Origin of the sequence: Pseudomonas hygromyciniae (genome assembly GCF_016925675.1) — a bacterium.
Lineage (GTDB): Bacteria > Pseudomonadota > Gammaproteobacteria > Pseudomonadales > Pseudomonadaceae > Aquipseudomonas > Aquipseudomonas hygromyciniae.
Genome location: NZ_CP070506.1, coordinates 3,227,328 through 3,342,256, shown reverse-complemented (window position 1 = coordinate 3,342,256; position 114,929 = coordinate 3,227,328). Strand labels below are relative to the sequence as shown.

The window sequence follows — 114,929 nt, the reverse complement described above, 5'->3', positions numbered from 1 at the left end:
CCTAGTGTCGCCCAGGCCCAAAGCCCCTTGTAGGAGCGAGCTTGCTCGCGAAGGTCGTTAACGATAACGCGGGGAACCTGACCCCCCGCGTTGCTCTCAGGTTTTTCGCGAGCAAGCTCGCTCCTACAGTGGGCGGGGTTGGAACGTCTGTCGGTATTCACCTAGTGTCGCCCAGGCCCAAAGCCCCTTGTAGGAGCGAGCTTGCTCGCGAAGGTCGTTAACGATAACGCGGGGAACCTGACTCCCCGCGTTGCCCTCAGGCTTTTCGCGAGCAAGCTCGCTCCTACAGTGGGTGGGGTTGGAACGTCTGTCGGTATTCACCCTGCATCGCCCTGGCCCAAATTATTTCACCGCAGGCTGGCCCACCGGCACGCGTCTTTCTTCGCTCGTCAGCAGGCGGATCAGGGGCGAGGCGATAAAGGTGCTGATAATGGCCATGATCACCAGCATGGTGAAGTACTCCTTGGGCAACACGCCCAGGTCATAGCCCACGTTAAGCACCACCAATTCCATCAGCGCCCGGGTGTTCATGCACACGCCGATCAGCGCGCTGTTGCGCGGTGTCTCGCCCAGCCAGCGGCTGGCGCCATAGGCCCCGAAGAATTTGCTGGCGAACGCCACCAGGCACACCAAAAAGCAATTGAGCAGCGCTGTGTCGCCGTTGAGCGAACCGATGTCGGTGCGCAGGCCGGTGTAGGCAAAGAACACCGGCAGGAAAAACGCATTCACCAGCCCACTGACCTTGGCATTCCACTGTGTGACAAAGGGCCGGTGGGTGTGCAGGGCGACGCCGATGATAAAGCCGCCGATGATCGAAAATACGCCGATCAGGTTGGTAATCACCGCACTGCCAAACAGCACGATCAGCATCAGCGATATGCCCTGGGCCGACAGCGGTTTGCGCTCCAGGTCGCCGATGATCCAGCGCAGCACCAGGGGCCGCACCACCCACAGTACCAACACGATAAACACGGCCAGCGCGAGGATTCTGCCCAGGGAGGCCCACACGCTGAAGTTGGACGCGATGATCGAAGTCACCCCGCCAAGGATCAGCCAACCGCACACATCATCGATGGCCGCCGCGCCAATCGTCAGGGTGGCCACGCGGGAGCGGGACAGCCCCAGTTCCATGAAAATCCGCCCGAGGATCGGCAGGGCGGTGATCGACAGCGCCGTGGCAAAAAACAGTTGGAAGGCCAGCAGCGGTGGCTTGTCGCCGACGATCTGTTGCCAAAAGTACTCGGCTACCAGGAAACCACTGGCAAACGGCACCAGCAGTCCACCCAGGCTGATGGCCATGATCGAGCGCTTACGCCCCTTGAGGTGGGCACCGAATTCAAATTCCAGGCCCACCTGGAACATCAGCAGAATCAGGCCGACCTGGGCCGTGGCGACAAAGGCGGTGGAGGTTTGCGGCACAAAGATACTGCTCAGCAGTTCCGGGAAAAAATAACCCAGCAGGCTCGGGCCCAGGACCAGCCCGGCGAGAATCTCCCCGGCCACCGGGGTTTGCCCCAGGCAGCGGGTGCTGAGCCAGGAGATCAAGCGGCTGGCGCTGAAAATCACGATCAGTTGGATCAGGAACAACAAGGTCAAGTGCTCGGCCTGGGAACCTACGGCCGATTGCCCGCCCGCAGGCGCAGGGGGTTGTAGCGTGATAGCGCTGGTGTTGGTTTGCATGGGGTGTCCTAGTGCTTGAAGGGTTAGAGCGGGGGCTTGCGCCAGCCGCCGAATTCCATTTCCAGAAAGCGCGCCGCTTCCAGTAACAACCCGTCCTGGCCCAGCCCGGCCACCAGTTGCACGGCCACCGGGCAGCCCTGGTCGAGGCGCCCGGTGGGCACGCAAAGGGCCGGAAAACCGAGAACATTGAACAGCGCGCAATAGCCGATATCGAACGGGCGCTTCAGGGCACTGCCATGGGCCGGCGCCACGGTTGGGGTGGCCGGCAATACCAGAATGCTCTGGCCGTCGAACAGCCCGGCCAGGGTCTGCTGCAGGTGATCGCGCTGCTTGAGGAACCGCGAGAGCCCCGGGTTACCCAGTCGATCGCCGCAGCTGTCCATAAGGCTGGCGAGCAGTGGCCCCCTTGAAAATTGCGGCTTGCCGGCCAGGGCGGCATACAACGCCCGTGGATAGTTCAGTGGCTGCCCATCCCCGAGGTAGTCGGCCAGGTGAATGCGGGTCTCGCACTTGAGGACGGCCAGCCAGATAAAAAAGGCGTTGGTCAAACAGCCCTCATTCCAGGCGTGCACCGCCACGCCCTGGTCGGCATAACGCTGGCCGGTCTCGATCACCCCGGCAGTCACGGCGGGCGAGACTGGCGTACCCCATTTGAGAGGGGCTGGCAGGCAGACGAATACGCGCTTGAGCGTCGTGGCCTGGGGCGGTTGCTGATAGCCCGAGTGGATATTGCGGTCGATGCCGTCGCTGCCGGCGATGACCTCCAGTACTGCGCCCAGGTCCTCTGCATACCGGCACAAGGGGCCGGCGGCGAAGTGGCTGGCAACGGCTTGGGACACCGGCAGTGACACCCGCTGCTCATCCAGCGGCAGATGTCCGCTCAGCGGCACCAGCCCCCCGCGACGGCTTCAAACCAAAGATCCCATTGAACGCCGCCGGGATGCGGATCGAGCCGCCGCCGTCGGTGCCCAGGGCAAAGGGCACGCATCCGCTGGCGACCATCACTGAGTCACCGCCGCTGCTGCCGCCGGCGGTGCGTGAGGGGTCGTAGGGGTTGAGTGTGCGGCCATACACCAGGTTGTCCGTTTCGGGCCACAGCGCCATCTCTGCCTGATTGCCCAGGGCCAGCGGGATGGCGCCGGCTGCCATCAGCCGCGTGGCGACCGTGGCGGTGCTGCGGGCGCGGGTGTTGCTGCGCAGGCGTGAACCGCAGGTCTTGGGCTGCCCCGCAAGACCCAGGCCTTCCTTCATGGAGAAGGGCACACCGTGCAAGCGCCCCAATGGCCGACCCTTGAGCACATCCTCTTCGGCTCGGCGGGCGGCGTCGCGGGCAGACTCGAACAGGTCGACCGCCATGGCATTGCATAGCGGCTGGACCTGCTCCAGGCGCGCAATGCATTGCTCGATCAGCTCCACCGGCGATATCTGCTTGCCGCGGATCAACCACGCCAGTTGCACGGCACTCAGTTCCAGCAAGTCTGCCCGGACCTGCGCCATGCCATTCATCCGCGACGTACCAGATCGAGGAAGCCACCTTCCTTGCCGAACGGCGACTTGAGCAGCTCTGGCGACTCGCCATATTTGTAGAACAGAGAAGGGCGCAGACGCAGGACCGCAGCCCGAGCCAGGTCCTGCACGGCGCCACAGCCATGGCGCAGCAACAACGTGAGGTGACGCGCGGACAGCGACCACTTGACCATTTTCATCAGCCGCACCCTTAGCAAGGCCGAACGCAAGTAGTAGTTGGACGCGTAGATCGGTCGTGCGCGGTTTTCCGCCTTGTACAGGTCGAAGTTGATGGTGCGCGAGTAGAGGTTGGGCATCATCGTCGGGCTCAAGCCCGGGTTGGAGCGGCGGATCTCTTGCAGCAGGCAGGCAAACGGCAGGGGCGAGGGTTGCATCTCGCGGGTGTAGCGCGGCAGTAGGTCAGCAAACTGCTGGGCCTGATGACCATCGAGAAAATCCCCGGTCATGTACATCGGTAGCACCACATGGAAGTACGCCATGTTGGCGAACAGCAGGGTCCAGCCCATCATGAACGGGTCGTCCATCACCTCGTACCACTTGCTCCAGGTGTCCTGCAGGGCCAGTTGCGCCTGGATGTGCGACTCCAGGCAATTGACGTAGGCGGGCGTCAGGCTGCCGTGGATATCCTTCTCGATCATTGCCGCGACTTGTGGGATCTGCTGCGCCACATAGGCCAGCCCGGCGCTGTTGGCCGGGTCGAAGGTAAACGCCGCGTCGCCCAGCAGGAACCAGCCTTCGGTCGAGTAGTATTGCCGCGCCTCGTACATGTAGTTGTGCATGGCCTGGGTATCGACCAGTTGGCCCGACTCGATCAACTCGGTAATCACCGGATGGTCGGCCATGACCTTTTCCTTGAAGGCCTCCAGGGTGCTGATTTTCTGCTCGATCATGTCCGGCCGGTAGGTGATGCCGATGCTGATCATCTCGTTGCCGTCATCGCTGCGCATCGGGATCATCCAGATCCAGTAGCCCTTGCCATAAAAATGGTGAGTCACGTAGTACGGGTCGTAGCAGTGATGCTTGTCCTTGTGCGCGGTGATGCTGGACAAGATGCTGCGGTCAAAGTCCTTGAGCCTGAGCCAGAAGGTACTGCGCTGGTAAGTCGCCTCTTTGTGCAGCTTGAGTTTTTTTGCCATGAAGCGATTACGGCCAGTGGCGTCCACCACCCAATCGGCGGTCAGTTGCTGTTGCTCATCGGCGGCGCTGCGCAGGGTCAGCAGGTGGGTGGCGTGCTCACCGGCATTGAGGTCGACGGCGGTGACATCGGCCTCAATCATGTGTACCTGGTGATCACCGACAATCTGGCGCAGGTCCTTGTCGAAGCTGAAGCGGTTGAGGTTGTAGGCCGGCATGCGGATCACGCCCGGCGCCTCGTGCACCACGTAGTTGCGGCACTCGGGGTTGTTGCGCAGCTTCAGGTAATAGGTCAGGCCGTACTTGTGGTAGTGCTTTTCTTCCAGCAGGCGCCCCAGCCCCAGGCCCTTGAAGAAGTGGGTGGTCAACTCGACCGTGGACTCGCCGACGATCGGGCGCTTGCGGTCCGGGCGCCCGATCAGGATGACTTCGACACCCGGTAGCCTTTTTTTGAAGTACAGCGCGGCCAGGTGACCGGCTACACCGGCCCCCATGATTGCGATTCGTTTCATGTCGTCAGTCCCTGAACAAGTGGGTTCGCCAAAGGCGTGGCTGCCTTCGGCGAGGGTTGCCGTTTATGCGCGGCTGGCGGCCGTGATCAATTGCTCTGGCTCTACCCGTTGCGAGTAGTCCACGTTGACGAAGGCGGCGCGGATCAGCCCGTCCTGGCCGATCACAAAGGCGCTGGCCATGGGCAAGGTCAGGGCGTCGGAGCCGTTGAACAGCTCGAGGTCGGCGCCCAGGGAGCGGTAGACCTCAGCCAGTTCGTCTTCGAGCTTGAATACGATGCCGTACTGGCGCGCCAGTTGGTTGTCGGCATCGCTGAGCAACAGGTATTTGATGCCGAGGGCCTCGCGGGTCTTGCGCGAGAACTCAGGCGTTTGTGGCGACACCGCCACCAAGGTGGCGCCCGAGGCGGCCAGGTCCGCGACCATCTGCTGGTAGGCGGTCAACGCCTGGCCGCAGAAGGGGCACCACAGGCCTCGGTAGAACACCAGCACCAATGGGCCTTTATCCAGCAACTGGCGCAGGTCTACCGCCTGTTCGTCAGCGTCCTTGAGCACCGCCAGGGGCGCCTTGTCGCTGGCCTTCAGGGCCTTGTCGCCCAAATGGCTGTCGAGCAGCGTCTGTAGCGATGCCTGGAACTTGTGCAGGACTTCGGTAGGCAGCTGGGCCATCTGGTCCTTGACGGTTTGTAGCTTGTCCTTGAGCGACATGGGTGACTCCTGTTCACGTCTATTGAGAAAGGCTGCGGGTAGCCCGGGTAAAAATCCTGGTGGCGGCCTTGCCGCTGGGTGGGTGACGCTCGAACAACTGCTGCACCCATTCCGGGCGGGTCTTGCTGGCGTCGTTGATCCAGTTGGCCACCGAGTCCTGGGCGTATTTGTCGGTTTCATCGAGCATGGCAATCAGCAACGGTTCGGCCATCTGCGGTTCGGTTTTGAGCGAAGCGATGTGTTCACACCAGACCCCACGCGGGCGCAGGATTTCAACGCAGAAACGGCGGATCAGCGGGTCATCGCTGCGGGCATGGCGGCGGAGCAGTTCCAGCGCGCCCGTCAGGTCCTGGACCAGCAGCGGTCGCAAGGCAATCCAGGCCCATTCGCGCACGCCAAAATGTGGGTCGGTGGCGAACCGGAACTGGCTCAGCAAAGCCTGTTCCAGTTCGCTGTTGCGTTGGCAATAGGCATTGGCAAAGGCCGCCCAACTGCGCACGGTGTCCGACGGATGCTCCAGCAGCAGGCCCCAGGTCTGCTCGCGTAGGGGCAGGGCGGCGCTTTCCAGCCATTGCCCCAGTGCAAGGCCCAGGGCGGCGACTTTCTTGGAAATGCCCAGGGCCTGGCCGGCCTGGGCTGCGCTGTAAAGTGTTTGCGCCAGGGACGGCTCCAACTGTGCGCCAAGGGCCGTTGCCAGTGCTACCTGGTCAACGGCCAGGCATTCGCCCAGATTGCGAGTGGCCAGGCGGCCCTGGTCAATCAGGTCTTTGCGTTCTTCACTCATATCGATACCACCGACGCGGTCATGGCCTGGTCAGGCGTTGGGTTTGCGGCGCAGTAGCGCCCCGGTGAAAGCAGGTTGTCCGGATCCAGTGCGGTCTTGATCCGCGCCCCAAGCTGCCAGGCAGGCCCCTGGGAGTCGGTCAACAAGTGCATGAAGCGGGTGGGCACGCGATACGGCAATACGCCCTGAACCTTGCCGTGGGCGAACAGCTGGCGATAGCACTCATGGGCGCGGTTCGATGCCTGGGTATCGGCACGGTCGAACAGCAGTGGCACAGTGCAGTCGATGGCACGGCTCGACAGGCTGGTCAGCGTCACCGGGCAAGGCATTTGCTGCTGGCGGCACCGACGTTCCATGGCGCGCACAAAGTCGGCGACTTCTTGGATCTTCAGCGGCAGGATCGGGGCGTACCAGATCAGCCCGCAGTTATCTCGCGCAGGGTTCAAGGGCGCATCGGGCAGCGGCTTGGCGCCGGCGGTGTAGGCCAACGGCAGGGCCACTTCGCTGGGTTGGCCTTCCATCAGGTCGATGCCTTGCAGCATTTTGTCCAGGGTCCGCTGCCAGCGCCGCGACCAGCCGCCGGGCAGATGGCCCAGCAGGCGTCGTGCCGCAGTCAATTGACCCCGGGTCTTGAACAGCGATTTGCTGGCGAAAGCCTCAAGTTCATGGCTGATCATGCGTTTGAGCGGGGCGTGCTGGGCCTTCTGGCAATAGATCGAACCCACGCCCATCCACGCGGGCAGGCCCAGGGCATCGGCGGCGGCCCGTTGCTGCGCTTCACTCAGGCCCACCACCTGGGCGTCCTCACTGGCCATGGTCAACAGCCGCGTACGGTTCATCAGGTTGATGCCGCCGATCTGCCCGGGGGCCAGGTCCAGCATGCGCTTGATACCTGCCAAGGCTGCTTCCAGCCCTTGTTCTTCATCCACCCAGAAGTAGAACGGCTGGATAACTTCTGGCTTGCGCACCAGGGCAATCGACATTTGCGTCACCACGCCCAGCCCGCTTTGGCTGAACAGGCCGTCCAGGTACGGCCCCACACCCCATTTGAAGCAGGGCGCGGTGACCCCCAGGGCCATTGGCGAGCGGTACAGCGTCCCGTCGGCCAGCACCGCTTCGATGCCGAGTACCGCCTGAAAGTGATCGGTATGGGGGGTGATGCCAAAACCGCGCTCCAGTGCATTGCCCAGCACGCTGCAGGTCGGGCCCGCGCCGGTGACGGGTGTCAGCCACGGCAGGTTGTGTTCCTGTAGATAGCGGGCGAGGTCGCCCTGGGTCACCCCTGGCTCGAGGGTCACTACCGACAGTTCTTCATCGAACCCCAGAATCCGGTCCATCCCGGACAAGTCCATCAACACACAGTGGGCGTCGGTGGTCGAGGCGCTGCCGTAGCCCCAGTTGTGTCCGGTGCTGATCGGATGCACGGCAACCCCATAGCGCCGCGCGATCTCCATGCACGCCGACACTTGCTCGGTGGAGCGTGGCGCAATCACTACCCTGGCATACGCGGGGGAGCACATGGTGTCTTGCCCGAAGCGCTCAAGGCTGGCGGGGTCGATGCGCACCCCCGCGTCACCGAGTACCTCGCGCCACTGCTGCTGGGCAAGTGCCAGGTGGGCGGGTTCAAAAGGCACTGGCCAGGCCTCCCAGGCGCAGGAACAGGCGCAACTGGTTCACATCCGCCTGGCGACTGGCGGGCAGCGCGCTGTAGCGGCGGCGGAACTCAGGCTTCATTACTTTCACGCAGCGCCGCTTGGGCGTGCGAATCACCATCATCAACGGGCTGAACGCGGTGCTGTAGACCTTGGCACACGGGCCCAGGTAACTGGCGGCCAGGGTCTGGAACTCTTCCAGCGAGAATGCCGCGAGCAGTGAGTTGCGATAGTCCAGCAGGGTATCCGCGTCCGCGCCGTCGCTGGCACGCTGGACAAAGTAGTCGACGGACTCGATGCTTTTCAGGCGCCCGAAGTCATTCAGGTAAATCGCCCGGTCATTGCGCAGTACCCGGGAGATATTGCGAAAAGTGCCTTCCAGCTGGCCGAGGTTTTCCAGGTGATGCAGGGCCATCGACGAGATCACCACATCCACGCTGCGGTCAGCGATCATGCTGAGCCGGGTCATGTCATCTTCAATCAGCTGTACGTTGTCGATGCCTTGTTGGTGACACGCTTCACGCGCCACCTCGAGCATATTCTGCGACAGGTCCATTCCGATGAATTCGGCCCGTGGGTTGAGCCGTGCGACTTGCAGCAACAGGGCTGCCGGGCCGCAGCCGATGTCCAGCACCACGTCGCCGGGCTTGATCAGCGCGCACATCTGCGCACAGTGATAAAGGTGGGTGCCGGACAACGCCTGGCCCTGGGCGGCACTGTCGGCATAAGACGCCACACTCTGCTGTTCTTCCATGACCAAGGCCGGTTCGGGAATGCGCTCGAACGGTTGCTTGATCGTTATTTCCCTGAATATCGCGCGCAGCAATCCGCTGTCCATACTGCTTCCTCCATGAAATGACGTTTGAACGTGCTTACGCCAGGGCCAGTGCTCGCTGGACCCGTGGCGACAGGTTTCGGCCATGCACGCCACAGCGGGCCATATGGGTCAGCACTTCTTGTGCGTCCCAGCGGCGTACGCTGCCGGTGGCGGGCAGGCGGATATGGGCGTAGTCACTGCGGCAGAAAAAATCGAAGAAATGCGTGCGCTGGCCTTCGACGGCAAACCCTAGGGCAGGTCGCTGATAGGCCTGCTGGAAAATTGCCGGCGCGTTGCCCAGATCCAAACACAAGGGCAGCGACAGGGCGTTGTTTAGCTTGGTGTAGGGCTGCACCCGGCCCATGGGGGAGAAGAACAATACATTGCGATAAAACGCACCCGCCCGTGGATGCACGGCGATCAGCAGCCGCTGTACCCCGCGAAAATGCATGGCCCAGCGAAACATCGCGTTGTAGAGCATCAAGGGCACCCCTTTGCCCCGGTAACCTGCGGCCACCGCCAGGGTGCCGACCTCTGCCAGCCGGCCGCCGGCCAGGCGTTGCATGACGACCTCGTTGCCATGGACTTCTTCCAGGGGCAAACCGAGCATGGAATCTTCGATCAACGAGACGGTGCCGACGATCTGTTGATCCTTGATCGCCACAAAGGTGGTGGTGCCCGGCAACAAGTGGAACGCCGAAAAGCGCATGCCGGCCCGGCACACCGTGGAGATACCGCGCCGTGCATAGCTGTCGTTGACCAGGCGCAAGGCCTCTTCCAGTTCGAACAGGCTTTGCACCGGGCGAAACTCAAAGCCTTCGATGGCCAGGGGATGACGGGCGATACGCTTGATAAACAAGCGCCGGTAAAGCGTGGGTGGGATGTAGCGTTCCAGGGAAACCACGCTGTGGCGGATGACATCGACGCCGCTGTGAATACGTGGCTTCCTGCCGAAATTGGTCATCACTCGTTGACTGTGCAGCATCAAACACCTCCTTGTGTGACTACCGCGATTGAAGCAATTGAACCCCGGGCCTAATGCTCATCCGGCAGTTGCTGGGACAGCGCGTGGCTGGCCGAGATGCAATAGATCGACTCGGACAACGCCTGGCGCTGCTCAAGGCTCAAGCCCTGGATGATGGCGCTGATCCAATCGGTGTGTTCGGCAAACACCTCATCGACCACGCGCTTGCCGTCGGCAGTTAGCGTGATGATCAGCTTGCGTCGGTCGGTCGGGTCGGTCTTGCGCTTGATAAACCCGTCGCCCTGCAAGCCATCGAGCAAGCCGGTGACGGTGCCGGTGGTAATCGACAGACGTGTCGCCAACTCCAGGGGCGACAGCTTCCCGCCGGCGCTCTTGAGGGTGAGCATGATGACGAAGCGGCCCTCCGACAGGTTGTAGCGGGCCAGGCGGATGGCACACACACGATTGATCGCGGCCGCGGCCGACAGCAGCTCGAAGCACAGCTTGACACTGTCCCTGACCTCGGCTGGCACCCCATCAAGCTCGCGCAGCATGATGTGGTGTTTGTTCTCTAAAATATTCATAAGGCGCAGTTTATCTTGGCGCCTTACTAAGTCAACATTTTGTTTATTTGGCGAGGCGCGCCGCTGTCAGTGCGCCCTGGGGGACAGCGTAATCAGCCCGCCGTATCAGGCTCCGGCGCCTCTGTGCGCGGCTTGCTCACGGACCGGCTGGCCAACAACCCAAGCTCAAACAGAATCCACATCGGCACCGCCAGCATGGTTTGCGAAAACACGTCCGGTGGGGTCAGCAGCATGCCCACCACAAAGCAGCCGACGATCACATACGGCCGGCTTTTTTGCAGGGTCTGCACGTCCGTGATCCCGGCCCAGATCACCAGAAAGGTGGCCACCGGGATTTCGAACGCCAGGCCGAATGCCAGCAACAGCGCGAGGATGAAATCCAGGTACAGGGCGATATCGGTCATCATCGCCACGCCGTCTGGAGTCACGCTGGTAAAGAAGCCGAACATCATCGGGAACACCAGGAAAAACGCAAACGCCATGCCCGCGTAAAACAGCACCACACTGGCGGCCAGCAACCAGGCGGCGGTGCGGCGTTCCTGGCGGTACACTGCCGGCGCAATCATGCCCCAGGCCTGGTGCAGCAACAGCGGCATGCTGATGAACAGGGCGATCATCATGGTCAACTTGAGCGGCGCCAGAAACGGCGAGGTCACTCCGGTGGCGATCATGGTTGCGCCGCTGGGCAAAAAATCGCGCAGGGGTTGGGAGACGAAGCTGTAGAGCTGCTGGGCAAAGGGGAACAGCGCGCAAAACACCACGAGGATCGCCAGAACGCAGCGCACCAGGCGCGAGCGCAACCGGGTCAGGTGGCCGGTCACCGACAGGCGCGGGGCAGGCAAGGGCAGGTCGCTCATGGGGGCAGGTTGTCCTGGGGAAGGGGTGGTTTCTGGCGGCGGTGCAGCGTCCAGGCGGATGCCGTCGCGCAGTTGCTGTTCCAGTTGCCGCAAGGGTTGCTGATCGATGCTCTGCAACAGGTGTTCGTGGTCCAGTTCCTGAGTGACCTGGGCCTTGAGCGTATTCATCGCCCGCTTGGCCCGGCCCAGCCACAGCCCGGCATTGCGCGCGGCAATCGGCAGGCGCTCGGGGCCCAACACCAGCAGGGCCACCAGGCCCACCAGCAGCAGTTCGCTAAAACCGATATCGAACATCAGTGTTTGCTGTCTGCAGATCGCTGAGGCTCGGCTTGCACCTCAAGGCTGGTCTTTTCTGCCGCCTGGGCGCCGGGTTCGTTGCCCATGGATGAACGAAAGCCCTTGATGGCCTCACCCACATCGCTGCCCAGGCCCTTGAGGCGCCGGGTACCGAACAGCATCACCACGATCAGCAGCACGATGACCAGTTGCCAAATCCCTATACCACCCATATCGACACTCCAAGCCATTGATTTGAAATATGAAGGCGCAGTTTGCCGAGGCTTTATGACGCTGCGGTGACGTTTTTGCGGGAATTGTGTGAGCCTGCCACCTGGTTGAAACATCCGGTGTGTTGACTGTCGCCAGGTTCTACATAAAAGGCGGCGGGGCAATGGACAAGAAGCGGCAGCAGGGTGCGGCGTTGTTGATGGTGCTGGTGGCCCTGGCCATGCTCGCGGGCGGTATGGCCTGGATGGTCGAACAGGGGCGCCAGCAGGTCGATAGCGTGCGTTTGGTGCAGCAGCGCGTACAGGCGCGGGCGATCGAACGGGCGGCACTGGCCTTTACCGAACAGGCCCTGCAAGACCCGTTGTGGCGCGCCAGCCCATTATTCTGGCAGGCCATGCGCGGGCAACCGTTGGCTTATGACTTCAAGGGTGGCAAGGCAAGCATCCAGATTCGCGACCTGCACACCTGCTTCAACGTCAACGCCCTGATCGGCCCCGAAGCCGAACGTGCCCAGCGCCAACTGGTGCATTTGCTGGGAGCCGATATGGCCGCCGAGCGCTTGGTCCAGACCCTGGCCGACTGGCTTGACGCGGACCAGCAGACCCGCCTGCAAGGTGCCGAAAGCAACGAATACCTGCGTCAATCACCCCCGCGCCTGGCGGCCAATCAACGCATGCGCGATATCAGCGAGCTGAACCTGCTGGCGGTGCCCGACGCGCTCCGTGCTGTGCGCTATCCGCAGTTATGCAGCCTGGACGAGACTGCAGGCTGGCGGCTGAACGCCAATGCGCTGAATCTGGAGATGCTGCCGCTGCTGGATGCGTTGTACGAGGGCGAGGTATCGCGTTCGGTGCTGACCCGGCTGATCAGCGCGCGCCCGGCTGGGGGCTATCGTGATGCGGGCGAACTGCGCCAGGCCCTGGGAGCGATGGATGATGCGATGTTCGAGCAACTGAGCGAAGGATTGCAGCTCAACGGTGACCACTTCCTGTTGCAACTGGAGGTTGACCTGGATGGCCAGCGCTTTCGCAGCCAGTACCGTGTCGAAGCCCTGGGCGTGGTGAAATGGCATGCGCGGGTGCCGGCGCAGGGCATGCTGTTGCGCTCGCGGGAGCCGTTGCCGTAGCGGTAAACAATGTGGGCGGGCTTGCCCGCGATGGCGGTGGCTAGATTCCATAGAACTCTTTGATGGTTTTTGGGGTTGTGTACATATCCGTTGCTGCGGTCATGGCCACTTAAGGTTCCGCTCTTACAGCGGCTCACTTTTGTAGAGCGCAAAAGTAAGCAAAACGCTCTTGCCCCACCACTCGGTGCCTCGCCTAGGCTCGGCATGCCCGCAGTCAGGCATTGCTCCGTGGGCCCGCCGCGATCGGCCATCCATGGCCGTGTCGCGGCTACCCCGGCATCCTGCCGGGGTGCCCACTGCGCAATACCTGCCTGCGGCCATCGTGGTTTGACGGGGCGCCCAAGATCAAAAGCAGAGCAACAGCAACAACAAAGCCAGAGCGCGGAGCTGCATTCCCCTGTGGGAGCAGGCAAGCCAGTCCCACAGGTATACGCGTAAGCCTCACCGATCAGGTCGGCTGTCAGGCCGCCTCGCTCTGCTTGTGATTTTGATCTTAGGCGCCCCGTTAAACCACGCTGGCCGTAATCCGATATTGATTTGGGGGGTAAACCGGCAGGACGCCGGTTTAGCCGCGCTGGGCCATGGATGGCCCATCGCGGCGGCCCCCCAAAACAATGTCGGATTACGGGCACACCGAGCCTAGGCGAGGTGCCGAGTGGTGGGGCAAGAGCGCTTTGGTTACTTTCGCGCTCTTCGAAAGTGACCCGCCGTCAGGGCGGAACCCTAGGCGGCCATAACCGCAGCAACGGATATGTACACACCCCCAAGAACCATCAAAGAGCTAAGCCAGCTCCCACATTTAAATGGGGGGCGCCCAAAACGCTCTCCCGCATGCAGTGTTGCCCGTTGCGGGGTTTGCCTGCACCACAAAACAAATGTGGGAGCTGTCGAGCCCCGGCGAGGCTGCGAAAGCGGTAGGTCAGTCAGCATCAATGCTGGCAATTACCGCGTCATCGCAGCCTCACCGGGGCTCGAAAGCTCCCACCAGAACAGTGAAGCAGGAACCAGGTCGGCTCCTGCACTCTGATCAGATCGCCAATTCCCCCCCATCGGCCCGCTGGATCACCACCGTGGATGCACGTGGACGCACAGTCCCAACCGTGACGTCCGTGGCAACCGTGGTCGACGGCCAGTTTTCCGGGTGCTGGATGTTGACGAACACCGTCTTGTTGTCTGGTGTGAAAGTCACCCCAGTCACTTCCGAACCATTAGGCCCGACGAAGAAGCGGCGCAGGTCGGTCTGGTTCTGGGCGTTGACCGGTACTTGCTTGCCCTGGGCGTCGACCATGTTGGTGGGGATCACCACCAGCATCTGGTCGTTGGTGTAGTCGGTCAGGGTTTTTTCGCCGTTGTCGGTCTGGATCCACATCACGCCACGGCTGTCGAAGGTCATGCCGTCCGGGCTGGCGAACTGGTTCAGGGTGGTCAGGCCGGAGCGGTTGAGGTCCGGGCTGCCAGCAGCGTTGGCGCCAAACACAAAGATGTCCCAGGTGAACGACACCTGGTTATCGGCGTCATGCCAGCGAATGATGTGCCCGTGTTTGTTGTTCACCCGTGGGTTGGCGGGGTTGGCCACCGTGCGGCTGGTGTTGTTGGTGAGCGTCAGGTAGACGTCGCCATTGAGTGGGTTGACCGAGGTCCACTCCGGGCGGTCCATCGGCGTGGCGCCCAGGGCGTCGGCCGCGCCACGGGTGTTGAGGATGATCCCCGGCAGGTCGGTGAACTTCGCGCCCAGGGTGCTGCCATCGGTGGTGCTGGTGGCCACGTCCAGCAGCAGCCAGTTGCCGCTGCCATCGGCGTTGAAGCGCGCCACGTAGAGTTTGCCGCTGTCCATGTACTTGGCGCCGGTGGCCAGGCGATCGCTGGGGTTGGCGTCTGCCGGGTCCCACAACGCGGTGGAGACGAATTTGTAGAGGTACTCGTTTTGCGAGTCGTCGCCGCTGTAGAACACCACTGGCTTGCCAGCGGTGGTCAGGCCCGGCCAGCAACCTTCGTGGCGGAAGCGCCCGAGTGCGGTGCGTTTCACCGCACGGGTCGAGGCGTTGTACGGGTCGATCTCGACGATGTAGCCGTAGGTGCTGGCTTCGTTGCGGTAATCGTCGGTCGCGGTGGCGCCGCTTGGGGTCACGTTGAAGCGGCTGAACTCGCCGTTCACTTCGCTCGGGTCACCCGCGACACTTTCCCAGCGATAGTTGCCGTTGCCGGTACCCACGCCGATGCGCACCTGGTCTGCCGGGCGGGCGCCACTTTTATTGACGAAAATCCCTGGCCAGTTTTCTTCGCAGGTCAGGTAGGTGCCCCACGGGGTGTAGCCGTTACCACAGTTATTGTTGGTGCCGCGGGTCTGGGTGCCGGTCGGTGAGAATTTGGTTTTTACGTGATCGGTCCCTTTCATCGGGCCCGCCAGGTCCATGACGGTGGCGGTGGTGAAACGACGGTTCAGCGGGTCGTTTTCCATCACCTGCCAACGGCCATTGACCTTGGTGATGCGCATCACACCGGCGCCGTGGGCGTTGATCTCTTTGCGCACTTCTTCAACCGGACGCACACCACCAACCAGGGTTGGGCCAGCCGGGTGCAAGGCTTGCGCGTCGATGTATTCGTGGTTGATGGCCAGCAAGCCATCAGTGGAGCTGCCATTGATGGGGAAGAAGTGCATGCCGTCATGGTGCATGCCCACCGAGTTGGCCTGGTCGGTGGCGGTGTTGCTGCCGTCGCTTTTCCACGGGGCCGCGTTGCTGTTCAGCGGCGTGCCCCACGGGGCCAGCACGTGGGCGGTGTAGCCGGCGGCCACGGTGCAGGCATCGGTGAGTGAGCCTGGGATCGAGTTGAAGCCTAGCTTCAGCGCAGGTTTTGGCGGCTGGGTAGGCGTGTCGTTGTCTGAACCGCCGCCGCTGTCAAAGCAGCCCGTCAGGCCGGTGCCGGCAATCATGGCGATCGCGGCGCCGAGCCCGCCCCGTACCACACTGCGGCGGCTCAGGTAGGCAGTGAGTACCGATTCCATCGGCTCATTGAGGCTCAGGTTGCGATTCTGGTTGTCGCCAGTCTCTCGACTCATTTCATCAGGTCCTTTGTAGATCACGATTTTTGAAAGGAGCCCGAACTCTAAGAGTCGAATGTGATGATTCGCGGTCGGTTTTGTTAAAAAATGTATTTAATTGTATTTCTTTTTATTTCCTTTTGTTACAAGGAAGCATATTTCACTCCTGTTAAAAAAACTGACATTAAACCGTCATTAATTGACCCCCACTATGCCGCCCTTAAAGCAGAGTTAGCCCTAGGGTGAGAGAACAATGGCTTCAATGGTGCGGCGCGATGTATTGGGATGGATGACGCTGGGCGCCTGTGCGCCGTGGCTGGCCGGCTGCTCTAGCCTGGGGGCTGCGGCGGGTCCTGCGGACAGCCAGCCGGTCGACCTGCTGTATATCGCCGACACCCTTGATGCACGCCTGCCAGGTCGCCCGGTGGTACCCGCCACACGCCTGGGGCCGGCGACACGGATCGGCCAAGCGCCGTGGATCACCGGGCCCAATGCGCGTTTTCGCCAAGCCGATGGCAGCCAGTTGGACGGCCTGCTGGATGCCTCCTTAAGTGACAGCGTACAAACCGGCGGCTATGCGGTACTCGGCGCGGTGCTGCAACGCCTGCGTGATGAAGCCGGGCATGAGAGTAGCCTGACCCTGGAAAACGGCCAGTGCTGGAACGGCAGCGGCCTGGCTTACCTGACCCGTGGCCTGTCCGGGGTCCAGGGCAGTCAGTTGCTTGGCAGTGAGGTACGGGTCAGCAGCGATGAGCGGGTGCTATGGCCCGAACAATGCCAGGGCCTCTATCAGCAATTCGGTCATCCGGTGCTGGGCGCCGGCTTGGCCAACGCCAGTGCGCAACGCCTGGCCACCCCGGGGATGCAGGTGTTCCGCCGTGGCGGTGTGCGGATTGCCGTGGTTGGCATCACCGACCCTTATGCGCGGGACCAGCAAGCCTCCTTGAAACAATGGTTGCACAGCCTGCAACCGGTGCTCACCCAAGCCCGTGAAGAAGCCGACCTGGTGGTGGCCCTGGCTGATGTCGGCACCGGGCCGGGGTTCTGGCTGGCGGAGCGCCTGAGCCAGGTGGACTTGATGCTGTGCGCCCGTGGCCAGGACCTGTGGCCGCAGCCGGTGGAGATCCTGCAGAGTTCCGGCAAACGTGTACCGGTGGTGCTGGGTGGGACCCGGGCCAGCGGCGCGTTTCGCATCCGTTGCCAGGCGCAGGCGGGGCAATGGCGGTTTGATGCACGCTTTTTTCCGGCCCAGGCCAGTGCGTTGGACGCTAGCGCCCAGGCCCACGCCCAGCGTCTGCAACCGCGCCTGCAACAACAGCGCGCAGCCCACGCGGCCTGGCTCGACCAACCCCTGGCCAAAGCCCCGGAAAACCTCTGGCGCCGCGATGTGCGCGGCGGCAGTTGGGATCGCCTGTTGCACCAGGCCCTGGCCCGCGAGCCCAAGAGCGCGGTGCTGCTGCCGGGGCTGCGCTATGACAGCCCCTTGGCGCGCGGCCAGATGATTACCCGCGAACACTTGATCAGCCTCAGCGCGAGCTACCCGGCGCCGGTGGTCGATGTACCGGCGCAGCAGGTGCGCCAGGTCCTGGAAAACGGCGCCGAGCAACTGTTTGGCGAGCCGCTGCTGTTGGATAACAGCCAGGACCTGCCGCGCTGGCTCGGCCAGCCCTGGCAGGTCACCTATAGCCCTGGCGGCAAAAGGGTCAGTGAGTTTGCCGAACCGGTGGGCACCTGCCGCACCTTTGGCTTGGGCTTTGCCGCCGATGCCGGGCAACCGTTGTGGCAACACCTTGAAGGTTGGTTGCGCGAGCAGCCGGCGGATTGGCAACTGGCGCCATTGCAATTGCCCGAAGTGCGCTACGTGCAGGGGCACCCAGGATGGCATCCACGGAGCCAGGTCAGTTGAACCGGGCAGGCAGCCTGTTCAACGTGCTGCTGGTTACGTTGGTGGCCTGGCTCGCGGCGCAATGCGTGCTGCAACTGTGGCACGGGATCGCGCAGCCGATCGCGTCCAACCCGACCCCGGCGCCAGTCGCCGACCTATTGAGTAGCCATTGGACACCCCGCCAAGCGCCCAGCGACGACCTGCCGTTGACCACGCTCAAGGTCGATTACCTGGGCAGCCTCAAGGCCACGCCGTTGCGCGCCACGGTGCTGGTCCTGCGCTTTGCGCAGCAAGAACGCACGCTGACCCTGGGTCAGCGCCTGGCCCCGGGCATCGTCTTGCAGGACATCGATGAACGCGGGCTGATTTTCGACAATCAAGGGCAGCGCGAGCGCTTGCCATGGCCGACTGAGCGCCCGGTGATCGGCCTCAAGCGCAAGGAATGAACCGACGATGCATATGATCAATAAATGCCTGGGCCTGAGCGCATTGTGCCTGGCCTTGAGCGTGAACCCGGTCCGCGCCGAAGAAGCGCCGGCCTTGTATGAAGTGAACTTCATCGATACCGAACTCACGGACTTTATCGACAGCGTGTCGCGCATCACCAACACCACCTTCATCATCGACCCACGGGTCAAGGGCAAGGTCACGGTGCGCAGCCTGGACATGCTCGGTAGCGAGGCCATCTACGACATCTTCCTCGCCCAGTTGCGCGCCCAGGGGTTTGCCGCCGTCAACCTGCCCAATGGCAGCGTGAAGATCGTGCCGGACCAGGCCGCACGCCTGGAGCCGGTGCCGGTGGAGTCGGCGCGCCAGGTTGCGCAAGCCAACGACGGCATGGCCACCCGGGTATTCAGCGTGCGCAACGCCGCCAGTGAACAAATGCTCAATATCCTCAAGCCGCTGATCGACCCTCGCGTCGGGGTGATCAGCCCATACCCGTCGGCCAACTTGCTGGTGATCACCGACTGGCGCAGCAACCTCGACCGTATCGACGCGCTGTTGCAGCAACTCGACCAGGTCAGCCAGGAGCCCCTGGAAGTAATGCCCCTGGTCAACGCCAGCGCCAACGACACCGCGCAATTGATGACCCGCCTGCTGGCCCGCGAGCAGGGCGCCGATGGCGCGCAGGTGGTGGCCGACCCGCGCAGCAACGCCTTGTTGGTACGCGGCAGTGCCGACAGCCGCCAACGTGTACGCGCGCTGCTCAAGCAATTGGACCAGCCACAAAATGCCTTGCGCCCGTCGAACACCGTGGTGATGTACCTGCGCCACGCCAATGCCGCCGAAGTGGTCAAGGTGCTGCGCGGCTTGAGCCAGGACACCCCCGGCGCCGGCGCCGGTGGCGAGGGCGTGGCCGGGGAAGGCGCGCCCAAGCAGATGGCGGCCAGCGCCTCGGGGATTCGCATGGAGTCGGAGGAGGGCACCAATGCCGTGGTGATGGTCGGCCCGGACAGCGAAATCGCCGCCTACCGCACCATCGTCGAACAGCTGGATATCCGCCGTGCCCAGGTAGTAGTGGAGGCGATCATTGCCGAAGTCTCCGACACCCGCGCCCAGGAACTGGGGGTGCAATGGTTGTTTTTGGGTGACTCGTTTGGCGGCGGCGCGGTGAACTTTACCAATGGCGGGACGAGCATCGCCGGCCTGGCGGGGGCCGCTGCCAGTGGTGACACGGCTGGCCTGGGCAAGCTGTTGGCCAATGTGCCCGGCGCGACCGCAGGTTTTGGCAAGCTCAACGGCGGTGGGCTGAACTTCCTTGCGCTGCTCAACGCACTGAAGAGCGAAAGCGGCTTCAACCTGCTCTCGACCCCGACCCTGCTGACTCTGGACAACGCCGAGGCGTCGATCCTGGTGGGCCAGGAAGTGCCCTTTGTGACGGGCTCGGTAACGCAGAACAACACCAACCCCTACCAGACCATCGAGCGCAAGGAAGTGGGGATCAAGCTGCGGATCAAGCCGCAGATCAATATCGACAACACTGTGCGCCTGGACATCGTGCAAGAGGTCTCGTCGATTGCCGAAAGCACCGGTGCCAGCGATGTAATCACCAACAAGCGCGAGATCAAGACCAAGGTCATGGTCGAAGACAACGGCCTGGTGGTGCTCGGTGGGCTGATCGGCGACGAGGCCAAGAACAGTGACCAGCGTGTGCCGTGGCTCGGTGACATCCCGGGGATAGGACGGCTGTTTCGCTCCAACGCCAGCCAGCGCACCAAGCAGAACCTGATGGTATTTATCCGCCCGCGAATCATGCGCGACGGCGAGACCCTGGCCCAACTGAGCAGCGAGAAGTACCGCAACCTCAAGGTCAACTCCAACCTGGCATTGCCCGCAATCTCCGATAACAACGCCTTGCTGCGCTTGTTCCCGGCCAGCCGCGAACGCCTGGACGAGGGCGTGTGGTGAGTACGTTGTTACCTTACCGACTGGCGCGCCAGGCGGGGTTGGCGCGGGCGCCGGGCGCGCAGGGCTGGACCTTGTGCCTGCGCGAGGATGTGGACACCGACGCCTTGCAGGAAGTGTTGCGCGTGCATGGCTTGCCGACACTGGTCGAGCACCTTGACCCGGCCCAGTACGAACTGCGCCTGGGCGCTTTGTACCAGGCTGGCGAGTCAGCCACGGCGGCGTTGATCGAAGGCATCGGCGAGCAGGTCGACCTCGACAGCCTGATCAACGAACTGCCGCGTATCGAAGACTTGCTGGAGAGCGACAACGAGGCGCCGGTGATTCGCCTGATCAACGGCCTGTTCGCCGAAGGCCTGCGCCTGCGGGCCTCGGATATTCATATCGAAACCTTCGAGCAGAGCCTGGTGGTGCGCCTGCGGGTCGATGGCCATCTGCGCGAGATCCTGCGCCCGCCACGGGCCTTGTCGGCCATGTTGGTATCGCGGATCAAGGTCATGGCGCGCCTGGATATCGCCGAAAAACGCCAGCCTCAGGACGGCCGTATCACCCTGCGCTCCGGGGGGCGCGAGGTGGATATCCGTGTCTCGACCTTGCCCGGCATCCACGGCGAGCGCGTGGTGATGCGTGTGTTGGATAAACAGGCCAATCTGCTGGACCTGAATAATCTGGGGATGCCCGCCGAGGTGGAGCAGGCCCTGCGTGCGTGCCTGTCGCGACCCAACGGGATTTTGTTGAGCACCGGGCCTACCGGTTCGGGCAAGACCACCACGCTGTATGCCAGCCTCAATGCGCTGAACGATGGCTCGTGCAACATCCTCACCGTCGAAGACCCGGTGGAATACGCGATCACCGGCATCGGCCAGACCGCGATCAACCCCCGCGCCGGCATGACCTTCGCCAGCGGCCTGCGGGCGATCCTGCGCCAGGATCCGGACGTGATCATGCTCGGTGAAATCCGCGACCAGGAAACCGCGCAGATCGCCGTGCAAGCCAGCCTCACCGGGCACTTGGTACTGTCGACGCTGCACACCAATAGCGCGGTGGGCGCGGTCACCCGCTTGCGCGACATGGGCATCGAACCGTTCCTGATCGCCTCCAGCCTCAAGGGCGTGATGGCCCAGCGCCTAGTACGGCGCCTGTGCCATTGCGCAACGCCTGCGCCATTGCAGGCCGCCGAGCGCCAGCTGTGGCCGGAACTGGCAACCCTCGAACAGAGCTTTCACCCCCAGGGCTGCGACGACTGCCAGGGCAGTGGCTACAACGGGCGGATCGGCCTCTACGAATTCATCACCCTGGATGCCGGCTTGATCAGCCTGCTGTACGACGGCGCCAGCGAAGCGGCCATGCACGAATACCTGGCCGACAAGCGCCAGAGCCTGACCGCCATGGCCACCGACTGCCTGCGCCGTGGCGATACCAGCCTGGAGCAGGTCCTGCGTGCGGTGCGCGACTGATGCCGACCTATCGCTACCAGGCGCTGGACCTGCGCGGCAATCGCCGCAAAGCCAGTATCCAGGCAGAAAGCGAGCGCCATGCCCGGCAACTGCTGCGCGAGCAGGGCCTGTTTGCCCGGGAGCTGCAGGTGCAGGGCGCGAGCCTGTCGAGCCCGCGTGGGCAACGTTTGAACCATGGGCAACTGTGCGAATTGACCCGTCAGTTGGCCACGCTCTTGAGTGCCGGCATCCCCTTGGTGGATGCCCTGGGCACCCTGGAACGCCAATTGGCAGAGCCGGCGATCCGCAACTTGCTGGTGGCGGTGCGCGGCGCCCTCGGCGAAGGCTTGAGCCTGGCCCAGAGCCTGCGCCGCCAGGGCGGGCAGTTCAACACGCTGTACTGCGCACTGGTCGAGGCCGGCGAGCGCTCGGGCAAATTGGCGCCGGTCCTCGAGCGCCTGGCCGAGCACTTGGAGCAAGTGCAAAAACAACGACACAAGGCGCGCACGGCGTTGATCTACCCGGCGGTGTTGATCCTCGTGTCATTGGCGGTGGTGATCGGCCTGATGACCTTTGTGGTGCCCAAACTCACCGAGCAGTTCAGCCATACCGGGCAAAGCCTGCCGCTGATTACCCGGGTGCTGATCGGCGCCAGCGAAGGGCTGGTGATGCTTGGCCCGTGGTTGCTGGGGCTGGGCTCGCTGCTGGCGCTGGGGGCGCGGGTTTTACTGCGCCGGCCGCTGTGGCGCTTGCGCCGTGACGGCCTGGCCCTGCGCCTGCCACGTATCGGCGTGCTGTTGTCGGTGCTGGAAAGCGCGCGGGTGTCGCGCAGCCTGGCGATTTTGCTGGGCAGTGGCGTGCCGTTGCTTGAGTCCCTGGAGGTGGCCACCGCCACGGTCGGCAACCGGCAGATTCATCAATCCCTGGAAACCGTGCGTGAGCAGGTCGAAGGCGGCGTGACCCTGTACCGCGCGCTCAGTGCCAGCGGGCACTTTCCGCCGATGCTATTGAACATGGTCGCCAGCGGCGAGGCCAGCGGCACCTTGCCCGACATGCTGGAGCGGGTCGCCGACAACCAGGAGCGTGGGTTTGCGCGCCAGGTCGACCTGCTGCTGGCGTTATTCGAACCCCTGATGATTCTGCTGATGGGCGCGGTGGTGCTGTTCATCGTGCTGGCGGTGTTGCTGCCGATCATGCAGCTCAATCAGGGCCTTAGCCTTTGAAAATAGAGAACTTGAAAATGGAGAGCCAAGCCATGCCAGGCAATCGTGCAGTCAAACGCCGCGAACGCGGTTTCACCCTGATGGAAATCATGGTGGTGATTTTTATCATCGGCCTGCTGATCGCGGTGGTCGCCCCCAGCGTGCTCGGCAGCCAGGACAAGGCCATGCGCCAGAAGGCCCTGGCTGACCTGGCGACCCTGGAGCAGGCGCTGGATATGTACCGCCTCGACAACCTGCGGTTCCCTACCTCCGAGCAGGGTTTGCAGGCCCTGGTCAGCAAACCATCCCTGGAGCCGTTGCCGCGCAGCTGGCGCGCCGACGGCTATATCCGCCGGCTACCCGAGGACCCGTGGGGCAACGCCTATGGCTACCGCACGCCAGGCCAACATGGCCGGGTAGACTTGTTTTCCCTGGGCGCCGACGGCCAGGAAGGCGGCGAAGGCACCGATGCCGATATCGGTAACTGGAACCTCTAGGCATGCAGCGCAGTCGCGGGTTTTCGCTCCTGGAAATGCTGGTGGTGTTGCTGATCGTCGGCTTGTTCAGCGCCCTGGGGGGTGGCGTTCCTCGATGCCGGCCAGGCGCCGATGCGCCAGGCCCTGGCCCAACTGGCCAACGAGGCCCGCAGCCAGGCCGCCCAGGCCCGGCATGCCGGGCAGTTGCTGGGCTTGCGCTGGAATGGCCGCAGCCCCGAGTTCGTGCGCTGGCAGGTCGGGCGGGGTGCGCCTGGGTGGCGGGTCGAACCGTCGCGCAGCGCGCCCTGGCCGACTGGCCTGCAACCTGACTGGCCGGTGAGCAGCGAGCCCCAAGTGATGTTCACCCCATCGGGGGCTGGCCCGCCCGGTGTCATTGACCTGGCGTTGGGCCGAGGGCCGCCAGCGCTGGCAATGGCAAGCGGACAACACCCTGCATATCGCGACCCTGCCATGAAGCGCCAACGAGGTTTTACCTTGCTCGAAGTCATGGTCGCCCTGGGGATTGCCGCGCTGATGGCGGTGATGGTCAGCCAGTTGTTGCGCCAGCGCATCGCAACCCACCAGGCCGTCGCGCAACATCGCCTGGGCAGTTTGTGCGCGCGGGAACTGGAGACGCGGTTCGGCGTGGAGCAGTACTGGCCGCAGATCAAGGCGGTGAGCGGCGAGCTGCGCCAGGGGCACGCCACCTGTCACTGGCAACTGACCTTGGGCAATACCGGGGTCAATCGCTTGCGCCGAGGTGAGTTGACGCTGTTTGCCGACCCTGGGCAGCGCCAGCCCCTGGGCCAGTTCAGCCTGTTTCTGGTGCGCCCATGAAGGCCGCGCAGCGTGGCTTGACCCTGGTCGAGCTGTTGGTGGCGATGGCGCTCACGGCGGTGGTCGGGGTGTTGTTGGCCGCCCTGGTCAATGGCTGGGTCAAGGTGCGTGAGCGTTTGGAAGAGCCCGGCGGCGAGCCCCAGGTATTGGAATGGTGCATGGCCCTGGAGCGCCGTTTCGATGGCCTGGTGTTGCGCCAGTTGTACGAGCAGCGCTTGCCCCTGGACTTGGCGTGGCTGGAGTGGCAGCCGAGTCTGGGGCAATTGCAGTGGGTGGCCCTGGCCGCCTGGCCGCCCGCCGACGGCGCATCACGCGTGCAACGCCAGCGCCTGTTGTTCGATGCGCGCCAGCAGCGCCTGGAGCTGTGGGTCTCGGCCGACCTGTACGCCGCCGACAAGCCACGCTGGGCACTCAAAGAGTCATTGGCGCCGGTCGAGCGCGCCACCTTCAGTTTTTATCAGGGCACGCGTTGGCTGGCCTTTCCTTCTACTGCTGCCGCCCAGCCCAATCGCGGCGTGCGGATCGAGTTCGAGCATCATGGAGCCCCTTATGTCTGTACCTTCGCCTTGCCCGATACCCAGCCGTGAGGGGGAGCACCGGTATGTTTGAGCGTCTGCGGGCCAAACCGCGGGAATGGTTGCTGGTGCGCCCGCCAGCCACCGCCGAGGGACCTTGGCAGTGGCTGCACTACAGCGCGCAACAGGCTTGCGCAAGCGGCGTCTGGCCGCCACCGCCCGCTCTGCTGCAACTGCCGGGCGCCTTGATTATTCCGGCACTGGATTGCAGCCATTTCTGCCTGCCGGCGCCGCCGGGGCTCAAGCGCCATGAGTGGCCGCAATTGTTTGAAGAGTATGCGCAGCAGCCCGCCGAAGCGTTGCTGGTCAGTTGCCTGTCCCGCGAAGCCGGGCAGTTGGAGTTGTTGGTCATGCAGCGTGAGCAGGTGCAGCACTGGCTGGCCGAGTGTGCCGCACTTGGCGTGCAGATCACCCACGGTTGGGCAGAGGTGCAGTTGTTGCCGAACGCCGAGCCGGGGCACGCGGTGCGTTGGCAGCGCGAACAACTGCTGTGCCTGAAGGCCCACTCCCGGCAATGGTTGGTGTGGCCATCGGTATTGGGTGAGCGCTTGCCCCAGGCCTGGCGCGATCTGCCTGGCGAGACGCTTGCGGGCGACTGGCCGTCGCGCCTGGCGCGCCTGGAGCAACTGCCCAGTGTGCTGGAAGGCTCGCGGCCGACGCGTGTCCGTGCACAGCGGGCCCCTCTGATGAACCGCTTACAGCGGCACTTGCTGTTGGGGTGTGTGGTGTTGGCGACCTGTTGGAGTGCGGTGTATCTGTTGCAGAGCTTGCGCCAGATCGACGTTTGGAAAACCCAGGTCCGGGCGGTGGCCGGGCCCGCCAGCAATCCGCAACAGGCCCGTACGGCGTTGGCGCGGGTGCAAGGCGAGGCGACCGAATGGCAGGTGCGCCAGCAAAAAATCGTGGCCCTGGAGCAGGGACTCTCGGCCTGGTTGCAACAGCAGCCGGGGTGGTCGGTGATGAGTATGGCGTTCGACGGCAAGCATTGGCGCCTCGGCCTGCGCGGTAATGGTCCCCGGCCGGAGCCGGCGCAATGGCAGGCCATTGCCCAACTCGCGGGCGCCCAATGGACCGATGAGGTGCAAGGGGTCGGCGTGCAACTGCACCTGAGTTTTGATCTGGGAGAACAACCATGAAAGCCCGGATGCACGCGTACCTGGCCCATTTCAACCAACTGCCGGCCAAGCGCCGCTATAGCCTGCTGGCCGGCTGGTCCACCGTTGCGCTGTTGCTGCTGGTGTTGCTGACTCGGCCGCTGTTGGCAGCCTGGCAGGATGCGCGCCAGTGGCAGGCACTGGCGCAACAGGCCGGTGCGCTGATCCCGCCGGCAGCATTTTCCAACGAGCAATGGCAGGCGCTGGCGGTGTCGCGCCAATGGGTGTTGACCCGTGTCGAGCAGCAAGGCGATCGCTGGCAATTGCAAGGCGAACTGCCCGGGCCCCAAGCCTTGCAGCAACTGCTGCGCACCGTGCAGGAACAGGGGGCGCGGCCGCTGCAATGGAGCCTTGAGCAGGCTGGCGGCCAGAGGTATGCCTTTAGCCTGGAAGTGGCGGCGCGGCCATGAGTCGCGGGGTCATCACATGGGCCATTCTGGTGTTTGCCCTGACCTTGCTGTTGGAGCTGCCAGCCACCTTTGTCGCCCGCCAAGTGCCATGGCCGGCTGGCTGGCAACCTATCGGTGTCGCGGGCAGTGTGTGGAATGGCCACGCGACGCGGGTTGGCGCCCTGGGCCCGGTGGCGTGGAACCTGCGGCCGTGGAAGGCGCAGGTGGGCCTGGGCTTTCAACAACGCTTCTGGGCATTGTCGATTCAGGGCTGGCCGTGGAATTGGCAGGCGCAGTTGGCGCCGCGTGCGGTCAACGCCTTGCCGGCGCCGATGTTCGTGCTGGACGGCCATTGGGAAGGGCGATTGCAGGTCGATGGCGCCGGAACGGGGTGCCGTAAAACGCAAGGGGAGTTGGTGGGGCAGGACCTTGCCGTGTTGAGTCCATGGCTGGTCAAACTGGGAAACGCTCGGATAGCGCTACAGTGCCGCGATGGGCTGCGGCTATTGGCCGACCTGCAACTGCCTGCCGAGCACCACTTCAAGATCGAAGCGGACCCGCGGCGCTTGCAGGTGGACGGGCAGATTGAGCCAGGTGCCGCTGTGACCCCACTACTGGTCCAGGCACGCTGGTTGCAGCCGGCGGCGCAAAGCTTCAGCAAGGTGTTGGGCAGGCCCTGACCCCTGTGGGAGCGTCGGTATCTACACAACTTTCAGACACTGCCGCCCCCCCCCTGTGGCGAGCGGGCTTGCCCCGCGTTGGGCTGCGAAGCAGCCCCAGTAAGCCGAGTGCGGTATATCAGATACTCCGTAACGGCTGGTTTTGGGGCTGCTTCGCAGCCCAGCGCGGGCGATGCGGCGTTCCGACAAGCCCGCTCGCCACACGACCACCGTGGGCGTTGGCGATGATCGCGTCCACCGCCTGCTGGGCAATGGGTGAGAGTGTGCGTCCGGCCTGGCACTAGTGACCCACTGGAGTTGTTCAAAACCGTGGTCTACGCTGGGGCCATGGATCTGGCCGCGCAACTGAGCAGCGAGCAGAAGGGGTTGCTGGATCCGGGGCTGCTGCGTTTTACCGAGCAGTGCCAGTACACGACGCTGGCGCATTTGCCAGCCCCCATCCCCTGGCGCCCTTTGTAAAAACCACGGAAGAACAATAAACCCATGAACAGTCCTGTTTCCCTTGCCCGGTTGAGCGATATCCAAGCCCTGGAGCAACACTATCCCTTGGCCCAGCGTGACTTGCCGGGCAGTACCTATGAGTTGCTGCAGCGTGCCGCCGAACGCTTTGCCGATCTGCCGGCCTTGTGTTTCCTGCCGACGGGCAGCATCGAGGATCAGCCTTGGCGCATCAGTTATGCCGAGCTTTTTGCCAAGGTCACGCAAACCGCCAACGCCTTGCATCGTCTAGGGTTGCGCCCCGGCCAGGCCGTTTCTTTCCTGTTGCCTAACCTGCCGCAGACGCACTTTGTGATTTGGGGCGGTGAGGCGGCGGGGATCGTCAATGCGATCAATCCGTTGCTCGAACCTGAGCACATTGCAGAGCTGATCCGGGCTTCCAATACCTCGGTGCTGGTCACACTGGCACCGTTCCCCGGTACCGAGCTGTGGCAGAAAGTGGCGGCCCTGGCAGACTTTTTGCCACAGATGCCCACGATTGTGACGGTCGACCTCGCCAACCGGTTGCCGGAGCCGCAACGCAGCGCCGTAAGAGCCCAGCGGCCAGCGATGCCGGCAGGCGTCCTGGACTTCGATGAAGTACTTGCAGCCGCCCCGGCCGATTATCTGGAAAGCGGGCGGGTTATCCAGCCTGACGATATCGCCTCCTACTTTCACACCGGCGGCACCACGGGCACCCCGAAACTGGCCCCTCACACCCACTTCAACGAAGTGGCGATGGCCGAGATCATTGGCCTGCATGGGCGATATGTACCGGACGATGTGCTGCTCTGCGGGTTACCGCTGTTTCACGTCAACGGGGTGATGGTCACCGGGCTTGCCGCGTTTCATAACGGCGCGCAGGTGCTGCTCGCCGGGCCCCAGGGTTACCGCAACCCGGCCTTGATCAAGGACTTCTGGAGGCTGGTGGAGCGCTACCGAGTCAGCAGTTTCAGTGGGGTGCCTACCATCTATGCGGCACTGCTGCAGATCCCCAATGACGGTATCGACGTCTCCAGTCTGCGCTTTGCGCTCTGCGGTGCAGCGCCGATGCCGGTGGAACTCATCCGCCAGTTCGAAGCCCGCACGGGGCTGCGCATCATCGAAGGTTATGGCTTGACCGAAGGCACCTGCGCCACCGCCTGCAATCCCTATGAGGGCGAGCGTCGTCCCGGTTCCATCGGCCTGCGCCTGCCGTATTGCGAGGTCAAGATCGCGGTGCTCGACAGCGATGGCAATTACTTGCGTGATGCCGCCACGGACGAGCCTGGCTCCCTGTGCCTGCGTGGTCCGACGGTGTTCAAGGGGTATCTGCAAGCGGACAAGAACGCCGGCATCTGGCTTGATGGTGACTGGTTCAATACCGGCGACCTGGGGCGCATCGATGCCGATGGCTACATCTGGCTGACCGGTCGCAGCAAGGATCTGATTATTCGCGGTGGCCATAATATCGACCCGCAGATGATCGAAGAGGCGTTGCATCGTCATCCGTGCGTAGCGTTGGCCGCCGCAGTGGGCAAGCCGGATACCAGGGCCGGGGAACTGCCGGTGGTGTACGTGCAGCTCAAGACCGGCGAACATGCCAGCGAGGCCCAGTTGCTGGAGCACGCCATGCAGCACATCCACGAACGTGCGGCGGTGCCCAAGAACATCTGGTTGGTAGAGCAGATTCCGTTGACCGCTGTGGGCAAGACCTTCAAGCCCGCCTTGCGCCTGGATGCGATCCGCCGGGTGTTCGAGGAGGAGGTGTGGCAGGTCGCGGCGGCAAGCCGGGTGGAGGTCCACAGTGACGAGCGCCACGGGCAGCGCGTGGATATTCATGTGCCGCAGCTTAGCGCGGTCCACCGTGAGCAATTGGATCAGCGCCTGAGCGGGTTTGCCGTGCGTTATGTGGTGCATTGCGCATAAGGCGGTTTTCGGGCTGTTCGAAGCGTAAAAGTTGTCTATCGTCTATGGGCAGGCAGTCGCGCAGCTGTGTGTGCGTGGTGTGATTTTCGGTGCGGGTGGTTAGGGCGCCTGGCGCCTGGAGCACTATGGAAAAGCTCAAGGTTGATCCAAAGTCGTCGCCGGAAGGCAAAGTCTCCAATCTCTCTACCGCAAGGGCTTATCTGCTTGCCTGTTCGTTGCTGTTACTGGCCATGTTTCTGTTGGTCGGGGTGCTGCTGGTTTCGATTGCCGATCACCTGAATCACGACGCCGGCGAGCACAGTCGGATCGATATCGAAAACGCCTTACTGTCTGTGGAGCGTGTCGCTGGCTCTACGGTCAAGGACTATGCGTTTTGGGGCGATGCCTACGTTCACCTGCATCAGCAGGTGGATGTGGACTGGGCGTTTGGCCGGCAAAACCTGGGCTCGACGCTATTTGCCGATCTGGGCTTCGAAGGGGTCTTTGTTGTCGATCCCACAGGCCGTACGGTGTATTCGGTGATTGATGGCCAGTTGCAGACCGTTGCCGTACAGGACTGGCTGCACATCCCGATCGAGCCACTGCTGGCCCAGGCCCGGGAGGCCGCCGTCAACAGCCAATCGGTGAGCCGCCTGGTACAGGCCGACGGGGCGCCGGCGGTGCTGGCCGCTGCGGCGCTGACGCCGGGCACTGACCCGAGTGTGAAGGCTGACAGCGGGCCCGCCTCGGTGTTGATCTTCATTGCCAAGCTTGCGCCGCAACGACTGGCTGCGTTGGGCGCGGACTTTGGTGTGCAAGGCCTGCGGGTCGCGCCGCCTGGCGGGACCGCGGCGGACGTCCCGAGCCTGCGCCTCAGGGACAATGCCGGCGTGGTGCAATGGGATTCCGATGACCCGGGGCACCAGTTGCTGGTGCTGGTCGTGCCCCTGGTCACGGTCGCCGGGCTGATCTTCGCCCTGATGGCCTGGGTGATCCAGCGCCGCAGCACCGCCGCTGCGCGGATCATGGACAGCAACTACGCCACCCTGCAAGCCAGTCGCGCCGCGCTGCTGGTCAGCGAGGCGCGTTTTCGTGATGTGGCCGAGGCGGCATCCGATTGGATCTGGGAGGTGGATAGCCAACTGCGCTTCACCTACCTGTCGGAGCGTTTCGATGTGATCACCGGCCTCAAGGGCGCCAACTGCCTGGGGCTGGCGGCGGATGACCTGCTGGCCTCGGACCAGGGCCTGTTGTCCAACTGGTTCAAGGACCATGCCCATCGCCCGAATGCCATCGTGCAATGCAACTACCTCTCGGGTGACGGCGAACCAAGGATCTGCCGGTTGTCGGTGCGCGAGATACCGGGGCAGGGTTATCGGGGTACCGCCAGTGACATCACTGAAGAGGTACAGGCCCGGCGACGTATTGAGTACCTATCGCAACACGATGCCTTGACTGGGCTGGCCAACCGTTCGCGCATGCAGGAGTTCCTCGAAGGCAAGCTCAAGGCGGTGCCGACCCTGGAACAGCCGTTGGTGATGCTCAGCATCGATCTTGATCGCTTCAAACCGGTCAATGACCTGCTGGGGCACGCCGCCGGCGATGACGTACTCAACCAGGTGTCGCGGCGCTTGCAGGGCTGCCTGCGCGGTGACGACCTGGTCGCACGCATTGGCGGCGACGAGTTTATGTTGGTGGTGGCGGGCATGAGTTCGCCGTTGGAAGTGGAAGGCCTGTGTCGGCGGCTAATCGATTTTATCGAGCAGCCGTTTTACATCACTGAGCATGAAGTGTTCATCAGCGCCAGCATCGGTATTGCCATGGCGCCGGCGGATGCGACCCTGGCCGAAGAGTTGCTGCGCTATGCCGATATTGCGCTCTACGAAGCCAAGGAAAGCGGGCGCAATACCTGGCGTTTTTATGCGGGCGATATGAACGCGCGGATCATTGAGCGGCGCCAGCTTGAAGCCGATTTGCGCCACGCGATCAAGAACGGTGAGCTGCGCCTGGATTTCCAGCCGCGCTACCGCATCGAAGGCAAGCGCCTGGCCGGCGCCGAGGCCTTGGTGCGTTGGGAACATCCGCGGCGCGGGCTGCTGGGTCCTGACGTGTTTATCCCCATTGCCGAAGAAACCGGGTTGATCCTGCCGCTGAGCAATTGGGTGCTGCACGCGGCTTGCCAGGAGGCCGCTGGCTGGCCTGACGACGTGATGATTTCGGTCAATTTGTCCTCTACCGAGTTCCAGCGTGGGCATCTGGTGGCGCGGGTCAAAGCAGTGCTGGTCGAGACGGGTTTGAACCCGGCGCGACTGGAGCTGGAGTTGACCGAAAGTGTGATGCTCAACGACGAGAAAGTCGCCTTGGACACCATGCAAGGCCTCAAGGCCCTGGGCGTGCGCTTGCTGATGGATGACTTTGGCACCGGCTATTCATCGTTGAGTTATCTGCGCTCATTCCCCTTCGACGGGCTGAAGATCGACCGCAGTTTTGTCGGTGGGCTGACCGCCAGCGGCGGCGATCAGTCGATCATCCAGGCGATTGTCGGCCTGGGTCGCGCGCTCTCGCTGACGGTGACTGCCGAAGGCGTGGAAACCCTTGACCAGCTCAAGGCGCTGAAGGATGTGCAGTGCGATGAGGCGCAGGGCTTCTACCTCAGCGTGCCGGTGAATGCCCAGGCGATCAGTGCGTTGATCACGGGCCGGACTGATTAGCGGCTCCATACCACGCTTGCGCTGACCCTATATAGATAATATGTTAACAATATAACTATAAATGGTCTGTGGGAGGGGGTATGCCTGCCTTGTTGAACCCTTGCGTTGAGTTCGCCAATTGGAATCGTGATTTGCGTGCGGTGTGCGGCAATTTCAGCACCGCGCGCTCAGATCGACACAGCCTGTTTATCGGCAGCGTCCATGGCCAGGATGTGTGTGGCCTGGAGTTGGCCCATATCCGCACCAATGCCGGGCTGATCAGCCGCCACCACACCCACGGCGATGGCGACGATGACCGCCACTGCTTTCTGATCCTGCAGGGCAGCGGCCATCAGCGCATCCGCCAGCAGCACCGGGTGATCGATCTGGGGCCGGACGATATCGCCCTGGTGGACTCGGCCCAGGCCTTCGAGATCGAGCCCCAGGGGCTGGTGCAGAACACCTCGGTGCACCTGTCACGCGCCGAGGTTACCCGCCAGTTCGGCCAGCAGCGCTTGTTTGGGAAGCTGGCGCGCAACAGCGTCGCCACCCATATGATTCGTGCACTGGTGCGCTCCCTGGAGGAGGCGCAACTGAGTGACGGCTATGGCGGCGAGAACGATGGCCCGGCCGTGGAGCAAGCCATGATCGGCCTGGCGGCTGCGGGCCTGGACGCGCGTGCCGAGGGCCAGCCGGGTTTCGCCTGCGTGGGGCAGGACGATATTTACGGCCTGGCCACGCGCCTGGTGGAAGCTTCCTTGCAAGAAGCCGACCTTGGCCCCGAGTACCTGGCGCGGCACCTGAATGTCTCAGTGCGCCAGCTATACCGGCTGTTCGAGCAACGTCATGAAAGCATCGCGCGTTATATCCAGCAACGCCGCCTGGAGCGGGTGGCGCAGGACCTGCGCGCCCGCGATTTGCGGCATGAGTCGATCACCCAGATCGCCTTCAAGTGGGGCTTTGTCGACGCTGCGCATTTCAGTCGGGCCTTCAAGCGGCATTTTCAACATGCGCCCCGGGACTTTCGCCAGCAGCCGGTTTAGCCAGCGCTTTGGCAGGGAATGCCAAGGGCTTTGGCAGCCTCAGTCAAGTGGTCGCGCGTGGCAGGCCCTCTAATAGCGTGGCCAGAACCGATTAATGTTGGAGAACAATAACAATGAATACACGGAGCCTGCTGTTGGGCACGCCTCTGCTATTGACCGCGTTTGCCACGCTGGCCTTGGCCGGGCCCGCCCAGGTCGATGGGGCGCGCATCATCGCCGCCGACCAGGAGCCCGGTAACTGGATGAGCCACGGCCGTACCTACGATGAACAACGCTACAGCCCCCTGGACCATGTGAATGCCGGCAACGTCGGCCAGTTGGGCATGGCCTGGACTACCAAGCTGGATATCGACAGCGGCACCGAGGCCACGCCGCTGGTGGTCGACGGGGTGATGTACACCACGGGCGCCTTCAGCATCGTCTATGCGATCAATGCGGCCACCGGCGAGTTGCTGTGGAAATACGACCCGAAAGTGCCCGCCGAAAACCTCAGTCAGGGCTGCTGCGGCCCGGTCAATCGGGGCGTGGCGGTGTGGCAGGGCAAAGTCTACGTGGGCAGTTTTGATGGGCGCCTGATTGCGCTGGATGCGGGCACTGGCCAGCCGGTGTGGAGCGTCGACACCATCATTGATCGCAGCAAAAGCTACTCCATCACTGGTGCGCCGCGCATCGTCAAGGGCAAGGTGTTGATCGGCAACGGCGGCGCCGAATTCGGAGTGCGCGGTTACGTCACCGCCTATGACGCCGACACCGGCAAGCAAGTGTGGCGCTTCTACACTGTGCCGGGCGACCCCAAGCTGCCAGCGGAAAACGCCGCGATGGCCAAAGCCATGAAAACCTGGGATGGCGACGGCTGGGTCAAGTGGGGCGGCGGTGGCACCGTGTGGGACTCGATGGCCTACGACCCGCAACTGGACCTGCTCTACGTGGGCACCGGCAACGGCTCGCCGTGGAATTACCGGTTCCGCAGCAATGGCAAGGGCGACAACCTGTATGTGTCGTCGATCCTCGCGCTGCGCCCGGACACCGGCGAATACGTCTGGCACTACCAGGTCACGCCACAGGACCAGTGGGACTTCACCGCGACCCAGCACATGATCCTCGCCGATATCAAGATTGATGGCAGCGTGCGCAAGGTGATCATGCAGGCGCCGAAAAACGGCTTCTTCTACGTCCTTGATCGCACCAACGGCAAACTGCTGTCAGCGAACAACTTCGTGCCAGTGAACTGGGCCAGTGGCATCGACCTGCAGACCGGGCGGCCGATCCTCACCGGCGCGGCGGACTATTCCAAGGAGCCGAAGGTGGTGCAGCCGAGTTTCCTCGGTGGGCACAATTGGCACCCCATGTCCTACAGCCCGAAGACCGGCTACGTGTACATACCGGCGCAGTACACCCTGGCCGAGTTGAAGGCGGCCAAGGCCCCGCAGTTCCTGGCGAACAAATCAGTGGTCAACTTCGGCCTGGATGTGCCGGACCTGCCGGAAGACCCGAAAGTGCTTAACCAGATCCGTGATGCCTGGAGCGGTGAGTTGATCGCTTGGGACCCGGTGACGCAGAAAGCCGCCTGGAAACAACCCTACGTCAGTGCCGGCAACGGCGGCACCCTCGCCACCGCCGGCAATCTGGTGTTCCAGGGCACCGCCGACGGGCGGGTGGTGGCCTACCGTGCCGATACCGGCAAGCCACTGTGGGAGCACCGGGCCAATTCCGGCGTGATGGCGGGGGCCGGTCACTTATACGGTCAACGGCGAGCAGTACGTGGCGTTTTCGGTGGGGTGGGGCGGGATCCTGCCGCTGTTGACGGGCCCGCTGACCAATAAGGGCAAGGTGCGGGCCGAGTCGCGGGTGATTGCCTTCAAGCTCGGTGCTACAGGCGAGCTGCCACCGCCCAAGGCCGCGCCGGTGTTGCCGACGACCCGCCAGGTACTCTCGGCGACACCCGAGCAACTGGCCCAGGCGCGTGACATGTTCAATGGCCTGTGCGCCGGTTGCCATGGCCTGAATGCGATCAGCGGCGGGGTGGTGCCAGATCTTCGCTATCTGGATGACAACAAGCACGCGGCATTTCCAGCCTATGTCAGTGGGGCGTTGATCAATAAAGGCATGCCTAACTTCTCCGACATTTTGCAGCGCGAGGACATGGAGTTGCTGCGCCAATACCTGGTCAAGCGGACCCAGGACTTGCAGGCCGATCTCAAGACGCTCCACTGACCCCTCGTTGAAACCTACGCCTGGCGACTCTCCGTGGAGTCGTCACGGCGAAGCTTTGCCTCCAATAACAATAAGATGGACTCGCCATGAAAACACTTAGCACGTTGACCCTCAGTACACTTTTCGCAAGCCTGGCGCCATTGGCCCATGCCGACGTCAAGCCCGATCCCGGCGACTACACGGCCTTGCCCCAGGGCACTGATGTGGTGGTGCTGTACCAGCAGAACCCGCGGGGCGACAAGGTCTACTCCGGCGGCAAGAAAGTCGCCGACAACCTTGACCTGGACATGACCGTTGGCGTGTTGCGCCTGATCCACTTCACCGAGTTTTTCAACACCGGCCTGACCTGGGACCCGCAGATCGTCATTCCTTTCGGCTACCAGAAGATCGGTGCCAGCGACACCAAGAACTCGGGGTTGGGCGACATTACGTTTGGCGGCACGGTGTGGACCATCGCGGACCTGGCCAACAACCAGCATCTGGGTTGGTCGGCGTTTGTCACCGCGCCCACGGGCAGCGACAAAAACCAGGGGTTTGCCCTGAGCAGCAACCGCTGGGCCCTGGATTTCCAGGTGGGCTATATCAAGGGGCTGACCGACAAAATCACCTGGGATGTGATTGCCGAGACCGAGTTCTACGGCGAACAGCGCGCCACCGATGCCAAGAAAGATCCGCTGCTGCAACTGCACAACCACCTGCGCTACAACTTCACCCCAGAGACTTACGCGGCGGTCTCCTATCGCCACAATTGGGGCGCACGGGAGACGCTCGACCATGAAACCCTGGCCACCAGCCGCAGCAACGGCACGCTGGGCTTTACCGTGGCCACGATGCTGGGCAAACAGGTGCAGGTATTGGGGCAGTTGATGCATGACACATCGGTGCGCGAAGGGGTGAAGATCGATAATTCGCTGCAGTTTCGCCTGGCGTATTTCTACTGACGAAATGTAGGAGCTATCTCAATGTTGAGCAAGGATGCACTCGAGCAACCCCGGAAATCGCTCGGCCAACACATCGGCCCGTAACGAGTTCATATGGGTCGTGCCAACGCTGCGCGTATGCACCAGCCCGGCATCACGTAAAACCCGGAAGTGGTGGGACATGCTGGACTTCGGACGCCCGCCGTCCAGCTCGCCACAACTGGCTTCTTCCACCCCGGCCAGGCAACGCACGATGTCCAGGCGCACCGGGTCACTCAACGCATAGAGCAGGCGTTCGAGGGTCAGGTCTTCGGGGGAGGGGTGTTTGAAGGCTCGCATGGCGTGAATGATAACAGGGCTGGCATTGATTACCATAGTTCGATTAAGATCGAACTATCGAATCAGACGTAACCCTCGTTTCAGGAGCATTACCATGGCTGCATTGTTCGAACCCTTTACGCTCAAAGACGTTACGTTGCGCAATCGCATCGCTATCCCGCCGATGTGCCAGTACATGGCCGAAGACGGCATGGTCAATGACTGGCATCACGTCCATCTCGCCAGCCTGGCCCGTGGTGGCGCCGGTCTGGTGGTGGTAGAAGCGACCGCCGTGGCCCCTGAAGGCCGGATCACCCCCGGTTGTACCGGCATCTGGAGCGATGCCCATGCGCAAGCCTTCGTACCCATGGTGCAAGCGATCAAGGCAGCAGGCTCGGTGCCCGGTATCCAGATCGCCCACGCCGGGCGCAAGGCCAGCGCCAACCGTCCGTGGGAAGGCGATGACCATATCCCCGCCGACGACGCCCGAGGCTGGCAAACCCTTGCACCTTCGGCGATTGCGTTTGGTGCGAACCTGCCGAAAGTCCCCCAGGCCATGACCCTGGAAGACATCGCCCGTGTGCAGCAGGATTTCGTTGATGCCGCGCGCCGCGCCGCGACGCGGGCTTTGAGTGGATCGAACTGCATTTCGCCCACGGTTACCTGGGCCAGAGCTTTTTCTCCGAGCACTCCAACCAGCGCACCGATGCCTACGGTGGCAGCTTCGACAACCGCAGCCGTTTCCTCCTGGAAACCCTCGCCGCCGTGCGTGAAGTCTGGCCGGAAAACCTACCGTTGACCGCGCGTTTCGGCGTTATCGAATATGACGGGCGCGACGAACAGACTCTGGAGGAATCCATTCAATTAGCCCGTCGCTTCAAGGACGGCGGTTTGGATTTGTTGAGCGTGAGCGTTGGCTTCACCATCCCCGATACCAATATCCCTTGGGGCCCGGCGTTCATGGGCCCGATTGCCGAGCGTGTGCGTCGTGAAACCGGTCTGCCGGTCACGTCGGCCTGGGGTTTCGGCACGCCGCAACTGGCTGAAGGCGCACTGCAGGCCGGTCATCTGGACCTGGTTTCCGTGGGACGTGCACACCTGGCCGACCCACACTGGGCGTACTTCGCCGCCAAGGAGCTGGGCGTAGACAAGGCCTCCTGGACCCTGCCGGCACCTTACGCGCATTGGCTTGAGCGCTATCGCTGAGGCACACGACGCTATCGCAGGCAAGCCAGCTCCCACAGTGATTCCGTTCCAACCCGGTCAAGTGTGGGAGCGGGCTTGCCCGCGATAGCGGTGGTTCAGGCGCTACTTTTCCGCCAGGTACACACAGCTATCGCAGGCAAGCAGCGCCCATTGGATCTTGTTCCACCTCGGCCAAGCCGTCGCAGTCTCTGCGACGGCTTTTTTGTGGGCCATGAAAAGTACAATCTTCCATTTGGAACGTGCATTTTGCGCTGCGACCAAGCGCCACATACTGGTCGCGTCATTACGAACGTTCCCGGTTTTTTTAAGTCTGCTGCCGATTGAACAGGGCACAGCCAGGCCAGGAATGGGGATATCCAATAATAAAGAGACAACCCATGAAAAAGCCAAACCCGCTGCTGGAAGACCTCAAGTCAGTCCTGCCGATCATTGCTGCCAATGCCTTCGCCGCCGAGCAAGACCGTAGCGTGCCAGCCGAGAACATCGCGCTGCTCAAGGGCATCGGCATGCACCGGGCGTTTCTGCCGAAAAAGTACGGCGGCATGGAAATCTCCCTACCGCAATTTGCCCAATGCATCGCCCTGTTGGCGGGCGCTTGCGCAAGTACCGCCTGGGCCATGAGCCTGCTGTGTACCCACAGCCATCAAATGGCAATGTTCCCGTCAAAGTTGCAGGACGAGGTCTGGGGCACTGATCCCGACGCCACCGCCAGCAGCAGCATCGCGCCGTTCGGTCGCACCGAAGAGGTGCCGGGTGGCGTGACCTTCAGCGGCGAGATGGGCTGGAGCTCAGGCTGCGATCATGCCGAATGGGCGATCATGGGCTTTCGCCGCAAAAACGCCGAAGGCACCCAGGATTATTGCTTCGCCGTGCTGCCGCGCAGTGACTACGCGATTCGTGACGACTGGTTTGCCGTGGGCATGCGCGGCAGTGGCAGCAAGACCTTGATCGTTGACCAGGCCTTCGTCCCCGAGCACCGCATCCAGAAGGCCAAGGACATGATGGAAGGCAAGTCGGCGGGCTTTGGCTTGTACCCCGACAGCAAGATCTTCTTCGCGCCGTACCGTCCGTATTTTGCCAGCGGCTTCTCCACCGTCAGCCTGGGGATTGCCGAGCGCATGCTCGACGTCTTCCGCGAAAAAAACCAAAAACCGCGTACGGGCCTACACCGGTGCGGCAGTCGGCGCTGCGACGCCAGCGCTGATGCGCCTGGCCGAGTCCACCCACCAAGTGGCTGCCGCACGGGCTTTGCTGGAAAAGAGCTGGGATGAGATCGCCGAGCACAGCGAGCGCCATGAATACCCCAGTCGCGGCACTCTGGCGTTCTGGCGGACCAACCAGGGCTACGCCACCAAAATGTGCATCCAGGCGGTGGATCGCTTGATGGAGGCGGCGGGCGGTGGCGCCTGGTTTGAAACCAACGAGCTGCAACGTCTGTTCCGCGACGCTCACCTTACCGGGGCGCATGCCTACACCGATTACGATGTTTGCGCACAGATCCTGGGGCGTGAACTGATGGGCCTGGAGCCGGACCCGGCAATGGTCTGACCCACTACTCTTTACCTATAAGAACAATCAGGGCAGGGCCATCGGCCTGCCCGGGAGTCTTGCATGTCTACTGAAAATCCAAGCAGCGTATTCGATACCCGCGCATTTCGCCGCGCCTTGGGCAATTTCGCCACCGGTGTCACGGTGGTGACCGCGGCTGATGCCAATGGGCGCAAAGTCGGGGTGACCGCCAATAGCTTCAACTCGGTGTCCCTCGACCCACCGCTGATCTTGTGGAGCATCGACAAACGCTCGACCAGCCACGAAGTGTTCGAGACGGCCAGCCACTTTGCGGTGAACGTTTTGGCCGCCGATCAGATCGACCTGTCCAACAACTTTGCCCGGCCCAAGGAGGACCGGTTTGCCGAAGTCGAGTACCAGGCCGGCGAAGGCGGGGCACCGATTCTGGCAGACTGCTCGGCACGTTTTGAGTGTGAGAAGTTCCAGCAGGTCGACGGGGGTGACCACTGGATCATGATTGGCAAAGTGGTCGCCTTCGACGACTGCGGCCGTTCGCCGTTGCTGTATCACCAGGGCGCCTATTCCATGGTGCTGCCGCACACCCGCATGACCCAGCGCGAGGAAGGCCAGCCACCGAGCAGCCATTTCCAGGGCCGCCTGAGCCATAACCTTTATTACCTGATGACCCAGGCGCTGCGTGCTTATCAGTCCAGCTACCAGCCCCGCCAGCTGTCCACCGGCCTGCGCACCAGTGAGGCGCGGATGCTGATGGTGCTGGAGAACGACGCTGGCCTGAGCCTGGCCGAGCTGCAGCGCGAAGTAGCAATGCCCGCGCGGGAGATCGAAGAGGCGGTGAACAACCTCAAGCGCAAGGCCTTGGTACGCGACGATCAGGAGCGGGTCAAACTCACCACCAAGGGCGTCGATGAAACCGAGTCGTTGTGGACCATCGCCCGTGAGCAGCAAGACAAGGTCTTCAGCCAATTCAGCGATGAGCAGTTGGAGACCTTCAAGACCGTGCTCAAGGCGGTGATCCAGCATTGATAATGACAATAAAGTCGTAGCCTATCCCCTGTAGGAGCGGGCTTGCCAGCGATAGCCATCGGTATCTACACAACTTTCAGACACTCACGACCTCCCTGTGGCGAGCCCGCTCGCCACAACTGCCCTCTCTGCCAGGATTTATGCGCTTGGCCGGCTAGTTGCCGCCGCGATCAGATAAAGTCGAACAGAACCTGGGCAGGCAACCGGGATTTTGCCAGGCGCGCGTTGAAGTCTTCGGTGCTGCGATATCCCAGGCTCACCACGACTGAACTGGTAAACCCGCGTTCACGCAAACCCAGTTCGATATCCAACACCTTGCTGTCGAAACCTTCCATGGGCGTTGCATCAAGGTCCAGCGCTGCAGCCCCCAGCAACAGGGTGCCCAGGGCCAGATAAGTTTGTTTCTCCATCCAGTGCTGGACGTCCTTGAGGTCATAGCGATGCAAGTTGACAAAATTGTGCCGCCCTCTGTCCTGGCCTGCCTTGGCTTGCTCGTCGTGAAAGCGTCCATCGCTGGCCTCTTGGCTGAGCAGGGCCTGCAGGTACTCCTCGGTCATCTGGGTTCGGGTACACAGCACCAGCACATGGGAGGCGTCGAGGATTTTTGCCTGGTTGAAGCCAAAGGCACCTTCCGCACTTTTGGCAATGCGTGCTTTGGCATGCTCACTTTCAGCGACCACAAAGTGCCAGGGTTGCGAGTTGACCGACGAGGGGCTGTTGCGCAGTTGTTCCAGCAACGGCTCCAGGGTGGTTTTGGGAATCTTGCGTGAAGCATCGAAGAGTTTGGCGGTGTAACGGCGTTTGGAAAGTGTGACCATGTCCATCATTGAGTCCCCGTTCTTGGTGAGTTGAAGCCTTTGGAACGTTGCCGCAGTTGCTCGGCGCGGATGTCCCGTCCAGCCCTTTGGCGCGGGGATGGACGGGGGCTGCGTTTAGGCAATAGCCTTGTAGAAGTTCACCTGCGCCTCATCCAGGTAGGCGAGGATCTTCGCCGGTAGGCGCTCAGTAGGTTTGGCCGGGCCGAAAGCCTTGTAGAGGGTTTCAAAATGCGCGTGCAGATCTTCGACGCTTTCCCACTGCTCATTGAGGAAAAACCTGTTGGGGTTCTCTTCGTCCTGGTGCCACTGATAAACCACAGCCTTGTCATGCTGGCGTGTAAGTTTTTGCGAAACGGCGGCGACATCTCGAAAGAATTCGGCCTGTTTGCCTGCTTTGATGGTGCCGCTGAACACTAGATAAAGCATGGTGGTTTCCTCATTGGTGGATCATTGCAGAAAGCCTGCAATGCCAAGTTATCTCCATGGACAAAGGCTTGTAGCCAGCCCGTGGCGATTTCAGCATTCGTCAAATACGTTTAAAGACACGCCTGTTCAGGCCAGTGGCGCCAACCAGTCACGCAAGGTTTGAGGGTGCCTTGCCAGCCAGTCGCTCGCGGCTTCGTCAGCCGACTGTTCGCCGCGATTGAAGGCATCGTCGAGCTCGGCAACGATGGCGTTCGACAGGCGAATGTTGTCCAGCACCTGGATCTCGGCGGTGGTCAGCAGCGCCAGGCGATCCTCGCGAGCCAGCAGCACGGCGCGGTCGATGCTGCCGAGCAAACCCTTGGGGTCGTTGAGGTCGCGGATGCGATAGCGGTGATGCAGGAACTGTGGATGCCATAGCGGGACGATGCCCCATTGCTGCTGGCCATACAGGGCTTCAAAGGCCTCAATGCAGTCATCCTGGGTGCCCGTGCGGAACTGGTACCCGGCGCGGGTCAAGCCGTACTCGTCCATGATCTTCAGCGAAAACCGAGTAATCCCGGCCCCCGGCCCAATGCCCTGGATCAGCGGGTTCATCCGGGCGCGCACGGCGGGTTTGAGCAGGTCCTCGATGGAGGCCACCTCATGCTCGTTCACGTAGTCAGGCACACCCCACAATGCATAGGGCTGGTAATGCAGACCCAGCTCACGGGTGGGCGTCACCGCGTCGATCGTCTGCTTGTAGATCCCGTGGCTGAACGGAATCCAGGCCGAGGCAATCATGTCGATCGTGCCTTCGCGCAGTCGCCTGAAGTTGTCCTCGTGCAGGGCATATTGGCGCTCCACGGTCAGGCCCATGTGTTGCATGACCTGGGCGACTACCGCAGCGGTGGCGCGGTGGAACGACAGGTCGGTGACACCCAGCCGTACCAGCCGTGAGCCGTTGGCGATGTTGGCCCGGGCGAAGTCTTGATGGGTCACAGGCAGTTTTTTACCCGGACGCCTTGGTGTGGTTTTACCCATGGTTGTTCCTTCACGGTGATTGAGCGGCGTGGGACGCATGAACAGAACTGCGGCCTAGCGTGTGGGCGCCGGCGCGGCATCAATCTTCACCCGCAGCAGGCTGTAGGGTTTCTGGCGCAGATCCTTGCCTGCGTGAAAGATGCCCTGGCGATGCAGTTGGTTGGCCATGAAGTACAGGTAGCCATCCGGTCCGATAGACAGGGTGTCAGGCCAAAGCACGCGTGGGTCGTGGACGATGGTTTGCCACTGCCCATCTGCCAGGCGTTTGCGCACGCTGTTGTGTTCGTAGTCGCCGGCGTACAGGGCGCCGGCGGCGTCGGCTTCGAGGCCATCGGAGGCGCCTTTTTCCCCAAGGTCCTTGACCGCCATATCGAGCCGCGCTTCGCTGACCGAGGGATCACGCAGCAGCGCGGTCGGTACCGAGTACAGATGGCGGCTGGACAGCGGGCAGAAGTACAACGTCTGGCCGTCTGCCGACAGGGCGATGCCATCGGACGCAACCGCAAACGGCCGGGTGCTGCCGTCGGCGTTGCGCACCTGCAAGACCTGGCCTTCGACCTTGGGCACGAAGCTTGGGTCTACCGAGGTCGACGTGGCGCCACTGAGTCGGCGTATGGCGGTACCGCTGGCAATGTCCATGACAATGATCGCCCCGGGGCCGCTGAGGGAGGAGTCGGTGATGTAGATCACCCCCTCATCGCCCACCCGAAAGTCAAAGCGCATATCGTTGACGTAGGTGCTGGGCAGCATCACGTTTTTCGGGAATACCAGGGTCTTGACCACCTTATTGGTGGCCAGATCCACGGCCATCAGCTTGGCACCGCCCGGCGTTGGAGATGCGAAGCCGGGGGCGGCGGTATCCAATATCCAGATACGCCCGCGACCATCGGCGACCACACTTTGCACGCTGATAAAACCCTTGGCCGGGTCCTTCGGATCGGCCTGGTTCATCGCCATGTCAGGGTAGGGCACAACCTTGCCGTCGCGCAGTTCAGCGACGGTAAACGGCACGGCATCGCCCCAGCGTGGAAAGTTGACAAAAATCCGCCCGTTTTCGGTAACGCTGACGCCGGTGGGCATGGCGTCGTGGAAGGCGAACACCTGCTCGATCGCGCCAACGGTTTGCTCACTGGGCAGCGGCTGGCTCTGGGCGGCATGGCTGTTGCTGGCAATCGTCAAGGCAAGGATCGACCAGATAAAGGGATGCTTGAGGTGCATGAAGAACTCCGGAAATAAGCAGGCAAAGGCGCGTTGCGACTTATGTTGTGCGTTCCCGGTGTATGGAAAAACCCACTAATGGCGCTAACAGTTTCATCGCAATCGAGAAAGTGCAGGGTGTTTGAGCCTTGATTTGCAGCGGTTCACTGTAAATCTGCGGTTGCACGCACTAATGTTGGCCAGCCAACAGTCAATAAACAGTTTGCTGATTAACCGTGTGTGGCATGCCTATTGGTCTGTCGCAAAGTGAGGACCCATGGGGGGTTCAATCTTGGCGTAACTCGTGCAACGGAGCGCGCCTGGCTTTATAAATAGCGCATCCACATCGCGCAGAACGCGGCTTGACGCCGGCGCAGGCGATGGGCATGAGCATTATTCGGGCAACCAATAAGGGCGTATTTTCATGAGTGAAACCGAACGCGGACAGGCGACAAAGGCCATCCGCAACGCCGATGTGCTGATCATCGGCGGGGGCCTGAGCGGCACCATGCTGGCTGTGCAGTTGCTGCGCTTGCCTGGCACACGGCAGATCCTGGTGATTGAGCCGCGCGCGGAGCTGGGGCGGGGCGAAGCCTATAGCGCGGTGGAGCTGGGGCACACCCTTAATGGCAATGCCGCGCGCATGAGTGTGGACCCGGACAACCCCGATGACTTGACCCACTGGTTGACCGACTACATCGCTGCTGGCGGTTGGCCGGAATCGGACCAGCAACATGTGCCTGTCAGCGAGCTGTTCCCACCCCGAGGGATCTTTGGCCTGTACGCGCAACAGCGCCTGGCGCAGGCCCGGGCGCGGTCGACGTCGACGCTGGAACATGTTCGCGCCGAAGTGATCGACCTGCAGGTGGCCCCGAGCGGTGTACACCTGACCCTGGATGACGGCCAACAGTTGCAGGGTGCCCAGGCGGTATTGGCCACCGGCATGTTCCCGGCGGCGCGCACACCACAAACCCAATCCAGCGGTTTGAATGCGGCGGCGGTCGACCCGTGGGATGTGCACGCCATGACGCAACTGGACCCACAATCCACGGTGCTGATCATCGGCTCCGGCTTGACCATGGTCGATGCGGTGGTGTCCCTGGAGCAGGCCGGTCATCGTGGGCCGATCGAGATTTTTTCGCGCCATGGCCTGTTGCCTCATGTGCGTCGGCAACCACCGGCCTGGGCGGACTTTCTCGCTGAAGATCACAGCCTGCGCAGCCCGCTGCAGTTAATGCGTGCAGTGCGCCGCCAATGCCAGAGCGCCCTGGCACTGGGTATCGACTGGCAAGCACCACTGGATACTGTGCGCTGCCATATCGGCCGTTTGTGGAGCCAGGCCAGCGAACGCCAGAAACGCCAGTTCGTGCGCCATGTTCGGCCCTGGTGGGAGAGCCATCACCATCGCTCGCCGCCGCTGAGCGCCGAGTTGGTGGCGCGGCTGCATGGGGAAGGGCGCTTGCGTATCCAGGCAGCATCGTTCCAGGGCGTGGAACCGACAGTGAACGGCGAAGTGACTCTGCGCCTGCGCCGTCGGGGTGAACAGCACACCACCCAGGTCAGTGGGGCGGCGTTGATCAACTCTAGCGGGATCGAATACGACTGGCGCCGCGTGGCCCGCCCGTTGCCCCAGCAACTGTTGGCGCGAGGCTTGATCCAGCCCGGGCCGCTGGCGCTGGGGATTGCGGCGGATGCATCGGGTGCGGTGCTGGACGCACAGGGCGTGGCCAGTGAGCGACTGTTCGCCATGGGCCCACCGCTGCGCGGCATGTGGTGGGAAAGCACGGCGGTGACGGATGTGGCGCTGCAAGCTAAGGCGTTGGCATCAACGTTAACGCAACTCTAAATGTGGGAGCTGGCTCTGTGTTTAATTTGGGGTCGCATCCATTTTTACGAAACCGGGCTTGAGTCCGAACACTTCCACGCCCTGCGCGGTGGACTGGCCGGTGGTGACCCTTACCCGTTCCACCGGCTTGTCCATCGCCGCCCGGTATTCCACGCTCATGGCATCGGCATCCTGCCTGATCGCCTGGGCCGGGACGACAATCGCCTGCTCATTGTTATAGGTCACGATGGTCAGGCGCGCGCTCATGCCCAGGCGGACCCGTTGCAGCTGTTTCTCGGTCAATTTTGGAATGGCCAGGGTCACCGGGAATTGCGCGCTGCCCTGGCTGTCATTGGTGATTGCCAGGCCGCTGACCACGCTGACGGAGCCGCTCAGGCGCTCGCCATCAAAACCGTCGCCCATGACTTCCACCGGCTGGCCCTGATGCAGTTGGTTGATATCCAGTTCAGAGACTTTGGCCACGATTTTCAGGCGTTCGATATTGGCCAGCCCGAACAGCACCTGGCCCTGGCCGACCTTGCTTCCCGCCTGCACCGGTGCGTTGCTGCTTGCGCCGCCCTGCGGGGTGTTGCTGCCCGGTGGGGGCACGACAATCCCGGAAAACGGGGCCTTGACCTCCTGGCCTTCGAGCAGCTTGCGCAGGGCCTCGTACTTGACCGTGGCGTTGGTCAACTCCATATCCGCAATCTGTCGGTACTCACCCTTGCCCTGGTCCAGGGCTTGTTGCAGTTCACTGCGCGCGGCAGCCAGATCCAACTGTTGCTGCTGAGCCTGTTGCTTGAGGTCGTCCAATTCGTTGCGCGGGATGATGCCGCGCTTGAACAGGTTCTCGCTTTCAAGCAGTTTGCGCTGGGTGTTGTCGGCGCTCATTTGCGAGGTGCGCAGGCTGCGACGGGCGCGGCTGACGGTTGGGCTGGCGTCCCAGTCCTGCATTTCCTGCACGGTACGCCGGGCCTTGAGTTGTGTGGAGAGCGCTTCGCGCAGTTGCACTTCAAGGGTGGCGGGGTCCATGCGCAACAGGACCTGGCCGGCTTCGACCCGCTGGCCCTGTTCCACCAGGTTGGCTTGCACGTTGCCGTCGAAGGGGGCGGTGAGGGTAATGGTGGTGTCGGGTTCGATCCTGCCGACCAGGCCGATCTGGTGTACCAGGGCGTCATTTTTTACCTCCAGCCATTGCTCGGCGGTGCCGGCCTGGTCGGCGGCAGGTGTTGGGCGGCTGAGCAGCGCAAATCCGCCAGCGCCCAGCAGTATCAGCAGTCCTGCGCCCAGTAGGGCTTTTTTAGTAGTCATTGAGGGCGATTTCCCAACTTTCCAAGGTCATGCCCAGCGTCAGGTCGAGCTGGGTCTGGGCATTCAAATAAGCAATCAGGGCATTGAGGCGCGAGTTTTCGGCACTGCGCAGGTCTGCTTCGAAACTCAACACCTGGAAGTTGGTGGAGCGCCCGGCGCCAAGTTTGTCCCGCTCGATCTCGATCTTGCGCCGCGACAGTTCCACGGCGCGCTGGGCAATTTCATACTGGCGCCAGCGGGTGCCGAGGTCGCGCACCACGTTATTGACGCTGCGCTCCAGCTCCTGGCGTGCGTCGGTGATCAAGATGGCCTGGTTCTCCACATCGACCCGCGCGCGGACTTCGGCCTGCCGGGTGCTGATATCACCGATGGGAATGCGCACCTGGACACCGGCATAACTGTCCCAGCGCCGATTGCTGGTACTGCCCGCATCGTTATCGGTGTTGGCGCGGATCTGATTGGCGCCGCCCACCAGGTCCACTTGCCAGCGCCCGGAATCCTTGGCCAGCACCAGATTGAGGTCGGCCTGTTGGCTGCCCAGCAGGGCCGATAGGTATTCGGGCTGCTGGCTCTGCGCCAGGTTGAAGGCTTCGCGTTTGTCGATGTCCATGGGCGATGCTTCGAGGGCTTCAGTGGCACGGATCGGTGTGGCCAGGTCCAGGGCCAGCAGGCGCAGCAACGACAGGCGACTCATATCCAACTGGTTCTGGGCTTCCTCGACCCCCAGTTGCTGCGAGGCAATGTCGGCTTCGGTCTGGACGATTTCGAATTCGGCCATGCGCCCGGCATTGATCAAGGCCTTGTTGACCTCCAGCAGGGTATTGGAACGCTTGAGCGCTTCCTGAGCGATGTTCAGTTGCTCCTGGGCACGTAGCAATTCGCGGTAGGTGGCGATGATCTGGCTGATGGTCTGCGCGACGTTGGCCTTGAGGTTCAAGCGGTTGGCCTGTTCGGAAAGACGCGACAAGCGCAGTGGTGCGGTGGTGGCGTCCCAACCGGCACCGCGCATCAGCGGTTGGATGATGGCCAGGTCCAGGCCGTCGCTGCGGTAGCGCCCGGCGCGGTTGGCGTTGTTCAGTTGCTGGGTCCAGCCCATGCTCAGCCGAGTGCCGTATTCGCCAAGCAAGCTGGTGGTGGGCGCCAGGTTGGCGTTACGGGCGCGGTCGTCGCTGCCTTGGGTGGTGCGGTAGGCACTGTTGAGCACCAGCTTGGGGTTGAAGGCATCTTCGGCCACCCGCAGGTCGAATTTCTGCGCCACCCGTTGCAGGTACGCGCTGCGAATCGCCGGGTTGTTGCGCAGGCCCAGGTACACCGCGTCGCCCAGGGTCAGGCTGGTGAGTTGGGCATTGAGCGAGACACTGCGCTCATAGCCACTGCGTGTGGTGGTCGGCGCCGAAGGGCGGATCACGATATCGGCGGCCACACAGGGCACGCTTGCCAGGGCGAGCAGCAACAGCAGGGGTTTATTCATCGCGCAGGGCCTCCACCGGCTGCAGGCGTGACGCCGAAACGGCCGGGTAAAGGCCGAAAAACAACCCCACCAGCAACGTACTGCCCACTCCCAGGGGCAGGGCCGACATGGCCAGAGAAAACTGCCAGCCCGACAGCCAGGCGTAGAGATAGGCTGCACTCATGCCCAGTACCGCGCCACACAGCGCGCCGACGGCAGTGAGGGTGACGGCTTCGAGCAGGAACAGGTTGCGGATGTCCCGCTGGCGAGCGCCCAGGGCCATGCGGATCCCGATTTCCCGGCGGCGCTCCGAGACATTCATCAGCATCACATTCATCACGCCGACCCCTCCGCCTACCAGAGAGATGGCGCCCAGGGCCAGCAATAGATAGGCGAACGTGCGACTTTGGCGGGTCATGCCATCGATCATTTGCTGCGGAATCTGGATCTCTACCGTGTGGTCAGTAAGTTGCGCGCTCAAGGCGTTGGTGGCATCGGCGGCGATGCGCTCCATGTCCTGGCCGGCAGCTGCGCGCAGGATCACGCTGCCAATCTGCGGCGCAGAATAGATACGGCGCATGCCAGGCGCCGGGATAAACAGTGATTCGTTGGTTTGCACTGGAATCAGCATCGATCGCGGCTGGCTTTGCAGGATGCCGATGATCAGGAACAGATAGTCGTTGACCCGCACCCGGTCGCCCAGGCGCAGCGGGTCGCCGGGTGTACTTAACGCCTGGGCGATCTGGTCGCCGACCACTGCGTAGGTTTCGCCGTTATCGAACTCGGACAGGAAGCGGCCTTCGCGCAGTGCCAGACGCATGGCGTCCTTCAGGCCCGGAGTGCTGCCAATCAGGCCGGCGTTGGTGGTGCGACCATGAAACACGACCGGCCCGCTGAACGAGGTAATCGCGCCGATATGGACGATGCCCGGCACCGCCTGGCGCACGGCATGCAGGTTTAGGCTGGTGGGCATGTGCGCAGTGCTGTTGCCCTTGGGCGGGAACTGCGCCACCAGGGTGTCGGTGCCCATGTCCTTGAAAATCATCGCCGCATCTTCGGCGGCGTTATGCCCGATATTGATCAGCGCGACCACCGATGAACTGCCGATGACGATCCCCAACAAGGCCAGGATGGAGCGCTTGCCCAGGGTTCGCAGGCTGACAAATGCTTCATGCAGCAACTGGCTCAGGCTCTGTTCGACCCGCAGGCTCATACGCACTCTGCCTCATGGACCACGCCGTTGCGTACCAGGATCTGGCGATTCAGGCGTTCGGCGATATGCGCATCATGGGTGACGATGATCAACGTCACGCCTTGCTCGCGGTTCAGGGCCAGCAGCAGATCCATGATCTCCTGGGCGGTGTGGCTGTCGAGGTTGCCGGTGGGTTCGTCGGCCAGAATCACCGCCGGCGCGCCCACCAGCGCCCGGGCAATCGCCACCCGCTGGCGCTGGCCGCCGGAGAGGTCGGCGGGGCGATGATGGGCCCGTTCGGCCAGGCCTACCTGTTCCAGCATATGCAGGGCCCGCGCTACCGATTCCTGGCGCGATACGCCGCGATAACCCAGGGGCAGGGCGACATTGTCCAGGGCGCTGAGGCGCGGTAGCAGGTTGAAACTCTGGAATACAAAGCCGATCTGCTGGTTGCGGATCGCGGCCAGTTGGTCCGGTGTCGCGTTGAAAATGTCATGGCCGGCGAAGCGATAGGCGCCGCAGTCCGGTAGGTCCAGCAGGCCGAGGATATTGAGCAGGGTACTTTTGCCGGAGCCGGATGCGCCGAGGATGCCGCAGCTGTCGCCACGGGCGATGGACAGGCTGACGTCGTTGAGAATGGCCAGGTGCTGCCCAGCCAATTGATAGCTTTTACCGATGCCTTGCAGGGAAATAAAGCCTGGGAGCGTTGGGGTATCTGTCATCATGACTACGCCTTGCGCTTCGGCAATCCTGCTTGCCCCCCTGAAAATACTTGTAACATGTTCAGGGCCTGCTTTGCGGCTGCCAACAGCTGGTTTTTTATTCTTTTTTTTTAAAACATTGTTTGAATAGTAACTGCGATCCGGCGGGTTCGCCAGCCACAGAGATAGAGCCGTTTTTCTGGGAATAGAGCTGATGCCGGCGTCTGGAAAACGCCCGGGCCAACCCTTGGGGGAACGTTTACGGCGAGGCCCACCACGCGTTTGGATAGTATTGCGCACTGTCACTACTTGCTTTCGTGCACCTGCCCCGGTATAAAAAATCAAATTTTTTTTAAAACATATTTCCTCCGTGGAACTTATATGGTCGCGAAGAAACTCAGCGCTCCAAATGTAACCAAGACTCGACTGCTGGATGCGACAGAGGCTCTCTTCATCAAATACGGCTACGACGCCGTGTTGTTGCGGCAAATCACCGAGAAGGCTCAGGTCAATCTCGCCGCGGTCAATTATCACTTCGGGGACAAGGACTCCCTGATGAAGACGCTATTGATGCAACGCCTGGAGCCGCTCAACGAGCAGCGCCTGGAACTGCTCGCCCGCTGCGAAGCAGAGTCTGACGGCCCGCTCGATTGCGATACCTTGCTCGGCGTATTGTTCGCCCCGGCCATGGGCCTGGAACGCAGCGATCCGGCCAGCGGCGAAGGGCGCTCGTTCATCCGCTTCCTGGGTCGGGTCTACAGCGACACGTCGCCGTTTATCCAGGAGTACCTCAAGGTTCATTACCAGCCGGTGTTCCAGCGTTTCTTCGAAGCCTTTGCCCTGGCGTTGCCCGACCTGCCGCGCAATGAGCTGGGAGTGCGTCTGCAATTTGCCCTCAAGGCGATTTCAGGGGTGATGGCCGGCACCGAATTGCGCCTTTTGATGAACTCCATGAGCCTGGGACGCCCGGCCACCGACGCGGAAGTCATGGCCAAGCTGATCACCCTGGTCTCGGCGGCCATTCGTGTGCCGCAGCAAAGCCCGGAAGCGGAAACCGCGCTGGCGCGGGTACTTGATACCCAGCGGGCGATTCGTGGACAGTCTGCGCTGCCGGCAACGGGTAAAGTCAGCACGCTGATCAAATGACTGCAAAAAAGGAATAGAAAAACATGGCCGATTGTTCAAGTGAACCGGCCATGTTTTTTCTAACTTACCCTATGGTTGTCGTGTATTCGGCTTTTTGACTGCGGGTTAGCTATCTAGCGTTCCCTTATCCAGATGTTATCTATCGCGAAGTCATTGCCTCCCTGGGCACCGATGTGATTAAAAAGCCCAAGAGTGACACTTCCTGTCGTTGAGGCGGTAAAAACTCCGCTGCCGGTTCGCCAGACTACTTGGTTGTGTGTGTTTACGGAGTCCCCTATACCAGCCCCATTGACGACAAGTTGTAGAATTGTTCCATTGGCACCTGTGTTAGATATGGCTGTTACTGAAAAACCTACGTCATAGGTACTGCCGGCGAAGACTGAAATAACACGAGTCATGACTAACCCGTAAAAATTATGACCTCCGCCAGTGTAGGTACTCACAGTCCCATCACCAACTGCTAGCTGCCCTTGGGCATAACCTCCTTGGGGTACCCACCCTTGAAAGGTGTTGTCATTAAAGTCCCAATAGAGTGACAACTTAGGGCGTTGTGCCACTGCGTAAGTGGTCGTCGGAAAAAGTACCGCGTTCGCCTCATCCGTGCTGCCATCAAGCGTCACTTTGAACGTCACGGCAATTTGCCTTCCTGTTGGCAACGCCGCCAACCAACTACGCAACACCGGCTTATTCACCAACCCATTCGCCGCTTCCGTTGCACTGATCTCAACCCCCTTAAGCACATCCAGATTAGCCACACCCGCACTGCTGCACGTCAACCACACCAGCTGTTTGGCCGCACTCAAGGGCCACTTGACGACAGAGGCGGTGGCATTGCCGCTAAAGTTATTGAGGTTAATCGTTCCGCCGTTGGCAATATTATTGATCAATGGCCGAGGCAGGTTCGCAGCCGCAATGGTCCCGAAGGTGACCGTCTGCACGCTTGATGGAATAGTCTGGCCATTACGCAATACGCTGTATCGCAAGCAGACGATGCTGTTCACGCAACGTGCCAGGATGGCGTTGCTCAGGGAGAACACCACCGTGCCACCGGCCTGGCCATCCAGGCTCACGGTATAAGGTGTGCCGTGCTGGAAAATCATCTCCAGGGTGATTCGGTCAGTCGTTGCTATGGCGTAGGCCACGCTGACGCGCATATTGTTCTCGATGCTCAGCGGGTCGGCGATGGTTACGTTGGGGCCGGTGCCCGAAGCTCCGTCGATGAAGGGATGAGGCAAGACCCCGGGCAACGCCTGGATCGTGTGTTCACGAATCCGGAACAGCACGGCACTGGATTTATCGGAGGTACGACTGAAGCTGACCCAAAACTGAATACTCAGCCGTGAGCCATCCTTGAGCAGGCGCAGTTCATCCACCGGGGTTGGTGGCAGGATGCCTTGGGAGACACCGTCGTCAGTCACCAGGTTGGCGGTATAGGTGGCTTCGAAGTACGGCGTGCCGTCGGCATATTCACCGTGATACTCCATCCACATACGTTGGGCCGCGTGGATAAAGTGCCAGGCGTTGAGCATTGTGCGTTCGTGGCCGGCGAGGCGGGAAAGTTCAAGTATCGGGCTTTCGCCGATGCCTTCGATGGTGGGAATCGATAGCGTGGTGAGTGGCAGCAGCAGTAACGACAGCACCGGCGACGGGATTTCCCGAGTGCCGCGCCGCAGGAAATACTGCACTTGGATAATGCGTCCGCCTGGCTGGATGCTGCTGCCGACCACTTCGGGAGGCACCGTGAAAAACAGCGTCTTGAAGGTGTTGCCGTCCTTGGTCTCGCAATGGCTGCCGATACCGTCCACCCCTTTCCAGCAGGCTCGTACCCTGTCGCTGGTCTGCATCTGGGCAAAGGTGACCTTGATGGTCGCGCCTGCCGTCAGGGCCTCCGGGGTCACTTGGTCGGGATGCCTTGAGGCTTCTTCGACTTCTGGTCGGAGCAGGTCGCCCAAGGCTGCGCCCACGCTGATGATCAGCACCTCTGAGCTCAGCACGGGGCCACCGTCGGCCGGAACCAACGAGTAGCGGATACGAATCTCACCGTTGTAATTGGGGTCGATAAACGACTTGCTGACAGGAAACGCCACGGGACGACCGGCGCTGGCGTTGTTGAGTTCGATTTCGCCGCTTGTGCTGCCGCCGATGCCGGTGCCTGTCCAGCTCCAGATGAATGTATCCCCGGAGAAGGTGCGCAGATAAGGGAGGGTGAGAATGGCCTGACCAATCACATTCGCAGGGTCGAGGTTGTCATGTTCATCAACCCCTTGCAGTTGGGGGGGCGGCATGGACGCCACGCGCGTGCCAAACTGGACCGTCAGTCGTTCGGACTCGCGTACCGTCAGCAGGTTGGCGCCGAAGACGCCGACTTTGCCATCGTCTACCCGGTAGTAAACCACCACATTCTTGATATTTTCAAAACGCTGGAAGTCACTGTTGAACACGATCCGAAAGCGCGTCGGCGGTGGCGGGTCACCGGCCAGCAGCACTTGTTCATAAAACTCCACGGAGCCATCGGGACGCACCGCTTCCATGCGCAGGGTGACCGCGTAGTTGCGGTCGTAGGGGATGTATTCCGGGAATTCGACGGTGATATAGGGAAGTGTCGGGTCGATCAACCCAGCCTCTGCTTCGACGATGCGCACTGGCGGCATGGTCGAGAGGGTACCGTAAATCGTAACGGTAAGGCGGCGCGAGGTGCCCAGCACAGTGCCCAGGGGAAACTGCAGCTCATAGGCGATTTGCAGCGTGCCGTTGATCAATTGTTTGAGGAAGCTGTTAGGCACATCGGCAAAGGCCGACCGGTTGATCCGGGCCGCAAAGGGTGGCAACTGCATGGTGATGGGGTTGCCGACGGCGTCAATGCCGCTCAACGTCACGACGATCTGCGTGCCGACAGGTGTCAATGAGTTGTCGGGAAGGCGGGTGGGGACAAACACCTCAACCTGAAAGTGGCCTTCACTGTGGGTGTCGAAATCTACATCGGTGATGTCGAGGTCGTCCAGCAGGAAGTAGGGCCGTTCCAGCAAGGAGGGATCCAGGTCGCTTTCCAGGTGGATCGATTGGGACCACTGCTGCTGGAATTGCTCGGGGTTCATCCAGGGCCCACCTGAGTAGTTCAATACCTCATCGACAACCCTGAAACGGATGATCAACAAGCCACTGCCTTGGGGGCGGTAGAGCACTTCGGGTTCAACCGTTAATTCGATGGGTTTGGCTCCGGAAACATGGTCCTCATCCAGGAGCAGGCGCACCTCGTGACCATTCCAGTACAGCTCGATGGTGTCGCGCACCCGAATATTGGGATATCGCTTGATCGTAAGCACCACACCCAAATTGGCGCGCTCGGGGACCAGGGTTGCGCCGGGTCCCTGCAAGTCGGCCGGGAGAGACACCACCAATTCCGAGTGGTAGGGCTCTCCCGGGTCTTTATCCACGCCGCCCGGGCGCGTTTTTTTAACGAGCCAGGTCTGTTTGGGTGAAGTGCTTTCGGTGCTGCTGCCGGCGCGCAGCACGCTGCCATAGCAGGGGTATACCAAGCCGATGGGGACGTCGTCATAAGAAATCGCCAACTGGTAGCGAGGTTCATTCTCCTTGCCTGTCGTGATCTCAGCCAAGGTCGTGAAGTTGCCCATCTGGAACTTGAACGAATCACCGACGTTGAGGTTGAACCAGCGTTCGAAGGTGATGTACAGGACGTTTTCCAGATGACGAATACCGAGCCCGATATCGGCATCCACGACCGGTTGCACGGCATTGGCGACGTAAGGCGTGTCGAGGTCTTCGACATAGCGGGGGTCCCCCGCCGCCCTCGTGGGGGGCACTGCAGGGGAAAGGGGACGGGGGAAAGAATCGTGGGTAATCAGTTCGTTAGACATGTCAGCAGTCCCTGAAAGGGCGACGCCGCCTGACGTCGCGAAACAAGGAAAATCAAACACCCGCAGGGGCGGGGGTGGCTAGCTGTCAGAATTGACAGTGCCGACGAGTGGTTGGAATGAATGGTTTGTAGGCAAACCCGCTGGCGCGTCCAATGGTGTGAAAGCGGAATAGGTCTTTTTAAGAGATCTGTCCCGTTTTTATTCAAAAAAAAGCCCGCTGGGGCGGCGGGCTTGATGTGCAACGTTTGTAACGGATGAGGCTTCACAGTACGGCCGCGGATGTGAATAAAACGTGAAAAAAATGTGGATCCAATATTAATTCACGACATCTTTTCAGATGTTCCACGCCTTGGCGCTTTTCGCCAGTCGCGCGTGCATCGCATCGACATTCGCCACCAATTGCGCAGTCAACAGCCGATAACCATCCAGCGCACTGTGCACTGGCGTTTGCAGCGGTGCCTGGTTGACGGGTATCTGGCTGGCCCGTTCAAGGCGCTGTGCTGCGCCGGTCTGCAGGGCCCGCGCCATCCCGATCAACTGCACGCGAATCTGCCGATGCTCAGCCTTGAGCGCCAGTTGCATACGGGCCAGTGCCTGCTTGTCCCGTGGATCAGGTCGTGTGTTACCGAGAATTTCCAGGGTGCTGATGCACATCCGCAGATGCCGCTGGATCGCATCCAGTTCGGTCATGGAAATCCGCACTTCCTTGGACACCGACGGCATCAGCGAGCGCAGTTGCAGCATCGCTGCATTCAAGCGATTGAGCAGTTTGAGATGCTCATCATCGGTGACCGACTGGCCACTGATGATCCGGCTATAGATGGCGGCGCAATCACGCAGCGCACTGGCCAGGTTGTAGCGCCAGGAATACACCGCATACAGCGGCAGGGCGAAGGAAAACGCCAGGGCCAGGGCGATGCCGATCAGGATATCCACGGTGCGCCACAGGCCATCGGACAACGGGTTAGCCCCATGGCCTGCAACGATAAACACGGTGATCGCCGACAGCAGCGCGGTGTATCCACCCTTGCCGATGGCGTGATAGGAAAAGAACCCACACACCACTGACATCAGCAGATAGGTGAGCAGCGGCTGGCCCATATACGCCTCTTGCACCACCAGCAACAGGCCGACGCTGGCACCGATCAGCGTGCCATAGGCCCGTTCCACGGCTTTCTTGCCGATATTGCCGTGGTGCTGCAAGCCGCCGATGACCACCAGCATGGTCACCGAGGCCCATTCGCCATGGGGCAGGTTCAGACCGGTGGTGAGCAGGATGGTGGCCAGCAGACCGATGGACACACGCACGGCGTGGATCAGTTTGGCGTTGCGATAGCGGCGATAGGGATCGAGCAGGGGCCGCAACAGGCGGCGGGCGAAGGGCGGCAGGTTCATCGGGATTAAGAGGGCCTCATCGATAGATGTCATGCAGTCCAATGTGGGAGTGGGCTTGCCCGCTCCCACACTGGAGCAATGTCGAATCTAGAAAATATAGTCGGTGGTCAGGAAGCTCGACGCCCGCTCACGAATGATATCGCTGATCAGCTCTTTGTTGCTGTCCTGGAACTTGGTGGCCACCAGGGTGCGGATCGAGAATACCCGCAGCGCGTCATGCACCGACAGCGTGCCCTCGGCCGAGTTCTTGCGACCATTGAATGGGAACGTGTCCGGGCCGCGCTGGCACTGGGCGTTGATATTGATCCGGCCCACCTGATTGGCAAAGGTGTCCACCAGGCGCCCGACTTGCGCCGGGTCGGTGCCGAAAATGCTCAACTGTTGGCCGAAATCCGACTCCAGTACGTAGTCGATCACCGTGTCCAGGTCGCGATAGGGCACGATGGGCACCACCGGGCCGAACTGCTCCTCGTGGTACACACGCATTTGCGGGTTCACCGGGTACAGCACCGCCGGGTAGAAGAACGAGCCACGGCTGGCACCACCATTGGCGTTCACCACCTTGGCCCCGTGTTGCGCGGCATCGGCCACCAGCCCATTGAGGTAATCCACCTTGCCTACCTCCGGCAACGGTGTCAGCGACACACCGTCTTCCCAGGGCATGCCCGGCTTGAGGGTGGCGAGTTTCTGGTTGAATTTTTCGATGAAACGGTCGACCACGGCTTCATGCACAAACAGGATTTTCAACGCGGTGCAACGCTGGCCGTTGAACGACAGCGAACCGGTGACAGCCTCATTGACCGCATTCTCCAGATCGACCTCGGGCAGCACGATGCCGGGGTTTTTCGCATCCAGCCCCAGGGCCGCGCGCAGGCGATGGGGGCGAGGGTGCAGCTTCTTCAAATCACTGGCTGCCTTGTTGGTGCCGATAAACGCAAAGATATCCACCTTGCCGCTGGCCATCAGCGCACTGACGGTTTCGCGGCCGCTGCCATAGATCACATTGATGACCCCGGCCGGGAAGCTGTCGCGAAAGGCCTCCAGCAACGGACGGATCAACAGCACGCCGAGCTTGGCCGGCTTGAACACCACGGTGTTACCCATGATCAGTGCCGGAATCAGCGTGGTGAAGGTTTCGTTGAGCGGGTAGTTATAGGGGCCCATGCACAGCGCCACGCCCATGGGCACGCGGCGGATTTGCCCCAGGGTGTCCTGTTCCAGCTCGAAGCGGCTGGAGCGGCGGTCCAGTTCCTTGAGGGCATTGATGGTGTCGGTGATGTAGTCACAGGTGCGGTCGAATTCTTTCTGGGAATCCTTGAGGTTCTTGCCGATTTCCCACATCAGCAGTTTCACCACGGCATCGCGCTGTTCGCGCATGCGCCGCAAAAATGCCTCGACGTGCTGGATGCGCTCGACCACGCGCATGGTTGGCCATTGGCCCTGGCCACGATCATAGGCCCGTACCGCTGCGTCGAGGGCGAGCAGGGCGGTTTCGGCATCCAGCAGGGGCGTGCTGCCAATAATCACTGGCGTGTCGCCGTCAGCGCCGGCCAACTGGACCGGGCTGCGCACTTGGGCCAAGGGGCCGTTCCAGGTGCGCAACTGGCCGTCGACCAGATAATCGCGCTGTTCGATCGGGGCGGCGAGGCGAAAATGTTCGGGAATGTCGTTGGCGGTGGGAAACAGATTGGCAAGCAGGTGATTTGTGGTCATGTCGCTACCCCTGGAGTGGTTGCACAGCTTGAGTCAGAGATTCCCCCATCCGAGGGCTCTGTTGCAAGGCTTACGCGCATTTCCCTACGCACAGTGGGGCTGTGCCGGGTAAACTGCGCGGCTTTCTTGAAGGAGTTCATATGAGTCAGTACCAGCCCGGCATTCTTGCCGCACCGGTGCCGTTGCAGGCACGTCATCTGTTTTTTGCCATCGAGGCCATTGACGCCGTGCCGGCAGCGCTCGACGCGCTGGTGCAGTTGGCCGACTCGGCAGTGGTGGTGGGGTTGGGTGAGCCACTGGTCAAGGCACTCGGCGCGCGCGTCGAAGGCTTGCGCAGCTTCCCGCCGATCTCGGGGCCCGGCGCCAACAACCCAGCGACCCAACAGGCGTTGTGGTGCTGGCTGCATGGCGAAGACCGTGGTGAGTTGCTGCTGCGTAGCCGGGCTTTTGAAAAAGCCCTGGCGCCGGCGTTTCGCCTGGTACAGATGACTGAAGGCTTCCGCTACAAGACCGGTTTTGACTTGACCGACTACGAAGACGGCACCGAAAACCCCCCACGACGACGCCGCAGTCGAAGCCGCCGTCGCCGGCAGCGGCGCCAGCTTTGCCGCGATCCAGCAATGGCAGCACGACCTGGATGGTTTCGCCGCCTTGCCGGCCCAGGAGCGCGACCACATCATCGGGCGTCGCCATGGCGATAACGAAGAACTGGACGACGCCCCCCGAGTCCGCCCACGTCAAGCGCACCGCCCAGGAGAGCTTCACCCCCGAAGCCTTTGTGGTGCGCCGCTCCATGCCCTGGGCCGAAAATGGCCAGGCGGGGTTGATGTTCCTCGCGTTCGGCCACTCCTTCGATGCCTTTGAGGCCCAGTTACGCCGCATGAGCGGCCTGGAAGACGGGATTGTCGATGGCCTGTACCGCATCAGCACGCCGTTGACCGGTGGCTACTACTGGTGCCCGCCGCTCAAGGACGGGCATCTGGACCTTGGCGCGATCTTCCCCGTCTGACCCCATGCAGGCGCCGGCTTGTGGGCGGTAGCGGTTTGAGAATCGCCATCGCTTGCAAGCCGGCTCCAAAGTCAGTTGTCCTTCATGGCCTTCAACCACGCCGGATCCAGGCGCGTTTGCTCGGTCTTGATTCCCAGCGCCTTCATCTGCGCCTTATGCTTTTCGATCTCGCCGACCAGTTGCGCCTGTGCGCTGGAATTGGCGTCCAGCTCGTGCATCTGCGTCAGCCCCAAGTGATAGAACCGCAGCAATTTGAGCGCCTTCGGATCGTTGGCCTGTGCCCGCTCGGTCACCTTGTGCATCACGTTGGTCACCCGCATCAGGTTGCGCTTGAGCTGCCAGCCATAGACCGCCGGCGCCAGCCACGCCTGTGACCAGAGCGGGCCGCGTACCAGGGCAATGGTCAGCACTACCCCAGCCACTACACCACCGATATTGAAGCGGAAGTTGTCGCCGCCGGGCTCGCCAAACACCATCACGGCCAGGCTCGACAGCAGCATGGCCAGGGCGACGAAGATCACCGCGACGATCAACGTGCTGCGGCGGGTCTGCTGGCGATAGGTTTGCGGATCGACGGGTTTGATCTCAAACATGCGGGGTGCAGTCTCCATGAGCTAAGTAGGGGTATTGCGCGGCGCGGCATCTTCTCACGGTTTATGGGTGGGCGTGAGAAAGTTGAACGATGGCGGCCAGGGTTTTCTCTAAGAAGTGTATGCATCGTGAGCAACGCGAAGGAGATGGCCGTGACTGAACAATCGAAAAAGCCTGGTGGCCCGCACTCGTCGGAACACGCCACTGATCAGCCTGATTTGGGTTTTGACCCGGACTCCCCGGATGTGGCAGACCCACAGGTAGACCCCGTCGGCCCAGCCATAGCCCCGTTGGACAAGAAGCACAAAGCCGGCAAGCAGCCGGCTTATGATCCTTTGGGCAATCTAAAACCCAGATAACGGTGTTAATCCTTGACGCGCATCATCGCTGGGACCCAGCGACTACAAGTGCTTGGGTGCGACCCAGGTAACCTCGGTGATGCCGTATTTCTCCGCCCATGGCCGGGTGGTTTTCTTCGTGCGCTCATGGCCATGACGGCCAATGCGCCCAACGTGAGCCACCCCCGCATCACAACTGGCCCAATGCCATGCCTCGGCGTTGTTCATCACCTCTGCCCGCACCACAAAGGACTTGGGTTCGCCGTGAAGCCTGTAATGGATGGTGTAGATCGTTGCCGTGCCCATATTGCCTCCCTGTTTTGATATGGAGTTGATGCAATTAGGTTCAGAAAGGTTCAGAAAGTTTGTGGTGTAACAGGTCGACCTATTGCTACAGATCAGTATTGGCAGCGGCACCGGTTACAGGTATTAGTGAAACCTTCGCCCCACGCCCAAGGAATGCGCCATGCCCCAGGATTCACCGAGCCTGACTCACAGCCGTCTGTACCTGCAACGGCTGGGGTATGACACACCGCCAGCGCCCACGCTCGAGACCTTGGCCCAGTTGCAATTGCGCCATGTCAGTCGCTTCGTTTTCGAAAGCCTCTCGACCCTGCTGCAGGTGCCGGTCCCCATTGATCTGGCCAGCGTCGAACAAAAAGTCCTGCTGGACGGGCGAGGCGGCTATTGCTACGAGCTCAACCAGATGTTCCTGACGTTGCTGCAAGAGCTGGGCTTCGACGCGCGGGGCATTACTGGCCGCGTGGTGATGGGCGGTCCCCCCGATGCGCTGACCGCCCGCACCCATCGCCTGAGCCTGGTGACAATAAACGGCGAACGCTACATCACCGATGTCGGCTTTGGTGGCATGGTGCCCACCAGCCCCCTGCGCCTGAACACTCAGGCGCCCCAGGCCACCACACATGAACCGTATCGACTGACCTTGAACGCCGACAGCTACACCTTGTGGGCCCAGGTTGGCGAGGAATGGCGCGGGCTATACGTGTTCGACCTACAGCCGCAGTCGCACTTCGACTACGAAATCGGTAACTGGTATGTCTCGACTCACCCCAACTCGCCGTTCCTGGGGCAGTTGAAAGTGGCCCTGATCGGACCAGGGTTGCGTCGCACCTTGAACAATGGCAACTACGCCGTCCATCACCTGGGCCGGGACAGTGAGAAACGCCAGATCACCGACGTCGACGAACTGCTGGCGCTGCTGCAAGAGGCGTTTGGTTTGCGTCTGCCCGAACATCCACAGCTGCGGCCCAAACTCGCGCAGTTATTGGCCGATACTTAATAGCTGCGCCCAGGAGGCTTGATCCAGAGCCTTCGCTGAAGCGTTTTACCTCCAAATCAAGGCAAATTAATTCGAACCTTTCGCGCAGCAGGGGGTTCGAACCGGTTCCTGAATAATTTGCCCACCCTAAAATGGAGATGTGAAACGATGTCCAAACTATTCGGAAAAATCCTCAAGAATTCTTCGGTCCTGGCCTTGGTAGCCGCACCGGCCGTGGTCTTCGCTGCACCGTCCACCGACCCGATTTCCACCTTCGGTATCCTGGGCAGCTACAACGACTTCAAGCTTGAAGGCGGCAGTGAAAGCGACAAGGACCATATGCCCGAAGCCGGCCTGTTCTATAACTTCGGCAACAAGCTGACCGCTGAATCCGGCTTTATCTACCAGGCCGGTGTGGACGCCAAGTTTGGCAAGAAAAGCGACAACAAACTCAAGGAAGGCCAGGCAGACCTCGACCTGGGTTGGCGCGCCGCGCTGGATGCGCGCAACTTTGTCGATGTGCTGGTCGGTGGTGGTTATAGCTGGACTCGCTATGAACCAGACTCCGGCGACTACGACATGAAACTCACCAGCAAGTCGCCGTTTGCCAAGGCTGCGCTGGGGTACAACCATCAGTTCGACAGCATGACCATGCGCGTCGAAGTAGGTGCCCGCCACACCCTCGACGGCCGCGCCAAGCTCAAGGTCGACGGCATTGGCAGCGATACCGTGGACCTCAAGGACCGCACTAACCCCTACGCCGAAGTCAGCCTGCTGATGAACCAGAACGGCGACCTGCCGGTGATGGCTGGCCTGTACTACACCCGCACTGAGTACAAGCTCGACGCGGATTCCGAAGTGGCCGATAACACCAAGCTCAAACGCGATGAGTACGGCTTCAAGGTCGGCCTGGCTTTCTAAGCCGGCTGTCACGGGCGCCGGCCTTCTGTCATGGATCGCCGGTCGCCCGACCCTGTCCGCCCAAGCCCCCTTTATGTCCGCCAATACCCTCAACACCGCGCCGCCACTGACTTAGTGTGAACCCAGTTGTTCATACCTAATAAAGAGGGTGGCTATGTGGTCTACGACCTCCTGTCGCATCGGTTTGCTGCTGGCCTTGGTTGGCCTGCTGTCAGCCTGTGACGACACACCGCAACCTGCCACGGCGAGCACCGCCGTCCCCACCGATCCGGCCCTGGCCCGGATTTATGACAGCAGTTGCAAACTCTGCCACGCCAACCCGGCATCCGGCGCGCCACTGACCGGCGATAGCCAGGCCTGGAGCCCGCGTGTCGCCCAAGGCCCGGACACCCTGCTGGACCATACCCTCAACGGCTACCACGGCATGCCGCCGATGGGCCTGTGCATGCAGTGCTCCGAGGAGCAGTTCCTCGGGCTGATCGGTTTCATGGCCGGTGTTCATATCCAATAACAACAATGGGGTAGGTGATGGTGCTTTCACGCAGGCAACTGTTGCAGCGCTCGGCGGTGGCCGGTGCATTCCTGGCAATGAGCAGTAACCCGGCGCTGGCCCAATTGGCCCGGGCACCGCGCTTGATCCCCTGGCGCAATTGGTCGGGTGCACAAAGCTGCCTGCCCCTTGAGCGCCTGGCGCCCAAGGATCTGGAGGAGTTGGTGCAGGTCATTCGCCAGGCCCCGGGCAAGATCCGCCCGGTGGGTTCGGGTCATTCGTTCAGTGCCTTGGTGCCGACAGATGGTACGTTGCTGTCGCTGAGTTTTTTCAATGGCTTACTCGATCACGACGCCAGTACCCTGCAAGCCACCTTCGCCGCCGGCACACCCATGTCACGCATGGGGCCTGCGCTCAAGGCGATCGGCCAGGCGTTGCCGAACATGGCGGACATCGACTACCAGACGCTGGCGGGTGCCATCTCCACCTCGACCCACGGCACGGGCGTCGGGTTTACCTCGTATTCCGCCGGTGTCACCGGTCTGCAACTGGTGACGGCCCAGGGCGAAGTGCTGGACTGCGACGCCACCCGTGAACCCGAGGTGTTCAATGCTGCGCGAGTGTCACTGGGCGCGCTCGGCGTGACTACCCGCGTGCGCCTGCAAAACCGCGAACCCTACCGTTTGCGCGAACGCCAATGGATCGCCAAGACCGAAGAACTGCTGGAGGACGTGGCGAAAAACACCCAGCAAAACCAGCACTGGGAGATGTTGGTGGTGACGCATTCCGACTACGCGTTGTCCATCGCCCTCAACGAAACCGCCGACGCCCCAACCCCGCCAATTGATCCGGCAGAGGCGGGTGGCAATGAGTTTGTGTCGATCATCGAAAACCTCGACAAATACACCAGCGACTTTCCCGAAATGCGCCGCACGCTGCTCAACAGTCTGCGCTACTTCGCCAGTTTCCAGGAGCGGGTAGCGCAATCGTTCGAGGTCTACGCCAACGTGCGCAATGTGCGTTTCAACGAGATGGAATATTCGGTGCCCGCCGAACACGGCCCGGCCTGCCTGCGGGAAATCCTCAAGCTGATCCGCGACAAGGACCTGCGCACCTGGTTTCCCATCGAGTACCGCTACGTCAAGGCTGACGATATTCCCCTGAGCATGTTTGAAGGCCGCGACAGCTGTTCGATCTCGGTGCACCAGCACTACACCATGGACCACCACAACTTCTTCGCCGCCGTCGAGCCGATCTTCTGGAAATACGCCGGGCGGCCGCATTGGGGCAAATTGCACACCCTCAATGCCCGTACCCTGCAGGCCCTGTATCCGCGCTGGGACGAGTTCGCGCGGGTGCGTCAGGCCCTCGACCCTGGCGGCAAGTTCCTCAATGCACACCTGTCTTCAATCCTGGGAGTTGCCTGATGAATCGCAGACACTTCATGGCCGGTACCCTGGGCGCCGGCGCCTTGCTAGTGGCGGGTGCGGCACTGCTGCGTCCGACTGACCGAGGGTCGCCGTACAGCGAGTATTTTCGCCAGTTGAACCAGCAGCTCAAGGCTCACGGGCCAATGCGCCCGGTGCTACTGATTGACCTGGATCGCCTGGATCACAACATCGACATCGTTATGCAATCGGTGCAGCGTGGTGGCAAGCACCTGCGGCTGGTGGAGAAATCCCTGCCTGCACCAGGCCTGTTGGCCTACATTGCCAAGCGCGCGGGGACCCGGCGCTTGATGTCGTTTCACCAACCCTTTCTCAACCACGACGCGCAAGTGTTTCCCGACGCCGATATCCTGCTGGGCAAGCCGTTGCCGGTACGTTCGGCCGAGCTGTTCTATCAACATCATCAAGGGGCATTCGATCCCGCCCGGCAATTGCAGTGGTTGCTGGACACGCCGCAGCGCCTGCAACAATACCTGGCGCTGGCCCAGGGCCTGGGCACACGGCTGCGGATCAATATCGAACTGGACGTGGGCCTGCATCGCGGCGGTATCAGCGACAACGCAGTGCTGGGGCAAATGCTGGGATTGATCCGTGCGCATCCGCAGCACCTGGAGTTTGCCGGCTTCATGGGCTACGACCCATTTGTCGGCATGGGCGTGCCGGGCATTCTCGGATCGCCCCAGGCGCTGTTCGAAAAGGTCATGCAACGTTACAACGGTTTTGTCGACTTCAGCCGCCAGCAGTTTGCGACGCTGTGGCGTGACGATCTGACACTCAATACCGCTGGCAGCCCCAGCTACCGGATGCATGAGCAGGAACAATTGAGCAGCGAGGTCTCGGTGGGCACGGCGATGCTCAAGCCCACGCATTACGATCTGCCGTCCTTGAGTGAGCATGTTCCTGCGGCCTACATCGCCACGCCCGTCCTCAAAAGCACCGGTGCGGTCAACATCCCGGCGCTGGACGACAAGTCCCGGCTACTGTCGTGGTGGGATCGCAACCAACGCGCCACGTTCTTTATCTATGGTGGCAACTGGATGGCCGACTTCGAGTCGCCTGCGGGCCTGCAAAGCAATGGCTTGTATGGCCGTAGCTCCAACCAGGAGATGGTCAATGGCTCACCGAATGTTGGCTTGAGTGTCGACGACCAGGTGTTCCTGCGCCCGGCGCAGACCGAGTCGGTGCTCTTGCAGTTTGGCGATCTGCTGGCGGTGCGCGGCGGCAAAATCGTCGAGAGCTGGCCGGTTTACACCGGGTGAAATGATGCATCCCAATGTAGGAACCACCTGTGGTCGGGGATGGGTGAGGGGACAAGTCCCCTCACCACAGAAGGTTCCTACAAGGCAAACGGAATCGTCAGCTTGGCCCACAACATATCGCCTTGCGGCCGGTTCTCGACATCAAACTCCTTGGCCCAACGGATCTCCGCGCTGGCGTACTTGAGAAAGGTGAAGTACACCGCCGGCCCAATCGCAAACACCTGGCCCCGTACCCCATCGTCGACGTCTTCGCCGTAGATATTGGTGACCGTGCGCCCGTACTGCTTATCGTCAGTCGTCTGCTTGAGGTAGTAGCCATTGATACCCAGGCTCAGGTTGTCGGTCACTTTGTAGCTGGCCGAGTAATCGAAGTGGAAAATCTGCCCCGAGCGGTAGTCCGTCGCGTGGTTTTCCTGGTTGAAACTGTAGGTGGTCTTGATCGACAGCTCAGTGCGCTCGTCAGGCAGCCATGTCACTGACACCAGCGGCTTGTAGGTGTAGAAATTGTTGCTGGTGTTGGCCAGGCGCGAAGCGTCGTATTCACCGGTAGGCACGGTGATTTCCACCGCGGCGCCCAGTGTCAGGTTTTTGCCCAGGTCCCACAGGATGATCGGTGCGATGGTGGTGTCACCCATGCTTTCGCGCTGGTCAGACATGCCAAACAGCGCCACTTGTTGCTTGAGGTACGGCTGGGCGATGTAGCCACCGAGCCGCCCGCCAAACACCCGCAACGGGCTCAGATAGTCCAGGCGCGGGATAATTGCATCCGAGCGGATCTTCACCTGTGGCACCTTGCCCCCGAGGGAGCTGATATCCAGCTTCGTGGCTTCATAGTGGTTGTAGTAGAGGTTGAAGGCGAACATGTGGTCCGGCAGGTGATCCACATCCAGTGGCAGGATGTAAAAGCCATCGGTACCAGGACCGATATTGTCCACGCCGCCCTCTGTGGCCAGGGTCGGCAGGCTGACAAGGGCCAGGGCAAGGGGGCAGGGGGGCAAGCACGCGGGTCGGGTTCATGTCTGGGCTCATTATTATTGTTGGATGAATGCACCGTCGGCCCTCATCGGAGCCTTGCCCATAGAAATAAGCCCTCGACGCCCCGCAGGGCAGGGTATTGGCGGCCACATAGGGGGGCTTTGCCGGACAGCGTTCATTCAGAGTGCGGCGAGCCTTGCAAGCACCTATGATTGTCAGAATGTTTCTAAAACAATAACCGGGCATAGAGTCGGGAATCGCAGATCCATGCACAGCAAAACCGTTGATCCACACTACGAATTGGCGCTGGTTTCGCCTTTTCTCCTGCAAACCCTGGGGCAGGTCGTGGCGCAAAAGGGCGCCAATGCCGAGCATCTGTGCCGTGGCCTGGGGTTTACCCTGACAGACCTGGACGACCCGGCGTTGCGCATCTCCTACCGCCAGGCCGTGGCGATGATCCAGCGTGCCCTCAAGGTCTTGCCGGATCAGGGCCTGGGCCTGTGTGTCGGCAATCAGAACGTGCTGGGCACCCTGGGCCTGCTCGGGCATGTCATCTCACTGTGCAAGACCCTGCGCGATGCCTTTGCCGTGGGCGAGCGCCACCAACACACCTCCGGCGGCATCGCCACCTCACGCATTCACGAAGGTGCGCAGCAGGTCATGGTCGATGTGGAATGCCTGTTGCCCTTTGCCGAGGTCCAGGTATTTGCCGCCGAGGAGTTCTTCGCCAGCCTCATGATCTACGGGCGGACTCTGGTGGGCAGTGAGTTCAAGCCACTGCGCATGGAGTTCATGCACGCGCCACCGGCGTATGCCGCCGAGTACCAGCGTTTGTTCGGTGACGATGTGCACTTTGGCTGCCTGCACAACCGCATGGTTCTGGAGGCCCGGTGGCTCGACGTGCCATTGCCTAATCACCACCCTCTGGCACTGCGCCAGGCCCTTGGCCTGCTGGAGCTGGAAAGTGCCCAACTACACCGGAAAATGGACCTTATCCAAGCGGTGGAACGTGCTATTTCCCGCGACTTGCAGGGCAGCCAGCTGGAAAAGGTCGCCAGTGACCTGAACATGAGCGGCCGCACCCTGCGCCGTCGCCTGACCGACCACGGGCTGACCTTCGAAGTCTTGCTGGAACAGGTGCGTCGCGCCCGGTGCATGGGTTTGCTGGGCAACCCGAGCCTGTCCATCGAGCGCATCACCCAAGAGGTGGGCTACAGCGATGTACGCAGCTTTCGCCGGGCATTCAAGCGCTGGACGGGGCTCAGTCCCAGCGCATTCCGCAGCGTAGGATGAGGGCGCCGCCGGGCCATGCAATTGCATTGAACCCTATTGCCCGGTCAGTGCCACATTAGAGGAACACACATTTATCTGGAGGTTGGCATGCGCACCATCGATCTGGCGGGTACCCCGGTCCCGGTTATCGGCCAAGGCACCTGGCGTATGGGTGAAGATCCGGGACTGCGTACAGCGCAAGTTGCTGCGCTGCAATTGGGCATCGACGAAGGCATGACCCTGATCGATACCGCGGAGATGTACGGCGAGGGTGGTGCCGAAGAAGTGGTCGGGCAGGCGATCCAAGGGCGCCGGGACCAGGTGTTTCTGGTCAGCAAGGTCTACCCGCATAACGCCAGCAAAGCGGGTGTGCCCCGTGCCTGTGAGGCCAGCCTCAAACGCTTGGGCACCGACCATATCGATCTGTATCTCCTGCACTGGCGCGGGCAATACCCGCTTGCCGAAACGGTTGAAGCCTTTGAGCGGCTGCGCGAAGCCGGCAAGATCGGGCGCTGGGGCGTGTCCAATTTCGACGTAGCCGACCTGCAGGAACTGGCATCACCCGCCTGCGCCACCAACCAGGTGCTCTACAACATCGAACAGCGCGGCATTGAATTCGACCTGTTGCCCTGGTGGCAACAACATAACCTGCCGTTGATGGCTTACTGCCCAATCGCCCAGGGTGGGGAGCTGCTGGCCAGCCCCACCCTCAAGCAGATTGCCCGTCGGCATCAAGTCACACCGGCCCAGGTTGCCCTGGCGTGGGTCTTGCGCCAGGACGGTGTCATCGCCATCCCCAAGGCCGTCACCCCCGAACACGTGCGCCTCAATGCTGCAGCGGCCAAGTTGGTTCTCGACGAACATGACCTTGACGCCATCGACCGTGTATTTGGTGCGCCGATACGCAAGCATCCGCTGGCGATGGTGTGATGCGCCTGGGTGAAACGGTTGTGCCTGCCGCTATACCGTTTCACCGTGGCCGGGTTCAACCCGCTACCGGGCTGCGCCAGTCGTCAGAGCCTGAGGTACCCGAAACCTCATGGGTCCAGATGATTTTGCGGTAGGTGAAGTGCACATCTTCAAGGTGAGTGAAGTGCGCATTTCCCGGGTCCTGGCAGTTGGGCATCCGAGACTGGATATCCACGATGATCGCGTCCTCCAACTCGATGGTGAAGTAATGCTCCTGGGTACCGGCTGAGGATGTGCGATACCACTCCAGGCGGCACTTGACCATTTCCCCTGACGTCAGCGCGCTGAACAGCAACGGTGAAGATTTATCGAATACCTTGCTGATCATCAGCGGCTTGTGCACACGCTGGCCGGTGGGCTGGCCCGACTGCGGATCACGGGGAATGATGACCTGATGCTGGAAGGCCTCGACCAGGATCTGGTCCTCGTGGCCTTCCTGATAGATATTGCCTACCGAATCCTGGGTGAACGTGCCTGCCGTGATCAAACCTTGCTTGGTGCCGGTGATCGAGAGGTATGCGGGTGTTGGCATGATTGGTTTCCTTGCCTGATAGATAAGTTAGCGCCACAGGGCGCGATTACCCGCTAACAAGAAGTGTGCCGGATAATAGTTGGTCTAATGAAATAAGGGTGTTTCTTGGAAAAGCGCGGGTAATGGTAAGTGGGCGGTATGGTTTGCGGTTTATAAGTTGAGCTTTTTTTGCGCAATAGTGCGCAGATAATTGCCTACTGCGCGTGTCTCGGTATTGAAGGGTGACTATTTAGTTTAAGTGCGATGTGATTGAAAAGAATGCGCAAGTTTTTGCGCATGTCTGGACGTTGTCTTTGCTCCTTGAAAACAGGCAGCCTGCCTGTGTGGCGCTGGCGTTGAGTGCGCGCGCCTACAAAATTGCGAACTTTCATTATCTTCGTAGGAATCTACTTAACTGTGCCTGAGTGGCTTGCCCAATAAGATTTGGCTGTTATTGTTTGCACTTATCGCAACACGAAAATGGAATTCAGCAAGTATGGGGTCGGCGTTTTTATAGCTGTTTGCCATGCTTTAATTCAGCATTGATCAGCACAGTGCGGCCCATCATGATTTATTCAGACAAACTTTCTGCGCATTACTTGGAAGTTGCCCGATCGCCGGTCTCGCTTGCCTGTTTTGCAGGGGCGGACGTCCGTTATTCGTCAGCGTATGAAACGTTGGAAAACGAATTGGACACGGCCCGGTTGATCCATGGCAACAACCAGCCCGATTGGCAACTGGTGGTGGACCAATGCGAGGCCTTTTTGCGCCACAAGTCCAAGGATCTGCGGGTGGTTGCCTGGCTGACCTGGGCCCTTTATCAGCGTGAGTCCTTTTCCGGCCTGTTGGCCGGGCTTGGCATGTTGCGTTACCTCTGTGAGCACCACTGGGCGACGCTACATCCCATCAAGCTGCGTACCCGCATTGCGGCCTTTGGCTGGCTGATGCAGCGCATTGAGCCGGTACTGGCGCAGAACTTTGCACTCGGAGAGCAGCGTTCTCTGTTCCAGTGCATGGCTGGGCATTTGGCGTGCCTTGACGAACTATGGGTTGGGCACCTGGGGGACGATGCTCCGTTGCTGCTGGCAGCCCGCAGACAGCTCGCGGACAAGCTACAGCAAAGCGCTTCGCCACCGTCCGGGGTGAGCGCGGTGGTGGCCCAGGTCAAGCAGGCGGCGACTCAACTGCTGGCGCCCGAGTCGGTGGTGAACAACGAAAAAGACGTGCACAAGCTCCTGCGCACGCTGCAGGACAACGCTCGACCCCTGTGTGCCTGGTGGCTGCGCCAGAACGCCACCGACCTGCGGGCCTTACGCCTGAACCGCACCCTGGCCTGGCTGGGCATTAACGGTCTTCCCGATAGCAACAGCGATCAGATAACACCCTTGCGCGGGCTGGTGCCCGACAAGCTCAAGCGCTATCAGGAGCGCTTTGCCCAAGGGCATTACGCCGACCTGCTGCTGGAGCTTGAAGCCAGCCTGGCGAGTGCGCCTTTTTGGTTTGACGGTGTGCGCATGGTCTGGGAGTGCCTGCAGGCGCTGCAGGCCGAACTGGCGATGGTCGAGACAGAGATTCAATTTGCCCTGTTGTTGCAACGGTTACCCGGAGTCGCCCAGTTGCGCTTCCACGATGGCGCGCCCTTTGCCGATGCCGCTACCCGCGGGTGGATCGACACCCAGGTCAGCCGCCACCTGCAAGTACCGGTGCCGGTCAGAAGTATTGGCAGCGCCGGTCCGGCGCCATGGGAGGAAGCCTTGCAGGCGGTTGCCCCGCTGCTGCGCAAGGAGGGGCTGAAAGTTGCGGTCCAGTCCTACAAAAGTGCCATGCAGGCTGCGCGGGGTGATCGCGCGCGCTGTTACTGGCGCCTTGGCCTGGCTCGGTTGTGTATCCAGGGTGCCAAACATGACTTGGCCAGGATCCAGCTTGAACAACTCGAGCAGGAGTTGCAGCACGCCGGCCTGTATCGCTGGGAGCCCGATCTGACCCTTGAGGTGTTGCAACTGCTGTACGCCTGTTACGACGTATTGCCCCAGGGCCATGGCCTGCGCGAGCGCAGGGAGGATGTCCATCGCAAGCTGTGCCAGATCGATCTTGAAGCTGTACTCCAATAGGTTTTCCCGTCATCAAGCAAAGGAGAAACAACATGGCCAAAGAAGGTTCGGTCGCCCCCAAGGAACGTATCAATATCACGTTCAAGCCGGCCATAGGCGGTGCCCAGGAAGAAGTAGAGCTGCCCCTGAAACTGTTGGTCCTCGGTGATTTCACCCAGCGTGAAGACACGCGCAAGGTTGAGGACCGCAAGCCCATCAGTATCGATAAGAACACCCTGGATGAGGTGTTGGCCAAGCAAGCCTTGAGCCTGACGTTGAGTGTGCCCAATCGGTTGCAGGAAACAGACGAAGCCGACGAGTTGGCCGTCCAGGTCCGTATCAACGCCATGAAGGACTTCAATCCGGCCCAGCTGGTCGAGCAGGTTCCGCAATTGCAAAAGCTGATGGCCTTGCGTGAGGCACTGGTTGCGCTCAAAGGCCCCCTGGGCAACACACCGAGTTTTCGCAAGGCCATAGAAAATGCCCTGGCCGATGACCAGGCCCGTGCGCGGGTGCTGGCCGAACTGGGGCTGAACAGCCCTGCCGCATGACCCACTCAGTAAAAAGGACACTGACAACATGACCCCCAGCCCTAACGCCCATGCGGCCCCTTTAGATACCGGATACAGCATTCTCGATGACATCATCGCCCAGACCCGCCTCACAGCCGATGATGAAACCTACGACATCGCCAAGCGCGGCGTCGCGGCGTTTATCGAGGAGTTGGTCAAGCCACAGAACCGTGGGGAGCCGGTCAAGAAGCAACTGGTAGACCGGATGATTGCCGAGATCGACACCAAGCTCAGCCGGCAAATGGATGAAATCCTCCACCACCCCGAGTTCCAGGCGCTGGAGTCGGCCTGGCGCGGCTTGCAGTTGCTGGTGGATCGCACCGACTTCCGGGAAAACATCAAGATTGAGCTGCTCAACGTCTCGCGCCAAGACTTGCTGGATGATTTCGAAGACTCACCGGAGGTTGTTCAGTCGGGGCTCTACAAGCATACCTACAGCGCCGAATACGGTCAGTTCGGTGGGCAACCCGTGGGTGCGATCATCGCCAACTACTTCCTTTCACCCAGCGCGCCCGACGTCAGGCTGATGCAGTATGTTTCCAGCGTCGCTTGCATGGCCCATGCGCCATTCATAGCCGCCGCCGGGCCTGGTTTTTTCGGCCTGGAGAGCTTTACCGGCCTGCCAGACCTGAAGGACCTGCAGGACCACTTCGAAGGGCCACAATTCGCCAAGTGGCAGAGCTTCCGCCAGAGCGAGGATGCCCGTTACGTCGCCTTGACGGTGCCACGTTTTCTCCTGCGAACGCCCTACGACCCGGTGGATTCTCCGGTCAAGACCTTCGCCTATAACGAACATGTCGTCAGCAGCCATGAGCATTATCTCTGGGGCAATACTGCCTATGCCTTCGCCACGCGCTTGACTGACAGCTTTGCCCGTTTCCGCTGGTGCCCCAACATCATCGGCCCGCAAAGCGGGGGCACGGTGGAAGACCTGCCGCTGCATCATTTCCAGAGCATGGGCGAAATCGAAACCAAGATTCCTACAGAAGTACTGGTCTCCGACCGTCGCGAATACGAGCTGGCGCAGGAGGGCTTCATTGCCCTGACGATGCGCAAGGGCAGCGACAACGCCGCATTCTTTTCCGCCAGTTCCGTGCAGAAGCCCAAGTACTTCGGGATCAGTGCCGAGGGCAAGGCAGCCGAACTGAACTACAGGCTCGGCACCCAACTGCCGTACATGATGATCGTCAACCGCCTGGCGCACTATTTGAAAGTGCTGCAACGCGAGCAGTTGGGTTCGTGGAAGGAACGTACCGACCTGGAATTGGAACTCAACAAGTGGATTCGCCAGTACGTGGCGGACCAGGAAAACCCCAGCGCCGAGGTCCGGGGGCGCCGTCCATTGCGGGCGGCGCGGGTTGTTGTCAGTGATGTGGAGGGCGAGCCAGGCTGGTATCGCATCAACCTCAGCGTACGCCCGCACTTCAAGTACATGGGGGCGGATTTCACCCTGTTTCTGGTTGGCAAGCTCGATAAAGAATGAACCAGGGGCTTGAGATGAGTCAGTACAGCGGTTTTCTTGAGCGCCTTGCAGGCACTGCGCCTGCGTTGGCGGGGCGCACGCCATTCGCCTGCGTCGCGTCCTCGGTGGCCATCCACCTGGGCAATATGCTCAGCACTCGGGCGGGCAGTGTGCAGACGCTGCCTGACTATGGCTTGCCGGATCTCAATGACATGCGCCTGAGCCTGCACGAGTCCCTCAGCCAGGCACGCTTTCTGATCGAGCGTTTCATCGCGGCTTACGAGCCGCGCTTGAGTCATGTGCGGGTCGTCCCATTGCCCCAGGGACGCGACCCGTTGGCACTGGCATTTGATATCCAGGGTGCACTGAATATCGACGGGGTCATGCAAGACGTGGTGTTCAGCGCGAGCCTGGCAGGCAATGGGCGCGTGGAGGTCTCCCCCGGTGTCTGTTAACCACTATTACCAAAGTGAACTCAATGCCTTGCGGCATTTGGGGCGACGCTTCTGCGAACGTAACCCGGCACTTGCCCCGTTCCTTGGGGACAGTGGCCGGGACCCGGATGTAGAACGTCTACTTGAGGGTTTTGCGTTCCTGACGGGCCGCCTGCGGCAGAAACTCGATGATCAGTTGCCGGAGCTTAGCCATTCGCTGATGCACCTGTTGTGGCCCAATTACATGCGGCCCTTACCGGCGTTCAGCATGCTGCAGTTCGCGCCGCTGCTGCGTGCCGGGCCCGCGATCACGGTGGAGCGGGATACACCGGTGGAGAGTGTGGCAATCGATGGTGAGCGTTGCCGCTTTCGCACCTGTTATGCAACGGATGTGCTGCCCCTGCAACTCAATGCGCTGGATTACTCGGCGCAAGGCGAGGGGGCTTTGCTGAACCTGCGCCTGGAGATGACCGCCGACGGGCATCTGGGTGAACTGGCGCTTGAGCACTTGCGCTTGCATTTTGCCGGGGAACGGTATGTCAGCCAGATGCTGTACGTGAGCCTGTTGCGTCATCTGCAAGACATTGAACTGCTGCTGCTCGATAGCGCGGGTAAGCCGCTGCTTGCGGGCAACGGGCAAGTCCTGTCATTGCCATTACCGGCCACAGGGGTTCGGCCAGCAGGTTTTTCGCAAGAGCAAGCGTTGTTGCCCTATCCGTCGAATGCATTCACCGGGTATCGGCACCTACAGGAATATTTCGCGTTCCCCGACAAGTACCTGTTTGTCGACGTCGGCGGCCTGGATGTGCTGCAAACCTTGCCGGATGACTTGCTCAAGCAGGCCCGGGGTTTTGAATTGCGCTTCAAGCTGCGCCAGCGCAATCCCGAACAGGTACTCCCCACACGGGACAACGTGAAGCTGTTTTGTACGCCGGTGGTCAACCTGTTCAAGCACGATGGGGTGCCGATCCGACTGGATGGCAAGCAAGACGAGTATCTGCTGCTGGGTGCCGACTATGCGCCAGGCCACTGTGGGGTGTTCTCCGTAGACCAGGTCACGGGATGGCGTCCGGGTGGTTTGGGCTACCAGACCTATGTGCCGTTCGAGTCGTTCGAGCACGACCAGCAGACGGCGAGCTACAGCATTCGCCAGCGGCCTTCGGTGCAACACACCGGCCTGGATACTTACCTGAGCTTCGGCATCCGCCAGTCCCAGGATCAAGAAACCCTGTCCGTCGAACTGACCTGTACCAACCATGACTTGCCGCGCAAATTGCGGATCGGTGACATCAATCAAGCCTGCGAGCAAACACCCGAGCTCCTGTCCTTTCGCAACATCACTGCCGCCACCCCTGGCATTGCGCCGCCGCTGGACAGCGGTTTTCTGTGGAAGCTGATCAGCAACATGTCGCTCAACTACTTGTCCTTGAGCGACATCAATGCGTTGAAAGTAGTACTCGAAACCTATGACTTGCCACGCTACCACGACCGCCAGGCCGAAAAAGTCAGCATCCGTCGTTTGGGCGGATTGCGTTCGATAAGTCAGCGTCCCATCGACCGGTTGCACGGTGGTTTGCCGATTCGAGGTGTGGCAATCGACCTGATTGTCGACCTCCAGCATTTTCTCGGAGAGGGCGACCTCTTTGTGTTTGCCTCGGTCCTCAACGAGTTTTTTGCGCTGTACGCGAGCCTTAACTCGTATCACGAACTGCGTGTTACCAGCACACAAGGAGAGGTGTACCTATGGCCGTCCCGGATGGGCCAGCAAGCCCTGCTTTAACCGAACTGTCCCGCACTATTCGCGAGTATTCGCTGTTCCAGGCGGTCTCGCAGGTCATTGAGCGTTTGCGCGATGCCCACCCATCCCTTGACGATGAGGCGCTTTATGAACACCTGGAGTTCCAGGCCAATCCGGGGCTGGGATTTCCCGGCAACGACATTGACCGAGTGACGTTCTTTGTCGAACGCGGGCAACTGCGGGCACGCTTGCGCCTTAACGTATTGGGGCTGGTGGGGGCGAACTCGCCACTGCCGGCATTTTATGCCGAACACGCATTGACCGAGCGCGCGGGCGGTAATCCTGTCGCGGACTTTCTCGACATATTTCACCACCGCTTGCATCGGCTGATGTTGCCTCTGTGGCGCAAGTACCGCTACCGGGCGTGTTTTCGAGCGGGGGCCAGCGACCCGTTTTCCGAGCAGATGTTCGCCCTGATAGGCCTGGGCGGTCGGGCCATTCGCAGCGCGACACCACTGGATTGGAATCGCTTGCTGCCCTACCTGGGCTTGCTGGGTATGCGCGCCCATTCGGCGGCGCTTATCGAAACGGTGCTGCGTTACTACTTCAAGCACTCACAGGTGCTGATCGAGCAATGCGTCAAGCGCAAGGTGGTGATTGCCCGCAGGCAATGCAACCAATTGGCGCGTGGCAGCAGCCGTCTGGGGCAGGACCTGGTCCTTGGGCGGCAGGTGGCCGACCGTGCCGGTAAGTTCAGGGTGCATATCCAGGACCTCGACTGGCAGCGTTTTCATTATTTTTTACCCGGCGGCGCGAGCTACTCGCCGCTCCGCGCGCTGATTCGCTTTGCCGTACGCGATCCTCTGGACTACGACCTGCGCCTGATCCTGCGCCGTGGGGAGGTGCAGGCACTACGCATAGGCCAACGCAATGTGTGTCGGCTGGGATGGACCACATGGATGGGGCAGGCGCGCGCGGATGGCGTGCTGACGCTGACCACTAAACCCGGGACGGATGGATGAATATGATGAATGTGGACTTGCAGCAACTGATTCGCGTGCTGGCGACTGAAACTCGCCATGACCTGGAGCGCGCCTCCGCACGCTGCGTGGCCCGAGGCGGCGCGCAAGTGCTGGTGGAAGACGTACTGCTAGCGCTGCTGGAGCATCCAGAAGGGCTGATGGCCCGTGCGCTGCGAGATGCCGGCATCGAACTGGGCGAACTGCAAGCGGCGCTTGAGCCCCGGATGGGGCAGGGGACTTCGCGTAATCCGGTGTTTGCACCGTTGCTGGTGCAATGGTTGCAGCAAGCGCTGGTTGTGGCCCAGCTGGAGTTGGCGCAATCCCATGTCAGTGACGCGGCCTTGATCCTCGCCTTGCTGCGTAACCCGTTGCATCACGCGGGCAGTCGCTATCAGGTGCTGTTGGCGCGCCTCGACGCGCAGCGCCTGCTTGAGTTCGCCTTGAACGACCATGCCCAGGTAAGCGCGGCGAGCGCTTGTGGCCACCATGAGTCGCTGTTGCAGCGTTTCACCCATGACCTGACCCAGCAGGCCCGTGAAGGCCGGATCGACCCGGTATTGTGCCGAGACACACAGATCCGGGAGTTGATCGATATCCTGGCGCGCCGGCGCAAGAACAACCCGATCATTGTGGGGGGAGGCCGGTGTCGGCAAGACCGCGCTTGTTGAGGGCCTGGCCAGGCAAATTGTCCAGGGTGAGGTGCCGCAGGCCCTCAAGGATACGCGCCTGCTCACCCTCGATATGGGGCTGCTGCAGGCGGGCGCCGGCATCAAGGGCGAATTCGAGCGCCGACTCAAGGGCGTTATCGAGGAAGTGAATACCTCATCGGTGCCGGTGATTCTGTTCATTGACGAGGCACACACCTTGATCGGTGCCGGTAACTCGTCGGGCAGCGGCGACGCGGCGAATCTGCTCAAGCCGGCGCTGGCCCGTGGCGAGCTGCGCACCATCGCTGCCACCACCTGGTCGGAGTACAAGAAGTACTTCGAAAAGGATCCGGCGCTGGCTCGGCGCTTTCAACCGGTGCATGTACTGGAGCCTAGTGTCGATGATGCGGTGACGATCCTGCGCGGTCTCACCTCGGTGTATGAAGCCAGTCATGGCGTGTACGTGCGCGATGACGCCGTGGTTGCCGCCGCGCAACTGTCGGCACGCTACCTGGCAGGGCGCCAGTTGCCCGACAAAGCTGTGGATGTGCTCGATACGGCCTGCGCCCGTGTGCGCATCGGCCTGGCGACTGCCCCACCGGAGTTGCAGGCCGTGGCTGCCCAACTGGCGCAAATTAGCGGCCAGCATCAGGCGCTTTGCCGCGACCGGGACGCCGGGTTGCCCATTGACCCTGGTGCGCTGCAGGTCCTGGCTGCGCGCCTGGAAACCGTCCACGGCGAACATGAGCGCCTCAAGCAGTGCTGGACGCGCCAGCGCGAGATGGCCGAGCGGGTACTGGCCCTGCGCATACAGTTGAGCCAGGCCCGTCAGGCAGGGCAGGCCATCGACGTGCTTGAGCAGCAACTGTGCGAAGCCCACAGCTGCTTGCTGGCGGAGCAAACGCCGCAGCGCCTGGTCAGTTTCGAAGTATGCCCACGATTGGTGGCGCAAGTGATCAGCGCCTGGACCGGGATTCCGCTTAGCCAAGTGGCCTGCGAACACAGCGTCAAGGTTCTCGACTTTGCCACCGATCTGCGCACGCGCATTCTCGGCCAGGAACAGGCCGTCCAGATGCTGGATCGCTCGATGCGTGCGGTTGCCGCCGGCGTGAACCGTCCCGATGCCCCCGTGGGCGTCTTTCTGCTGGTTGGCCCCAGTGGCGTTGGCAAGACGCAAACGGCGCTGGCGTTAGCCGAGCTGTTGTATGGCGGTGAGCGGTTCATGACCACCATCAACATGTCCGAGTATCAGGAGAAACACTCGCTGTCGCGCCTGATTGGTGCTCCGCCCGGTTATGTCGGTTACGGCGAAGGCGGGGTGCTGACCGAAGCGGTCAGGCAAAAGCCCTATTCGGTGGTGCTGCTTGATGAGGTCGAGAAGGCGCACCTGGGCGTCATGAACCTGTTCTACCAGATATTCGACAAAGGGCGGGCCAATGATGGCGAGGGGCGCGAGATCGACTTTCGCAACACGCTGATTCTGATGACCTCCAACCTTGGCAGCGACTGCATCATCGACTTGTGCGGCGCTACGCAGCGGCCCACCCCGCAAGTACTGCAGGACGCACTTGCGCCCCTGCTCAACCAGCATTTCAGGCCGGCGCTGCTGGCGCGCATGGGCGTAGTGCCGTACTACCCGCTTGACGATGCGGTGATACATGAGTTGGTAGAAAGCAAATTGCAGCGCCTGGGCCAACGCTTACTGCAGCGGCACCTGGCATTCAGCTACTGCCCACGCTTGGTCGATTATCTGGCAAAACGTTGCATCCGCAGCGACAGCGGCGCGCGGTATGTCGATCAATGGATCGACGGCAATCTATTGCCCCTGGTCGTCGATCGCCTGCTTGAGGCCATGGCCAGGGATGAGCATGTGCAGCGTGCCCACGGCACGCTGGATGGCGACGGTCACCTCATCTGTGAGTTTGCGTGATGAGGGACAACCCGTTGTCACCGCCGCTGGACGCTGCCGAACAACTGGTGCAATGGCTCTTGCGCCTGGGCATCGATAGTGATCGGGCAAGTGTGCCTGGCGATCTTGTCCATGCCGCCGTGCAGTTGAGCCAGTGCTCGCTCAGCCAGGTGTACCTGTCAGATGAGGCTGGCCACGGCTTGGTCCTGGCTGCCGAACACCGGCGAGAAGAAGGGCCTTGGCCTATCGGCGCAGGCGCAGAGGTCGACCAACAGGGCCAGCAACTACTGCGCTTTGCCCTGGAACATAAGCGCCCCCTGAGCATCTGCGGCCTGCAAGGCAGCATTTATGACACGGCTTTCATTCCATCCGGTCGGGAGCCCTGGCAGTCGCTGCTGTGCGTGCCGATCACCCATCGAGACCTTCCCATGAGGGGCGTGCTGTTATGCGTGACGCAACGCTTCCAGGACCTGCAGGGGTGCGCCGCAGCACTGGGGCAGTTGGGGGCTTTTGCGCTGCGTCAGCGGGCGCTTCTGCTGGCACTCAACCCGCCGGCGCCGGTCCGCCCGGCGCTCGACAGCGTGCTGCGTCCCGCAGGTCTTGGCCTGATAGGCAACAGCCCGGCGATGGATGATACCTGCCGGTTGATTGGCAAGGTGCTGGACAGCACCTACACCGTGCTGCTGCACGGTGAGACCGGTACCGGCAAGGAGGTGGTTGCCAGGGCGATCCATGTCATGGGCCCGCGCCGATCCAAGGCCTTTGTCGTACAGAACTGCGCGGCATTCCCCGAGGGATTGCTGGAAAGCGAACTGTTCGGCTACCGCAAGGGCGCCTTTACCGGTGCCGACCGGGATCGTCCTGGCCTGTTCGATACCGCCGACGGCGGTACGTTGCTGCTCGATGAAATCGGCGACATGCCAATGTCGCTGCAAGCCAAATTATTGCGGGTATTACAGGAGGGTGAAATACGCCCACTGGGTGCCAGCACCGCCCACAAAGTGGATGTGCGGATCATTGCCGCCACCCACCGTGACCTGCGGGCGATGGTGACCCAGGGCAGTTTTCGTGAGGATCTCTACTACCGATTGGCTCAGTTTCCGATCGAACTGCCGGCTCTGCGCCAACGCGAAGGCGATGTGCGGGAGTTGGCTCGGCATTTCGCCGCCAAGGCCTGCGCCACCCAGCGGCGATCCCCGGTGTCCTGGTCGAACCAGGCCCTGGATCAGCTATCGAGCCACAGCTTCCCCGGCAACGTGCGCGAACTTAAATGCCTGGTGGAGCGAGCCGTGCTGTTGTGCGATGACGGGGTCATCCTGGCGCAACATCTCTTGCTGCCAATGGACTCACCCGCACCGGCCAGGGATGCAACGCTGCGCCAACGCCTTGAGCGCGTCGAGCGGGGCTTACTGATTGATTGCCTGCACAAGAACCGTGGCAATCGCACCCGCACCGCCCGGGAGCTGGGGGTTGCGCGGCGCACCCTGCTGTATCGCCTGGCGCGGCTGAATATCCCCTTCGGTGACGTCAAGGAAGGGGGCTGAATGTTGCGCTCGGTCGAATTCAATTCAATGGGAGAGGCTTGATGGTTGTTTCTCGATGGCAGCTATTGCGGCTTGGTCTACTGGTGCTGGCGCTAAATGGGTGCACGGCAAATTACGTGTTTGACGACGATGACTACCGGCCGCTGGGTGACCCGCGCTCCGGCCAGCGCGGGCAATAAGCCAGGAGACCTTGTATGCAGTTGGTATTTGAAATTTGTGGCAATGGGCAAGGCATGCCCGACTCGACCCGCAACAAAATATTTGATGGCACCGGAGGGGTGATCGGCCGTGGCACCGATTGCGATTGGGTCATCCCCGATCCCAGCCGCCAGTTGTCCAGTCATCATGCTTTGGTCAGCTTTCGCGACGATCAGTATTTTCTGACGGACATCAGCAGCAATGGCATTTGTCTGGGGGACAGCGCCGTGCGATTGCGCAAGGGCCAGGCCCGGCCTATCGACCACGGCACCGTATTTCGCATGGGCCCGTTTGATATTCGCACGCAGTTTGTGAAGACCGCTGGCATACCGATTCCTAGCGACAAGCTGATTCCGGATGACGCGTTCCTGCAGTTGGATCCCGTGGGTGCCACCGATAGCCAGGCTCCGGCGAGTGTGTCACCGCGCTGGACGGATACCAGCGCTGTGGAGCGGCACCACGTGACTGTGCCGACCCTGGTCGAGCCTGCGCCGACGATTTCGTCACCCGTAGGCAGTGCACCGGCTGCCGATGACCACGGGCTGTTCTGGCGTGCTTTTTCCCAAGCGCTGGGTGTGTGCCTGGACCCTCTCGACGAGCCCGGGCGGCAAGCGCTGGCAATCCAGGTCGCAGGCTTGCTCAAGCAGGCCATCGACGGGCTGCAACAGAACCTGCACACCCATGAAGAGCTGAAAAGTGAACTGAGCATGGCGGTCGGTCGCGGGCCAATCTGTGCCCAGAGTCCGTTGACGGCGGGCGCCCAAGCATTGGAGGCCATGCTGAAGGCCGATCAGCAGGGGCAACTGCCCGCCGGGCTGCTGGTTACCCAGGCTTATCGTGATTTGCAGGTTCATCAGGTCGCGGTGCTCGCAGGCTGTCGAGCGGCAGTGCGCGGAGCCCTGGCCGCGTTTGCGCCAGGGCAGCTGCTAGTTCGTTTCGAGCAGCAGGGCAACACGCCGCGGATCCCCACAAGCGGCGCCTACTGGCGGGCCTACCTGCGCCATTATCAACGCCTGATCGAGGATGACGGTTGGAGTGAGCGCCTACTCAACGAGGATTTTGCCAACGCCTACACGGAACAGGTACGCCTGGTTTCCACCCTTCACAGTACTTGTTCTGGATGAGCCTCATGTCACGCACTCCCTCCGTTCTGCTCATCGCTGTGCTGGGGCTGTTGCCCGGTTGCAGCAATCTGTCTCCCTATTCAACGCTGACCAAGCTCGACCTGACGCTGACCGCCAGTGATCTGGTCAACCCGGACCTGCATGGCCGGCCCTCACCGATCGTGGTGCGCCTGCTGGAGCTCAGAAATCCTGTGGCCTTCGAGAACGCGGATTTTTTCAGCCTGTATGGCCGTGCCGAAAACACTTTGCCAAAGGACCTGATAAGCAGCGAAGAGTGGGAACTGCGCCCGGGTGAGCAGGTGGCACTCAAGCTCAGTGCAACGCCGGGCAGTCGCTACATCGGTGTGTTGGCAGCCTACCGTGATTTGCCCCAGGCGCGATGGCGCCATGTCGTGCCGTTGGCCGCCGAGTCACGGACCCGTGTCGATCTGCTACTTGATGAAGCAGGCGTGCACGGAACGGATATGCAATCCGCCAAGGCAGGTGGCTGACATGCTGATTGATAAAGTCATCTGGCAGGAAGGCATGCTGTTGCGCCCTCAACATTTGCAGCACAACGACCGCTATTACCACCAGCAACTGACCCGCCGCAGTCAACTGTCCCAGGGTTACGCCTGGGGGTTCCTGACGCTGGAAATCGACCCGCAATATCTCGACATGGGCAAGGTGGTGGTTAACCAGGCCAGTGGTGTGCTGCCGGACGGAACCCTGTTTGACATGGCGTCGCCGCTGGTGATGCAAATCCCAGCCAACAGCCCCAGCCAGGCGGTATACCTGGCCTTGCCAATGCTCACCGGCAATGCGGCCGAGGTACGCGACCCAGCGCAAACAGACGTATTGGCCCGCTACACCACGTACGAAGTGGAAGTGGCAGACGCCAATGCCGGCGAAGACACGCGCTGTGCCATAAGCTGTGCACGCGCGGACTTTCGCTTGCTGCTGGGCGATGATCATGAGATCCAGACCTACGTCAGGCTCAAAGTCGCACAGGTCCTGGATTGCAATGCCCAAGGCGTTGTGCAACTCGATAGCACGTTCTCCCCGACATTCATGCACCTGCATGGCTCGCCCTTTTTGTTGTCTTGCCTCAAGGAGGTGGTCAGCCTATTGGCATTTCGCGGTGATGCGATTGCCGCACGCTTGCGCAGCGCAGGCCAGGCAGCCGGGGCCGAGATGGGGGATTTTCTGATGTTGCAGTTGATCAACCGTACGGAGTTGACGCTGCGACACTGCCTGGACCAACCACGCTTTGGCCCCGACGCGCTGTATCAGGCGTTGCTTGGATTGCTGGGAGAGCTTTCGACATTTTCCAACGCGACAAAGCGCACCTGTTTTGAAGGGCGCTACCGACATAGCGACCAGGGGCCGAGCTTTGGTGAACTGATGGCCGAGATTCGTTCGGTCCTGTCGATGGTGCTGGAGCAACACGCCATCGAACTGGTACTGCAGCCCCGTCAGTACGGCGTGCTGGTGTGCCCGGTCAATGACCTGAACCTGCTGGGCTCGGCAACCTTCATCCTGGCTGTCAGTGCTCAGTGCGATTCGGAGGTATTGCGGCTGCGGCTGCCGGCACACCTGAAAGTCGGGCCGGTGGAGCGGATTCGCGAGTTGGTCAACCTGCACCTGGCGGGCATTCACGTCAAACCGATGGCCGTGGCCCCACGGCAGATCCCGTTCCATGCCGAGAAAACCTATTTCATGCTCGAACTCAGTGCCCGTGACCTGGAGCAGTTGGAGCATTCAGGTGGATTCGCCTTCCATGTCAGTGGTGAGTTTGCCGATCTTGAATTGAAATTCTGGGCTATCAGGAACTGAACCGATGACGACGGAAAATGCATACCCGCAGGATGACAGGACGGTCCTGCTGGATCGTCAGGGATTCGGCCCGGCGCAGGGCGCCATGACCGATTTCGAGGCGCCGCCACGCTTTGAACAGCTTGAGGACCGAATGATCTATGCCGCTCACTTGCACGGCGCACAGCACTTCAGGCTTGGCCTCAACCCGCTGGTGACGTTGGCCTGGGAGCTGTTGTCGGAAGTGGTTCGACTCAAGGGCAGCCCAGCCCGTGAAGGCCTGCATGCCCTTAATGAGCGGTTGTCTGCGGGCATTACGCGCTTCGAAAACCAGGCCCGCCACGAGGCAATCCTCGATAGCCAGATCATGGCGGCGCGCTATGTGTTGTGCAGCGTAATAGACGAGGCGGTGGTCACCACGGCATGGGGCAGCCAGAGCGACTGGTCGCAAATAAGCCTGTTGAGCCGCTTCCACAACGAAACCTTTGGCGGCGAAAAATTCTTCGAGCTGCTTGAGCGACTGTCCAGGGATCCGATCAAGCACCTGGCGATGCTGGAGTTGATGTACTTGTGCCTGGCGCTGGGCTTTGAAGGCAAATACCGGGTGATGGAGCGTGGCCTGCTGCAATTGGACGGCATTCGTGACGCCTTGTACCGACAGATCAACCATGTGCGCGGGGACGCGCCACTGGCCTCTGGGGCTCGGCAATCGCCCACACGCAAACCTCGGAAGGCGATGCGCATTGTTTCGGCGACCTGGGTCTGGGGCTTTGTCGTGATGGGCCTGGTCATTCTGTACGCGGGGTTCGCCTGGGTGCTTGGAGAGCAGCGCGAGAGCGTGCTCCAGCCCTATCTGCCGAACACCACGGACATCATCCGGACACCGCTGTAACGCAGGGAGCAATCAATGAAAAGTCTATTCAAAAAGCTGGCGGCTACCCTGGGTCTGACCTGGGTTTGGAGCCTGCTGCTGGTGTTGTTGCTGGCGTGCATCGTGTGGTGGGCGGGGCCGTTGCTGGCGGTCGCTGACAAGCGTTTCTGGCTGGGCGCGACTTCGCGCTTGCTGACCATCAGTGGATTGTTCCTGGCCTGGGGGTTACTGATGGTCTTTGTCAGGCGGCACGACCCTGGGCAACAGCCTGTCGATGCCGGCCCGGGCGAGGCACCGGCCAAACAGCGCAAGGGGCTTATGGAGCATGAACACAATAACGTGCGTGGCCGTTTCAAGGAGGCGCTGCACGCCCTCAAGACCTCGCGTCGCTATGGCAAGCGCAGCGAACGCTGGCGCAGTGAGCTGCCCTGGCATTTAGTGATGGGATGCAGCGCCAGCGGCAAGACACGGCTGCTAGAGGCCAGCGGGCTACAACTGCCATTGGATCGTGCTGACTCCGGTGCCCCCCATGTGGCGGGCGGGATACGTCATTGCGAGTGGTACTTGGCCGAGGAGGGGGTATTGATCGAAACCCCGGCGCGCTACCTGACACATGCTGACAGTGAGGTTGATAGCGGTGGTTGGGCAACCCTGTTGAACCTGTTGAAAGCCCGACGTCGTGCGCGCCCGCTCAGTGGCGTGCTGCTGACGCTATCGATCGATAGCCTGCTCAATGGCAGCGAGCAGGAACTGAGTGTTGCTGCGCGCCAATTCAACAGTCGCCTTCACGATCTGCAGCAGACCTTGCATGTAGAGTTGCCGGTGTATCTGGTGCTGACGCAGGCGGATCATTTGCCCGGCTTTGCCGAGTTCTTCGAGCAGGCGCAAGGGCATGCCAGTGATGACCTGTGGGGCGAGCACATCGTACCCGCCAAGGCCGGGACTGATGTTGCCGAAGTGCGCCAGGCCTTTGAGGCCCTGCTGCAGCGCCTGAGCGCGGACCTTATCCGGCGCCTGCACCTGGAGCGCAATGGCGAGCGCCGGGGCCTTATGTTGGACTTTCCCCGGCAGGTGGCGCAGATCGGTGAACGGCTGTGCCTGTTTATCGAACTGGCGTTTTCTGCTCATCGCTACCAGCGCGTCAATGCATTGCGCGGGTTCTACTTGACCAGCTCCGGCAACGCGGTACACAGCCGTCCACGGTTTATTCAGGGACTGTTCAGGCAGGTGGTGTTCGGTGAAGTCGACCTGGCCGGCCTGGACCACCGGGAGCGGGTGCACATCCGTCGGCGCCAGCGAGGCTTGGCGCTGGCCGCATTACTGGTGCTTGGCGGCATGGGTTCATTGTGGATGTACAGCTATTCGCAGAACCATCATCGGCTGGAGCAACTGCGCGAGTTGGCGCGGTCGCCCGTTCCCGCGCAAGCGGCAGAAGACCGGACCCTGGAGATGGTTGCGCTACTGGACAGTCGAATGGCCGCCACCCAGGTTTTTGCTGCGCCGCGAGGCACGGGTTGGTGGCAGTTCGCGGGTCTGTACCAGGGCGATATGAGTCGCCCGGTGCTGGAGACGGCCTACCAGCAGATATTGCTGCAACACCTGCTGGCACAGGTCAGCGAAATGCTGGAGGACCAAGTACGCAGCAGCGTGCATGACCGCCAGCAACTACTCCTCAGCCTGCGGGCGTACCTGATGCTCAACTTGCCCGAGCACCGCGACAACTCCTGGTTGATGGATCGAGTTGCCGGGCTGTGGTCGGCGCGCTACCCGGCGGACCCCGGGTTGCAGAAGCGGTTGAACGCACATTTCGCGCAATTGCTCGAACAACCCTTTGTGCGGCCGCTTGACGAAACACTGGTCGCCGATGCCCGCCAAGTCTTGAAAACGCAACCCCTGGCTGGCGTGGTCTACCGCCTGCTGCGTGAGCAGGGCGCCGAGCTTGAGCCTTATCGTTTCACCCAGCATCTGGACCCGCATGAGCAAGTATTCTCCGGCATCGACCAGCCGATCCCGGGCTTCTTCACTCAGCACGGCTACCGTCAGTTCTTTGCGGTACAGGGTAGCCGGATGGTCGATACCATCGTGCGCGACAACTGGGTACTGGGGGAGGGCACGCAACTGAGTGCAACGGGCTTGCGCCAGTTGATGGTCGAGTTGGAGCAACACTATTTCAGCGACTACGCCCAAGCCTGGAGCGCCGCATTGGCCCAGGTACGCTTGCAGCAAAACGATAGCTCCCGACAGGTTGCCGGGCAGTTGGCGAGCCTGACGTCAGCGCGTTCGCCGTTATTGCAGTTACTGCAGCAAGTCAGAGAAAACACACGCTTTGCCAGCCCGCTCGAGCGCCTGGAAGCGCTCCAAACGGGCTCGCCAGTGGCCCAGGCCGCCATGGACAGTGTTGCGCAACGGGTGCCCGACAGCGCACAGCGCGCACTGCAGCGACGCTTTGAAGCGCTGCATCACTTGCTCGATGAGCAGGACAATCCGGGGCCTGCGTTGTCCCAGATGCTGCAAACCCTCAACCAGCTGCAGTTGCAGTTGGCCGCCCTTGGGCGGGAAAGCCAGCCCGAGCGGGCGGCCTTTGAGATGGTCAAGCGGCGTATGCAGGGGCAACAGGACGCGCTGGGCAACCTGCGCAATGCCACCGAACGCCTGCCCGCACCCCTCAACAGCTGGCTGGCCGACATGGCCGACGACAGTTGGCGCCTGGTGCTCGACGATGCCTATCGTCATCTCAATCGGCGTTATCAGAGTGAGGTGTATGGGTTCTATTCGTCGGCGATCAAACAGCGCTATCCGTTCAGTGCCCACGCCAGCAGCGACGTGGCGCTCAATGATTTCCGCGAATTTTTCAAGCCTCAGGGGTTGATGGCGCGGTTCCTGGATGAGGATCTGCGGCCTTTTGTGATTGGCGATGGCCAGCGCTATCGACTGCGTAGTCTGGATGGCCGCAGCTTGCCGATGTCACGGGCGTTGTTGGAGCAACTGGCAAAGGCGCGCACCATCCGCCAGGCATTCTTTGCCGATGACCCGAGTGAACCAGGGGTGCGCTTTACCCTGGCGCCCTACAGCCTGGATCCCACGGTCAGCCGAGCGATCCTGCGCTTTGGTGACCAGCAGATGGAGTACCGCCACGGGCCGATCGTACCGATGCTGTTCCAGTGGCCGAGCGCCATCGAGGATGGTCGCAGCAGCCTGGTGCTCGAAGGCATGGCGCAACGGCCAATGGGCATCGAAAAAAACACCGGGCCATGGTCCCTGTTCCGCCTGTTCGACGTGCTGCAAGGGGAGGCGTCAAGTGGACGTGATGCGCGGTTGCTCAAGGCCGATATCGGCGGCCTGCGCGCCAATTACCTGCTGACCAGCCAGCGCACGCCGAACCCATTTGAAATGGCCGCGTGGCGCACCTTTCGTATACCGGAGCAACTGTGAGCGCGTGGCTAGGTACCTGTCGCAGTGCAGGGCGTACCGATCGTGGCAAGCTCAGGTCGCGTAACGAGGATGCGTTTCTCGATCAACCGCAGATGGGCTGTTGGGCGGTGGCCGATGGCATGGGTGGCCATCGCGCCGGGGATGTTGCCAGCCGGTGGGTGGTTGATAGCCTGGCTTCGCTACCCTGTGGCGGCGGCCTCGACGTTCGGATCAAGCGGGTCAGGCGTTGCCTGCAATGGCTTGACCGACGCTTGCGCCAGGAGATCACCGTAACCAGCCCGAATGTGGATTGCACCATGGGCAGTACGGTGGTGGTGCTGTTGCTGGAGGGGGACCGTGCAGTCTGCATCTGGGCCGGGGACAGCCGCTGCTACCTATGGCGCGAACGCACGTTGTACCAATTGTCGCGCGACCATTCGCTGCAAGAGCAACTGAGGGTCGAGCAGCAGTTGAGCCCTGCACAGGCCCGCGCCCATCCGGCGGCGAACGCCTTGACCCGCGCCATCGGTGCCGATGAGCCGGTGGCGCTGGAGGTGTTGGAACTCACCCGTAACCCAGGCGATGTATTCCTGCTGTGCAGTGACGGTTTGTACCAGGCGCTAAGCCATGCCGAACTGGGGCAGGCATTGAGCCTGGCAACCCCTGAGTCAATGCTGGATCGTTTGTTTGATGGGGTCCTGCGCGGTGAAGCTCGGGATAATCTGACGGCTGTGGTTGTAAAGCCATGATCGCAAGACAACCCCTGTCCAGCGATCCGTCCGGCGCCAGAACCTCAATGCCTGCGTTACTGGCCGGTCGCTATCGTCTTGAGCGGGTGCTCGGGGGTTGGCGGCATGGGCATCGTGTACCGCGCCCGCGACTTGCTCCATGAGCAATTCGGTGAGCCGAGGTCCCGGGTGGCGCTCAAGGTCCTCGGTGAAAACCTTGCCCAGTCACAGGACGCTCACCTGCTGCTCTACAGCGAATTTTCCCTGACCCGCTACCTACGACACGAGCACGTGGTGCGGGTGTTTGCCTTTGATGTGGACTCTGTTGGTGAGGTGGCGTTCTTCACCATGGAGTTGATGAGTGGCATGACCCTGGACCAGTTGTTGCTCGACTGTCCGCGCGGGGTGCCCTGGCAGCAATTGCGGCCTATTGCAGGGGGGCTGCTGGGTGCGCTGGGTCATATCCATCGACAAGGGGTGCTGCACGGCGATGTGAAGCCAAGCAATGTCATGTTGGTGGATGACGGGGTGCGCCTGTTTGACTTCGGCCTGGCCCAAGCGATGGCACCGCCGTTGACCGAGCTGGCCGCCTTGAATCCGCGGCGTTTCAGTGCCTGGACGCCGGCCTACGCCGCACCGGAACTGCTGGACGGAGCGCCGCTGTCAGCCAGTACTGAGCTCTATGGCGCAGCGTGCTTGCTGTACGACCTGGCGCGGGGCGGACGTGGTGCGCCAGGGGAGCGATTGGAGCCTCCTCGACAACTGCCACGGCGTTGCTGGCCGGCGTTGAGGATGGCGCTCAGTGTCGACCCACAGCATCGAACCATCACCACCGACGAGTTGCAGGCAGCCATGCAGTGTGAACACTCGGTGGTGGGCCGCTGGTTCGCTGCCCGTGCCCGTTAAGGGGAACGCTCAGCCAGGCCATGCAACTGACAATACTCAGTCCACTCCAGGCCCGCCATCTGGGCCACTTCCCGGTGCACCTCCAGGCGCCTGGCTTCGAACTCCTGGGGCGAAGGGCTGATCAGTTGCAGCGTCAGTTCCCAGGCAAACAGGTTGCGCGCCTCTGCCTCGGCTTCAAAGGCTTCGTGCAGGCGCTCGGCACGGTATTGCGCCATGGTTTCGCGCTTGGCCTGGGCGGCCAGAGGGTTCAGGGTGTCCAGTTCGGCGCGCAACTGGGGATGCTGGCTCAAAAAGATATCCAGGGCCAGCCGATGGTTTTCGCCAGGTTCAGACACGGGGTTACTCCAGGCGTACAGGTTGCAGGATGTCAGGACGAAGCTTGTTCGTAGCGGCTCTTGCGGCGGGCGCGTTTGCGCAGGCGATTGGCCGTCCACTGTTGCAGTGGGTCCAGCATGAAAAAGAACAGGTAGGCGGCGAGTACGAGTGTCAAATCGACCCAGGTTTTGCTGATAGGCCCTTCGACGGCTTCGACGGCGGCCTTGATCAAAAACAGTACGGCGACCCCACACAACCAGAGCACTACAGTGAAAGCCAGAGGTCGTGCGCGATTTGAGATCCTGCGTTGCATGTTCAATACATCTCCCTGAGAGTGCTGGGTCTGTCGGTGTACCGACACCCGCGCCTGTGAAAGTGGTCTGCGGATCGAGTCATTCGATACGGGCTTGTGGGTCGATAGACCTGTTCAGCTCAAGACCTGTGTGGGTGACCATTGGTTCCGACAATCGCTGGCGCGCCCACGGGCAGTACTGCCCTTAAGCCGGCTATTGTTTCAAAAAGCGTAAGAAATTTCACCCTTGCCAGTGCTCCTTTAGGTACTGCTGGACGATTTATCGTGGCCAGGCGGGGCAAAAACCTTTCATTCTCGGTGCCTGGACGTGTAGCGTTAAGCCACGTTGAACACTCCGATTGAGGCGCTGCCCCCGGTCAAGCGGCCTCAAGGCCAGGAAGGGTGCAAGGAGACAGTCATGGCGCAAACGCTGTTCAAGCTCTTTTTCACCCAACGCCTGGCGGCCCTGGCGAGCACGGAGTCGCTACGGGCCATCCGTGAGGGCCTGTTATGGATCCTGCCGTGCCTGCTGGTTTCGGCAGGTTTTCTGCTGTTGTCCGAATGTGCCCGAATCCTTGATTTCCCACCGCCGGTGGTGGCATTCCTGGCGGGTCTGCATGCCAAGATCAGCTCCGTGATCCCGCTGCTGGTCGCGGCTTCCATCGGCTATATGTTGGCGATCCAGCACCGTTTACCCCAGTTGCCAGTGGCCTTCCTGTGCCTGGCGCATGTAGTCATCGCCACCTTTGTCCTGCGCGACTACCCCCGTGCGTCGGCGACTTTTATCTTGTTCATAGCCATTGCCTCGCCGCTGATCAATGTCCCGATGATTGCCTGGCTACATCGTTACCGATGGACCCGCCTGGTCAATCAGGACCTGGTGGGGCACAACCTCAAGGGCACCATCAACATGGTGGTACCGGGGGCAATCACCGCGTCGCTGCTGGTGGTGACGTTGTCGTTGCTGTTGCAGGTTCCCCATGTGGTGCAGTTCCAGGGCCCGGAGATGCTCGATGCGTTGCAGTCGCCATATGGCAGCGGGATATTTGTCACTGCGATCAATTCGCTGCTGTGGTTTTTTGGCATCCATGGCGTGTATGCGATCCAACCGCTGTTTGACGCATTGGATCAGGCGGTGGTGCTCAATGGCGCGGCGCTGACGGCGGGAGAGCCCATCCGATACGCGTTGAATGGCGGCCTGCTGGGGTGCTTTGCCTTTATTGGCGGATCTGGAGGTTCGCTGTGTCTGTTGCTGGCGATTCTGCTGTTTTCCAGGAGCCAATCCATGCGCCTGCTGGCCGTGGCCAGCCTGCCGCTGTCGCTGTTCAATGTCAGTGAAGTGTTGCTGTTTGGCTTGCCCATCATCCTCAATCCTCGCCTGTTTATTCCCTTTTTAGCCGTGCCGGTGATCAACACCCTGCTGGCGTTGTTTGTGGTGCAGGCCGGTTGGGTCTCGCCGGCGGTGGCCAGCGTGCCGTTTACCGCGCCGGTGCTGCTCAACGCCTACCTGAGCACCCAGGGCGATTTGGCCGCGGTGGCGCTGCAACTGGTGCTGCTGGGGGTGGGGACGCTGATCTATGGGCCTTACATTCGGGCCATCCACCGGCAGACCTTGGAGGGCGCGACCGTATACCTCAAGTCATTCGACACGACCTTTCGCGGGCTTGAAGAAAAAGGCCGTCTGCTGGAGTTGGACCCGGTGCTGGCGTCGCACAAGGCGTTGGCACGCCAGGCCCTTGATTTGAGCAGGATCCAGCAGATCAGCGACTACGAGTTTTATCTGGAATACCAACCCCAGGTGTCCTCCCTGACGGGCTTGTGCACCGGCTGCGAAGCCCTGATGCGTGCCAGGGACGGCGCAGGCAAGGTGCATTCGCCCTGGGAGTTCCTCCAGTGGCTGGCCCAGGCCCGCTTGATGCCGGACGTCGACTTGTGGGTCGCTTCCCAGGCGGTGCGCCAGTACCAGAAGTGGCAGAGAGTCGGGTTTGCGCTGCCCATCACCATCAATATCTCCAGCGCCACCCTGATGACCCCGGCGTACGGCAGGCAACTGGTGCAGATCCTGTCCCAGGCCAACGGCCAGGTGTCGGTGGAAATCACCGAGGATGCACTGGTGGGCGATACCCAGGTCACCCGGCAGATGATCGAAAAACTGCAGACCATAGGTGCCAAGGTCTATATCGACGACTTCGGCACAGGGTATTCCGCGCTGAGTTACCTGCACCAGTTCCCGGTCGACTTCATCAAGATCGACCGCAGTTTTGTGGTGGCCCAGCAAGACCCCAAGGGCGCGCAGGTGTTGACCGGCATGTTGCGCTTTTGTGAAGCACTGAACCTGGGCGTGGTGGTGGAGGGCGTGGAAACGGCCGAGCAGTTGGCGTTTCTACAGTCGGGCAGGGGGGACGTCGGGGCGGAGTTGATTATCCAGGGCTGGTATTTCAGCAAAGCGCTGCCTGGTGATGCTGTGCCAGGATTTGTGCGCGAGCGTGCGGTCAAGGTCAGCGATGAGGCGGGTGCATAGCCCGGCTGTGTGTGGCGAGCGGGCTTGCCCCGCGCTGGGCTGCGAAGCAGCCCCATTCAAGAACAATGAGGTGTGTCAGGCATTGCTCGTTGCCTGGTTTTGGGGCTGCTTCGCAGCCCAGCGCGGGAGCAAGCCCGCTCGCCACAACAAGCCCCACTCACCACAACAAGCCCCGCTCGCCACAACAGCCCCGATCGCCACAGGTTAATGGGAAGTGCCTTCGGCAAACTCAATCTTGTTACCCACGTTGTACTTGCCCGATGGCTTGTTCATGGGCAGGCGCTTGACCTCCTGCAAAGTCTGGCTGTCGTACACGATCAACGCACCCTCGCGATCCCAGATGCTCAGTAGCAGATAGCGGCCATCCCGAGTGAACTCCACGTGCGCCGCGGTCTTGCCCGGCATGGGCCGCAGGGTGTGGGCGATTTCCAGGGTCTGTTTGTCGATCAAGTGGATCGCGTCATTGTCCGGGCCAAAAAACACATCACTCCATACATAGCGCGAGTTGGCGTGGCTGCGCATAAAGAACCCCGGCCCCAGGGTGGGAATCTGTTTGATCAGTTTCCAGGTCTTGAGGTCCAGCACCGAAATCTGCCCCTTGCTGATATTCGGCGTGGCAAACACCCATTGTCCGTTGCGTTGCCAGTAAGTGCCCGAGCCCAGGTGCGGCATGCCCGCCAGTGCAATGTCGGTCACTACCTGCCCGGTATCCAGGTCAATCACTTGCCCGCCGCCGGCCTTGCGTGAGGTGGCGAGCAGTTGGCGGTAGTCGGGGGAAAAGGAAAAGTCATCGAGCACGTCCTGGGCCTGGATGCGCCGGGGCTCGAAGTCCGGTTTGGCCGCCCCATAGGACAACTCCCAGACTTCATTCACATCCTTGAGGGCAACCACAAAACTGTTGCGCGGCGGGGCGGTGTACACCGCGCTGACCCGTGAGCCCGTAGGCAGCGTCTTGACCAGTGACAGGTCACGCGCATCCAGCACCACCAGGTTGCCGGGCAGGTAATTGCCCACCAGCACCCAGCGGCCATCCTTGCTCACCGCGAGGTTGCGGGTATTGAGGCCGGCGCGGATCTCGGCGATCAGCTTGAGGTTGTGCAGGTCATAGAGGCTGATCCAGCCGTCGCGCGAAGCAAAGTACACAAAGCGCCCGTCGGGGGAGAACTTCGGCCCACCGTGTACGGCAAAGTGCGAGGCAAAACGGTCGAGCACTTCAAAGCGATCACCGTCGAGAATGTCGATGTGATGATCGCCCGACTCCACCACCACAAACAGGTTCAGCGGATCGGCGTGATGCTGCGGCGTGCTGGGCAGTTGACTGAGGTCGGCCAATTGGCGGTGGCTGCTGCGTACATCCTGCTCGCTCCAGGTCGCGGGGGGTGGCGGGCGGCTGTTGCAGGAAGCTCACCAGGCCGTCGATCTGCTGCGCCGTCAGCAGTGGGGCGAATGCCGCCATCTGGCTGGCCGGGCGGCCTTGTTCGATCACTTGGCGAATCTCGGCCGGCTTGATCCGCCCCAGGCTCTCCGGCAGTAACGCCGGGCCGCTGCTGCCGACCCGGTTGAGGCCGTGGCAGCTTTGGCAATGCTGCTGGTAATCGGTGGCGGCATCGGTTGCGCCGTGGGCGGCACTGCCCCAAAGCAGCGGCACCAGCCACAGGCGTTTCATACCGCCACCTCGGACACTGCGCGGTGTGCGGGCGCCAGGCTGGCGGGGGTAGTGCAGGGCCGCATCGGCAAACAGGTCGACCACATGCCCGATCACCGTCAAGGTCGGCACCCCGGGCTCGCACATCAAGGCCAGGGCTGGCAGCAGGCGCAGGGTGCCGCGATGCACCTGCTGGTCGGCGCGGGCGCCGTTACAGATCAACGCTGCCGGCGTGTCGGCGGGCAGTCCGGCATCGATCAGGCGTTCGGCGATCATCGCCAGGTTCGACAGGCCCATGTAGAACACCAGGGTCTGGGTGCTGTCGGCGAGGCTGTCCCAGGGCAATTTCAATTCGCCGTCGCGCTGCAAATGCCCGGTGACGAAGCGGCACGAATTGACCACGTCACGGTGGGTCAGTGGGATGCCCGCATAGGCGCTGCAACCGGAGGCCGCCGTGATGCCTGGCACCACCTGGCACGACACGCCTTGCGCCAGCAGGTATTCCAGTTCTTCGGCACCGCGGCCAAACACGAACGGGTCGCCGCCCTTGAGCCGCACCACCCGCTGCCCCTGCAGGGCCAGTTCGGCCAGCAGTTCGTTGATCTGCGACTGGGGCAGGCTGTGATTACCGCTAGCCTTGCCCACATAGTGCCGGGCACAGGTCAGCGGGATCAGGGTCAGCAGTTCGGCGCTGATCAGGCGGTCGAACACCACGGCATCGGCCTGCATCAACAAACTCCAGGCGCGCAGGGTCAACAGGCGCGGGTCGCCGGGACCGGCGCCGACCAGGGCGACTTCGCCGGGGGGGGAAGGGGCTGTGCAGCACGGGGGGTAACGCGTGGGATGAGTGCATGAGACTTCCTTGGTTCATCATCAGGTTGCCGGCCCCCGGTTGTTTCACCAGGTAGCCGGCCAGTGGTTCAGCGTGCCGAGCAAGGAATCAAGGTGGGCGGCGTACGGGCGATTTCAGCGTCGCTGAGGTAGCAACCGGGGTCCGGGCCCCAGAGGTCGCCGCCAGCCCAGGCGCGGGTGCGCGTGTTGCCATTGCAGATGGCCAGCCAGCGGCAGTCGGTGCAACGGCCACCGATCTCGCGGGGGTATTGGCGCAGGCGCAGCAGCAGCGGGTCGGGGCGCTCCAGCCATATCTCGCGAAACGAGGTGTGGCGCACATTGCCCACCGAGTGTTGCCACCAGTAAGTGTCCGGGTGCACTTCGCCGGTGTTGTCGATATTGGCGATGCCACTGCCCGACGCATTGCCGCCCCAGGCATGCAGCAGGTGTTCGAGTTGCGGGTAGTGTTCCGGCAGGTGCTGGTGTACCCATTGCAGCAACAGCACGGCGTCGGCGTCGTTGTTGCCGCTGACAAAGTCGCTGGCCACGCCATTCTGGATGTCGTCCCAGGCTTGCTGGAAAAGCAACAGCATGGCGTCGCGGCTCATCTGCTGGTGGGCGTCCAGTTGCCGACTGCGTTTGCCGCGCCCGCTGTAGTTGAGGTGCGAGAGGTAGAACTTCTGCACATCGTATTCACGCATCAAGGCCAGCAGTTGTGGGAGCTGCGCGTGATTTTCCTGGGTCAGGGTAGTGCGCAGGCCGACGCGAATCCCCGCCTGGCGGCACAGGTTGATGGCGTGCATCGAACGCTCGAAACTGCCCTCGCACTGGCGGAAGGCGTCGTGGGTGGCCTTCAAGCCATCGATGCTGATGCCCACGTAGTCAAAGCGTGCCGCGGCAATCTGTTGGATATTGCCTTCATCGATCAGCGTGCCATTGCTCGACAGCGCCACGAAAAAGCCCTTGGTGCGGGCATAGGCGCTGAGTTGGAACAGGTCCTCGCGCAGCAGTGGCTCGCCGCCCGAGAGAATCAACACCTTGACCCCGGCCTCGTGCAGATCATCGATCACCTTCAACGCCGCCTCGGTGTCCAGTTCATCACGAAACACACTGTCGGCGCTGGTGGCATAGCAATGCTTGCAGGTCAGGTTGCAACGGCGCAGCAGGTTCCAGATCACCACCGGTGCGCGCGGGCTGCCCGGTTTGGCGCTGCGCGGTGGTGGGCATTGGCCGGCCAGGGTGCGCAGGTAATGACTGATCCTAAGCATAAGAGGTTCCTTGTTGTAGGAGCGAGCGTGCTCGCGAAAAACGCCCCGGCGACACGTTCATCCAGGATGCCCGCGTTATCGTTCACGCCCTTCGCTGGCCAGCCAGCTCCTACAGGCGCGAGGAGAGGCCAAGCGCAGGCCGGTTTTTTTCAGGATGCGACTGCTCACCAGCATCTCGTCCGCCCGGCTGGCATCGCCCAGCAGAAAGCGCAGGTGTTCACGGTAGCTGTCGATTTCCTCACGGCTGCGCCCATGCACCATGGCGAACAGGTTGTAGGGCCAGTCGGCGCGCCGAGGCCTGCGATAACAGTGGCTGACAAAGGGTTGGGCGCCGATCAGTGCGCCCAGGCGCGGCATCTGTTCATCGCACACATCCCACACGGTCATGCCGTTGTGGCGGTAGCCCAGGCGATAGTGATTGGGCACGGCGGCGATCCGGCGGATGGCGCCTTCCGCCTGCAGGCGCTTGAGCAGGTCGAGGGTGGATTCGACGCTGATGCCCAGTTGCTCGGCGAGCCAGGTCCAGGGGTCTTCAATCAGGGGCAGGCCGGCTTCGGTCAAATGGATCAAGCGTTGGGCCAGGGTTTCGTCAAACCGGGAAGTACAGACCGACATGGTAGGTTTGCTCCTTGGGCAGGTTAAGCACCTCAAGCCCGGTGACGGTGTGAATATGGGCCAAGGTCTGGGCGAGGTCGTCGCAGGTAGGGCAGGCCAGCACGAACCACATGTTCCAGGGATGCTCGCGCCGGTAGTTGTGGGCCACTTGCGGCAGGTCGTTGAGTTGCGCCGCCACTTGTTCAAAGCGTGATTCGGGCACCGCCAGGGCGGCGAGGGTGAACGCGCCGCCCAGGCGTTCGATATCGAACATCGGCCCGAAGCGCGTCAGTACGCCGTCTTCGAGCAACAAGTGCAGGCGGTCGAGCAACTCGTCGGGCGTGCTGTGCAGCTCTGCCGCCACGGCCTGCCAGGGGTGACGCACCAGGGGCAGGCCCCGTTGCAGACGGTTGATCAACTGCCGGTCGAGTTCATCCATGGGCCCATACCTGTGACGGTGGCGGTGCAAAACGCCCGCCGCATTGTTTGAACATGCGCGTGCTGAACAGTAGGTGGTGGGGCAGGTCGCCGAGCATGTGCTGGTCCAGCAGTGCCTGGATCTGCGCCTGCACCGCTGCGCGCTCACGGCCGTGGACCATGCAAAACAGGTTGTAGCGCCAGTGCGGCAAGCGTCGTGGCCGCTGGTAGCACAGGGTGATGCCCGGTGCGCGGCCCAGGCGCTGGCCGACCTCGTCGATCAGCGCATCGGGCACGTCGAGCACCAGCATCGCATTGGCCGCAAAGCCCAGGGCGCGATGGTTGAGCACCAGGCCGACGCGGCGGAACAGGCCCTGGTCCTGCCATTGCTGCATCTGCTTCAACACCTGCGAATGATGGGCGCCGATCTGCTCGGCGAGGTCTTCATAGGGCCGCGAAACGCGCGGCAGCCCACGCTCCAGGCACTGGCGCAGGTCGAGCAATTGTTCATGGTTCAGCGGGGCGATCACGGGCGGCCTCCCAGGGCAAAACCCAGGTCGATGCGGTAGGAAGTGAGCATTGGCAGGTCCAGGGGGACCAGGCCGGTGTCCTTTTCCAGCTCCTCCAGAATCTGTTCCAGATGGCGGCGATTGGGCCCGGTCAGCACAAACCACAGGTTGTAGTGATGTTCGCGGGCGTAGTTGTGATTGACCTCCGGGTAGCGGCTGATGCGCGCCGCCACCTGCTCCAGGCGCTCGGCGGGCACCGCCAGGGCGGCGAGGGTACTGGCGCCGGCGCGGCTGTGATCGAATACCGGCCCGACCCGCGACAGCGCGCCCGCCAGTTCCAGGCGTTGCAGGCAGGCCATCAACTCTTTTTCGCTGCAGCCCAGGGTGCCTGCCATCTCCAGGTAAGGCTCGGCGCACAGAGGCATGCCGTGTTGATAACGGTCGATCAGGCGTTCGGTCAGTTCATCCAGTTCCATCTCAATACCCCATTTTTTGCGCGCGGCTGCTGAAGAAGATGCCGCTGGGGCTGTCGGCCGGCAGGGTCTTGAGCAAGGTCAAACGATAAGGATCCCAGACCTGCACCTGTTGGCCGTCGCGAACCGACAACCACAGCTGCTCACCGCGCCCGGTGAATTCCATGTGCAACACCCCGGGGCCGGGACGCAGGTCCGCGACCACCTGATGGGTTTCTGTGTCGAGTACCTGCACCCGGTCGTTGTCCGGGTAGGCGAAGTTGACCCACAACTGGCGCCCGTCGGGCCGCGCGGTGACAAAAATCGGTTGGCCGGCCACGGCGATGGCGGCGGTCTGTTGCCAGGTGCGGGCGTCCATCACCAGCACTTGGTGGCGACCTACGGCGGGCACGAAGGCTTGGTTGTCGGCTACGGCCCAGCCTTCCAGGTGCGGCATCTTGTACACCGGCAGTTTTTCCTGGCCGCGGCCGTAGTCGGCGAGCACGCGCTTGACCCCGTGCTCGGGGTGCCACAGATCGAGCTGGGCCATGCCATCCTCGCCAAACAACCCGGCCATGTAGTAACGGCCATCGGCGGTGATCAACGCGTCATAGGGCTGGCGGCCAATACCGCTGAAGCGGGTGATGGCCGGGGTGTTGCCCTGGCTGAAATCGGCGCTCCAGATCTCATCGGTGTCGAACAGGCTGAACACAAAGCGCTGCCCTGGCGCATCCACCAGGCCCACCACCCGCGAGCGCTTGCCATCGGCCAGGGGCGTGGCGGGGATATCGGCCACCTGCTTGAGGGTTTGCGCGTCGAATACCTTGACCCCGCCCGGCTGGTAGTTGGAGACCGCAATCAGGCGCCCGTCCTGGCTGATCGCACCGCCGATGCTGTTGCCGCCCTGGATCAGGCGTTGGTCGATGCGCATGGTCAGCAGGTCAACCTTGGTCAACCCGCCGTCGCGGCCAAACAGGTAGGCGTAGCGCTGGTCCCGGGAAAACACCGCCGAGGCATGGGACAGGTCGCCCAGCCCCTCGACCCGCGCCAGGCGCGCCTGATTGCTGCTGTCGATAATCAGCAGGCTGCCGCTGGCACGTTCCACCACCAGGCCCAGGTCGCCGGTGCCGCGCAGCGGTGGTTGGGCACAGGCGGTGAGCAACAGGCCGGCAAAGCAGGCAAGCAGGGGACGGATCATGGCGCAGGGGTTCCTTGCAGGAGGCGGTCCACCAGCCAGGCAATCTCGCCGGCATTGAGCAACGGAGCCCAGCCGGGCATCGCCAGGGCAGGGCGGCCATAAGTCACGGTGGCAATCAGGGTGTCGCGGGTCTGCCCGGCCAGGGCTTGGGGCGTCAGCGCCGGGCCCAGGCCGCCGGTCAGGTGCAGGCCGTGGCAGGCCCCACAGTCCTGGATCAGCAGGTGTTCCAGCTGGACCTGGCGTGCAGGCGCCGGTGCTCCATGCACCGGCGCGGGAATGAGGAAGAGCAGCGCCATGGCCGAACCGATCATCGAGACTTGCATGGCGTGCTCCTTGTGCTTATTTCAGACTCAAGACCCATTGGGCGAGGGTCAGGGCTTCGGCATCGGTGACTTGGTTTGGCGGCATCGGAATCGGTCCCCAGTTACCCTGGGTGCCGTTCTTGATACGGCCGGCCAGGGTCTTGTCTGCGTCCTTGACCCCGGCATTTTTTGCCGCGACGTCCTTGAGCGCCGGCCCCACCATCTTGCTGTCGACGGTGTGGCAGGCGGCGCAGGGTTTGCTCTTGAACAGCGCCGCACCATCCTCGGCAAGGGCCGTGGACAGGCTCAAGGCTGCGCCCAGGGCCGCAAGTGCAAGCAGGATATTTTTCATTGGGTTGCCTCTTGTTGATGAAGCTCAATAGATATCGAATTGGGTGTTGTAAACGTTGAACTTGCCGGTCGGGGTAATCAGGCGTTTGTCCCTGATCACGTTCTTGAGCTTGAGGGTCTTGTCATCGACCACGACCAGCGCCGATTCCTCTTCCTGGCCGTTCCACACCGAGAACCACACTTCATCACCCGTCTTGTTGTATTCCGGCTGCACCACGCGCAGGGCGCCTTGCTTGATGCCGGACCATTCGGCAATCGGCAGCACGGTGTAGCCGGCGTCGAGCTTGTCGATGTTGAACACGGCTACCGACTGGCTGAGCTTGGTGTCGGGGTTGAGGGTGGTGTCGACGTAGAGGTTTCGCGAGTTGGGGTGGGTCTTGATAAACAGCGAGCCACCGCCCTGGCCGTTGAGCGATGTCACCTGCTTCCAGGCGTACTGCGGGTGCTTGACCGGGTCGGTACCAATCACCGAAACACCGCCGTCACCCAAGTGGCTGGTGGCCCACACCGGACCATATTGCGGGTGCACAAAGTTGGCGCCACGACCGGGGTGCGGGGTCTTGCCCACATCCACCAGGGCGGTGAGCTTGCGCTCCTTGGAATCGATGACCGCGACCTTGTTGGAGTTGTTCGCCGCCGTCATGAAATAGCGGTGGGTGCTGTCCCAACCGCCGTCATGCAGGAACGGCGCGGCGTCGATGGTGGTGATGGTGAGGTTCTTGATGTCCTGGTAGTTGACCAGCATCACCTTGCCGGTTTCCTTGACGTTGACGATGAACTCCGGCCATTCGTGGGAGGCGATGATCGCCGCTACACGCGGTTCTGGGTGGTACTCCTGCTTGTCTACGGTCATGCCACGGGTGGAGACGATCTGCTTGGGCTCCAGGGTCTCGCCGTCCATGATGGTGAACTGCGGCGGCCAGTAGGAACCGGCGATCGCGTACTTGTCTTCGTAGCCCTTGAACTTGGAGGTCTCCACCGAGCGGGCCTCGATGCCCACCTTGATCTCGGCGACTTTGGTCGGCTCGACGGGCCACAGGTCGATCATGTCGATCTTGGCGTCACGGCCGATCACCAGCAGGTAGCGCCCCGAAGCGGAAATCCGCGAGATATGCACGGCGTAGCCGGTGTCGATGAGCTTGACGATTTTCTTGCTGTCGCCGTCGATCAGGGCGATTTTGCCGTCGTCACGCAGGGTGACGGAGAACAGGTTTTCCAGGTTGAGTTTGTTGAGTTGCTTCTTCGGGCGGTCTTCGGGTTTGACCAGCACCTTCCAGGTCTTGAGGGTTTCGGCCATGCCCCATTCCGGCGGCGTCGGCGCGGTGTGCTGGATGAAGGTGGCCATGCTGGTGATCTGCGTCTTGGTCAGCGCATTGGAGGTGCCCCAATTCGGCATGCCGGCGGGGGAGCCATAGGTGATCAAGGCCTCCAGGTACGCCTGGCCCCGGGCCTGGGTGATGTCCGGGGTCAGCGGCTTTCCGGTGGCGCCCTTGCGCAACACACCGTGGCAACCGGCGCAGCGCTCGAAGTAGATCTGCTTGGAGGCCTCGAACTCGGCTTGGCTCAAGTCGGGTGCGCCGGGGCTCTTGACCATGGCGGCAGCCGGTGCGGGAGCCGCCGCGAAGGCCTGCGTTGAGAGGGCCAGGGCCAGCGCGCAACTGAGCCTGGCCAGCGTCAGTACGAAGGGTGTTTTGTTGCGAGTCAGCATTCCATATCTCCTCAGGCAAGACCTTTGCGATCCGGTTAGAACGCAGGTTCTTAGTGCCAGCAGAGACTATGTCGCGGTGGGTGAATGACCGCTTGACGGCGATCAAGTTTGCCTTGAGCACGGCTTGCCAGGTTGTCGCAGGCCCCCGTAGCGTTACCGTCAAACCCGTTGCCCATGCAAGGTGCGCCATGACCGAACCCTTCTATCAAGCCGTCAACAACGAACACGAGTTGTTCGAACACGCCTGGCGCCACCGCATGCCGGTGCTGATCAAGGGGCCCACCGGTTGCGGCAAGACCCGCTTCGTGCAGCACATGGCCCACCGTCTGCAACTGCCGCTGTATACCGTGGCCTGCCACGACGACCTCAGCGCCGCCGACCTGATTGGCCGACACCTGATCGGCGCCCAAGGCACCTGGTGGCAGGACGGCCCGCTGACCCGCGCGGTGCGCGAAGGGGGCATCTGCTACCTCGACGAAGTGGTCGAGGCGCGCCAGGACACCGCCGTGGTCTTGCATCCGGTGGCCGATGACCGTCGCGAGCTGTTCCTGGAGCGCACCGGCGAAGTCCTCAAGGCGCCGCCGTCGTTCATGTTGGTGGTGTCCTATAACCCCGGTTACCAGAACCTGCTCAAGGGCATGAAGCCCAGCACGCGCCAGCGTTTTGTGGCGATGCGCTTTGGCTATCCGTCGACACTTGAAGAAGAGCGCATCGTCGCCCGCGAAGCCCAGGTCGACAGCGCCCTGGCCGCCCAGGTGGTGCGCCTGGGGCAAGCCTTGCGCCGGCTTGACCAGCATGACCTGGAGGAGGTGGCCTCTACGCGCCTGCTGATCTTCACCGCGCGCCTGATCGCCGCCGGCATGCCCCCACGCGAGGCGTGCATGGCCTGCCTGGCAGAAGCGCTGAGCGACGACCCGCAAACCGTCGCGGCCCTGATGGATGTGGTTGATGTTCACTTCAGTTGAACGGCGCTTGCCGGGTGATCTGGCGATGTGGTTCTTCATCCTCGCCGAACTCTCGGTGTTTGCAATTCTGATCCTAGCCTTTGCAGTGACCCAGACGTTACGGTCCCAGGTCTTTGCCGAGGGCCGCGCACAACTGGACACATCCACCGGCCTGGCAATGACCCTGAGCCTGCTGACGGCTGGCCTGCTCGCCGCGTTGGCACAGCAACAAGCACTCGCCGACCGCTCGCGGCGGGCGGCTGGGTTGTTGGTACTGGGGTTGTTGGTGGCGCTGGTGTATGTGTGGATCAAACTCAGCGAGTACGGGCACCTGGCCGCTGCGGGGCTGGGCCTGGAGCACAGTACTTTTTTTCACCCTGTATTGGATTTTGACCGGTTTTCATTTTTTTGCATGTACTGCTGGGGATGGTGATCCTCGCCTGGCTGGCGGTGCGCTGCTGGCGCGGGGCTTACGGGCCGGGGGCGCCAGTCGGGGCTGGAGTCCGGGGTGTTGTATTGGCATATGGTGGATTTGGTGTGGGTGGTGCTGTTTCCGTTGGTGTACGTGTTGTGAGGCTGCTGGCGTGCTGGGGCGCGCTGGTGTTGCTGAGTGTGGGCACCGTCATGTCCGGCGCTGCGGGTTGGTGGTGGGTGGTGGTGCTGGCCGCAGTAGCCAAGGCCTGGGTGATTGCCGACGGGTTTATGGAACTGCGACACGCGCCCCTGGGATGGCGGGCCACGATGTTAGCCTGGCCGGTGGTGTTGGTGGTGGGGATTGTAGTGATGGGTTAAGGGGCTTTGTGGTGTGGCCAATATCTTCTGCCAGGGGAGATTCCCCGTGGGCCTGCTCGCGCAGGCGGGGTGCGATCCGAAGATATATTGGCGGCTCTGCCGCCATCGCAGGCCGGCTCCTATATGGGGTCGGTGTTGCATCACGCCGGCATACTGTGTTGCGGTTAGTTAGGATTTAATATGTAATTTAATATTGAGCATTGAAAAATAATCGCTATATAGTTTCTGGTTATTTGTTTCTAAGTTTTAAATGATGAGTTGGATTTATTTGGATAGATAAATCAATTGGTGGCTGTATTTCTTGTGTGGGATATTTGTTTTTCGGCAAGGCGTTTGCCGGGCAACTATTTGAGTTTATCAAGAAGGATTTAATTGCCATGAATGTAGGAAGTCATTCGCAGCGTACCCGTTTGGCTATGTTGGACGCGTCCAGTGGCAGCAAGACAAATGAAAAGCCATCTTTCTCCACTGACCAGGCGGCAGAACAATTAACCCGTGGTGGTTTCAAGTTTTATGATCGCAATCAAGACGGAAAAATAGAAATTTCCGTCAGGATCGACCCTAGTTACTCGGCAGGGCAGAAAGCAAGTATTCTTAATGCATTGCAGTGTTGGCAAGATGTGACCAATGTAACCTTCAAGGTAGGTACCCAAGCGGCAGACGGTTCTATAGATATCGTAAATGATCCGAATTCCTCCGGCGGTGTCACGCAGTTGCCTAATTATTACCACCCTAATGTAAAGATGACAATTGGAACAAAGTATGCATCGCATACACCAAAGGCCGGTGATGGCTTTTCATATATAGCTGCTCACGAACTTGGGCATGCCCTCGGCCTTAAACATCCGGGTGACTATAATAGTAATGATGGTGGCTACGAAAAGAACGCCGAGTATGCACAGGATACCAAAGCCCGCAGCGCAATGAGTTATTGGGCCGAGACCCATCAACCAGGTCACAGGTTCGACCGGGAACTTCCCTCAGGCCCCATGCTGGATGATATTCGCGCTGTGCAGGGAAATTATGGTAGCAACAACAACACCCGCAGTAGCGATACCGTCTACGGGTTCAACTCCAATACTGATCGACCCAGCATGAGCCTTCAGTCCGCCAATGACGCTCCCGTATTCAGCATATGGGACGGTGGCGGAAACGATACGTTGGACTTATCCGGTTTCAGGCAGTCTCAAGTCATCAACCTAAATGCCGAGTCGTTCTCTGATGTTGGAGGGCTGAAAGGCAATATTTCGATTGCCAGGGGCGTTGTTCTAGAGAATGCCATTGGTGGGCATGGAGACGACCATCTGATTGGTAATCACGTGGGCAATCGAATCAAGGGCGGCGGCGGCGCAGACAAATTACTGGGGGGTGGTGGCGCAGATGTCTTCGTGTATGACCACGCGAGTGACTCTACGCTCGAAAGGCCCGATGAACTCCTGGACTTTGAAACGGGCACCGACAAGATAGATTTAGCGGGAGTCTTGCACAAAGCCCAGCTTGCCAGTGCGACGGTGGTGGAGCGATTCTCGGGCCGTCGTGGGGAAATTGTTCTGAGTTACAACCATCAGGATGCTAAAGCATGAATCGCCCCGGGTTTCGTAGACACCTCCATGCCTTAAAATGAGGCCAATCAGGAGGTGCCATGAGCAACCCGCGTTATCCCGAAGAATTCAAAATCCAAGCAGTCAATCAAGTGACCGAAAAGAAGCTGCCTGTCGCTGAGGTAGCCGCCCGTCTCGGCGTGTCGACGCATAGCCTCTATGCCTGGATAAAGCGCTACAGCAAACCTCAAGAAGAACGGCAGCAGGATGATGATCAGCACGCTGAGCTACGTCGTCTGCGAGCGGAACTCAAGCGCGTCACTGAAGAGCGAGACATATTAAAAAAGGCCGCCGCGTACTTTGCCAAGGAGTGCGGCTGAAGTACGCCTTTATCAAGCAGCGCGCGGGCGACTATTCGATTCGACGGCTTTGCCTGACGCTGAAAGTCCATCCCAGCGGTTATTACGCCTGGCTGTCTGAGCCGCAATCTGTACGCGCCAAAGACGACCAGCGACTGCTGGGTTTGATCAAGCATTCCTGGTTGGAGAGCGGTGGCGTTTATGGCTATCGCAAAATCCACGACGATCTGCGCGAGGTCGGTGAGGATTGTGGTCGTCATCGTGTGGCGAGGCTGATGCGTCTTGAAGGTCTGCGTTCTCAGACAGGTTATCGACGCCGCCCTGGAAAGTACGGCGGTAAGCCAGCGGTCGTCTCACCCAATTTGCTGAAGCGCCAGTTCGATGTTGTGGAACCCAACAAGGTTTGGGTAACCGACATCACGTACATTCGTACGTATGAAGGCTGGTTGTATTTGGCGGTGGTACTGGATCTGTTTTCTCGGCAGGTCGTTGGCTGGTCAATGAAGTCGCAGATGACCAGTGATTTGGCTATTGATGCGTTGTTGATGGCGGTTTGGAGGCGTAAACCGAAGCAAGAGGTGATGGTTCATTCCGACCAAGGCAGCCAGTACAGCAGCTCCGATTGGCGCAGCTTTTTGAAGGCAAACAATTTGGTTGCCAGCATGAGTCGCCGAGGCAACTGTCATGACAACGCCGTGGCCGAGAGCTTTTTCCAGCTTCTGAAACGGGAACGGATCAAGCGAAAAATCTACACCACGCGGGAAGATGCTCGGAGTGATGTGTTTGATTACATCGAGATGTTCTACAACGTAAAACGCCGCCATGGTTTCAACAATCAGCTGTCACCGGTAGAGTTTGAAAAGCGTTACGCAATGAGCTTGCAAGGTGTCTAGAGAATCCGGGGCGATTCACTGAGCCGCCTAAACCCAAGCCTGTTAGTGACGATACTGTCTATGGCTTCAACTCCAATACTGGCGACTCCAATACAAGTTTGGGTGCCTACAGTAAAGCCCCATGGTTCTCTGTGCGCGACCAGTCTGGCAATGACACGTTCGATTTTTCGGGATTCAGACATAACCAGACCATAGACCTGCGGCCAGGCACCGCCTCCAGCGTTGGCGGCCAGACCCGCAATGTGACGATAGATAGGGATGTGATTATTGAAAATGCCATCGGCGGTTTCGGCAATGACCTCCTCATTGGCAACTCGGCGGATAACGTCCTGAAGGGCGGAGGTGGGGGGGATAATTTATGGGGTATAGGAGGGCGCAACACGTTCGCCTACGACAACGCGAGCGATTCGACTCTCCAGAGTTCAGATCTGATCATGGACTTTGTGAGTGGCAGGGACAAAATTGACCTGCGCGCAATGGCGAAGCGTTCGAATACAACATTGCGATGGGTGGAGGCCTTTACAGGGCGTATCGGCGATACCGTCGTGAGGCTCAACAAGCAAACAGGTCGATATTTTGTTGCAGTGGATCTTACCGGTAATCGGTGCACCGATTTTCTTGTAAAAAGCACGCGCCCGATCAAGCAGGCGGACATTATTGGCGTCAGTCCCCAAGCAGGCGAGAAACTTAGTTGAAGCAGGCTGTTGGGCTTTTTGAGCCATTGTCGATGTAGAGCCAGACTGTCTGAGCATCCGGCAAACTGCTGATCGGTTAAAGAAAGTGCCCTTATCGCAAGCTACGGGCATTTTTCTTACTCAAGCAGCGGGACCAGTTCACCGTTGTTCGAGCAGAACATGCCGGACCTCTACGAGCGCAATGAACAAACCGTTTTTCGCGTGGCGTATCGCTACTGCCACGACAACCCATTGCAGACCGGGAGCTTGCTCAATCTCAGCGGCAATATCGTCCAGGCGTGAGCTGGGCAAGCCGGTGTTGCCCGATGGGCAGTAGGTGCTCCGCCTGTCTACCCGGTAAAAGAATAGGGTACAGCGCGGGATATTTAATGGAATTAATCTCATTTGAGAGCCGCTCGCGCTGCCTAGGGTTCGCTGGCCATGACTGATGTTGTATCGCCAACGACCACCGCCGAACCCAGCCTGAGCGCCTTGCACCGCGACCAACGCATTTGGCTGGAAAACCGGCTGCGTCGGCGCCTTGGCAATGCCGATGATGGGATTTCTCGAGTGCGGGGGCGGGCTTGCCCGTTCCCATGTTTTTTGCGCTTTACCCAGCCTCTAGTCACTATGGCGTCTGATTTTCAATTTTATGGAGAAACTGTTTGCTGCGCTGTCGGGTGTTAGTGCGATAGACGTTTCAGTACTATCAGTCTTGGTCTAGGAGTCAGGCCAAGCAGGTGCTGCGTGTCATTGCCGACCCGTTGCAAGTCAGCGCGAGGGACCAATGAAAGTCTTGCGGGTCTCCAGTCGTTAGTCTAGATAAATAACAATATTTTTACGTGTAAAGTGCGCGTGCCTATAACTTGGGGTGGAGTTGGTTTTCCATTTTTGCGCCTAGTGAGTCATTAAGGGTGATGTAATGAATGTAAAAATATTTGCTTGCCTGTTGCTGGCGATATTGAGTCCTCTTGCGAGTGCTGCGTCTGGTGCAGAGACTTATCATAGTAAAAAACTTGTTGCAGTGGCTGACTTTGGCAGGTTAAGAGCTGTTGGGCTGGGTGTGTCCTCCGATAATCGTATCTTTACATCTTTCCCCAATCGAACCGAAGACTATAAATATTCTGTTGCAGAGGTGGTTGATGGGAAGTTGGTGCCTTATCCGAATGTCACTTGGAATGCGAGCGCTGGCGATGAGCGAAAGCGCTTCGTCAATGCGCAGGCATTGCATGTTGATGGCCACGATAACCTTTGGGTACTTGACTCAAAACCCGCGAGCGTACTGGTCGCCGAACGTGATTCCAAGCAAAGTGCGCAGGGATATTTCAAACTGGTAAAAATTAACCTTAAAACAAATAAGGTTGAGGCGGAGTATGATTTTAAGACACTTGATAAGCGACTTTCGAGTTTGAATGATGTGAACGTCGATATCGAAAAAAATCTGGCGTATCTTTCAGATCCAGGCCTGAAAGCCATTGTTGTACTCGACTTGAGCACGGGCATATCTCGCAGCGTATTAAGTAATAGCATTGCAACCCAGGCAGAACCAGGGTTGGTTCTCAGCTATGAGGGTCAGCAAATGCGCGACCTCAAGGGCGCTCCATTCAAATCTGATGTTAATGGCATCGCGCTGACCAAAGATAATCGCTACCTTTATTTTAAACCCATTAATAAGCTTAACCTCTATCGAATCGAGACTCGCTATTTAGCCGATACTCGACTGGATGGCACTGAATTGGCTTCCAAAGTCGAGGACCAAGGAGAAACGACGGTCAGCCATGGGTTGATAGCTGATGCACAAAACAATATCTATCTCACGTCCTCTTTGGATTACAGTATTAAGTACCAGGCACCTGGCGGGGGGCTGCATACACTGGTCCAGGATTCTCGTCTTATATGGCCAGATTCTCTAGGTATGGGCAGTGATGGTTATATGTATGTAACGGCCGCGCAATACCAAAGGGCTCCCTATTGGAGCGGTGGCAAAGATGCGACGGTTTATCCTTACCGGCTCTACAAGGTGAAATTACCCTGATGAAGCTGTCTCGTCGGGTAAGTGTTTCTTGGCAAAAAAATGCAGGAGTAGGAAACTAAAATGTCTGAAGTCAATACTGTCAGTCGTCGTCGCTACGATGCAATCAGTCGAGGGTTGCACTGGTTGATGGCGCTGTTGTTTTTATGGATTTATTGCTCGGCCACGGCGCATTATTTATCGTCGGACTCTGCATTGGATAAACTCCTTTGGCCTTATCACAAACCAGTGGGGCTTATACTGTTTGCTCTAATTGTCTTGCGTACGGGGTGGAGCTTGCGAAGCTATAAATTTCGCCCGAAAAGCCTGAATCTCGTTGCGTATATAGGGCACAAGGCACTCTATGCACTTATGTTTCTAATTCCTTTGGTTGGTTTGTTGCGCCAGTACGGTTCCGGCCGGGCGTTTTCCGCTTTTGGTTTACCGGTGATGGACGGGTTTGAAGGTGAAAAAATACAGTGGATGATTGACTTGGGCAGTGAGTTCCATAGTTTGCTGGGCTGGACGATGGCGGTATTGGTCCTAGGTCATATCGGTGCGGTGGTCCTGCATTACCGGCGTGGTGAATCACAAGTGCTGCGACGCATGATCGACTAACGGGGTTAGGCAAAAGCCTCGAGGAGGGCCGGCGGTCTACCCGGCAAAAAGAACATGGTGCAGCGCAGGGATATTAAATAGAATGAATCTCATTTGAGACTCACTCGCGCTGCCCAGGGTTCGCTTGCCATGAATGATGTTGTATCGCCAACGACCACCGCCGAGCCCAGCCTGAGCACCTTGTACCGCGACCATCGCAGTTGGCTGGAAAGCTGGCTGCGGCGGCGCCTGGGCAATGCCTGGGATGCCGCCGACCTGAGTCAGGATACGTTCCTGCGGGTGCTGGCCAGCGCCCAGCCGGTCGCGCAATTGCAGGAACCACGAGCCTATCTGGTGACGGTGGGCAAGCGTCTGCTGGTCAACTTCCATCAGCGCCGCAGCCTGGAGCAGGCCTATCTGAATGCCCTGGCGCGCTTGCCTGAAGAGTGCGTGCCATCGCCGGAGCAGCGCTGGCTGCTTTTGGAAACCCTGCAAGCCCTGGATGAATTGCTCGACGGCCTGGCGCCGGTGGTACGCCGGGCGTTTCTCTGGAGTCAGCTCGAAGGCCTGGGCTACCGTGAGATTGCCGAGCGTCTCAAGGTCTCGCAGCGTACGGTCAAGCGCTATATGGCCCAGGCCTATGAGCATTGCCTGCTGGTGGACCTGTGAGCCGTACCTCTGCGGATGTGGCGCGGGCAGCGGCGCAGTGGTTGGCGCTGCTGGAGTCGGGCACAGCCGGCGAGCGCGACTATGCGGACTTGCAGCAATGGCGCGACAGTCATCCCCAGCACGAACAGGTCTGGCAAAAAGCGCAGTTGTTGCGTCAGCGTTTTGCGCAATTGCCATCTTCCCTGGCCATGGCCAGCCTCGACCGCCCGCAAGCGGGGCGACGTGCCGTGCTCAAGCGCGCCCTGGGCGTGGCGGCGCTGGTGCCGGCGGCATGGCTGCTCAGTCGCCAGTTACCCCTCGACGTGTGGCGTGCCGACCTGCACACCGCCACCGGCGAGCGCAAACGCGTGCCGCTGGCCGATGGCAGCGCCCTGCAACTGAACACGGCCAGCGCGGTGGATGTGGACCTCGCGCGGCGGCGCCTGACCCTGGTCGATGGGGAGATGGCGTTGAGTGTGCCTGGCGCGGCGGCGTTGACGGTACATACCCGTTATGGCCAGGTTATCGCCAGCCAGGCCGAGGTCTGTGTGCGTCAGTTGGCGCACGGGTGTCTGGTGTCGGTGCTCAAGGGCCAGGTGCACGTACAAGATGGATCTGGGCGTAGCGCCCTGGTACACGACGGGCAACAACTACGCCTGCAGGCCTCGGGACTGGGGGCGCCGGTTCCGTTTGACGCGCTGCAATTGGGCTGGCGCGATGGAGTTCTGACGGCGCAGAACCAGGGGTTGGGCGACTTCCTGCGCGAGCTTGATCGCTATCGCCCGGGTGTCCTGCGCTGGGACCCGAGCCTGGAAGCCTTGCGCGTCACCGGCAGTTTCCGCCTGGACGACACCGACCGCATCCTCAGCCTGCTGGCCACCACCCATCGATTGCAGGTGCAGTTTCGCACGCGTTATTGGGTCACGCTGGCACCGCGCAAAACCCTGACCTGACTGCGCTTCACTGTGGGGGCGGGCTCAACATTGCCCTCTGTAGGAGCGAGCTTGTCTCCGGGCGGCGTTCCGACGAAAAACGCCAACGATAACGCGTGTTTCCTGGATGAACCCGGTGACTGCGAGTTTTTCGTCGGAACGCCGCCCGGAGACAAGCTCGCTCCTACAGGGTATTCCACAAGTTTTGGTAGAACGTGTCCCTTTTTTTCGGCTCGCCTGTCATCCAAGGCAAGTGAACGAAAACAGAGAGCCTTTTAATGCCCGTCGTCCCGCCATCGCTACTGCGCCTGAGTCTGGTCCTGAGCCTGAGTGCCAGCCCATTGTTTATTCCTGTGAGCTGGGCCGAGGACGCGGCCCGGCGCAGTTACCAGGTGCCCGCCGGCAGCCTGGGCGGCGCCTTGACCCGCTTTGCCGGGCTGGCCGGGGTCAATCTGTCGGTGGACCCGGCCCTGGTCAGCGGCCGCCAGAGCGCCGGTATCTCGGGTGAGTTTGCCGTCGAGGAAGGCTTCGCACGCCTGCTGCAAGGCTCGGACCTGCAATTGCGAGCGGTGGGTGAGCGCGCCTACACCTTGATCCCCGCGCCACAGGGCGGTGTTTATCAGTTGCCAGCCACCTCGATTCTGGGGGCCGCAAACACGCCTGTCGCCCAAACCTACGCCGGTGACCAAGTGACACGCCAAGGCGCCCAGGGCCTGTTGGGCGATAACGACTTTATGGAGACCCCATTCAACCTAACGTCCTACACCGCCAAGGCGGTGAAGAACCTGCAGGCGCGGACCCTCGGCGAAATGGTTGCCAGCGACCCTTCGGTGCGCATCACCAACCCCGCTGGCGGGCGTTTCGAGCAGTTTTCGGTGCGGGGTTTCAGCCTGTTCAACAGCGATGTGTCCTACGGCGGCCTCTACGGCGTGCTGCCGACCTACGCCATCGACATGGAAATGGTCGAGCGCGTCGATATCCTCAAGGGCCCCGGCGCCTTGCTCGGTGGTATAGCGCCGCGGGGCAGTATCGGTGGTGGGATCAATATCGAGCCCAAGCGCGCTGCCGATGCACCGCTTACCGAGTTCACCGGCAGCTATGCCTCGGCCGGGCAGTTCGGTGGCGCGGTGGACATCGGTCGGCGGTTTGGCGACGAGCAGCAGTTTGGCGTGCGTTTCAATGGCGTGAAGCAATCCGGCGACACCGAATGGGATCACCAGGAGGTCGACCGCGAAATGACCGTGATCGGCCTCGACTTTCGCAAGGAGCGGGTGCGCCTGTCCCTCGACCTCGGGCGCCAGGAACGCACCGCCGACGCGCCCCAGGAGCGCGTAGAAGTCGCCAGGGGCAGCGTAATGCCCAAGGCCCGCGACATTCGCGACAATTTCGCCCAGTCCTGGACGTACTCCCATACCAAGGACACCTTTGGCGCCGTGCGTGGCGAGTTTGATCTCAGCGATTCACTGATGGTCTACGCCGCCGCCGGTGCGCGCAAAGGCAACTACGACTTCCTGCGCCACGGCGTGCAGGCGACCCAGAGCAATGGCGACTTCACGGTAGTGCCGCGCAGCTTCCGCCGCGACGAAGACGTCAAGACCGCCACTGTGGGCGCGCGCAGTTGGTTCAATACCGGCCCTGTAGGGCACACGCTCAATGTCAGCCTCAACCAGTTCAACATGGATTTCGACAATGCCGGCGAGCGCTATACCCCCGGCAGGAGCAACCTCTACAACCCGGTGGTGTTGCCCCGTCCAGGCCAGGCGGTGCGCTGGGACACCAGCACCCACACCGAAAACCGCTTCACCAGCCTGGCCCTGGCCGACACCCTGGCCTTCTTCGATGAACGGGTACTGCTGACCCTGGGGGCACGCCTGCAAAAGGTCCAGGTCACGTCCTGGAGCAATGGCATCAAGGATCAGCCGGAGTACGACGAACAAGCGACCTCGCCGGCCCTGGGCCTGGTGGTGAAAGTCACCGATCAACTGTCCCTGTACACCAACTACATGGAAGGCCTGAGCCAGGGCGAGACTGCGCCGTCGAGCGGGGTGCGCAATGAAAACGCGATCTTCCCACCGACCAAGAGCAAGCAGGTGGAGGTTGGCGCCAAGTACGACATGGGCAGCTTTGGCATGACCGCCAGTGTGTTCCAGATCAAACAGCCGGCCTATGGCATCGACAACCAGGGCTTCTTCAAACCCAATGGCCAATTGCGCAACCAGGGCGTGGAACTGAACGTGTTTGGCGAACCCCTGGCCGGCGTGCGCCTGCTCGGCGGGGTGATGCTGCTCGACAGCGAACAGACCAAGACCGCCCAGGGCCTGACCGACGGCAAGCGCGGCACCGGTGCACCAGTGGCCAACGTCAACCTGGGTGCCGAATGGGATATCCCACGCCTGCAAGGCCTGACCCTGACCGCCCGCGCGATCCATACCGGCGCGCAGTACCTGGACGCGGCCAACCAGCAGAAGATCGACAATTGGGAACGCTACGACCTGGGGGCGCGCTACACCTTCAAGGTCAAGGAAAACCCAGTGACCCTGCGTGCGACTGTGGAGAACGTACTGAACACGACCTACTGGGCGTCGGCCGCCACCTCCAGCGACAGCGCGCCCGGCCTGACCCTGTCTACGCCGCGTACCTGGCTGGTGTCGGCAACAGTAGGTTTTTGACCAAACCCATGTAGGAGCCGGCAAACCGGCTCCTACAGGGCCTTGCATATGTCTATATGGAATAAATAAATAGTTATTTATTCCTTTTTGTTGGTGGTGTGAATGGCGCATTTTTGAAGGCCTGCGCATTCGTGCGGATTGACCCAACAGTGAAAGGAAAACCGACATGACCATCAAAGCGATCAACGTGCGCAACCAGTTCAAGGGCGTGATCAAGGAAATCCTGCTTGGCGAAGTGGTATCCGAGATCGACGTGCAAACCGCGTCCGGGATTGTCACCTCGGTGATCACCACCCGTTCGGTGCGTGATCTGGAGTTGAAAGTGGGCAGCGAAGTGATTGCCTTCGTCAAATCCACAGAGGTGTCCATCGCCAAGCTCTGATCAGCCGCCAGGGCCGCGCCTACAGGTTTTGCAGGCTGCGTTCCAGGCGTGAAATACCTTCTTCGAGCAACGCCCGCGGGCAGCCAAAGTTCAAGCGTACGAACTGTTGGCTGTCGTCGCCAAACTCTACGCCCGCACTCAAGCCTACCTTGGCCTGCTCGAGGAAAAACCGCTGTGGGTCTTCCAGGCCCAGGGCGCTGCAATCCAGCCAGGCCAGGTAGGTACCTTGAGGCGCATGCATGACCACGCCCGGCAGGCGTTTTTGC

At 61.2% G+C, this 114,929-nt stretch carries 97 protein-coding genes and 12 pseudogenes (1 of these 109 only partly in view); 65 read left to right on the top strand and 44 right to left on the bottom strand.

The window, feature by feature from the left end; translation table 11 throughout:
• Positions 1–41: 41 nt before the first annotated feature.
• A pseudogene (locus JTY93_RS29110) lies at positions 42–131 on the top strand (outer membrane lipoprotein carrier protein LolA); the annotation flags it as partial.
• A gap of 211 nt (positions 132–342) precedes the next feature.
• On the opposite strand, the gene JTY93_RS14605 reads toward JTY93_RS29110, so the two are convergent.
• The 13 genes and pseudogenes from JTY93_RS14605 to tatA form a co-directional block, all read right to left on the bottom strand.
• Positions 343–1,680: a cation:proton antiporter gene (locus tag JTY93_RS14605; protein ID WP_205475676.1), complete on the bottom strand. Its 1,338-nt coding sequence runs from the start codon at positions 1,678–1,680 to the stop codon at positions 343–345.
• A gap of 23 nt (positions 1,681–1,703) precedes the next feature.
• Positions 1,704–2,570 (bottom strand): amidase family protein, encoded by an 867-nt coding sequence (locus JTY93_RS14600; RefSeq protein WP_275899785.1) that lies wholly within the window; start codon positions 2,568–2,570, stop codon positions 1,704–1,706.
• Positions 2,539–3,177: an amidase gene (locus JTY93_RS29590; RefSeq protein ID WP_275899784.1), complete on the bottom strand. Its 639-nt coding sequence runs from the start codon at positions 3,175–3,177 to the stop codon at positions 2,539–2,541. The genes JTY93_RS14600 and JTY93_RS29590 overlap by 32 nt, the downstream gene beginning before the upstream one ends.
• 5 nt (positions 3,178–3,182) lie before the next feature.
• Complete coding sequence (locus JTY93_RS14595; protein ID WP_205475674.1) at positions 3,183–4,853, bottom strand: NAD(P)/FAD-dependent oxidoreductase; 1,671 nt, start codon at positions 4,851–4,853, stop codon at positions 3,183–3,185.
• Between the two features lie 63 nt (positions 4,854–4,916).
• Complete coding sequence (locus JTY93_RS14590) at positions 4,917–5,558, bottom strand: peroxiredoxin-like family protein (protein ID WP_205475673.1); 642 nt, start codon at positions 5,556–5,558, stop codon at positions 4,917–4,919.
• Positions 5,559–5,577: 19 nt separating this feature from the next.
• A complete protein-coding gene (locus tag JTY93_RS14585) occupies positions 5,578–6,342 on the bottom strand; it encodes a hypothetical protein (RefSeq protein ID WP_205475672.1) in 765 nt (254 codons plus the stop codon).
• Positions 6,339–7,976: an FAD-binding oxidoreductase gene (locus JTY93_RS14580; RefSeq protein ID WP_205475671.1), complete on the bottom strand. Its 1,638-nt coding sequence runs from the start codon at positions 7,974–7,976 to the stop codon at positions 6,339–6,341. Before JTY93_RS14580 ends, JTY93_RS14585 begins: the two co-directional genes overlap by 4 nt.
• Positions 7,966–8,832, bottom strand: a complete 867-nt coding sequence (locus JTY93_RS14575) for a class I SAM-dependent methyltransferase (protein WP_205475670.1) — start codon at positions 8,830–8,832, stop codon at positions 7,966–7,968. Before JTY93_RS14575 ends, JTY93_RS14580 begins: the two co-directional genes overlap by 11 nt.
• Before the next feature lie 34 nt (positions 8,833–8,866).
• Positions 8,867–9,796, bottom strand: coding sequence for a GNAT family N-acetyltransferase (locus JTY93_RS14570; RefSeq protein ID WP_169992932.1), 930 nt, complete (start codon positions 9,794–9,796; stop codon positions 8,867–8,869).
• Positions 9,797–9,846: 50 nt separating this feature from the next.
• Positions 9,847–10,359, bottom strand: coding sequence for a MarR family winged helix-turn-helix transcriptional regulator (locus JTY93_RS14565; protein WP_205475669.1), 513 nt, complete (start codon positions 10,357–10,359; stop codon positions 9,847–9,849).
• 92 nt (positions 10,360–10,451) lie between these two features.
• On the bottom strand, positions 10,452–11,216 hold the full coding sequence (gene tatC / locus JTY93_RS14560) for a twin-arginine translocase subunit TatC (RefSeq protein ID WP_205475668.1): 765 nt from the start codon (positions 11,214–11,216) through the stop codon (positions 10,452–10,454).
• Between the two features lie 126 nt (positions 11,217–11,342).
• Positions 11,343–11,510, bottom strand: a pseudogene (gene tatB, locus JTY93_RS29100) (Sec-independent protein translocase protein TatB); the annotation flags it as partial.
• Complete coding sequence (gene tatA, locus JTY93_RS14555; RefSeq protein WP_205475666.1) at positions 11,510–11,725, bottom strand: twin-arginine translocase TatA/TatE family subunit; 216 nt, start codon at positions 11,723–11,725, stop codon at positions 11,510–11,512. The pseudogene tatB and the gene tatA, both read right to left, overlap by 1 nt.
• A 161-nt stretch (positions 11,726–11,886) precedes the next feature.
• Between tatA and gspK the strand changes: the two genes are divergently transcribed.
• On the top strand, positions 11,887–12,849 hold the full coding sequence (gspK, locus tag JTY93_RS14550) for a type II secretion system minor pseudopilin GspK (protein ID WP_205475665.1): 963 nt from the start codon (positions 11,887–11,889) through the stop codon (positions 12,847–12,849).
• A gap of 1,027 nt (positions 12,850–13,876) precedes the next feature.
• On the opposite strand, the gene JTY93_RS14545 is transcribed toward gspK, so the two are convergent.
• Entirely contained in the window at positions 13,877–15,907 is a 2,031-nt protein-coding gene (locus tag JTY93_RS14545; protein ID WP_205475664.1) for a PhoX family protein, read from the bottom strand.
• A gap of 235 nt (positions 15,908–16,142) precedes the next feature.
• On the opposite strand from JTY93_RS14545, the gene JTY93_RS14540 reads away from it, so the two are divergent.
• The 18 genes and pseudogenes from JTY93_RS14540 (at position 16,143) to JTY93_RS14455 (ending at position 36,181) form a co-directional block, all read left to right on the top strand.
• Positions 16,143–17,795, top strand: coding sequence for a bifunctional UDP-sugar hydrolase/5'-nucleotidase (locus tag JTY93_RS14540; RefSeq protein ID WP_205475663.1), 1,653 nt, complete (start codon positions 16,143–16,145; stop codon positions 17,793–17,795).
• A complete protein-coding gene (locus JTY93_RS14535; protein ID WP_240357217.1) occupies positions 17,792–18,220 on the top strand; it encodes a pilus assembly protein PilZ in 429 nt (142 codons plus the stop codon). The genes JTY93_RS14540 and JTY93_RS14535 overlap by 4 nt, the downstream gene beginning before the upstream one ends.
• Positions 18,221–18,227: 7 nt before the next feature.
• Complete coding sequence (gene gspD / locus JTY93_RS14530) at positions 18,228–20,183, top strand: type II secretion system secretin GspD (RefSeq protein WP_375373132.1); 1,956 nt, start codon at positions 18,228–18,230, stop codon at positions 20,181–20,183.
• Positions 20,184–20,188: 5 nt separating this feature from the next.
• Positions 20,189–21,637, top strand: a complete 1,449-nt coding sequence (locus JTY93_RS14525; protein WP_205475741.1) for a GspE/PulE family protein — start codon at positions 20,189–20,191, stop codon at positions 21,635–21,637.
• On the top strand, positions 21,637–22,839 hold the full coding sequence (gene gspF, locus JTY93_RS14520) for a type II secretion system inner membrane protein GspF (protein WP_205475662.1): 1,203 nt from the start codon (positions 21,637–21,639) through the stop codon (positions 22,837–22,839). Before JTY93_RS14525 ends, gspF begins: the two co-directional genes overlap by 1 nt.
• Positions 22,840–22,871: 32 nt before the next feature.
• Positions 22,872–23,315 (top strand): type II secretion system major pseudopilin GspG, encoded by a 444-nt coding sequence (gene gspG, locus JTY93_RS14515; protein ID WP_169992908.1) that lies wholly within the window; start codon positions 22,872–22,874, stop codon positions 23,313–23,315.
• Positions 23,316–23,317: 2 nt separating this feature from the next.
• Complete coding sequence (locus JTY93_RS14510) at positions 23,318–23,623, top strand: pilus assembly FimT family protein (RefSeq protein WP_311136317.1); 306 nt, start codon at positions 23,318–23,320, stop codon at positions 23,621–23,623.
• 142 nt (positions 23,624–23,765) lie between these two features.
• Positions 23,766–24,131, top strand: a complete 366-nt coding sequence (locus tag JTY93_RS14505) for a type II secretion system protein (protein WP_205475660.1) — start codon at positions 23,766–23,768, stop codon at positions 24,129–24,131.
• The gene (locus JTY93_RS14500; protein WP_205475659.1) at positions 24,128–24,718 is read left to right on the top strand and encodes a PulJ/GspJ family protein; all 591 of its coding nucleotides are present in this window, start codon (positions 24,128–24,130) and stop codon (positions 24,716–24,718) included. The genes JTY93_RS14505 and JTY93_RS14500 overlap by 4 nt, the downstream gene beginning before the upstream one ends.
• Before the next feature lie 14 nt (positions 24,719–24,732).
• A complete protein-coding gene (locus JTY93_RS14495; RefSeq protein WP_205475658.1) occupies positions 24,733–25,842 on the top strand; it encodes a type II secretion system protein GspL in 1,110 nt (369 codons plus the stop codon).
• A complete protein-coding gene (gene gspM / locus JTY93_RS14490) occupies positions 25,839–26,270 on the top strand; it encodes a type II secretion system protein GspM (protein ID WP_205475657.1) in 432 nt (143 codons plus the stop codon). The genes JTY93_RS14495 and gspM overlap by 4 nt, the downstream gene beginning before the upstream one ends.
• Positions 26,267–26,929 (top strand): general secretion pathway protein GspN, encoded by a 663-nt coding sequence (locus tag JTY93_RS14485; RefSeq protein WP_205475656.1) that lies wholly within the window; start codon positions 26,267–26,269, stop codon positions 26,927–26,929. Before gspM ends, JTY93_RS14485 begins: the two co-directional genes overlap by 4 nt.
• Before the next feature lie 309 nt (positions 26,930–27,238).
• Entirely contained in the window at positions 27,239–27,388 is a 150-nt protein-coding gene (locus JTY93_RS14480) for a hypothetical protein (RefSeq protein ID WP_205475655.1), read from the top strand.
• A gap of 24 nt (positions 27,389–27,412) precedes the next feature.
• Positions 27,413–29,314 carry an acyl-CoA synthetase gene (locus tag JTY93_RS14475; RefSeq protein WP_205475654.1) on the top strand — a complete coding sequence of 634 codons (1,902 nt, stop codon included), beginning with the start codon at positions 27,413–27,415 and terminating at the stop codon, positions 29,312–29,314.
• 125 nt (positions 29,315–29,439) lie between these two features.
• Positions 29,440–32,004 carry a bifunctional diguanylate cyclase/phosphodiesterase gene (locus tag JTY93_RS14470; RefSeq protein ID WP_205475653.1) on the top strand — a complete coding sequence of 855 codons (2,565 nt, stop codon included), beginning with the start codon at positions 29,440–29,442 and terminating at the stop codon, positions 32,002–32,004.
• Between the two features lie 80 nt (positions 32,005–32,084).
• Entirely contained in the window at positions 32,085–33,026 is a 942-nt protein-coding gene (gene feaR / locus JTY93_RS14465) for a transcriptional regulator FeaR (protein ID WP_205475652.1), read from the top strand.
• 113 nt (positions 33,027–33,139) lie between these two features.
• Positions 33,140–35,240 (top strand): annotated as a pseudogene (locus tag JTY93_RS14460) (PQQ-dependent dehydrogenase, methanol/ethanol family).
• An 86-nt stretch (positions 35,241–35,326) separates the two neighbouring features.
• On the top strand, positions 35,327–36,181 hold the full coding sequence (locus JTY93_RS14455) for a transporter (RefSeq protein WP_205475650.1): 855 nt from the start codon (positions 35,327–35,329) through the stop codon (positions 36,179–36,181).
• Between the two features lie 18 nt (positions 36,182–36,199).
• Here JTY93_RS14455 and JTY93_RS14450 read toward each other — a convergent pair whose 3' ends face one another.
• Entirely contained in the window at positions 36,200–36,535 is a 336-nt protein-coding gene (locus tag JTY93_RS14450; protein WP_205475649.1) for an ArsR/SmtB family transcription factor, read from the bottom strand.
• Between the two features lie 58 nt (positions 36,536–36,593).
• On the opposite strand from JTY93_RS14450, the pseudogene JTY93_RS14445 reads away from it, so the two are divergent.
• From JTY93_RS14445 to JTY93_RS14435, 3 genes and pseudogenes are all read left to right on the top strand, one after another.
• Positions 36,594–37,684: pseudogene (locus tag JTY93_RS14445) on the top strand (NADH:flavin oxidoreductase/NADH oxidase).
• Between the two features lie 377 nt (positions 37,685–38,061).
• A pseudogene (locus JTY93_RS14440) lies at positions 38,062–39,232 on the top strand (p-hydroxyphenylacetate 3-hydroxylase oxygenase component).
• Positions 39,233–39,295: 63 nt separating this feature from the next.
• On the top strand, positions 39,296–40,237 hold the full coding sequence (locus JTY93_RS14435; protein WP_205475646.1) for a p-hydroxyphenylacetate 3-hydroxylase reductase component: 942 nt from the start codon (positions 39,296–39,298) through the stop codon (positions 40,235–40,237).
• 170 nt (positions 40,238–40,407) lie between these two features.
• Here JTY93_RS14435 and nfsB read toward each other — a convergent pair whose 3' ends face one another.
• The 4 genes from nfsB to JTY93_RS14415 all read right to left on the bottom strand — a co-directional run bounded on the left by nfsB (position 40,408) and on the right by JTY93_RS14415 (position 43,719).
• Positions 40,408–41,061 carry an oxygen-insensitive NAD(P)H nitroreductase gene (nfsB, locus tag JTY93_RS14430; protein ID WP_205475645.1) on the bottom strand — a complete coding sequence of 218 codons (654 nt, stop codon included), beginning with the start codon at positions 41,059–41,061 and terminating at the stop codon, positions 40,408–40,410.
• 108 nt (positions 41,062–41,169) lie between these two features.
• Complete coding sequence (locus JTY93_RS14425; protein WP_205475644.1) at positions 41,170–41,481, bottom strand: putative quinol monooxygenase; 312 nt, start codon at positions 41,479–41,481, stop codon at positions 41,170–41,172.
• Between the two features lie 126 nt (positions 41,482–41,607).
• Positions 41,608–42,501 (bottom strand): glycine betaine ABC transporter substrate-binding protein, encoded by an 894-nt coding sequence (locus JTY93_RS14420; RefSeq protein WP_205475643.1) that lies wholly within the window; start codon positions 42,499–42,501, stop codon positions 41,608–41,610.
• Between the two features lie 54 nt (positions 42,502–42,555).
• On the bottom strand, positions 42,556–43,719 hold the full coding sequence (locus tag JTY93_RS14415; protein ID WP_205475642.1) for an L-dopachrome tautomerase-related protein: 1,164 nt from the start codon (positions 43,717–43,719) through the stop codon (positions 42,556–42,558).
• 403 nt (positions 43,720–44,122) lie between these two features.
• Between JTY93_RS14415 and JTY93_RS14410 the strand changes: the two genes are divergently transcribed.
• Positions 44,123–45,544: an FAD/NAD(P)-binding protein gene (locus JTY93_RS14410; RefSeq protein ID WP_205475641.1), complete on the top strand. Its 1,422-nt coding sequence runs from the start codon at positions 44,123–44,125 to the stop codon at positions 45,542–45,544.
• Positions 45,545–45,565: 21 nt separating this feature from the next.
• Here JTY93_RS14410 and JTY93_RS14405 read toward each other — a convergent pair whose 3' ends face one another.
• The 4 genes from JTY93_RS14405 to JTY93_RS14390 are packed head-to-tail and all read right to left on the bottom strand — an operon-like array spanning position 45,566 to position 50,201.
• Positions 45,566–46,834 carry an efflux RND transporter periplasmic adaptor subunit gene (locus tag JTY93_RS14405; protein WP_205475640.1) on the bottom strand — a complete coding sequence of 423 codons (1,269 nt, stop codon included), beginning with the start codon at positions 46,832–46,834 and terminating at the stop codon, positions 45,566–45,568.
• Entirely contained in the window at positions 46,824–48,305 is a 1,482-nt protein-coding gene (locus JTY93_RS14400; protein ID WP_205475639.1) for a TolC family protein, read from the bottom strand. The genes JTY93_RS14405 and JTY93_RS14400 overlap by 11 nt, the downstream gene beginning before the upstream one ends.
• Entirely contained in the window at positions 48,298–49,497 is a 1,200-nt protein-coding gene (locus tag JTY93_RS14395; protein WP_205475725.1) for an ABC transporter permease, read from the bottom strand. The genes JTY93_RS14400 and JTY93_RS14395 overlap by 8 nt, the downstream gene beginning before the upstream one ends.
• A complete protein-coding gene (locus JTY93_RS14390) occupies positions 49,494–50,201 on the bottom strand; it encodes an ABC transporter ATP-binding protein (protein WP_169992864.1) in 708 nt (235 codons plus the stop codon). Before JTY93_RS14390 ends, JTY93_RS14395 begins: the two co-directional genes overlap by 4 nt.
• 357 nt (positions 50,202–50,558) lie before the next feature.
• Here JTY93_RS14390 and JTY93_RS14385 point away from each other — a divergent pair, with 357 nt between their 5' ends.
• Positions 50,559–51,323 carry a TetR/AcrR family transcriptional regulator gene (locus JTY93_RS14385; protein WP_205475638.1) on the top strand — a complete coding sequence of 255 codons (765 nt, stop codon included), beginning with the start codon at positions 50,559–50,561 and terminating at the stop codon, positions 51,321–51,323.
• A gap of 113 nt (positions 51,324–51,436) precedes the next feature.
• Here the strand turns inward: JTY93_RS14385 and JTY93_RS14380 are convergent, their stop codons facing one another.
• The 3 genes from JTY93_RS14380 to JTY93_RS14370 all read right to left on the bottom strand — a co-directional run bounded on the left by JTY93_RS14380 (position 51,437) and on the right by JTY93_RS14370 (position 58,306).
• Positions 51,437–55,198 carry a carbohydrate binding domain-containing protein gene (locus tag JTY93_RS14380; RefSeq protein ID WP_205518872.1) on the bottom strand — a complete coding sequence of 1,254 codons (3,762 nt, stop codon included), beginning with the start codon at positions 55,196–55,198 and terminating at the stop codon, positions 51,437–51,439.
• 333 nt (positions 55,199–55,531) lie between these two features.
• Positions 55,532–56,593, bottom strand: coding sequence for an FUSC family protein (locus JTY93_RS14375; protein ID WP_205475722.1), 1,062 nt, complete (start codon positions 56,591–56,593; stop codon positions 55,532–55,534).
• Positions 56,594–56,680: 87 nt separating this feature from the next.
• Positions 56,681–58,306 (bottom strand): NADP-dependent glyceraldehyde-3-phosphate dehydrogenase, encoded by a 1,626-nt coding sequence (locus tag JTY93_RS14370; RefSeq protein ID WP_205475636.1) that lies wholly within the window; start codon positions 58,304–58,306, stop codon positions 56,681–56,683.
• Positions 58,307–58,446: 140 nt separating this feature from the next.
• Between JTY93_RS14370 and JTY93_RS29970 the strand changes: the two genes are divergently transcribed.
• Positions 58,447–59,007 carry a Dyp-type peroxidase gene (locus tag JTY93_RS29970; protein WP_375373776.1) on the top strand — a complete coding sequence of 187 codons (561 nt, stop codon included), beginning with the start codon at positions 58,447–58,449 and terminating at the stop codon, positions 59,005–59,007.
• Positions 58,919–59,315 (top strand): annotated as a pseudogene (locus JTY93_RS29965) (Dyp-type peroxidase). Before JTY93_RS29970 ends, JTY93_RS29965 begins: the two are co-directional and overlap by 89 nt.
• Before the next feature lie 71 nt (positions 59,316–59,386).
• Here JTY93_RS29965 and JTY93_RS14360 read toward each other — a convergent pair.
• A complete protein-coding gene (locus JTY93_RS14360) occupies positions 59,387–59,908 on the bottom strand; it encodes a DUF3087 domain-containing protein (RefSeq protein WP_205475635.1) in 522 nt (173 codons plus the stop codon).
• A 150-nt stretch (positions 59,909–60,058) separates the two neighbouring features.
• On the opposite strand from JTY93_RS14360, the gene JTY93_RS14355 reads away from it, so the two are divergent.
• The gene (locus JTY93_RS14355; RefSeq protein WP_240357216.1) at positions 60,059–60,265 is read left to right on the top strand and encodes a DUF6021 family protein; all 207 of its coding nucleotides are present in this window, start codon (positions 60,059–60,061) and stop codon (positions 60,263–60,265) included.
• Positions 60,266–60,307: 42 nt separating this feature from the next.
• Here the strand turns inward: JTY93_RS14355 and JTY93_RS14350 are convergent, their stop codons facing one another.
• On the bottom strand, positions 60,308–60,550 hold the full coding sequence (locus tag JTY93_RS14350; protein WP_205475634.1) for a DUF6555 family protein: 243 nt from the start codon (positions 60,548–60,550) through the stop codon (positions 60,308–60,310).
• Positions 60,551–60,710: 160 nt separating this feature from the next.
• Here JTY93_RS14350 and JTY93_RS14345 point away from each other — a divergent pair, with 160 nt between their 5' ends.
• The 5 genes from JTY93_RS14345 to JTY93_RS14325 all read left to right on the top strand — a co-directional run bounded on the left by JTY93_RS14345 (position 60,711) and on the right by JTY93_RS14325 (position 65,641).
• Positions 60,711–61,544 (top strand): arylamine N-acetyltransferase family protein, encoded by an 834-nt coding sequence (locus tag JTY93_RS14345; RefSeq protein ID WP_205475633.1) that lies wholly within the window; start codon positions 60,711–60,713, stop codon positions 61,542–61,544.
• Positions 61,545–61,691: 147 nt separating this feature from the next.
• Positions 61,692–62,444: an outer membrane beta-barrel protein gene (locus JTY93_RS14340; RefSeq protein WP_205475632.1), complete on the top strand. Its 753-nt coding sequence runs from the start codon at positions 61,692–61,694 to the stop codon at positions 62,442–62,444.
• A 154-nt stretch (positions 62,445–62,598) separates the two neighbouring features.
• Positions 62,599–62,955 (top strand): c-type cytochrome, encoded by a 357-nt coding sequence (locus tag JTY93_RS14335; RefSeq protein ID WP_205475631.1) that lies wholly within the window; start codon positions 62,599–62,601, stop codon positions 62,953–62,955.
• A 77-nt stretch (positions 62,956–63,032) separates the two neighbouring features.
• Positions 63,033–64,361 (top strand): D-arabinono-1,4-lactone oxidase, encoded by a 1,329-nt coding sequence (locus JTY93_RS14330; RefSeq protein WP_205475717.1) that lies wholly within the window; start codon positions 63,033–63,035, stop codon positions 64,359–64,361.
• A gap of 68 nt (positions 64,362–64,429) precedes the next feature.
• Positions 64,430–65,641: a DSD1 family PLP-dependent enzyme gene (locus JTY93_RS14325; protein WP_205475709.1), complete on the top strand. Its 1,212-nt coding sequence runs from the start codon at positions 64,430–64,432 to the stop codon at positions 65,639–65,641.
• Positions 65,642–65,718: 77 nt separating this feature from the next.
• Here JTY93_RS14325 and JTY93_RS14320 read toward each other — a convergent pair whose 3' ends face one another.
• Positions 65,719–66,639, bottom strand: coding sequence for a SphA family protein (locus JTY93_RS14320; RefSeq protein WP_205518871.1), 921 nt, complete (start codon positions 66,637–66,639; stop codon positions 65,719–65,721).
• Between the two features lie 244 nt (positions 66,640–66,883).
• Here JTY93_RS14320 and JTY93_RS14315 point away from each other — a divergent pair, with 244 nt between their 5' ends.
• Together JTY93_RS14315 and JTY93_RS14310 are read left to right on the top strand one after the other, a co-directional pair.
• Positions 66,884–67,909, top strand: a complete 1,026-nt coding sequence (locus tag JTY93_RS14315; RefSeq protein ID WP_205475629.1) for an AraC family transcriptional regulator — start codon at positions 66,884–66,886, stop codon at positions 67,907–67,909.
• An 87-nt stretch (positions 67,910–67,996) separates the two neighbouring features.
• A complete protein-coding gene (locus JTY93_RS14310; RefSeq protein ID WP_205475628.1) occupies positions 67,997–68,818 on the top strand; it encodes an aldo/keto reductase in 822 nt (273 codons plus the stop codon).
• Between the two features lie 55 nt (positions 68,819–68,873).
• On the opposite strand, the gene JTY93_RS14305 is transcribed toward JTY93_RS14310, so the two are convergent.
• Positions 68,874–69,389, bottom strand: coding sequence for an Hcp family type VI secretion system effector (locus JTY93_RS14305; RefSeq protein ID WP_169992840.1), 516 nt, complete (start codon positions 69,387–69,389; stop codon positions 68,874–68,876).
• Between the two features lie 545 nt (positions 69,390–69,934).
• On the opposite strand from JTY93_RS14305, the gene tssA reads away from it, so the two are divergent.
• The 16 genes and pseudogenes from tssA (at position 69,935) to JTY93_RS14230 (ending at position 89,818) form a co-directional block, all read left to right on the top strand.
• Positions 69,935–71,479 carry a type VI secretion system protein TssA gene (tssA, locus tag JTY93_RS14300; protein ID WP_205475627.1) on the top strand — a complete coding sequence of 515 codons (1,545 nt, stop codon included), beginning with the start codon at positions 69,935–69,937 and terminating at the stop codon, positions 71,477–71,479.
• A 32-nt stretch (positions 71,480–71,511) separates the two neighbouring features.
• Positions 71,512–72,009 (top strand): type VI secretion system contractile sheath small subunit, encoded by a 498-nt coding sequence (gene tssB, locus JTY93_RS14295; protein ID WP_205475626.1) that lies wholly within the window; start codon positions 71,512–71,514, stop codon positions 72,007–72,009.
• 28 nt (positions 72,010–72,037) lie between these two features.
• The gene (tssC, locus tag JTY93_RS14290) at positions 72,038–73,513 is read left to right on the top strand and encodes a type VI secretion system contractile sheath large subunit (RefSeq protein ID WP_205518870.1); all 1,476 of its coding nucleotides are present in this window, start codon (positions 72,038–72,040) and stop codon (positions 73,511–73,513) included.
• A gap of 14 nt (positions 73,514–73,527) precedes the next feature.
• Positions 73,528–73,947, top strand: a complete 420-nt coding sequence (gene tssE, locus JTY93_RS14285) for a type VI secretion system baseplate subunit TssE (protein WP_205475624.1) — start codon at positions 73,528–73,530, stop codon at positions 73,945–73,947.
• Complete coding sequence (gene tssF / locus JTY93_RS14280; protein WP_205475623.1) at positions 73,937–75,706, top strand: type VI secretion system baseplate subunit TssF; 1,770 nt, start codon at positions 73,937–73,939, stop codon at positions 75,704–75,706. The genes tssE and tssF overlap by 11 nt, the downstream gene beginning before the upstream one ends.
• A complete protein-coding gene (gene tssG, locus JTY93_RS14275) occupies positions 75,670–76,686 on the top strand; it encodes a type VI secretion system baseplate subunit TssG (protein ID WP_205475622.1) in 1,017 nt (338 codons plus the stop codon). The genes tssF and tssG overlap by 37 nt, the downstream gene beginning before the upstream one ends.
• A 2-nt stretch (positions 76,687–76,688) precedes the next feature.
• Positions 76,689–79,263 (top strand): annotated as a pseudogene (gene tssH, locus JTY93_RS14270) (type VI secretion system ATPase TssH).
• Positions 79,263–80,786 carry a sigma-54 interaction domain-containing protein gene (locus JTY93_RS14265; RefSeq protein ID WP_205475621.1) on the top strand — a complete coding sequence of 508 codons (1,524 nt, stop codon included), beginning with the start codon at positions 79,263–79,265 and terminating at the stop codon, positions 80,784–80,786. The pseudogene tssH and the gene JTY93_RS14265 overlap by 1 nt, the downstream one beginning before the upstream one ends.
• 41 nt (positions 80,787–80,827) lie before the next feature.
• On the top strand, positions 80,828–80,965 hold the full coding sequence (locus JTY93_RS29095) for a type VI secretion protein TagU (RefSeq protein ID WP_240344141.1): 138 nt from the start codon (positions 80,828–80,830) through the stop codon (positions 80,963–80,965).
• 15 nt (positions 80,966–80,980) lie between these two features.
• The gene (tagH, locus tag JTY93_RS14260; RefSeq protein WP_205475620.1) at positions 80,981–82,108 is read left to right on the top strand and encodes a type VI secretion system-associated FHA domain protein TagH; all 1,128 of its coding nucleotides are present in this window, start codon (positions 80,981–80,983) and stop codon (positions 82,106–82,108) included.
• Positions 82,109–82,113: 5 nt separating this feature from the next.
• Entirely contained in the window at positions 82,114–82,599 is a 486-nt protein-coding gene (gene tssJ, locus JTY93_RS14255; protein ID WP_205475619.1) for a type VI secretion system lipoprotein TssJ, read from the top strand.
• Position 82,600: 1 nt separating this feature from the next.
• On the top strand, positions 82,601–83,923 hold the full coding sequence (gene tssK, locus JTY93_RS14250) for a type VI secretion system baseplate subunit TssK (protein ID WP_205475618.1): 1,323 nt from the start codon (positions 82,601–82,603) through the stop codon (positions 83,921–83,923).
• A gap of 4 nt (positions 83,924–83,927) precedes the next feature.
• Positions 83,928–84,794, top strand: coding sequence for a type IVB secretion system protein IcmH/DotU (icmH, locus tag JTY93_RS14245; protein ID WP_205475617.1), 867 nt, complete (start codon positions 83,928–83,930; stop codon positions 84,792–84,794).
• Between the two features lie 15 nt (positions 84,795–84,809).
• Positions 84,810–88,205, top strand: a complete 3,396-nt coding sequence (gene tssM / locus JTY93_RS14240; protein ID WP_205475616.1) for a type VI secretion system membrane subunit TssM — start codon at positions 84,810–84,812, stop codon at positions 88,203–88,205.
• Positions 88,202–88,933 (top strand): PP2C family protein-serine/threonine phosphatase, encoded by a 732-nt coding sequence (locus JTY93_RS14235; protein ID WP_240357215.1) that lies wholly within the window; start codon positions 88,202–88,204, stop codon positions 88,931–88,933. Before tssM ends, JTY93_RS14235 begins: the two co-directional genes overlap by 4 nt.
• A pseudogene (locus tag JTY93_RS14230) lies at positions 88,930–89,818 on the top strand (serine/threonine-protein kinase). The gene JTY93_RS14235 and the pseudogene JTY93_RS14230 overlap by 4 nt, the downstream one beginning before the upstream one ends.
• Here the strand turns inward: JTY93_RS14230 and JTY93_RS14225 are convergent.
• On the bottom strand, positions 89,815–90,153 hold the full coding sequence (locus JTY93_RS14225) for a DUF6388 family protein (protein WP_205475614.1): 339 nt from the start codon (positions 90,151–90,153) through the stop codon (positions 89,815–89,817). The pseudogene JTY93_RS14230 and the gene JTY93_RS14225 sit on opposite strands and share 4 nt — an antisense overlap.
• Before the next feature lie 32 nt (positions 90,154–90,185).
• Positions 90,186–90,446, bottom strand: coding sequence for a hypothetical protein (locus JTY93_RS14220; protein ID WP_169992816.1), 261 nt, complete (start codon positions 90,444–90,446; stop codon positions 90,186–90,188).
• Positions 90,447–90,843: 397 nt separating this feature from the next.
• Between JTY93_RS14220 and JTY93_RS14215 the strand changes: the two genes are divergently transcribed.
• Positions 90,844–92,946, top strand: coding sequence for a PTS sugar transporter subunit IIC/EAL domain-containing protein (locus JTY93_RS14215; RefSeq protein ID WP_205518869.1), 2,103 nt, complete (start codon positions 90,844–90,846; stop codon positions 92,944–92,946).
• Between the two features lie 204 nt (positions 92,947–93,150).
• On the opposite strand, the pseudogene JTY93_RS14210 reads toward JTY93_RS14215, so the two are convergent.
• From JTY93_RS14210 to JTY93_RS14160, 11 genes and pseudogenes are all read right to left on the bottom strand, one after another.
• Positions 93,151–94,612, bottom strand: a pseudogene (locus JTY93_RS14210) (cytochrome D1 domain-containing protein).
• Between the two features lie 45 nt (positions 94,613–94,657).
• Positions 94,658–95,444, bottom strand: a pseudogene (gene cobA / locus JTY93_RS14205) (uroporphyrinogen-III C-methyltransferase); the annotation flags it as partial.
• Positions 95,445–95,511: 67 nt separating this feature from the next.
• A complete protein-coding gene (nirJ, locus tag JTY93_RS14200) occupies positions 95,512–96,690 on the bottom strand; it encodes a heme d1 biosynthesis radical SAM protein NirJ (protein ID WP_205475611.1) in 1,179 nt (392 codons plus the stop codon).
• Between the two features lie 75 nt (positions 96,691–96,765).
• Positions 96,766–97,305 (bottom strand): siroheme decarboxylase subunit beta, encoded by a 540-nt coding sequence (ahbB, locus tag JTY93_RS14195; protein WP_205475610.1) that lies wholly within the window; start codon positions 97,303–97,305, stop codon positions 96,766–96,768.
• The gene (locus tag JTY93_RS14190) at positions 97,280–97,723 is read right to left on the bottom strand and encodes an Lrp/AsnC family transcriptional regulator (RefSeq protein WP_205475609.1); all 444 of its coding nucleotides are present in this window, start codon (positions 97,721–97,723) and stop codon (positions 97,280–97,282) included. The genes ahbB (JTY93_RS14195) and JTY93_RS14190 overlap by 26 nt, the downstream gene beginning before the upstream one ends.
• On the bottom strand, positions 97,716–98,231 hold the full coding sequence (gene ahbB, locus JTY93_RS14185; protein WP_169997867.1) for a siroheme decarboxylase subunit beta: 516 nt from the start codon (positions 98,229–98,231) through the stop codon (positions 97,716–97,718). The genes JTY93_RS14190 and ahbB (JTY93_RS14185) overlap by 8 nt, the downstream gene beginning before the upstream one ends.
• Positions 98,228–98,686, bottom strand: a complete 459-nt coding sequence (locus JTY93_RS14180) for an Lrp/AsnC family transcriptional regulator (protein WP_205475608.1) — start codon at positions 98,684–98,686, stop codon at positions 98,228–98,230. Before JTY93_RS14180 ends, ahbB (JTY93_RS14185) begins: the two co-directional genes overlap by 4 nt.
• Before the next feature lies 1 nt (position 98,687).
• The gene (locus JTY93_RS14175) at positions 98,688–99,860 is read right to left on the bottom strand and encodes a cytochrome D1 domain-containing protein (protein WP_205475607.1); all 1,173 of its coding nucleotides are present in this window, start codon (positions 99,858–99,860) and stop codon (positions 98,688–98,690) included.
• Entirely contained in the window at positions 99,857–100,183 is a 327-nt protein-coding gene (locus JTY93_RS14170; protein ID WP_178121973.1) for a c-type cytochrome, read from the bottom strand. Before JTY93_RS14170 ends, JTY93_RS14175 begins: the two co-directional genes overlap by 4 nt.
• A gap of 16 nt (positions 100,184–100,199) precedes the next feature.
• Complete coding sequence (locus tag JTY93_RS14165; protein ID WP_169997859.1) at positions 100,200–100,514, bottom strand: c-type cytochrome; 315 nt, start codon at positions 100,512–100,514, stop codon at positions 100,200–100,202.
• Positions 100,515–100,538: 24 nt separating this feature from the next.
• Positions 100,539–102,221 (bottom strand): nitrite reductase, encoded by a 1,683-nt coding sequence (locus JTY93_RS14160; protein WP_205475606.1) that lies wholly within the window; start codon positions 102,219–102,221, stop codon positions 100,539–100,541.
• A gap of 188 nt (positions 102,222–102,409) precedes the next feature.
• Here JTY93_RS14160 and JTY93_RS14155 point away from each other — a divergent pair, with 188 nt between their 5' ends.
• The 13 genes and pseudogenes from JTY93_RS14155 to JTY93_RS14095 all read left to right on the top strand — a co-directional run bounded on the left by JTY93_RS14155 (position 102,410) and on the right by JTY93_RS14095 (position 114,663).
• Positions 102,410–103,186, top strand: a complete 777-nt coding sequence (locus JTY93_RS14155) for a CbbQ/NirQ/NorQ/GpvN family protein (protein WP_029291253.1) — start codon at positions 102,410–102,412, stop codon at positions 103,184–103,186.
• Positions 103,170–103,739: pseudogene (locus JTY93_RS14150) on the top strand (cytochrome c oxidase subunit 3). The gene JTY93_RS14155 and the pseudogene JTY93_RS14150 overlap by 17 nt, the downstream one beginning before the upstream one ends.
• A 50-nt stretch (positions 103,740–103,789) precedes the next feature.
• The gene (locus JTY93_RS14145; protein ID WP_205475703.1) at positions 103,790–103,957 is read left to right on the top strand and encodes a cytochrome C oxidase subunit IV family protein; all 168 of its coding nucleotides are present in this window, start codon (positions 103,790–103,792) and stop codon (positions 103,955–103,957) included.
• A 314-nt stretch (positions 103,958–104,271) separates the two neighbouring features.
• Positions 104,272–105,540, top strand: a complete 1,269-nt coding sequence (locus JTY93_RS14140) for a M10 family metallopeptidase C-terminal domain-containing protein (RefSeq protein WP_205475604.1) — start codon at positions 104,272–104,274, stop codon at positions 105,538–105,540.
• 59 nt (positions 105,541–105,599) lie between these two features.
• A protein-coding gene (locus JTY93_RS14135) for an IS3 family transposase (RefSeq protein ID WP_102063847.1) occupies positions 105,600–106,750 on the top strand; the annotation gives its coding sequence in 2 pieces (ribosomal slippage) (positions 105,600–105,843 and positions 105,843–106,750; 1,152 coding nt in all).
• A gap of 98 nt (positions 106,751–106,848) precedes the next feature.
• Entirely contained in the window at positions 106,849–107,445 is a 597-nt protein-coding gene (locus JTY93_RS14130) for a M10 family metallopeptidase C-terminal domain-containing protein (RefSeq protein WP_240344634.1), read from the top strand.
• Positions 107,446–107,589: 144 nt separating this feature from the next.
• A pseudogene (locus JTY93_RS14125) lies at positions 107,590–107,727 on the top strand (AAA family ATPase); the annotation flags it as partial.
• Between the two features lie 619 nt (positions 107,728–108,346).
• Positions 108,347–109,459, top strand: a complete 1,113-nt coding sequence (locus JTY93_RS14120) for an L-dopachrome tautomerase-related protein (protein WP_205480101.1) — start codon at positions 108,347–108,349, stop codon at positions 109,457–109,459.
• Positions 109,460–109,519: 60 nt separating this feature from the next.
• Positions 109,520–110,053, top strand: a complete 534-nt coding sequence (locus JTY93_RS14115) for a cytochrome b (RefSeq protein ID WP_205480103.1) — start codon at positions 109,520–109,522, stop codon at positions 110,051–110,053.
• Between the two features lie 129 nt (positions 110,054–110,182).
• The gene (locus tag JTY93_RS14110; protein WP_205480105.1) at positions 110,183–110,701 is read left to right on the top strand and encodes a sigma-70 family RNA polymerase sigma factor; all 519 of its coding nucleotides are present in this window, start codon (positions 110,183–110,185) and stop codon (positions 110,699–110,701) included.
• Entirely contained in the window at positions 110,698–111,633 is a 936-nt protein-coding gene (locus tag JTY93_RS14105; protein WP_205480107.1) for a FecR domain-containing protein, read from the top strand. The genes JTY93_RS14110 and JTY93_RS14105 overlap by 4 nt, the downstream gene beginning before the upstream one ends.
• Positions 111,634–111,890: 257 nt before the next feature.
• The gene (locus JTY93_RS14100; protein WP_205480110.1) at positions 111,891–114,281 is read left to right on the top strand and encodes a TonB-dependent receptor; all 2,391 of its coding nucleotides are present in this window, start codon (positions 111,891–111,893) and stop codon (positions 114,279–114,281) included.
• A gap of 166 nt (positions 114,282–114,447) precedes the next feature.
• Entirely contained in the window at positions 114,448–114,663 is a 216-nt protein-coding gene (locus tag JTY93_RS14095; RefSeq protein ID WP_003173733.1) for a TOBE domain-containing protein, read from the top strand.
• Between the two features lie 19 nt (positions 114,664–114,682).
• Here JTY93_RS14095 and JTY93_RS14090 read toward each other — a convergent pair whose 3' ends face one another.
• On the bottom strand, positions 114,683–114,929 hold the end of the coding sequence (locus JTY93_RS14090; protein ID WP_205480120.1) for a MalY/PatB family protein. The gene runs 902 nt beyond the window's last position; only the last 247 of its 1,149 coding nucleotides appear in the window; its start codon lies off the right edge, out of view — the gene reads right to left on this strand; it ends in the stop codon at positions 114,683–114,685.

Bases quoted from the DNA above. Each gene is read 5' to 3' on its own strand.
- JTY93_RS14425 (WP_205475644.1), bottom strand. From the start codon at position 41,481: ATGCTTTATCTAGTGTTCAGCGGCACCATCAAAGCAGGCAAACAGGCC.
- JTY93_RS14265 (WP_205475621.1), top strand. From the start codon at position 79,263: ATGAGGGACAACCCGTTGTCACCGCCGCTGGACGCTGCCGAACAACTG.
- icmH (WP_205475617.1), top strand. From the start codon at position 83,928: ATGACGACGGAAAATGCATACCCGCAGGATGACAGGACGGTCCTGCTG.
- JTY93_RS29590 (WP_275899784.1), bottom strand. From the start codon at position 3,177: ATGGCGCAGGTCCGGGCAGACTTGCTGGAACTGAGTGCCGTGCAACTG.
- JTY93_RS14505 (WP_205475660.1), top strand. From the start codon at position 23,766: ATGAAGCGCCAACGAGGTTTTACCTTGCTCGAAGTCATGGTCGCCCTG.
- JTY93_RS14455 (WP_205475650.1), top strand. From the start codon at position 35,327: ATGAAAACACTTAGCACGTTGACCCTCAGTACACTTTTCGCAAGCCTG.
- JTY93_RS14435 (WP_205475646.1), top strand. From the start codon at position 39,296: ATGTCTACTGAAAATCCAAGCAGCGTATTCGATACCCGCGCATTTCGC.
- JTY93_RS14375 (WP_205475722.1), bottom strand. From the start codon at position 56,593: ATGAACCTGCCGCCCTTCGCCCGCCGCCTGTTGCGGCCCCTGCTCGAT.
- nfsB (WP_205475645.1), bottom strand. From the start codon at position 41,061: ATGGACATGGTCACACTTTCCAAACGCCGTTACACCGCCAAACTCTTC.
- gspF (WP_205475662.1), top strand. From the start codon at position 21,637: ATGCCGACCTATCGCTACCAGGCGCTGGACCTGCGCGGCAATCGCCGC.
- JTY93_RS14330 (WP_205475717.1), top strand. From the start codon at position 63,033: ATGAGCAGTAACCCGGCGCTGGCCCAATTGGCCCGGGCACCGCGCTTG.
- gspD (WP_375373132.1), top strand. From the start codon at position 18,228: ATGCATATGATCAATAAATGCCTGGGCCTGAGCGCATTGTGCCTGGCC.
- JTY93_RS14345 (WP_205475633.1), top strand. From the start codon at position 60,711: ATGCCCCAGGATTCACCGAGCCTGACTCACAGCCGTCTGTACCTGCAA.
- JTY93_RS14110 (WP_205480105.1), top strand. From the start codon at position 110,183: ATGAATGATGTTGTATCGCCAACGACCACCGCCGAGCCCAGCCTGAGC.
- JTY93_RS14165 (WP_169997859.1), bottom strand. From the start codon at position 100,514: ATGAAAAATATCCTGCTTGCACTTGCGGCCCTGGGCGCAGCCTTGAGC.
- JTY93_RS14160 (WP_205475606.1), bottom strand. From the start codon at position 102,221: ATGCTGACTCGCAACAAAACACCCTTCGTACTGACGCTGGCCAGGCTC.
- JTY93_RS14145 (WP_205475703.1), top strand. From the start codon at position 103,790: ATGTCCGGCGCTGCGGGTTGGTGGTGGGTGGTGGTGCTGGCCGCAGTA.
- tssG (WP_205475622.1), top strand. From the start codon at position 75,670: ATGGCCGTCCCGGATGGGCCAGCAAGCCCTGCTTTAACCGAACTGTCC.
- JTY93_RS14540 (WP_205475663.1), top strand. From the start codon at position 16,143: ATGGCTTCAATGGTGCGGCGCGATGTATTGGGATGGATGACGCTGGGC.
- JTY93_RS14350 (WP_205475634.1), bottom strand. From the start codon at position 60,550: ATGGGCACGGCAACGATCTACACCATCCATTACAGGCTTCACGGCGAA.
- JTY93_RS14385 (WP_205475638.1), top strand. From the start codon at position 50,559: ATGGTCGCGAAGAAACTCAGCGCTCCAAATGTAACCAAGACTCGACTG.
- JTY93_RS14340 (WP_205475632.1), top strand. From the start codon at position 61,692: ATGTCCAAACTATTCGGAAAAATCCTCAAGAATTCTTCGGTCCTGGCC.
- JTY93_RS14155 (WP_029291253.1), top strand. From the start codon at position 102,410: ATGACCGAACCCTTCTATCAAGCCGTCAACAACGAACACGAGTTGTTC.
- JTY93_RS14545 (WP_205475664.1), bottom strand. From the start codon at position 15,907: ATGAGTCGAGAGACTGGCGACAACCAGAATCGCAACCTGAGCCTCAAT.
- JTY93_RS14360 (WP_205475635.1), bottom strand. From the start codon at position 59,908: ATGTTTGAGATCAAACCCGTCGATCCGCAAACCTATCGCCAGCAGACC.
- JTY93_RS14575 (WP_205475670.1), bottom strand. From the start codon at position 8,832: ATGGACAGCGGATTGCTGCGCGCGATATTCAGGGAAATAACGATCAAG.
- feaR (WP_205475652.1), top strand. From the start codon at position 32,085: ATGCCTGCCTTGTTGAACCCTTGCGTTGAGTTCGCCAATTGGAATCGT.
- JTY93_RS14305 (WP_169992840.1), bottom strand. From the start codon at position 69,389: ATGCCAACACCCGCATACCTCTCGATCACCGGCACCAAGCAAGGTTTG.
- tssA (WP_205475627.1), top strand. From the start codon at position 69,935: ATGATTTATTCAGACAAACTTTCTGCGCATTACTTGGAAGTTGCCCGA.
- JTY93_RS14500 (WP_205475659.1), top strand. From the start codon at position 24,128: ATGAAGGCCGCGCAGCGTGGCTTGACCCTGGTCGAGCTGTTGGTGGCG.
- tssJ (WP_205475619.1), top strand. From the start codon at position 82,114: ATGTCACGCACTCCCTCCGTTCTGCTCATCGCTGTGCTGGGGCTGTTG.
- JTY93_RS14315 (WP_205475629.1), top strand. From the start codon at position 66,884: ATGCACAGCAAAACCGTTGATCCACACTACGAATTGGCGCTGGTTTCG.
- JTY93_RS14595 (WP_205475674.1), bottom strand. From the start codon at position 4,853: ATGAAACGAATCGCAATCATGGGGGCCGGTGTAGCCGGTCACCTGGCC.
- JTY93_RS14120 (WP_205480101.1), top strand. From the start codon at position 108,347: ATGAATGTAAAAATATTTGCTTGCCTGTTGCTGGCGATATTGAGTCCT.
- JTY93_RS14485 (WP_205475656.1), top strand. From the start codon at position 26,267: ATGAGTCGCGGGGTCATCACATGGGCCATTCTGGTGTTTGCCCTGACC.
- JTY93_RS14100 (WP_205480110.1), top strand. From the start codon at position 111,891: ATGCCCGTCGTCCCGCCATCGCTACTGCGCCTGAGTCTGGTCCTGAGC.
- tssB (WP_205475626.1), top strand. From the start codon at position 71,512: ATGGCCAAAGAAGGTTCGGTCGCCCCCAAGGAACGTATCAATATCACG.
- JTY93_RS29970 (WP_375373776.1), top strand. From the start codon at position 58,447: ATGAGTCAGTACCAGCCCGGCATTCTTGCCGCACCGGTGCCGTTGCAG.
- JTY93_RS14585 (WP_205475672.1), bottom strand. From the start codon at position 6,342: ATGAGTGAAGAACGCAAAGACCTGATTGACCAGGGCCGCCTGGCCACT.
- JTY93_RS14380 (WP_205518872.1), bottom strand. From the start codon at position 55,198: ATGTCTAACGAACTGATTACCCACGATTCTTTCCCCCGTCCCCTTTCC.
- JTY93_RS14475 (WP_205475654.1), top strand. From the start codon at position 27,413: ATGAACAGTCCTGTTTCCCTTGCCCGGTTGAGCGATATCCAAGCCCTG.
- JTY93_RS14405 (WP_205475640.1), bottom strand. From the start codon at position 46,834: ATGACTACTAAAAAAGCCCTACTGGGCGCAGGACTGCTGATACTGCTG.
- JTY93_RS14605 (WP_205475676.1), bottom strand. From the start codon at position 1,680: ATGCAAACCAACACCAGCGCTATCACGCTACAACCCCCTGCGCCTGCG.
- gspG (WP_169992908.1), top strand. From the start codon at position 22,872: ATGCCAGGCAATCGTGCAGTCAAACGCCGCGAACGCGGTTTCACCCTG.
- JTY93_RS14215 (WP_205518869.1), top strand. From the start codon at position 90,844: ATGGCGCAAACGCTGTTCAAGCTCTTTTTCACCCAACGCCTGGCGGCC.
- JTY93_RS14410 (WP_205475641.1), top strand. From the start codon at position 44,123: ATGAGTGAAACCGAACGCGGACAGGCGACAAAGGCCATCCGCAACGCC.
- JTY93_RS14395 (WP_205475725.1), bottom strand. From the start codon at position 49,497: ATGAGCCTGCGGGTCGAACAGAGCCTGAGCCAGTTGCTGCATGAAGCA.
- JTY93_RS14115 (WP_205480103.1), top strand. From the start codon at position 109,520: ATGTCTGAAGTCAATACTGTCAGTCGTCGTCGCTACGATGCAATCAGT.
- JTY93_RS14170 (WP_178121973.1), bottom strand. From the start codon at position 100,183: ATGCAAGTCTCGATGATCGGTTCGGCCATGGCGCTGCTCTTCCTCATT.
- JTY93_RS14570 (WP_169992932.1), bottom strand. From the start codon at position 9,796: ATGCTGCACAGTCAACGAGTGATGACCAATTTCGGCAGGAAGCCACGT.
- tagH (WP_205475620.1), top strand. From the start codon at position 80,981: ATGCAGTTGGTATTTGAAATTTGTGGCAATGGGCAAGGCATGCCCGAC.
- tssC (WP_205518870.1), top strand. From the start codon at position 72,038: ATGACCCCCAGCCCTAACGCCCATGCGGCCCCTTTAGATACCGGATAC.
- JTY93_RS14590 (WP_205475673.1), bottom strand. From the start codon at position 5,558: ATGTCGCTCAAGGACAAGCTACAAACCGTCAAGGACCAGATGGCCCAG.
- JTY93_RS14400 (WP_205475639.1), bottom strand. From the start codon at position 48,305: ATGAATAAACCCCTGCTGTTGCTGCTCGCCCTGGCAAGCGTGCCCTGT.
- JTY93_RS14510 (WP_311136317.1), top strand. From the start codon at position 23,318: ATGCAGCGCAGTCGCGGGTTTTCGCTCCTGGAAATGCTGGTGGTGTTG.
- JTY93_RS29095 (WP_240344141.1), top strand. From the start codon at position 80,828: ATGGTTGTTTCTCGATGGCAGCTATTGCGGCTTGGTCTACTGGTGCTG.
- JTY93_RS14420 (WP_205475643.1), bottom strand. From the start codon at position 42,501: ATGGGTAAAACCACACCAAGGCGTCCGGGTAAAAAACTGCCTGTGACC.
- JTY93_RS14180 (WP_205475608.1), bottom strand. From the start codon at position 98,686: ATGGAACTGGATGAACTGACCGAACGCCTGATCGACCGTTATCAACAC.
- tssE (WP_205475624.1), top strand. From the start codon at position 73,528: ATGAGTCAGTACAGCGGTTTTCTTGAGCGCCTTGCAGGCACTGCGCCT.
- JTY93_RS14565 (WP_205475669.1), bottom strand. From the start codon at position 10,359: ATGAATATTTTAGAGAACAAACACCACATCATGCTGCGCGAGCTTGAT.
- JTY93_RS14450 (WP_205475649.1), bottom strand. From the start codon at position 36,535: ATGGTAATCAATGCCAGCCCTGTTATCATTCACGCCATGCGAGCCTTC.
- JTY93_RS14190 (WP_205475609.1), bottom strand. From the start codon at position 97,723: ATGGATGAACTCGACCGGCAGTTGATCAACCGTCTGCAACGGGGCCTG.
- tatC (WP_205475668.1), bottom strand. From the start codon at position 11,216: ATGAGCGACCTGCCCTTGCCTGCCCCGCGCCTGTCGGTGACCGGCCAC.
- nirJ (WP_205475611.1), bottom strand. From the start codon at position 96,690: ATGCTTAGGATCAGTCATTACCTGCGCACCCTGGCCGGCCAATGCCCA.
- JTY93_RS14220 (WP_169992816.1), bottom strand. From the start codon at position 90,446: ATGCAACGCAGGATCTCAAATCGCGCACGACCTCTGGCTTTCACTGTA.
- JTY93_RS14495 (WP_205475658.1), top strand. From the start codon at position 24,733: ATGTTTGAGCGTCTGCGGGCCAAACCGCGGGAATGGTTGCTGGTGCGC.
- ahbB (WP_205475610.1), bottom strand. From the start codon at position 97,305: ATGTCGGTCTGTACTTCCCGGTTTGACGAAACCCTGGCCCAACGCTTG.
- tssK (WP_205475618.1), top strand. From the start codon at position 82,601: ATGCTGATTGATAAAGTCATCTGGCAGGAAGGCATGCTGTTGCGCCCT.
- JTY93_RS14310 (WP_205475628.1), top strand. From the start codon at position 67,997: ATGCGCACCATCGATCTGGCGGGTACCCCGGTCCCGGTTATCGGCCAA.
- gspM (WP_205475657.1), top strand. From the start codon at position 25,839: ATGAAAGCCCGGATGCACGCGTACCTGGCCCATTTCAACCAACTGCCG.
- tatA (WP_205475666.1), bottom strand. From the start codon at position 11,725: ATGGGTGGTATAGGGATTTGGCAACTGGTCATCGTGCTGCTGATCGTG.
- JTY93_RS14095 (WP_003173733.1), top strand. From the start codon at position 114,448: ATGACCATCAAAGCGATCAACGTGCGCAACCAGTTCAAGGGCGTGATC.
- JTY93_RS14470 (WP_205475653.1), top strand. From the start codon at position 29,440: ATGGAAAAGCTCAAGGTTGATCCAAAGTCGTCGCCGGAAGGCAAAGTC.
- gspK (WP_205475665.1), top strand. From the start codon at position 11,887: ATGGACAAGAAGCGGCAGCAGGGTGCGGCGTTGTTGATGGTGCTGGTG.
- JTY93_RS14390 (WP_169992864.1), bottom strand. From the start codon at position 50,201: ATGATGACAGATACCCCAACGCTCCCAGGCTTTATTTCCCTGCAAGGC.
- JTY93_RS14335 (WP_205475631.1), top strand. From the start codon at position 62,599: ATGTGGTCTACGACCTCCTGTCGCATCGGTTTGCTGCTGGCCTTGGTT.
- JTY93_RS14370 (WP_205475636.1), bottom strand. From the start codon at position 58,306: ATGACCACAAATCACCTGCTTGCCAATCTGTTTCCCACCGCCAACGAC.
- JTY93_RS14175 (WP_205475607.1), bottom strand. From the start codon at position 99,860: ATGATCCGTCCCCTGCTTGCCTGCTTTGCCGGCCTGTTGCTCACCGCC.
- tssM (WP_205475616.1), top strand. From the start codon at position 84,810: ATGAAAAGTCTATTCAAAAAGCTGGCGGCTACCCTGGGTCTGACCTGG.
- JTY93_RS14415 (WP_205475642.1), bottom strand. From the start codon at position 43,719: ATGCACCTCAAGCATCCCTTTATCTGGTCGATCCTTGCCTTGACGATT.